Source organism: Streptomyces sp. NPDC001822 (assembly GCF_042892135.1).
Taxonomy (GTDB): domain Bacteria; phylum Actinomycetota; class Actinomycetes; order Streptomycetales; family Streptomycetaceae; genus Streptomyces.
Genome location: NZ_JBIATW010000001.1, coordinates 1 through 100855, shown reverse-complemented (window position 1 = coordinate 100855; position 100855 = coordinate 1). Strand labels below are relative to the sequence as shown.

Here is a 100855-nt window from a genome sequence, read left to right as displayed (position 1 = left end):
ACCCCGCGGGGGCGCCCCTTTGTCCCCGGGGGGGGGGGGGTGGGGGGGGGGTGGGGGGGGGGGGGGGGGGGGGGGGGGGGGGGGGGGGCCCCCCGCCGGCGACTGCGAGTCATATCTGGATGGTGATCATCTCTTTCGTACGACAACGAAGTCGGCGAGCGCGGTGAGCTGTGCCCGCACTCGTTCCGGCATGTCGACACCGTGCAGCGCCTCGATGGCCACCGCGTGCTGACGGCGTGCTTCCTCGGCGGTCCACTCGCGGCCGCCCGCCTCCTCGATGAGCGCCGCGCGCGCGGCGAACTCCTCTTCGGAGAAGCTGTCGAAATCGGTGCTCTTGGCGTCGGCGGCGAGGAGTTCGCCCAGCCGTTCCGAGGCCGGTCCGCCCGCGGCCAGCGCGGCCACGACGGGCAGGGACTTCTTGCGCTGGCGCAGGTCGCTCCACGTCTGCTTGCCCGTGGACTCCGGGTCGCCCCAGATCCCGAGCAGGTCGTCGACCGCCTGGAAGGCGAGGCCGAGGTGGTAGCCGTACGCCTCCAGGGTGTCGGCGGTACGGTCGTCGGCACCGCCGAGCACGGCGCCGATGGAGACGGCGCAGGCGAGCAGGGCGCCCGTCTTGTTGCCCTCCATCTCCAGGCACTCCTCGACGGTGACCCGCTCGCGGTGCTCGTAGGAGATGTCCTGGGCCTGACCGTCGATCAGCTTGCGGCTCGCGGTGGTCAGCCTGCGGGTGGCGCGGCCGGCCTCGACGGTGCCGAGCTCCAGCAGGACCTCGTTGGCCAGCGCGAAGAGCGCGTCGCCGACGAGGATGGCCTGGGCGGGACCGTGCACCTTCCACACGGTGTCGCGGTGGCGGCGCTGCTCGTCGCCGTCCATCAGGTCGTCGTGCAGCAGCGAGAAGTTGTGCACGAGTTCGACGGCCACGGCGCCGGGGATGCCGGCTTCCGCGGGGGCGCCCGCGGCCTCCGCGGACAGCAGCGCCAGCGCGGGGCGCACCGCCTTGCCGCCGTCGCCGTCGGCGGGCCGGCCCTGGGCGTCGATCCACCCGAAGTGATAGGCCGCGACGGTGTCCATGGGCGGCGCCAGCCGGTCCACGGCAGCTCGCAGCACCGGCGCTGACAGGGCCCTTCCGCGCTCCAGAAGCGCGGTGACGTCCGTGGTGTCCGCCACGGTGTCGTAAGCCGGATTCGCCGGGGTCACAGACTCTCCTCTTGTTCCGGTGGTACTGCTCATGCCGCCTCCTGCAGCGGATGTTCGTGGGGCCGGCCAAGGGCCTGGAGCGCCGCGTCCGCGGCACTGAAACCGCTGCGGACGGCACCCTCCATCGTGGCGGGCCAGCCGGTCGCGGTCCATGCTCCCGCCAACTGCAGCCCGGCGACACGGGTTTTCGTGCCGTGCCGCAGGCGGCCCACCCCGGGCGCGGGCGCGAAGGTCGCCGTGCGCTCCCGGGTGACGAAGAAGTCGCGGATGCCCGCCCCGCGCGCGGCCGGCAGGAGCCGCTCCAGTTCGGGTACGTAGCGCCTGCGCAGCTCGGCGACGGGCAGGTCGATCTCGTCGCCCGCCGCCGACTGCGACACCGCGATGTACTGACCGCCGCCCTGGAGGCCGGAGGATTCGGTGCGGTCGAAGACCCACTGCACGGGTGAGCCGAGCGCGGCGAAGAACGGCCTCCGCAGCACCTTGCGGTCGTAGACGACGTGCACGTTGAGGATCGGGGCGTCCTGGAGGTCGAGCAGCCTTCCGGGCTCGTCCAGCGCGCCGTCGGGCAGCAGGCGGTGGGTCTCGCCCTGGGGCACGGCGAGCACGACGGTGTCCGCCTCGAAGCGTTCGCCGTCCGTCCCGACGGCCCAGCGGCCGTCCTCGGTGCGGGTGAGCGATCCGGCCCTGGTGCGCACGTGGATGCGCACACCCGCCGATTCGAGTGCCTTGCGGGCGAGGGTGTCGTGGAGGTCACCGAGCGGCACCGCGGCCCAGCCGATGTCTGCGGCGCCCGGGTCGGAGAGCAGTCCGGTCTTGAAGACCATCGCGGCCAGGGCCATGGAGGCGTTCGGGGCGGTGGCGTTGAGCGTGGCGACGCCGACCAGGTCCCAGAGCGCTTCGATGGCACGCTCGGACTGGCCGTGGCGGCGGAGCCAGGTGGCGAAGTCGATGCCGTCGAGCACGGGATCGGCGGGGTCGAGCCGGCCCAGCGCGAGCGCCGCCCGGGCGACGCCCGCCTTCTCGGCGACCGAGAGGTGCGGGTAGGCGGCGAGTCCGCCGGCCAGGTGCAGCGGCACGGGGAGCCCGGTGCGGCGCAGCCGCCCGAGCCGCGGCCGGCCGGGCCGGCCCACGTCGAGGACGGGCACGTCGAGGCGGTCCTGGAGCGGGGCGAGGTGGGCACCCTCGATGCGGTCCAGGAACCAGCGGTATCCCGTGCAGCAGCGCAGGTACACGTGCTGGCCGTTGTCGACGGAGAGATCGCCGCGGCGGAAGGAGAAGGCGAGCCCGCCGAGCCGGGGGCGACCTTCCAGCAGGGTCACGTCCACACCCGAGTCGGCGAGACGCAGGGCGGCGGTCACCCCCGCGAGGCCTCCGCCGACGACGACGGCGCGGGAGGAGCGTGCGCTGCGGTCGTTCATGGCTGCCCCCTTCGGCGTGTCGTCGCAGTCAGGGACGCCGGGGAACCCTCTCGGGTTGCGCGCGCGGCCCCCGCGGATCGCGCGGGACGTGGACGTGTCATCAGGCGCGCCCCCTGGCCGTACGGCGCGAGATGTAGCGCGCGTCGAGACCCGACAGGCCGCGCACGGCGACGTAGGCCTTCTCGTGGCCGGGGAGCGAGACCCTTCCGCGCAGGACGGCCTCCGGGTCGCGCTCGATCCGGTCGAGGAGGCGGCGGTAGATGCCCGCCATCGCCGCCACGCAGGCACCGCTGCGCCGGTCCAGCATCGGCAGGAGCCGGTAGCCCTCCGCGAAGAGCGCCTGGGCGCGCCGGACCTCGAAGTGGACCAGTCCGGCGAAGTCGGATCCGGGGGGCGGGGTGGCCCGTTGGAATCCGGCGGAGCAGCCGAACTTGGCGAGGTCGTCGGCGGGCAGGTACGTGCGCCCGTTCCCCGCGTCCTCGCGCACGTCGCGCAGGATGTTCGTGAGCTGGAGCGCGAGGCCGAGGGTGTCGGCGTACTCCGCCGCCCGCTCGGCGCCGGGCGCGCCCTCCTCGGTGCCGAAGACCCCGAGGCTGAGGCGGCCGATGGCGCCCGCGACACACCGGCAGTACGTCTTCAGGTCGTCCCAGGTCTCGTAGGTCGCACCGCGTACGTCCATCAGCACGCCGTCGATGAGCTCGTCGAGGCCGTCGAGCGGCAGCGGGAAGCGCCGTGCGGCGTCGGCGAGCGCGACCGCGACCGGGTCGGTGTCGTCCTCGTCGACCTCCTTGCCCCGGATCCGGTCGAGCAGTTCCCGGGTGCCTTCCAGCCGGACGCGCTTGGTCTCCGGATCCAGCTCGCCGTCGCCGATGTCGTCGACCCGTCGGGAGAATGCGTAGAGCGCCGACATGGCCTGCCGCTTCTCGTACGGCAGCAGCCGGATGCCGTACGCGAAGTTACGGGCCTGCTGTCCGGTGACGGCCTCGCAGTAGCTGTATGCGGCCTGTACCGGCGCCGACATGTACGTCGTCTGTCCCTCCACGGTCCGGCTCACCCCTTTCTGTGCGCTCTTCGCAGGACGGCTCCCACCTCGCGCAGCAATCTCGGCGCGGTGGGCTTGGGTGGTCCGGGCAGTACGTCGAAACCGGCGGCCGAGACGGCACCGAGCGCGGCGCGTCCCCCGCCGACGAATCCGGCGAGCAGCAGCCGGAGCCTGCCGTGGACGCTGCCCACGAGGGGGATGCCCTCGTCGAGCAGGTGGCCGGCGCGCTCGGCCTCGAAGGCGATCAGGGAGCGCACCGCCGCGCCCGCGGAGGGCGCGGCCAGCTCGGACTCACCGACGTGGAAGTGGGCCATGTCCTCGGCGGGCAGATAGACGCGGTCGCGGCCGAGGTCCTCGGCGACGTCCTGGATGTGCTCGGCGATCTGCAGCGCGGTGCAGACGGCGTCGGAGCGGCGGATCCGTTCGGGGCTCGCGGTGCCGGTGATCTGCAGGACGAGCCGTCCGACCGGGTTGGCGGAGAGCTCGCAGTAGGCGAGGAGCTCGCCGTAGGTCCCGTAGCGGCGGACCTTCTGGTCCTGCCGGTTGGCTTCGACCAGGCCGAGGAAGGGTTCGGGGGTGAGCGCGCAGCGCCGCACCGTGGGGCGCAGGGCGCGCATCAGCGGGTGACGGGGGCCGTCGCCGACGCTCGCGAAGACGCGGTTCAGGTCGGCTTCGAGGGCGTCCAGCATGGCCGGCCGGTCCGCCTGCTGTGCGGAGTCCAGACCGAGCAGGCGCGCGTCGGCTCCGCCGGGCGGCAGATCGCCGTCGCCGATGTCGTCGACGAGGCGGGCGAATCCGTAGACGGCCATGAGGTCGTCCCGCCAGGCGCGGGGCAGGAAGAAGGGGGCCACGGGGAAGTTCTCGTCCGCGGCCTTGGCGAGCGTTCCGGTCGTGGCGGCGTCGGCGCGCGCCTCCTGGGTACCGGTCACTGCGTACCACCCGACGCGGGGACGGCGAAACCCCGTCGGAGCTGGAGATTTTCCATCGTTGCCGTCATATCTCCCGTTCTACACTGCTGACCCAAAACATCCCTTTTCGGACACGCCGTTAGTCCTCCCGAGTGCGACATGCGCGCTACGGGTGATGTGCCGGGGGGCGTATCGCCCCACATTGCCGCGAATCAGCACCGGTACAGCTTACGTTGTACAGCTCACAGGGACGCGCCGGGGTGCAGCGCGCCCTGGTACAACAACTGGCCCGCCGCCAACGTTCCCCGGAAGCACGGTGATTGACGTCATCCGCCCGGAGGAGATCACCCCCCGTGACCCGCCCCGCACCCGTCCGTGTCCGCGGGCGCACAGCGCGTGGCCCCCGCCGGAACGCTCCGGCGGGGGCCACGCGGACACGACGGCTACTTGCCGGTCTCCCGCTCGTAGGCCTTGAGGACCTCTTCGGTCGGGCCGTCCATCAGGAGCTCGCCCCTCTCCAGCCACAGCACCCGGTCGCAGGTGTCCCGGATCGTCTTGTTGTTGTGGCTGACCAGGAAGACCGTGCCGGCCTCCTTGCGCAGCTCGCGGATGCGCTCCTCGGAGCGCACCCGGAACTTGCGGTCACCGGTGGCCAGCGCCTCGTCGATCATGAGGACGTCGTGGTTCTTGGCGGCCGCGATCGAGAAGCGCAGCCGCGCCGCCATGCCGGAGGAGTACGTCCGCATCGGCAGCGTGATGAAGTCGCCCTTCTCGTTGATCCCGGAGAAGTCGACGATGTCCTGGTACCGGCTGCGGATCTCCTCGCGGCTCATCCCCATCGCGAGACCGCCGAGGACGACGTTGCGCTCACCGGTGAGATCGCTCATCAGCGCCGCGTTCACACCGAGCAGCGACGGCTGGCCGTCCGTGTAGACCTTGCCCTGCTCGGTCGGGAGCAGGCCGGCGATGGCGCGCAGCAGCGTGGACTTGCCCGAGCCGTTGGTGCCGATGAGCCCGATGGCCTGGCCGCGGTAGGCGGTGAAGGTCACACCGCGCACCGCGTGGACCTTGCGCACACCGCGTGGCTCCCCCTTGCCTCGGCGCATCATGCGGCTCAGCGCGGCGGTGGCGCTCCCCTTGCCGCTGCTCGTGCCGTTGACGCGGTAGACGATGTGCACGTCGTCCGCGATCACGGTCGGGATGTGCCCCTGGGGCGATTCCTCAGCCACGGCCGTACCGTTCCTCTGCCTTCCAGAAGTACACGAAGCCCGCGCCGCCCACCAGGAGCGACCAGACGAGTCCGACCATCCAGACGTGCTGCGGCAGGTTCTCCGAGCCGTAGCCGTCGATCATCGCGAAGCGCACCAGGTCCATGTAGATGGCCGCCGGGTTGTACTGGAGCACGTCGGCGATCCAGGCCGGCTTGTCCGCGAGCTGTACGGGGATGGAGAACATGACGCCCGAGGCGTACATCCAGGTACGCATGACGAACGGCATCAGCTGGGCGAGGTCGGGAGTCTTGCTGCCCATCCGGGCCATGATCAGCGCCAGGCCGGTGTTGAAGAAGAACTGCAGGGCGAGAGCGGGCACGACCAGCAGCCAGGAGAGACTTGGATAGCTGCCGAACGCCACGGCCACGGCGACCAGCACGATCATCGAGTACAGCAACTGCTGCAGCTGCTGGAGCGAGAACGAGATGGGCAGCGAGGCCCGGGGGAAGTGCAGCGCCCGGACGAGGCCGAGGTTGCCCGCGATGGAACGCACCCCCGCCATGACCGAACTCTGGGTGAAGGTGAAGACGAAGACACCCGTCACCAGGAACGGGATGAAGACCTCCTGGGGCATTCCCTTCGACGTGCCGAGAATGAGCCCGAAGATCAGGAAGTAGACCAGCGCGTTCAGCAGCGGTGTCGCCACCTGCCACAGCTGGCCGAGCTTGGCCTGGCTGTACTGCGCCGTCAGCTTGGCCCGCGAGAACGCCAGGATGAAATGCCGGCGGCCCCAGAGCTGCCGCAGGTACGCGAACAGCCCGGGCCGGGCGCCGCTCACCGTCAGGCCGTACTTTTCGGCCAACTGGGACGGACTGAGTCCCGCGTCGGCGGACGGTGGGCTGCTCAACGCAATCCCGCCGTCATGGGTCGTGTCACTCACAGTTAAGAACTCTCGTCTTCACAATGCGCAGCCAGGCGCGGCCGAGGCGGACAGGGTCCCCGTACGAATGAATACGGCTCATGTTCTCAGAGGAAGAGCCTCTCAGATCACCGGTGGCCGGCCCAGTCTCGTCAGCCGCCACACCGTACGCCACTTCATGGGCCGCCGGGGTCCGCAGGGCTTCGTCCACCCTTCCCGGAAACCGCCGAACCATGCGCGCAGGGCGGGCAGTGAGGGCTTGCGCACAAGGGTGAGAAGCAGCCAGACGCCCGTGTACACCGGAACGAGCGGCGCCGGCAGGTTGCGGCGGGCCAGCCATACCCGGTTCCGGGCCACCATGCGGTGGTAGACCGCGTGCCTCGACGGCGCGGTGGTGGGGTGGTTGAGGACCATGTCCGCGCGGTAGTCGATCATCCAGCCGGCGTCCTGGGCCCGCCAGGCGAGGTCGGTCTCCTCGTGGGCGTAGAAGAAGTCGCCGGGCAGGGGGCCGGCCTCGGCGATCACCTGGCTCCGTACGGCGTTGGCGCCGCCGAGGAACGTCGTCACGCGGGACGAGCGCATCGGGTCGGAGGCCCGCAGCCTCGGCACGTGCCGCCGCTGGGTGACGCCGGTGTCCGGGTCCGCGATGCGGAACGTGATGATGCCGAGCTTCGGGTCCGCCTCGAACGCCTGCCGGCAGAGCTCGGCGGTGTCGGTGTTCGGCAGCAGCCCGTCGTCGTCGAGGAAGAGCAGCGCGTCCACGTCGGCCCCGGACGGCCCGAAGGCCTCGATGCCGACGTTGCGTCCGCCGGGGATGCCCAGGTTCTCGGGCAGTTCGACGGTGCGCACGCCCGGAGGCACGTCCGGGACCGGGGCGCCGTTCCCGACGACGACCACCTCGATCCGGTCGCCGTCCTGCCCGGCGACCGAATCGAGAAGGGCACGCAGTTCCTCGGGGCGGTTGCCCATGGTGATGATGACCGCGCCGAGTTTCATGGAAGAGCTCACTTCAGCCTGCTGGACGCCAGGATCGACACCAGGTGCAGGACCGTCTGGAGCAGGGCGATGCCCGCCAGGACCGCGACCGCGAGACGGCTGAAGAAGAGGTCGTCCCTGACCGTGTCGAGGACGGCCGCGACCAGGATGACGAACGACGCCTCGATGCCGAGGATCAGCCGGTGGAACTTGAGCGCTCCGGCGGCCCGCCTGGCGAACGCCATGCCGGAGGAGCGGGGCTCGGACGCGGCCTCCTTGACGGGCGGCAGCCCGCCCTGGTGACGGGCGACGCCGACGAGGTCGGTCTCGGCCTTGATCAGGATGGCGCCGAGCGCGGCGAGCGTGCCCAGGAAGGCCCACAGCCAGTCGATGCGCCCCGTGCCCCACAGGTCGGCGGCACGCAGGCCGAAGCCGACCAGGACCGCCGCGTCGCACAGGTACGCGGCCACCCGGTCCAGGTAGACCCCTGCCAGGGAGTACTGCTTCTTCCAGCGGGCCACCTCGCCGTCCACGCAGTCGAACAGCAGGTAGAGCTGGACCGCGACCACGCCGAGCAGGGCGCCGGGGATGCCGGGGAGCAGCAGGGCGGGCGCCGCGAGCACACCGGCGACGGTCATCACGTAGGTCAGCTGGTTCGGCGTGACCTTGGTGCCCACCAGCCGGCGGGTGATGCGCAGCGAGATCTCGCGCATGTAGAGCCGACCAGCCCAGTGCTCGCCACTGCGCCGGTCCTTCACGCCCGGAGGGTGAACGACAGGGCGGAGTTCAGCTATGGATGGCTTTTGCATAGTCGGCGTACGCGTCCCTGATCTGGTCGGTGGACAGGTTGAGGTGTTCCAGGATCGTGAAGCGGCCCGGACGCGTCTGCGGCGCGTACTCGACGGCCCGCACGAACTCGTCGGCGGTGAAACCGATCTCCTCGGACAGCACGGGCAGCCCGTGGCGCTGCAGGACGGACGCCATGTGCCGCGACTCCTCGCGGGCACCGCGCAGGTGCATCGCGAAGCAGGCGCCGAGGCCGACCTGCTCGCCGTGGCTGGCGGCCCGCTTCGGGTACAGCAGGTCGAAGGCGTGGTTGATCTCGTGGCAGCCGCCCGACGCGGGCCGGGAGTCCCCGGCGACCGACATCGAGATGCCCGTCAGGACGAGCCCCTCCGCCAGCACCTTGAGGAAGGCGTCGTCGCCGACCCCGCCGGGGTGGCGGAGCACGGCTTCGCCGGCCTGCCGGGCCATGGCCGCCGCCAGGCCGTCGATCTCCTCGCCCTGGACCTCGTGGGCGAGCTCCCAGTCGGCGACGCAGGAGATGTTGGAGACCGCGTCCCCGATGCCGGAGCGCACGAAGCGTTCGGGCGCCTCACGGATCACGTCGAGGTCGATGACGACGGCGATCGGGGTCGGGACGCCGTAGGAGCCCCGGCCGTTGTCGTTGTCCAGCGTGGCGACCGGGGAGCAGAGGCCGTCGTGGGAGAGGTTCGTCGCGACGGCGACCATGGGCATGCCCACACGCGCCGCGGCGTACTTCGCCACGTCGATGATCTTTCCGCCGCCGAGACCCACCAGCGCGTCGTAGCGGTTGCCCTTGATGCCGTCGGCGAGCCGCACGGCGGAGTCGATCGTGCCGTCGGTGACGGGGTACCAGTCGGCCCCCGGCAGGACCGGGGCGAGCCTCTCGCGCAGGGCGCGCCCGGAGCCCTCGCTGATGGCGATGGCGAGCTTGCCCAAGGCGGAGATCCGCTGGTCGGCGAGGAGACCGGCCAGGTCGTCCATGGCGCCGCGCCGGATGTCGACGACGACGGGGGACGGGATGAGGCGGGTCAGTACCGGCACGCGATCTCCCTGCCCCTGGCCAGGTCGTCGTGGTTGTCGATCTCGACCCACGTCACCTCGCCGATGGGGGCGACGTCGACCGTGAAGCCGCGGTTCACGAGCTCCTGGTAGCCGTCCTCGTAGTAGAGGTCGGGGTCGCGCTCGAAGGTGGCCTTCAGCGCGTCGGCGAGCTCCTCGGCAGCCTCGGGCTCGATGAGCGTCACGCCGATGTACTCGCCGGTCGCGGTGGCCGGGTCCATCAGCTTGGTGATGCGGCGCACGCCCTTCTCGCCGTCGGTGATGACCTTCATCTCCTCGTCGGCGAGGGTCTTCACCGTGTCGAGCGCGAGGATGATCTTCTGGCCCTTGCCGCGGGCCTCCAGGAGGGTCTTCTCGACGGAGACGGGGTGCACGGTGTCGCCGTTGGCAAGGATGACGCCCTGCTTCAGGACCTCACGGGCGCACCACAGGGAGTAGGCGTTGTTCCACTCCTCGGCCTTGTCGTTGTCGATGAGCGTCAGCTTCACGCCGTACGTCGCCTCGAACTCGGCCTTGCGGGCGTAGACGGCCTCCTTGCGGTAGCCGACCACGATCGCGACCTCGGTCAGGCCGACCTCGGCGAAGTTGGCCAGCGTGAGGTCGAGGACCGTCTTCTCGCCGTCCACGGGCACCAGGGCCTTCGGCAGCGTGTCCGTGTACGGACGCAGACGGCGTCCGGCGCCGGCAGCCAGTACGAGGCCGATCATGCGAGTTCTCCTTCGTCGTGTACGGCGGGGGCCGAGGAGGACACCCAGAAGCGGATGGACTCGACGAGCACCACCAGGGCCACGGCGGCCGCGAGCGCGGTCAGAGCCGTGGTGAAACCTGAACCGCTGGTCAGTACGGCGGCGAGCACGGCCACCACCAGGGTCCGGCCCTCGTGCCCGCCGACGGCGCGCACCAGCCACCGGGGCGGTGCGCCGGTGCCGCCGCGGATGCGGTACACCGTGTCGTAGTGATGGTAGGCGACCGCCGAAACCAGGCCGAATGCCGCGGGAACGGCGTGCGGTACGTCGCTGCGGGCGGCCAGCACGAGGACGGTGCAGTACTCGGCGGCCCGGAATACCGGGGGTACGAGCCAGTCGAGGGCGCCCTTGAGCGGCCGGGAGACCGCGAGGCCGGAGAGGATCGCGTAGACCACCGCGGCACCCACGGTCAGCAGCCCGCCGTAGGGAGCGAACAGGGCTGCGGCGACCATGGCCAGGGCTCCGGCGAACGCCAGCAGCGGGGCCGTGAAGCCGCCGCGCGGGCGTCGGAGCACAGCGGCGACGCCCTGCGCGAGCGGCCCGGAGTCCGCGAGGTCGGCCAGCGCTCCGGCGGCGCGGTCGGTGCGCTGCGCCTTGCGGGTCAGCGAACGCAGGAGACGGCCGGCCGTGGTGTAGCAGGCGGCCAGCGAACAGCCGATCAGCAGGGCGTAGAACACGATGCGGGGCGTGGTCACGGCGGTCAGCACGGCGATCATGGCCCATCGTTCACCGATGGGCAGCACTATCATCCGGCGCAGCCAGACCGTCCAGCCGACGCTGTCCAGCCTGTCGGAGAGCGCGGCGGTCGGGCTGGTGTTGGACACGGCGTCGTGGTTGGCCTCGTTGAACGAGAAGTCGACGACGTGGCGGCATGCCTGGAGCACCATCGCGCCGAGCGCCAGCACCCACACGTCGTCGCCGCCGCGGGCCGCGCCCAGGGCGAGGCCCGCGTAGTACGCGTACTCCTTGGCCCGGTCGAAGGTGGCGTCGAGCCAGGCTCCCATCGTCGAGTACTGCAGGGAGTACCGGGCGAGCTGCCCGTCCGTGCAGTCCAGGACGAAGGAGAGGAGCAGGAGCACCCCGGCGGCGACGTAACCGCCACGGGTGCCGGTCGCCGCGCTGCCGGCCGCGATCAGTGCGGTGATCAGGGAGGCGGTGGTGACCTGGTTCGGCGTGAGGCCGCGGCGGGCGCACCAGCGGGCGATGTAGCGCGAGTAGGGGCTGATGAAGAAGGTGGTGAAGAAGCCGTCGTGGGCCTTCACCGCGCTGCGCAGCCGCACCGCCTCGTCGTCGACGGCCGCCACCGCGGCCTGCGCGGCGCTGCGGTCCTCGGGGCAGGTGGGCACCGTGGCGGTGAGCGAGCCCAGCTCGGGGCGCTTCACCTCGGTGCCTTCGGCGGCCAGCTCGGCCGCCAGGCGGCCGGGGACCGTGCGGTCCCCGGCGAGGGGCGCGGCACCGTCGGTGGCGGCGTCGTCGGGCAGGGCGGGGCTGCCCACCCCGACGGGCGTCACGGACCGCTGCAGGGCCCGCAGTGCCGCGGCGCGTGCCTCGGGCCGTGCGGTGAGCGCTCCGGGGATCGTGGCGACGGGGAAGCGGGGGTCGGTGAGTCCGAGCCTGAGGGCGTGGACGTGGCCGACGAAACGCGGGTCCACAAGCGCGACGCGCCTGTTGGCGGGGACTGCGGCGAGCAGCGCGGCGGCCTCGGAGGCGTCGGCGGCGGCAGTCACCTCGAAGCCGAGTGACCTCAGATCGTCCTCGAGCGACGACCCGGGTACCGGCGCACCGGTGAGGATGGCGGTCGACAGACGAACTCACTCCTTGGCACTGGGGACGGCGCGCGGCAGTGCGGCCCCGAGGTGGGCCGGCGGCACGTCGGCTGAGGCTATCGGATGAACGGAAGACCGATTTCACCGGCCGTTTGTGCTCCGTTCGGGCGATCCGGCCATCATGCGGAGCCGTATCCGATCATCATCGTCGATCAACGGCTCGCCCCACAAACCGCGTCCGGGCAGCGCCTAAGCTGGCGCCCATGACGTGGTTGATCACAGGCGGAGCCGGATACATCGGGGCACATGTGGCGAAAGCCATGAAGGAGGCCGGGGAGCGGGTCGTCGTCCTCGACGACATCTCGACCGGGGTCGACGCCCGCCTGCCCGCGGACATCACGCTGGTGCGCGGCTCGGCGTCCGACCGCGGGGTGGTCGACCGGGTGCTGTCCGAGCACGCGGTCACCGGTGTGGTGCATCTCGCGGCGAAGAAGCAGGTCGGCGAGTCCGTCGAGAAGCCGCTGATGTACTACCGGGAGAACGTCACGGGGCTGTCGGTGCTCCTGGAAGCCGTGGTCGCCGCGGGTGTGGGGCGCTTCCTCTTCTCCTCGTCGGCGGCGGTGTACGGCGTCCCGGACACTGACCTCATCACCGAGGACACCCCGTGTGCGCCGATCAACCCGTACGGCGAGACCAAGCTCGCCGGGGAGTGGCTCGTCCGGGCCACGGGGCGGGCGCACGGCATCTCGACGGCCTGTCTGCGGTACTTCAACGTGGCCGGGGCGGGCGAGCCCGAGCTCGCGGACACCGGCGTCTTCAACGTCGTGCCCATGTTCTTCGACCGCCTGACGAGGGGCGAGGCGCCCCGGATCTTCGGTGACGACTACCCGACGCCGGACGGCACCTGCGTGCGCGACTACATCCACGTCGCCGATCTGGCGGAGGCGCATCTCGCCGTCGCCAGGAGGCTCGACCGGGACGCGGCCGCCGGGACCGGCGGGGACCTCACCGTGAACATCGGCAGGGGCGAGGGCGTCTCGGTACGCCGGCTGGCCGAGCTGGTGGTGGAGGTCACCGGTCTGCCCGCGGAGCCCGTGGTCGAGGCGCGCAGGCCCGGGGACGCCGCCATGGCCGTCGCTTCGGCCGCACGCATGACGGAGGAACTGGGCTGGACGGCCCGGCGCGGCATGCGCGAGATGGTGGAGTCGGCCTGGGAGGGCTGGTGCCTCCTCCACCCCGGGGCACGCGCCGCGAAGTAGCGCCCCGCATCACGCCGAAGCTCTGACCTGCGGACGTTTCCGCAGGTCAGAGCACATGACAACGGTGTTCAGTGCCGTGTTGCCCCACGCCCCGCCCCCGTAGTTCACTGGCGGCATCGGGCGAGGTGCGTCCGAGCTGTCCGCTGGACACGGCGTCCGAGGGACACGACGGGTGTACGGAGGCGTTCTCATGGGGGCAGGCCACGATCACGGGCACGCGCATGGTGGACCGCCCCCCACGGGGACGGCCGCCGCCGCGTACCGGGGCCGGCTCCGGGTGGCCCTGGGCATCACGCTCGGCGTCATGGTCATGGAGATCGTCGGCGGGCTGCTCGCGGACTCGCTGGCGCTGATCGCGGACGCGGCCCACATGGCGACCGACGCCCTGGGCCTCGGCATGGCCCTGCTGGCCATCCATTTCGCCAACAAGCCCGCGAGCCCCAACCGCACCTTCGGCTACGCACGCGCCGAGATCCTCGCCGCCCTCGCGAACTGTCTGCTCCTGCTGGGTGTCGGCGGCTACCTGGTCTTCGAGGCCGTCGACCGCTTCATGACACCGGCGGAGACGAGGGGCGGTCTGGCCATCGCGTTCGCCGCCGTGGGTCTGCTCGCGAACGTGGTCTCGCTGTCCCTCCTCATGCGCGGACAGCGGGACAGTCTGAACGTGCGCGGTGCCTATCTGGAGGTCGTCGCCGACACCCTCGGTTCCGTGACCGTGCTCGTGGCGGCGGGCGTCATCGTCGCCACCGGCTGGCAGGCCGCCGACCCCATCGCCTCGCTCCTGATCGGGCTGATGATCGTCCCCCGTACGGTCAAACTGCTCCGGGAGACCCTCGACGTCCTGCTGGAGTCCGCTCCCAAGGGGGTCGACATGGAGAAGGTGCGTGCCCACATCACGGGACTGCCCGGCGTCCTGGACGTCCACGACCTGCACGCCTGGACGATCACCTCGGGGCTGCCCGTCGTCTCCGCCCATGTGGTCGTGCACCAGGAGATGCTCGACTCGATAGGGCACGAGAAGGTGCTGCACGACCTGCAGGGCTGCCTCGGACACCACTTCGACGTCGAGCACTGCACCTTCCAGCTGGAGCCCAGCGGGCACGCGGAGCACGAGCCGAGACTCTGCCACTGAACCCGTCCCGGGACCGGTCCCGGTGCTAGGGTCTGCGTCGTGTCTCCGGGTACGGAGCCCCGTGAAGGCGGTGTCTCCGGGTACGGAGCCCCGTGAAGAGTGAAGGAGCTGAGGTCGATGACCGTCACGACGACGGCTGCCCCGCGCAGCATCCGGTCCTTCCTCATCTTCCGGGTGACCGGCCGACCGCTCGGCTGACGCCGTCCCGTGCCGGCCGGAGCCCTCTCACACAAGGGTTCCGACGTTGACCGACCCCCAGCACGACGCCTTCTTCGCACTTCACGACCGGCTGCCCCGGCAGAACCCGGGATCCGATGCCACCACCCGGCGGCTCCTCGCGCTCGCGGGACCGCTGCCGCCGCGTCCGCGCATCCTGGACCTGGGCTGCGGCCCGGGCAGGGCCGCCCTGCTGCTCGCCGCCGAGGCGGGTGCGCGGGTGACGGCGGTCGACCTGCACCAGCCCTTCCTGGACGAGCTCACCGAGGCCGCACTAGCCCGGGGGCTCGACGACCGCATCCGCACCGTCCGGGCCGACATGGCCGGCCTCGGCGGGCCCGGTTTCGCCGACGGCTCCTTCGACCTGGTCTGGGCGGAGGGTTCCGCCTACGTCGTCGGCTTCGACACCGCGGTGCGGGACTGGCAGCGGTTCCTCGCCCCCCGTGGCTCCCTGGTGGTCACCGAGTGCGTCTGGACCACGGACTCCCCGTCGGCGGGTGCCCGCGCCTTCTGGGACCCGCAGGCCTCGCTCCGCCCCATCGCGGAGAACACAGCCGCCGCCGTGGCGGCCGGCTGCCATGTGCTCGGGGTGCTGGTGCAGCCCGACAGCGACTGGGACGAGTACTACGTCCCGCTGGCCGAGCGGGTCGCCGCCGCCGATCCCTCGGCCCCGGGTATGGCCGGAGCCCTGGAGGCCACCCGCGAGGAACTCGCCGTGCGCGCCCGGCACGGCGCGGAGTACGGCTACGCGGGCTATGTGCTGCGGCCTCACGATCCCCGCTGGCGGACCCGTCCGGAGGTGCCCGCGGACCATGACGCGGTACGGACCGTCGTCGCCGCCGCGTTCCCGACGCACGCCGAGGCCGGTCTGGTCGACGCGCTGCGTGCCGATGCCGGCGCCTGGCTGCCCGGTCTCTCCTGGGTGGCCGAAGCCGGGGACGGTTCCGTCGCGGCCCACGCGCTGCTGACCCGGTGCACGGTCGGGGACGCGCCGGCGCTCGCCCTGGCACCGGTGTCGACGGCACCCGGCCACCAGGGCCGGGGCGGGGGACGCACGGTGGTACGGGCCGCACTGGACGCGGCGAGGCTGCGGGGCGAGTCACTCGTTCTGGTGCTCGGTCATCCCGAGTACTACGCGGCCTTCGGCTTTCTGCCGGCCTCGCGGTTCGGGATCCTGCCGGGCTTCGACGTGCCGGACGAGGCGTTCATGGCGTTGGTGCTCGACGATTCCGCGCAGGTCCCGGTGGGCACGATCACTTATCCGGAAGCCTTCGGCGTCTGAGGGCGTCGTCCGTTCCGCCGCCCCCGTGGGCGGGCGGCGGAACGGACATGCCAGCCCCCGAAGCGCGGACAAGCGGCTTTTGTACGGCAGACTTGACCGCACTCGAGGGGTCCGGCGCACGAGGCCGGGAACCAAAGCGAAGGATGGGTATGCCGACCACACCAGCCACCGCGGCGCACAGCGCGTCGAACGGCACAGCAGACACGATCATGCTCGAACTGGTCGACGAAAGCGGCACCACCATCGGCACCGCGGAGAAGCTCGCGGCCCATCAGGCCCCCGGTCAGCTGCACCGGGCGTTCTCCGTCTTCCTCTTCGACGAGCAGGGCCGGCTGCTGCTGCAGCGCCGGGCCCTCGGCAAGTACCACTCCCCCGGCGTCTGGTCGAACACCTGCTGCGGACATCCGTACCCGGGGGAGGCGCCGTTCGCGGCCGCCGCCAGGCGTACGTACGAGGAGCTGGGCATCTCGCCCTCGCTGCTCGCGACGGCGGGCACCGTCCGCTACAACCACCCCGATCCCGTGTCGGGCCTGGTCGAGCAGGAGTTCAACCACCTGTTCGTGGGCCTGGCGCAGGAGGAGCTGCGGCCGGACGCGGAGGAGGTCGGCGAGACGGCCTTCGTGAGCGCGGCCGAGCTGGCGGAGCGGCACGCGGCCGCTCCGTTCTCGGCGTGGTTCATGACCGTGCTGGACGCCGCGCGGCCCGCGATCCGGGAGCTGACGGGTACGTCCGCGGGCTGGTGACGCGGCTCGGGGTGCCGGGGGTGACTCGGCTCGGGGGCGCCGGGGCGGTCAGAGCTGCGTGGTGAGGGGCAGTGCCGCCCAGATGATCTTGCCGCCGCCTGCCGTGTGCTCGACGTCGCAGGTGCCGCCCGCCTCGGCCGTGATCTCGCGTACCAGCAGCAGCCCCCGGCCGCCCGTCTGCCCGTAGTCGGTGACGAGGGCCGTGGGACGGTAGGGATGGTTGTCCTCGACGGACACCCGGATCCACTCCGCGCCGATGGCCACCTCGACGGCCAGTTCGGGTGAGAGCAGGGCCGCGTGCCGGACCGCGTTGGTGACGAGCTCCGAGACGATGAGCAGCAGGCCCTGCAGGATCTCGTCCTCGACCGGCACCCCCTGCCTGTTCAGCAGGTCGCGCACCGCGTGCCGGGCCTGGGGCACCGAGGCGTCCACGGCGGGGGCCGTGAAGCGCCACACCCCCTCGTACGACACCGGATGGGCCGGAACACTCCCGCGGCTCTCCATAGACCGGCACCCGCTCTCGACTCGCATCTCACTGACCATCGAGTAATGAGTGTCGGGAACAGCATGGTCCGGACCGCAGCACTGACCGTAAGTGGTCACCTAAGGAACTGTTTTGACCGTTTGGGTATGACAGCGTCAGGTGATTGGACTATTTCTCGTCCCCTTCGGGCGCCATCTGCTCCGTCACCATGCTGACGACACGTCGTCCGCCCACTCCGATCGCGATCAGCCCCAGCCCGTCGAACAACAGGGCCAGCGAGAAGAAGCATCCGAAGACGTAGAGGCTGCTGTGCGGCCAGTCGACGAGCACCAGCACCCCGAGCAGCAGCCCGAAGGCTCCCTGCAGCAGGGTCCAGCCGAACTGCGGACCCCGGACGACGACGCTGCCGACCAGCCGGAACACTCCCCCGGTGAGGAACAGCAGCGCGGCGAACATCGTCAGCGCCTCGGCGGTCCCCACCGGATTCCTGATGACCACGACACCGGCCGCGATGTTCAGCGCGGCGACCACCACGCCGAGCCAGAAGTACGGGGTGCCGCGTGCCTGAACGGCGTGCAGCAGCCCGACGAGTCCGCCGACGAGCAGCAGCCAGCCGAAGAGCCCCTGCGGATAGCATCCGGCGCATGGACCTCACGGAGCGGCCGGCGCACACGGAGCCGCGGCTGGAGCACACCGTCGTGGACGGCGTGGCCACCGTCGTCATCAGCAACCCCGCGAAACGCAACGCGATGACCTCCGGCATGTGGCAGGCGCTGCCGGTGCTCCTGCGGGAGCTGGCCGCCGACTCCGCCGTGCGTGTCCTCGTGCTCACCGGAGCGGGCAACACGTTCTGCGCGGGAGCGGACATCGCCTCGCTCCGGGTTCCCGGCGGAAGGCCGCAGGCCCTCGCCGTGGAGGCCGAGGACGCCCTGGCGGCCTTCCCCCGGCCGACGCTGGCCGCCGTGCGCGGCTACTGCGTCGGCGGCGGCAGCCAGCTCGCGGCCGCCTGCGACCTGCGGTTCGCCGAGGAGGGTGCGTCCTTCGGCATCACCCCGGCCAAGCTGGGGATCGTCTACCCGTCGTCCTCCACACGGCGGCTGGTGTCACTGGTCGGCCCCTCCACCGCCAAGTACCTGCTGTTCTCCGGCGAGCTCATCGGCACGGAGCGGGCCCTGCGGACGGGCCTGGTCGACGAGGTCCTGGCCGCGGGCGGGCTGGACGACAGGGTCCGGGCGTTCGCACAGACCCTGGCCTCGCGCTCGCAGCTGACGCAGGCGGCGGCGAAGGAGTTCGCGGACGGCCGCGAGGACCGGGACGCGTACTGGTCGCGGCAGGCACGGGACAGCGGCGACACCGCCGAGGGGGTCGCGGCCTTCCTGGAGCGCCGCGCCCCCCGCTTCACCTGGACCACCGGCCGGCCGGGGACCGGGGCTACCGCAGGATGAAGCGGCTCTTCGCCCGCCACTGCTCCACCAGGGCCGCCGGGGCCTTCCGCGGGGAGCCCGAGTCGTAGGGCGGCCGGGGGTCGTACTCGGTCAGCAGCTGGACGGACCTGGCGTGGTCGTCGCCCGCGATCGTGCCGAGCAGGGTGAGCCCCATGTCGATGCCCGCCGAGACACCGGCGGCGGTGACGTACTTGCCGTCGGCGACGACGCGTTCGTCCGCGGGCTCGGCTCCGTACGTCCTCAGCACGTCGAGGGCGAGCCAGTGGGACGTCGCCCGGCGGCCCCTCAGCAGTCCGGCCGCGCCGAGCAGCAGCGATCCCGTGCACACGGAGGTCGTCCACGTGCTGGTGGCGTCCGCCGCGCGCAGCCAGCCGAGCAGGGCCTCGTTGTCCATCTGCTCGCTCTGCCCCGGGCCGCCCGGCACGATCACCAGGTCGGGGGCGGGTACGTCGGCGAGCGAGCGGCCGGCGACGAGCGACAGACTCCCGCTGTCGTTGCGCACGGCTCCGGCCCGCTCGGCGACGAAGACGGTCTCGGCCCCGGGGGCCCGGCTGAGCATCTCGTAGGGACCCACGGCGTCGAGTGCGGTGAAGCGGTCGAAGAGCACGATGGCGATCTGCATGGTGGTCCCTCTCGTTGGTGCCGGTGCGGCGCGCCCGGCCGGGTCGTGGGCCGCGCGGGTGGTCAGACGGGCTGGGGGCGGAAACGCCGGCGGTATTCGGCGGGTGCCGTGCCGAGGGCCTTGAGGAAGGCGCGGCGCATCGCCTCCGGCGTGCCGTAACCGCTGGCCCGGGAGATCGCGGCGACTCCGCCGGTGGTGTCCTCCAGCAGCCGGCGTGCCTGTTCGAGGCGTACGCGCTCGACGTAGCGGCCGGGGGTCAGGCCCGTCTCCGTCTGGAAGGCGCGGGCGAAGTGCCGGGGCGAGAGCCTGGCCCGGGCCGCGAGCGCCTCCACCGAGAGGTCGGCGTCGGGATGCTCGGTGATCCAGTGCTGGACCTCGCGCAGGGGTTCGCGGGCGGCGGTCTGGGCGGTGATCTGGGCGCTGAACTGGGCCTGGTTGCCCGGGCGCCGCAGGAACACGACGAGGTGGCGGGCGATGCTCAGCGCCACCTGCCTGCCGTGCTCCTCCTCCACCAGCGCCAGCGCGAGATCGATTCCGGCGGTCACTCCGGCCGAGGTGGCCAGCCTTCCGTCGCGCACGAAGATCGGGTCCGGGTCGACCCGGACCGCCGGATACGTCCGCGCGAGCTTCTCGCAGACCGACCAGTGCGTCGTCACCCGGTGTCCGTCCAGCTGCCCCGCCTCCGCCAGGAGCAGTGCGCCGGTGCAGACCGAGACCAACTGCCCGGCCGCCGGCCCGTGGACGCGCAGCCAGTCGACCAGGGCCGGGTCCGGTGCCCTCGTCCCGGCACCGCCCGGCACGAGGAGCAGGTCCGGCGCGGGGGCGTCGGCGAGCACGCCGTCGGGCACGAGGGTGAGCCCGCTGGAGCAGCGCACGGGAGCGCCGTCCAGTGAGGCGGTCCGCAGGTCGTAGGTGATCCCGGGGAAGCGGGAGGCCCCGGCGAAGACCTCGGCCGGGCCGCTCACGTCGAGACTCTGGACGCCGTCGAAGAGGACGACGAGCACGGATCGCTGCTTCATGTCCCTCAGTCTCCGAGGCTCCGGGCGGTGGCCGCAATGACGAACTTCCCACCTTTCCTGCCACGCCGGGGCCGCGGTGCCGGGGCCGTACCGCCGTGGCGACCCCGGGGGTACCGGACGTACCAACCAGTCGGTAACGTGCGGGCATGAGCACTCTCCCCCCGCGCGCCGGACGCCGCTGCCACAACGCCCTCAACCCGATGCACTCGTGCGTCTACTTCTCCCCCGACCTCGGCAAGGAGTTCGGACAGCTGGGCGTCGAGGACCCGAGCGCCGTCTACTTCGCCTCGCGCGGCGCGGCCCTGGGCGCGGTCGGCGCGGGCACCGTCACCTCGACCTTCTACAACTTCAACCACACGCTGGTGGCCCGCCATCTGCCCTCCGTCTGGTCGCGGATCACCCCCGCGGCCGCGCTCGACGCACGACTGAGGGCCGCCGACTCGACGCTGCGCCGGGTACTGGGCGAGGAGGCCTTCACCTCCCCGGAGATGGCGGAGGCCGCCCGGCTGGCGCTGCGGGCGGCCGAGGCCTGCACCCGCCAGGCCCGTCCGCTCTACGCGGCCCACGCCGACCTGGCGGTGCCGGACGAGCCGCACCTGGCGTACTGGCACGCGGCGACGCTGCTGCGGGAGCACCGCGGCGACGGCCACCTGGCCGCCCTGCTCTCGGCGGGTCTCGACCCGATGGAGGCCCTGGTCAGCCACACCGCGACCGGCAAGGGCACGTCACCCCGCTGGGTCCTCGCCACCCGCGGCTGGCGTCGCACGGACTGGGACGCGGCGGTCGAGCGGCTGCGGAGCCGGGGCGTCCTGGACGCCGAGGGCGACCTGACCGACGCGGGCACCGCGCTCAGGGAGGAGCTGGAGGAGGCCACGGACCGGATGGACGCGGCGCCGTACGAGCACCTGGGCGCCGACGGCGTGGCCCGGCTCACCGAACTGGCGCGCGGGTTCCTGTTCACCGCGGCCTCCGCGGGCGCCTTCCCGGACGACCTGGTCGGCCGGGGCTGACCTCGCGGGCGTACGGAACGTCCTCCGCCGCGGTGCGCCGTGCCCGCCGCGTCCTCCCCGCGAGGTCCACCGTGACGTGCGGGCCGCGATCGACGAGGTCACGCGACACGGCACCCGACGACCCGGCACAATGCAGGCGAAGGTGCCCACTGGAGTGTGGAGCACCCCAGTGGCACAGCCAGCACAGCCAGTACGAGAAGGCGAGTCGGTAGAACCGTGACGACGTCCATCGAAGGCAGGATCGCCGAGGAAATCGGCGTACGCGAGCGTCAGGTGAAGGCGGCCGTCGACTTGCTCGACAGCGGGTCGACCGTGCCGTTCATCGCGCGCTACCGCAAGGAAGCGACCGAGATGCTCGACGACGCGCAGCTGCGCACGCTCGAGGAGCGGTTGCGCTACCTGCGGGAGCTCGAGGACCGCCGTGCGGCCGTCCTCGATTCCGTGCGCGAGCAGGGCAAGCTCGACGAGGCGCTCGAAGCGCGGATCCGGGCGGCCGACACCAAGGCGCGGCTCGAGGACATCTACCTGCCGTTCAAGCCGAAGCGCAGGACGAAGGCCCAGATCGCGCGCGAGGCCGGCCTGGAGCCCCTGGCCACCGGCCTGCTCGCCGACCCGTCCGTGGACCCGCTCGTCGCGGCGGCGGCTTACGTCGACGCGGACAAGGGCGTGGCCGACGCCGCGGCGGCCCTGGAGGGCGCCCGTTCGATCCTGGCCGAGCACTTCTCGGAGGACGCCGACCTCACCGGCGAGCTGCGCGAACGCATGTGGTCGCGGGGCAGGGTGGTCGCGAAGGTGCGGGACGGCAAGGAGGAGGAGGGCGCGAAGTTCGCGGACTACTTCGACTTCAGCGAACCCTTCACCGCGCTGCCCTCGCACCGGGTCCTCGCCATGCTGCGGGGGGAGAAGGAGGACGTGCTCGACCTGGTCCTCGAACCGGAGGAGCCGTCGGACACGCCCGGGCCTTCGTCGTACGAGAACATGATCGCCCGGCGTTTCGGTGTCGCCGACCGCGGCCGGCCCGGCGACAAGTGGCTCGGCGACGCCGTCCGCTGGGCCTGGCGCACCCGGATCCTCGTGCACCTCGGGATCGACATGCGGCTGCGGCTGCGCACGGAGGCGGAGGACGAGGCCGTACGCGTCTTCGCGTCCAACCTGCGTGACCTGCTCCTCGCCGCACCGGCGGGCACCCGGGCGACCCTGGGACTCGACCCCGGATTCCGGACGGGTGTGAAGGTGGCCGTGGTGGACGCGACCGGCAAGGTCGTCGCGACGGACGTCATCCACCCGCACGTGCCGGCGAACAAGTGGGATCAGTCGCTCGCCACGCTGGAGCGCCTCGCGAAGGAGCACCACGTCGACCTCATCGCGATCGGCAACGGCACGGCGTCCCGCGAGACGGACAAACTCGCCGGTGAACTGTGCGACAAACACCCGGAGTTGAAGCTCACCAAGGTGATGGTGTCCGAGGCCGGCGCCTCGGTCTACTCGGCGTCCGCCTTCGCCTCGCAGGAACTCCCGGACATGGACGTGTCGTTGCGCGGCGCGGTGTCGATCGCCCGTCGGCTGCAGGACCCGCTGGCCGAGCTCGTCAAGATCGACCCGAAGTCGATCGGCGTCGGGCAGTACCAGCACGATCTGTCCGAGGTGAAGCTGTCGCGCTCCCTGGACGCCGTGGTCGAGGACTGTGTGAACGGTGTGGGCGTCGACGTCAACACCGCTTCCGCACCGCTGCTTTCGCGGGTGTCTGGCATCGGAGCGGGTCTGGCCGAGAACATCGTGGCGCACCGCGACACGAACGGCCCGTTCCGCTCCCGCCGTGCGCTCAAGGACGTGGCGCGGCTGGGCCCGAAGGCCTACGAACAGTGCGCGGGATTCCTCCGCATCCGGGGCGGTGACGACCCGTTGGACGGGTCGAGCGTGCACCCCGAGGCGTACCCCGTGGTGCGGACGATGGTGAAGCGGACGGGCGGGGACGTCGCCTCACTGATCGGCAACACGGACACGTTGCGCTCGCTGCGGCCGGACGACTTCGTCGACGAGAAGTTCGGGCTTCCCACGGTCACGGACATCCTGAAGGAGCTGGAGAAGCCCGGCCGCGACCCGCGGCCGGCGTTCAGGACGGCGACGTTCAAGGAGGGTGTCGAGAAGCTCGCCGACCTGGCCCCGGGCATGGTGCTGGAGGGGGTCGTCACGAACGTCGCCGCGTTCGGCGCGTTCGTGGACGTCGGTGTGCACCAGGACGGTCTCGTGCACGTGTCGGCGATGTCGCGCACGTTCGTGAAGGAGCCCCGGGACGTCGTGAAGCCGGGCGACATCGTCCGGGTGAAGGTGATGGACGTCGACATCCCGCGCAAGCGCGTCTCGCTGTCGCTGAGGCTCGACGACGAGCCCTCGGCCGGACAGGGCGGCGGACAGGGGCCGAAGCGCGAACGCGGTGAGCGCAACGGCCAGGGCGGTGGCGAGCGCCCGCCGCGACAGCGGCAGGGCCGGGGGCAGGGTCAAGGCCAGGAGAACCGCCAGGGTGGCGCTGCTCAGCGCCGGGAGCGGCGAGGCGGTGGTGGCGCGGGCGCCGCGCGTCCCGCGGCGGCACCGGCCAACAGCGCGATGGCGGACGCCTTGCGGCGTGCGGGGCTGACCGGCGGGTCCGACAAGGGGGGAGCCAGGCGCTGAGGCTCGTGGGCGGGCCGACGGTGATCCGGTCAGCCCCGCGAGGGGCCTGACCGCCCGGCCTCGCGAGGGACCGCCCGCCCCGGAGCCGGGGCGGGCGGTCCCTCGTCCGTCAGCCGGCCTCGGTGACCTTGCCGTCGGCCACCTCGACACGGCGGGTCGTGCGGACGGCCTCCAGCATCCGCCGGTCGTGCGTGACCAGCAGCAGGGTGCCCGTGTACGACTCCAGCGCCGACTCCAGCTGTTCGATCGCCGGCAGGTCCAGGTGGTTCGTCGGCTCGTCCAGGACCAGCAGGTTGACCCCCCTGCCCTGCAGAAGGGCCAGGCCGGCGCGGGTGCGCTCGCCGGGCGAGAGCGTGGTCGCGGGGCGCAGCACGTGGGCGGCGCGCAGACCGAACTTCGCCAGCAGCGTGCGCACCTCCGCCGGTTCGGTGTCGGGGACGGCCGCGCAGAAGGCGTCCAGCAGGCTCTCGGTGCCGTGGAAGAGCTTGCGGGCCTGGTCGACCTCGCCCACCACGACGCCCGAGCCGAGCGTGGCGTGGCCCGCGTCGAGCGGGAGGCGCCCCAGGAGGGCCGCCAGCAGCGTGGACTTCCCGGCGCCGTTGGCACCGGTGATGGCGACCCGGTCCGCCCAGTCGATCTGCAGGGTCGCCGGTCCGAAGGAGAAGCCCCCGCGGGCCACCTCGGCGTCGCGGAGGGTGGCGACCACGGAGCCGGAGCGCGGAGCCGCGGCGATCTCCATCCGCAGCTCCCACTCCTTGCGCGGCTCCTCGACGACGTCGAGACGCTCGATCATGCGCTGGGTCTGCTTGGCCTTCGCGGCCTGCTTCTCGCTGGCCTCGCTGCGGAACTTGCGGCCGATCTTGTCGTTGTCGGTCGCCTTGCGACGGGCGTTCTTGACGCCCTTGTCCATCCACCCCCGCTGCATCTGGGCACGGCCCTCGAGCGCGGAGCGCTTGTCCGCGTACTCCTCGAACTCCTCGCGGGCGTGGGTGCGGGCGCGCTCGCGCTCCTCCAGATACGACGCGTAACCGCCGCCGTAGAGGTTGATCTGCTGCTGGGCGAGATCGAGTTCCAGGACCTTCGTGACCGTGCGCATCAGGAATTCGCGGTCGTGGCTGACGACGACGGTGCCCGCCCGGAGTCCGGAGACGAAGCGTTCCAGACGCTCCAGGCCGTCGAGGTCCAGATCGTTGGTGGGTTCGTCGAGCAGGAAGACGTCGTAGCGCGAGAGGAGCAGGGAGGCGAGGCCCGCGCGGGCCGCCTGCCCGCCCGAGAGCGCCGTCATCGGAAGGTCGAGGCCGACGGTCAGGCCGAGTTCGGCGGCCACCTCGTCGGCGCGTTCGTCCAGGTCGGCGCCGCCCAGTGCGAGCCAGCGCTCCAGCGTCTCGGAGTAGGCGTCGTCGGCGCCCGGTGCCCCGTCGACCAGGGCCTGTGTCGCGGCGTCCATGGCGGTCTGTGCGTCGGCGACCCCGGTCCGGCGGGCCAGGAACTCCCGCACGGACTCGCCCGCACGGCGTTCGGGCTCCTGCGGGAGGTGGCCGACGGTGGCCGAGGGCGGTGAGAGCCGCAGCTCCCCCTCCTCCGGCCGGTCGAGGCCGGCGAGCAGTCGGAGCAGCGAGGATTTGCCCGCGCCGTTGGCTCCGACCAGACCGATCACGTCGCCGGGCGCGACCACGAGGTCGAGTCCGGCGAAGAGTGTGCGGTCGCCGTGCCCGGCGGCGAGTTCCTTGGCGACGAGGGTGGCAGTCATCAGGCTGACGATCCTAACCAACCCTGGCGGCCCATCTCCCGGCCGCACCACGGTGCGACCATGGCGTGCCCGGGACCCGGTGGGCAGGGTGACGCGGAGGCGGGGTGACACGGTGCCGGACGTGATCGTGGTGGGCGGCGGGGTCAGCGGTCTGACCACGGCCCTGCTGCTGGCGGAACGGGGACTGCGGGTGAGGGTCTGGTCTCGGGAGGCCCCCGCGGCCACCACCTCGGCGGTGGCGGGTGCCTTGTGGTGGCCGTACCGGATCGAACCCGAGGAATCGATCGGGACGTGGTCGCTCGACACCCTGCGGGTGTACGAGGAGCTGTCGTCGTCCCCCGGGGAGACCGGCGTGCGGATGGTCGCCGGAGTGCACGGGGGCGAGCGGCTGTCGGCCCTGGGGTCGTGGGCCCGCGGGCTGACCGGGGTCGCCGAGGTGCCCCAGGGACTGCGGGTGACCCTCCCGCTGATCGACATGCCCGTGCATCTGCGCTGGCTGGAGGAGCGGCTGGCCTCGGCCGGGGGTGTGGTCGAACGGCGTACGGTGGGCGGCTTCGCCGAAGCCGCGGCAGAGGCGCCCGTGGTGGTCAACTGCGCGGGGCTGGGCGCCCGGGAACTCGTCCCGGACCCCGGGGTGCACCCGGTGCGGGGCCAGCTGGTGGTGGTGGAGAACCCGGGCATCGACGAGTGGTTCACCCTGGCGGATCCGGTGTCGAGCGCGACGACGTACTTCTTCCCCCAGCCGGGCGGCCTGGTGCTGGGCGGGACCGCGGAGACCGGCGACGAACGCGCGGAACCCGACCCGGTCACGGCCGGGGAGATCGTGGCGCGCTGCGCGCGGGTGCGGCCGGAGATTGCCGGGGCGCGTGTGATCGGCCACCGCGTGGGATTGCGGCCGGCCCGGGACGCCGGGGTGCGGATCGAGGCGGAGGAACTGCCCGGCGGCGGGCTGCTGGTGCACAACTACGGTCACGGTGGTGCGGGCGTGACCGTCGCCCGGGGGTGCGCCCACGCCGCGGCCCGGCTGGTGCCCTGAGCCTCGGCCCGCCCGCGCCGGGGCGGCGGTGTCGCGGGAGCCGGCGCCACCGCCACCGGCTCAGGCGGGCGGCTCGGGCCTGTGGCGTTCGTCGCTGGTGACCTCGGACCCGGGGCCGATGCGGATCTCGAAGTCGCCGTCGTACTTGGCGTGGCCCTCGATGACCGCCGATTCGACCGCCTCCACACCGAACTCCCTGCGGACGATCATCGGGTCCTGGCGCAGGTCCCTCATGAGCGCGACGCACATCCCGATCATCACGATGGTGAAGGGGGCGGCCACCAGGATGGTCAGGTTCTGGAGCCCCGCCAGGGCGTCCCCCTGCCCGTCGCCGATGAGCAGCATGACCGCCGCGACGGCGCCGGTCACCACGCCCCAGAAGATGACGACCCACTTGGCGGGTTCGAGGACACCCTTCTGGGAGAGCGTGCCCATCACGATCGACGCCGCGTCGGCGCCGGAGACGAAGAAGATGCCGACCAGGATCATCACCAGGATGCTCATGACGGTGGCGATCGGGTATTCGTGCAGAACGCCGAAGAGCTGGGCCTCCGGGGTGTCGCCGACGCCCTTGAGCTGCCCGTTGCGCTGCAGTTCGATCGCGGAGCCGCCGAACACCGCGAACCAGATCAGGCTGACCGTGCTGGGCACGAGGATCACACCGCCGACGAACTGCCGGATCGTGCGGCCGCGGCTGATCCGGGCGATGAACATCCCGACGAAGGGCGTCCAGGAGATCCACCAGGCCCAGTAGAAGACCGTCCAGCTGGCGAGCCAGTCGGCGACGTCCCCCTCTCCGGTCGCCTCGGTGCGGCCCACGAGCTGGGCGAGGTCACCGAAGTACGCCGCGATCGAGGTGGGCAGCAGATCGAGGATGATGATGGTGGGGCCGACGACGAACACGAAGACCACCAGGATCAGCGCGAGCACCATGTTGATGTTGGAGAGCCACTGGATGCCCTTCTCCACACCGGAGACGGCCGATGCGACGAAGGCCGCCGTGAGGACCCCGATGATCGCGACGAGCATGCCCGTCCCGGTTTTCTCCAACCAGTCGAGTTCCTCGAAGCCGCTGCCGATCTGCAGTGCCCCGAGCCCCAGCGAGGCGGCGGAGCCGAAGAGGGTCGCGAAGATCGCGAGGATGTCGATGATCCGGCCGACGGCCCCGTGGGAGTGCCGCTCGCCGATGAGCGGGATGAAGACCGCGCTGATGGTCTGGCGCCGGTGCCGGCGGTAGGCGCTGTACGCGATGGCCAGGCCGACGACCGCGTAGATCGCCCAGGGGTGGAGCGTCCAGTGGAAGAGAGTGGTCGCCATCGCCGTCTGCTCCGCCTCGGCGGCGTCAGCGGGGTGCGTGCCGGGGGGCGGGTTGACGAAGTGGGCCAGCGGCTCGCTCACCCCGTAGAACATCAGGCCGATCCCCATGCCGGCGCTGAACATCATCGCCACCCAGGAGACCGTGCGGAACTCGGGCTCCTCCCCGTCCTGACCGAGCGAGATCCGCCCGTAGCGACTGATCGCGAGCCAGAGGGCGAAGATCACGAATCCGGAGGCCGCCAGGATGAAGGCCCAGCCGCCGTTGTGGATCAGCCCGGTGAGCAGACTGTCCGACACGTCCGTCAGCGAGTCGGTGGCCGTGGAGCCCCAGATCACGAAGGCGACGGTGAGGACCGCGGAGACGCCGAACACCACTCGGTCGGTCGAGGCACGGCGTCCGTGGTGCGGATCGGTGGGCAGTTCGGCCGTGACCGGCAGATACTCCCCTCGCCCACCCCTTCTCTGCTCGTCGTGTGACACAAATGGCACCTTTCAGGCAATGCGAATATTTCGCTCTCCGTAGGCAGTACCACACTCGGTGCGCATCCACGGGGACCGCCGAGCGGTACACGCGCGGCCGTTCCCGCGTGACCGCCCCAGGGCGGCCGTTCGCGCGGAACCACCGGCCGTTGCCGTACGACCGTGTGAGCCGAAGGGCCGGGAGGCTCGGGCGCCTGCTCGTCCGGCGGGGCGGATAGGCTGGAGCGTCCGTGCCGAACCCGCCGGTTCCAGCCGTTCCCCGCCGGGGCACGCGTGTACGAGGAGCGACCCTTGCCCGACCCGATCCCTGATCCGCAGCGTGACGTACGGCCCACCCTGGAAGCGGTGGCGGCCCGCGCCGGGGTCTCCCGGGCGACGGCGTCCCGGGTCGTCAACGGGGGTGCGGGTGTGCGCCAGCCCCTGGTGGACCAGGTGCGCAAGGCGGTCGACGAACTCGGCTACGTCCCGAACCACGCGGCGCGTACGCTCGTCACCCGGCGCAACGGCGCCGTCGCGGTGATCATCGACGAACCCGAGTTCCGCGTCTTCTCCGACCCGTTCTTTTCCCGCCAGATACGAGGCATCAGCCGCGAACTCAACGCGCACGACGCGCAGTTGGTCCTGCTTCTGGTGGAGGGCAGCGGGGACTTCGACCGGGTCACCCGCTATCTGGCCGGCGGGCACGTGGACGGCGTACTCGCCTTCTCCCTGCACACCGACGACGAACTTCCCTCCATCATCCGGCGGTTCCGGGTCCCCACGGTGTACGGCGGCCGCCCCGAGCGCCTGGCCGGGGACACGCCGCAGGTGCCGTACGTCGACTGCGACAACCGAGGCGGTGCACGCGACGCCGTGCGCCATCTGGTCTCGCTCGGCAGACGGCGCATCGCGCACATCGCCGGGCCACGTGACCAGACCTCGGCCCTGGACCGGATCGACGGCTACCACGACGTCCTTCCGGACGCGGGGACGGAGCTGATCACGGACGGCGACTTCACCGTCGAGGGCGGGGCCCGGGCGATGGCAGGTCTGCTGGACGCCCACCCCGACCTGGACGCGGTCTTCGTGTCCAACGACCTGATGGCCTCGGGCGCCCTGCGGGTGCTGCGCGAACGCGGTGTCCGGGTGCCGGAGGACGTGGCGGTGGTCGGCTTCGACGACATGACGTCGGTCGCCGTCGCCACCGAACCGCCGCTGACCACGATCCGTCAGGACGTCGAGGGCATGGGCCGGTTGATGGTGCGGCTGCTGATGGAGCGGCTGAACAGCGACACCGGGACGTGGCCCGAGTCGGTCGTGACGCCGACCGAGCTGATCCGCCGGGCGTCCGCCTGACTCCTCGCCGTCCCCGCTACCCCTGCCGTCCTCGCCCGGCCCGCCACGCGGCCCGGGCGGCGCGGGCCCGCGGCAGATAGCGCAGCCGCTCGGGGAGCAGCGGCACGATCACGCGGACCACCGCTCCGAACCGCCGCAGCCGCCGCTCCTGCCGGGGAGTCCAGTCGAGCCCGATGGCCTCGCGGGCGTCCGGCGGCATCAGCCCGACGGTGATGAAGCGACGGAACCGGGCCAGGGGCGGCAGCAGCAACGGCCACGCGGCGCGCAGCGCCACCCGCAGGGTGAGCGGCCCCCGGTCGGGGGGCGGCACGGGGGCGTCCACGGCCAGCAGCTCCCGTACGACGGTGGTGGCCTCTACCTCGTCGGCCAGCATGGTCCGGTAGTAGGGCCAGAAGTCCTCGATCGTCGGGGGCATGTCCTCGTCCCTGAGCCCGAGGACACGGCCGACCTGGAGCCACTCGCGGTACAGGGCGCGCTCCTGCGCCCGTGTGAGCGGACGGACCAGATAGCGCGAGGCGTGCTGGTAGACGGGAAACCCAGTGGCGTGGACCCACGCGTAGTTCGCGGGCGTCAGCGCGTGGTAGCGGCGGCCCCTCGTGTCGGTGCCCCGGATGGTGCGGTGCAGCTTTCTGAGCCTGCGCCCCTCCTCCGCGGCCGCCTCTCCCCCGTACACCCAGAGCTGGAGCGAGCGCAGGGACCGTTCGCCGCGCCCCCACGGGTCGGTGCGGAACACGGAGTGGTCGTCGACCCCCGCGCCGACGGCCGGGTGGGCGACCTGGAGGGTGAGGGCCGCGGGCAGCATGAGCAGACCCCGGATGTCTCCCGCGAGGCTCCACAGGACTCCGCCCGGAGGGGGCGGGGCGGGGTCTCCTGCGCTGTGCATGCGGGTGCTCCCAGGTCTCGGCGGGGCCGCGGGCCGGTGACGCGGGCCCCTCTCCCTTCCAGTATGCGATCCCGGAGGCGACCGGCGGGCGAAGGGGTCGGGGCGGTGGAATCGGGAGCACCCGGCACCCCGTCCGTGTCCGCCCGGGCACCCTCGCGGCGCCGGGGTGCGGGGGTGTTGACGCGCCCGATGAAACAAGTCAATAGTATTTGTAACTTTGACGCTCAGGCCGCTCGGGACGCACCGCACGACGCCCCGTCACATCGCTTGCCGGAAAGCCGATTTGTCCTCGCCCCGACGCACCTACCGCCCGAAGCCCGCGACGGCCGCACCGGAGGCCTCCCCGCGGGTCCGCACCGAACGGCTCCCGTCCACCGAGGAGGTTGCACACCATGGGCCGCTACAGCCGACTGCGTGAGATCCGCCGGATGGATCCAGCCCGCGACTGCGCCGAGATACTCCGGCTGATGTCGCAGTACGAATTCCCGTGGGACTACCGGCAGGGCATCAGCGTCGCCTTCCTGCGCGACTACGGCGTCCCGAGGATCTCCGTACTGCTCGACCGCACACAGGAGTTCGAACGCAACGGGCAGAAGCGATACGACGACACCGTCCTGTTCGGCTACGAGATGGCGGCCGAAGGCTTCGACTCGGAGCGGGCGCGGGCTGCGGCCCGTCACCTCAACCGCATCCACGGCAAGTACCGCATCCCGAACGAGGACTACCTGTACGTGCTGGCCACGACCGTCGTCGGCCCCAAACGGTGGATCGACCGCTTCGGGTGGCGTCCCCTGTGCGCGCAGGAGACCGCGGCACTGGCCGAGGTGGGGCGGCGCATGGCCGCGTTGATGGGCATCGAGGGCGCTCCGGCCACCTACGAGGGCTTCGAGGCACTGCTCGACTCCTACGAAGCCCGGATGTTCGCCTACGACCCGGCGAACCGCCGCGTCGCCAACGCCACCTTCCGGGTCATGGCGGCCTGGTATCCGGCGCCGCTGCGCCCGCTGGTCGCCAGATTCTCGCTCGCCCTGCTGGACGAACCGCTGCTGCGGGCGCTCGGCTTCCCCCCACAGCCCCGGTGGGCGCGGGCGGCGGCCGCACGCCTCGTGCGCGCCCGTTCGCACGGGGTACGCCTGCTCCCCGCCCGGCCGCGCCGGCTGCCCTCCAGACCGAGACCCCGCAGCTACCCCTTCGGCTACCGGCTCGACGACCTCGGTCCGCACTGGGCACAGAGCCGTCCGCTGGAACCTCTGCCCACGGAGGCCTCACGCCCCGCGTGAGCCGGCGACCCACGACGGGACCGGCTGCGGCGCTCTTCCGGCGGAGAAAGCCCGTGGAAACCGGGCGCCGGGGCCCGGGGACACCAGCACGTCGGCCCAGCAGCACACCGGCGCAGCAGCTTCCGCCCGGCTCAGCGCGCGCTGAGCAGCGGCACCAGGTAGCGCCGGGCGAAGGCGCCCACCTGTGCGTCGTCGTCCAGCTCGAAACAGCTCACCGGGTTGAGCAGGAAGGAGACGGTGATCCGCACCATGAGTTCGGCGACGGGGGTCGGGTCCGTGTCCGGGCGGCCCTCGGCCCGCTGGGCGTGACGCAGCCGGTCGGCCAGGTACTCGCGCATCGCGAGGAACGCGGGCCCGCTCTCCAGCGTGAGAAAGGGGAGCAGTGTCTCCGGCTCCAGCCGCAACAGACCGCCGACCAGGGGGTGTTCACGGATGTGCTTGAGCACGGCCGTGAATCCGGCGACGAGCCGGTCCTCGACGGTCGGCAGCGACGCCACCGCCTCGTCGACGTCCGCCACGAAGCGCCGGTACTCACGGAGGAGACAGGCGGAGACCAGACTGTCCTTGTTGCCGATCCTGCGGTACACGGTCACGCGCGAGACCTTGGCCCGCTTGGCCACGTCGTCGACGGTCGAGCGGCGCAGCCCGAACGTCACGAACTGCTCGCGCGCGGCGTCCAGGATCTGCTCGTTCAGCGCGTCGGAAGGTGGGGTCTCGACGAGCGCCCTGGCCAGCAGGGTCTCGTCGGCACTCCGTGCCGCCATGGGGCCTCCCCGTCCGCAGTGGCGCCCCCAGCCTATCGGCTGAGCAACAGAGTTACCCGGTCCGCTTCCCTGTAACGCGCATGTGCCGCCGGTGGCGGCTTCGGGCTCGGCCCCCTGGGGCGTGCGGCCGGGGTCCTGGGGTCGTGGGGTCCAGCCGTACGCACTCGGTGCGGGCCATTTTCACAACAATGGTGAGACAGCAATACTGTTGCATCTGGTGACGCACGGTCTGCCGGGTGCCGGAGGGAGACCCCGGAGTCCCGGCGGGCAGGTGCAGCGGCTACGAGGGAGCAGACATGGCGACCGGGACCGAGGAGCCGACGCTGACCGTCGACGAACTGGCGGCGCGCGCGGGGGTGACGGTGCGTACGGTGCGCTTCTACAGCACCCGGGGACTGCTGCCGCCTCCCGTCATCGGCCCCCGGCGGGTCGGTCACTACGGCCACGCGCACCTGTCCAGGCTGGCCCTCATCGAGGAGCTCCAGCACCAGGGCATGACGCTCGCCGCCATCGAGCGCTACCTCCAGCAGCTTCCGCCCGACCTGAGCGCGCAGGACCTCGCGATCCACCGCGCGCTGGTGGCCTCGTGGGCCCCGGACTCCGCGGAGGACATGGAGCGCGCCGAGCTCGAACGACGCGCGGGCCGGACGCTCGACGGCGAGGACGTCGAGCGGCTGACGGCCATGGGGGTGCTGGAGCCCCCGGAGAGGCCCGGGGGGCCGCTGAGGGTGGATCCGGGCCTGCTGCGGCTCGGGGTGGAACTCCTGGACGTGCCCATCGCCCACGAGACGATCCTGGCGGCGCGCACGGTCCTGCTGGAGCACACCAGGTCGGCCGCCCAGGAGCTGACGCGGCTGTTCCGGGACGAGGTGTGGAACCCCTACCGGGAGCGGGAGTCCGACCCGGAGCACGTGAAGGCGATGAAGTCCCTCTCCGCCCACATGCAGCCAATGGTGCTGCAGGCGCTGCTGACCGCCTTCCAGCGGTCGCTGAAGGAGGAGCTGCGGGCCGCGTTCACCGCCGGGGAGCAGGGGTGAACACGGCCCGCGGAAGCGACGTCAGTCGTGGAACGTCTCGCCCCCGGCCGCCTTCTCCAGGAGGAGTTCCGGCGGCAGGAAGCGGTCGCCGTAGCGTTCGGCCAGTTGCCGGGCGCGCGCCACGAAGCCGGGCAGTCCGCCCTCGTAACCGTTGATGTACTGGAGCACACCGCCGGTCCAGGCGGGGAAGCCGATGCCCATGATGGAACCGATGTTGGCGTCGGCGACGGTCGTCAGGACGTTCTCCTCCAGGCAGCGGACGCTGTCCAGTGCCTCGGCGAAGAGCATCCGCTCCTTCATGTCCTCGAACGGGATCTCGGCGTCCCGGCGGGTGAAGTGCTCGCGGAGCCCGGGCCACAGGGCGCCCCGGCCGCCGTCCTCGCCGTACTCGTAGAAGCCCGCTCCCCCGCTGCGGCCCGGCCGCCCGAACTCGTCGACCATCCGGTCGATGACCTCGTCGGCCGGGTGCGTGGCCCAGGTGCCGCCCGCCTCCTCGACGGCGCGACGGGTCTCCTCGCGGATCCTGCGCGGCAGGGTGAGCGTCAGCTCGTCCATGAGGGAGAGCACCTTGGCCGGGTAGCCGGCCTGCGCCGCCGCCTGCTCGACCGACGCGGGCTCCACGCCCTCGCCGACCATCGCGACACCCTCGTTGATGAAGTGGCCGATGACACGCGAGGTGAAGAAGCCGCGTGAGTCGTTGACGACGATCGGGGTCTTCTTGATGCGTCGCACCAGGTCGAAGGCCCGCGCGAGGGCTTCGGGCCCGGTCCTCTCGCCCTTGATGATCTCGACGAGCGGCATCTTGTCGACCGGCGAGAAGAAGTGCAGCCCGATGAAGTCCGCCGGTCGTTCCACGCCTTCGGCGAGCACGGTGATGGGCAGCGTCGAGGTGTTGGAGCAGAGCAGCGCGTCGGGCTCGACGATGCCCTGGATCTCCTCGAACACCTTGTGCTTGAGCGCGGTGTCCTCGAAGACGGCCTCGATGACCGCGTCGCAGCCCGCGAGGTCGGCCGGGTCACCGGTCGGGGTGATGCGCGCCAGCAGCCCGTCGCGCTTCGCCTCGGTCGTACGGCCGCGGGACAGCGCCTTGGCCAGGAGCTTCTCGCTGTACGCCTTGCCCTTGGCGGCGGCCTCGGTGGACACGTCCTTGAGCACCACGTCGATCCCGGCGCGCGCGCAGGAGTAGGCGATCCCGGCCCCCATCATTCCGGCGCCGAGGACGGCCACCTTGCGGACCGGCCTCTCCGGGATGCCCGCGGGGCGGCTGGCACCGGAGTTGACGGCCTGGAGGTCGAAGAAGAACGCCTGGATCATGTTCTTGGCGACCTGGCCGGTGACCAGCTCGGTGAAGTAGCGGGCCTCGATGACCTGCGCGGTCTCGAAGTCGACCTGCGCGCCCTCGACCGCCGCGGCCATGATGTTGCGGGGCGCGGGCATGGGAGCGCCGGCCAGCTGCTTCTTGAGGTTGGCGGGGAAGGCGGGCAGGTTGGCGGCGAACTTCGGGTTCGACGGGGTGCCGCCGGGGATCCGGTAGCCCTTGACGTCCCAGGGCTGCCGCGACTCCGGGTTGGCGTCGATGAAGGCACGGGCCTTGCCGAGCATCTCCTCACGGGTGGCGGCGAGCTCGTGGATCAGGCCGTTCTCCAGGGCCCGCCCCGGGGTGTACTGGGTGCCCTGGAGGAGGACCTTCAGCAGCGCGTCCGCGATGCCCATCAGCCGCACGGTGCGGGTGACACCGCCGCCCGCGGGCAGCAGACCGAGAGTGACCTCGGGCAGGCCGATCCGGGACCCCGGGGAGTCGAGGGCGACGCGGTGGTGGGCGGCCAGCGCGATCTCGTAACCACCGCCGAGAGCGGCTCCGTTGATCGCGGCGACGACCGGCTTGCCGAGGGTTTCGATGCGGCGCAGCGACTTCTTGATCGCGATGCCGGCGTCGAAGGCGGCCTGGGCGTTGTCCGGGCCGATCCGGACCATGTCCTTCAGGTCGCCGCCGGCGAAGAAGGTCTTCTTGGCGGAGGTGTAGATAATGCCCCGGATGGAGTCCTTCTCGGCCTCCGCGCGGTCGGCGACGGCCGCGATGGAGTCCCGGAACGCCTGGTTCATCGTGTTGGCGGACTGGTCGGGATCGTCGAGTACGAGGGTGACGACGCCGGTCTCGTCCTGTTCCCAGCGAATGGTCGTGCTCTCGGTCATTTGCTTGTCTTCTCCGTAGGAAGGGGAACGGTCAGAGACGCTCGACGACGGTGGCGACGCCCATGCCGCCGCCGACGCAGAGGGTGGCGAGGCCGTAGCGCTTGTCCTGACGCTCCAGCTCGTCGATGAGCGTGCCGAGGATCATCGCGCCGGTCGCGCCGAGGGGGTGGCCGAGCGCGATGGCGCCGCCGTTGACGTTGACCTTGTCGAGGGAGAGGCCCATGTCGCGCACGAAGCGCAGGACGACTCCGGCGAACGCCTCGTTGATCTCGACGAGGTCGATGTCGTCGATGGTGAGCCCGGCCTTGGCCAGTGCCTTGCGGGTGGCGGGGGCCGGCCCGGTGAGCATGATGGTCGGCTCGGAGCCGGAGACGGCCGCCGAGACGATCCGGGCGCGCGGGGTGAGTCCGTAGCGCTCGCCGGTCTCCTTCGACCCGATGGCGACGAGGGCCGCGCCGTCGACGATCCCGGAGGAGTTGCCCGCGTGGTGGACGTGGTCGATCTTCTCGACCCAGTGGTACTTCTGCAGGGCCACGGCGTCGAAGCCGCCCATCTCGCCGATCGCGGCGAAGGAGGGCTTGAGGCCGGCGAGCGAGTCCGCCGTGGTGCCGGGGCGCATGTGCTCGTCGTGGTCGAGGACGAGGAGGCCGTTGCGGTCCCTGACGGGGACGACGGAGCGGGCGAAGCGCCCCTCCTTCCACGCCGTGGCGGCACGCTCCTGCGACAGCGCCGCGTACTCGTCGACGTCGCGGCGGGAGAAGCCCTCGATGGTGGCGATGAGGTCGGCGCCGATGCCCTGGGGGGCGAAGCCGGTCTCGAAGCTGGTCATGGGGTCCATGGCCCAGGCTCCGCCGTCCGACCCCATCGGCACGCGGGACATCGACTCGACGCCACCGGCGAGTACGAGGTCCTCCCAGCCCGAGCGGACCTTGGCGGCCGCGAGGTTGACCGCTTCCAGGCCGGAGGCGCAGAAGCGGTTCTCCTGTACGCCCGCCACGGAGTCCGGCAGCCCGGCGGCGATCGCGGCGATACGGGCGATGTCGGAGCCCTGGTCGCCCAGCGGACTGACGACGCCGAGGACGATGTCGTCGACGGCCGCCGGGTCCAGGTCCGGGAAGCGCCCCCGGATCTCGTGGATGAGGCCGACGACGAGATCGATCGGCTTGGTGCCGTGCAGGGCGCCGTTGGCCTTGCCGCGCCCGCGCGGGGTGCGGATCGCGTCGTAGACGAATGCTTCGGTACTCAAGGCAGCTGCCTTTCGGGGTCGGTGCTGGGCGGAAGGTCAGGCGAGCAGGGAGCGGCCGATGATCTCCTTCATGATCTCGGTCGTCCCGCCGTAGATGGTCTGGATGCGGCCGTCGGTGAAGGCCTTCGCGACCCGGTACTCCGTCATGTAGCCGTAGCCGCCGTGGAGCTGGAGGCAGCGGTCGGCGACGCGCTTCTGCAGTTCGGTCGCCCACCACTTGGCCATCGACGCGTGCACGGCGTCGAGCGTCCCCTCGGAGTGGTCGACGATGCACCGGTCGAGGAAGGCCCGGGTGACGGCGCATTCGGTGGCCATCTCGGCGATCTCGAAACGGATGTGCTGGAGCTTGGAGAGCGGACGTCCGAAGGCCTCGCGCTCCTTGACGTAGGCGGTCGTGATCTCCAGGAGGTGTTCGGCGGCGGCGATGCCGGCGACCGCTATGCCCATGCGTTCCTGGGCCAGGTTGGTCATGAGGTGCAGGAACGCTCCGTCGCGTTCGCCGAGGAGGTTGTCCTTCGGGACGCGTACGTCGTCGAAGAACAGCTCGGCGGTGTCCTGGGACTTCTGGCCGATCTTGTCCAGGTTGCGGCCCCGCCCGAAGCCCTCGGCGCCGCGTTCGACGACGAGCAGGGAGAGCCCCTTCGCGCCGCCCTCGGGTGTCGTCCTGGCCACGACGACGACGAGGTCGGCGAGGATGCCGTTGGAGATGAAGGTCTTCGAACCGTTGAGGAGCCAGTGGTCCCCCCTGTCCTCCGCCGAGGTGCGGATGCCCTGGAGGTCGGAGCCCGCGCCCGGTTCGGTCATGGCGATGGCGGTGATGGTCTCGCCGCTGCAGAAGCCGGGCAGCCAGCGGCGCTTCTGCTCCTCGGTGGCGAGGCCGGTGAGATAGGGGCCGATGATGTCGTTGTGGAGTCCGAGCGCGAGGCCGGAGACCCCGGCCCGGGTGAACTCCTCGGCGAGCACCGCGCTGTAGCGGAAGTCGGTGGTGCCACCGCCCCCGAACTCCTCGGGCACGGCGAGGCCGAGGAGCCCCTGGCGGCCCGCGGCGAGCCAGGCATCGCGCGAGACGATGCCGTCCCGCTCCCACTGCTCGTAGTGCGGGAGGACCTCCTTCGCCAGGAAGGTGCGGACCGTCCCGCGGAACGCCTCGTGTTCTTCGGTGAAGATCTGCCGTTGCACTTCAAGCCCCCTGGAGCCAGTTCTTGACGGTGGAGATCGGGCACGCCGGACGGGGTCCGGCGGAGCGTTCCATCAGCGGGCCGGTTCCCTCCCGTGCGCCCGCAGGCCCGGCAGGTCCCAGTCCTGGGCGACCGCCTCGGTGTCCGCCCCCGGCAGCGCGGGTCCGCTGCGGACGGACCCGGGTGTCACGGAGAAGCGGGGCGCCGGTGCGGGCTGGGTGAGGCCGCCGTGCTCCACATAGGTGGCCCGGGCGGCGAGGTGGGGGTGGCCGGGGGCTTCGCGGAGCGAGAGGACGGGGGCCGTACAGGCGTCCGTGCCCTCGAAGACCTCGGTCCACTCGGCGCGGGTCCGGGTGCCGAACCGGTCGGCGACGCGTGCGCGCAGCGCCTCCCACTGTCCGAGGTCGTCGCGGTCGGGCGCGTCGTCGCCGAGTTCCAGGAGCGTGGCGAACTCGTCGTAGAACCGGGGCTCCAGGGGCCCGACCGCCATGTACTGGCCGTCGGAGGTCTCGTAACAGCCGTAGAAGGGGCACCCGCCGTCGAGGAGGTTGGCGCCGCGCCGGTCCTGCCAGCCGCCGGCCGCCAGCATGCCGTGGATCATCGTGGCGAGGTGGGCGGCGCCGTCGACGATCGCGGCGTCGACGACCTGACCGGTTCCCCCGGGCGTGCGGGCGTGCTGGAGGGCGGCGAGCACGCCGACGACGAGGTAGAGCGAACCGCCCGCGTAGTCGCCGACGAGGTTGGCCGGCACGGTCGGCGGCCCGCCGGGCCCGCCGATCATGGACAGGGTGCCGCTGAGCGCGATGTACGCGATGTCGTGCCCCGCCCGGTCGGCCAGCGGCCCGTCCTGGCCCCAGCCGGTCATCCGCCCGTACACGAGCCGGGGGTTGCGTGCCAGACAGGCGTCGGGCCCCACCCCGAGGCGCTCCGCGACGCCCGGACGGTAGCCCTCGATCAGCACGTCCGCGCGCTCGGCGAGGTCGAGCACCCGCGCCGGCCCGTCCTCGGCCTTGAGGTCGACGAGGACGGAGCGCTTGTTGCGGTTGGTGAGGTCGAACGCCGGATCGATGCCGAGCACCGAACCTCCCGGGCGGTCGACCCGCACCACATCGGCGCCGAGGTCGGCGAGGAGCATCGCGGCGAACGGACCCGGGCCGATGCCCGCCAGTTCGACGACGCGCACCCCGGTCAGTGGGCCCTGCGACCCCGGCCCTGTCGTTGTCATCAAGCCCCCAGCGGTATGACACAACTGATGTAACATCGATGATGCTAAGAATCGGCCGCACTCCGCACAACCCTTTTGGCCGAGCAAGCGCTTAGTACTTTCTCCACGGGATCCTCTCGCACCGAAGCCCTCCCGGCCGTACGGCGCCACGAACGCCTCGGCTACCCTCTGCCTGCCACACCGGCACCGGCCCCCGCGGAGGCACTCATGAACAGGCAGAACGGGGCAGAACGCCCCTATGACGTGGTCCTTTTCGGAGCTACCGGCTTCGTGGGGGCACTCACCGCCGAATACCTCGCCGCCCACGCACCGCGCGGCTGCCGCTGGGCCCTGGCGGGCCGCAGCCGCACCAAGCTGGAACGGCTGCGCGACCGGCTCGCCGCGGACCATCCGCACTGCGCGGACCTCCCGCTGCTGACGGCGGACGCCGACGACGGCGAGGCCCTGCGCGAACTCGCGGGCTCGGCCCACGTGGTGGCGTCGACGGCCGGCCCGTACGTCTGGTACGGCGAGAAGCTGGTCGCCGCCTGCGCGGACGCGGGCACGGACTACGCGGACCTCACGGGCGAGGCAGAGTTCGTCGACCGGATGTACCTGGAGCACGACGCCCGGGCTCGCGAGACCGGCGCCCGCCTCGTGCACGCCTGCGGTTTCGACTCCGTGCCCCACGACCTCGGCGTCTACTTCACGGTCCAGCAGCTTCCCGAGGGCGTGCCCCTGACCGTCGACGGTTTCGTACGCACCGACGCCGTGTTCTCGGGCGGTACGTTCGCCTCCGCCCTCACCGCCATGGGGCGCGGCCCGCAGATGCTGCGCGCCGCGAGGGAACGCCGGCTGCACGAACCGCGGCTGGTCGGCCGCCGGGCCCGCGCCCCGCAGGGGTCACCGCACTTCAGCCCGGAGACGGGCACCTGGGCCCTGCCGCTGCCCACCCTGGACCCGCGCGTCGTGGAGCGCTCGGCGCGGGCGCTGGAGCGCTACGGCCCCGACTTCCGCTACCGGCACTTCGCCTCGGTGAAGCGTCTGCCCGCGGCGCTCGGCGGCACCGCGGCCGTGGGCCTGCTGCTGGGAGCCGCGCAGATACCGGCGGCGCGGAACTGGCTGTCGGCGCGGGTCGAGCCCGGCACGGGCCCGGACGAACAGCGCAGGCGGCGCAGCTGGTTCACGGTCCGCTTCGTCGGGGAGGGCGGCGGGCGCCGGGTGTTCACCGAGGTGTCCGGCGGTGACCCGGGCTACGGCGAGACGGCGAAGATGCTGGCCGAATCCGCGCTCTCGCTCGCCCTGGACGACCTGCCGGCGACGTCGGGCCAGGTCACGACTGCCGTGGCGATGGGCGACGCGCTCCTGGAGCGACTGCGGACCGCCGGACTGCGCTTCCGGGTCGCGGCGGTGCGCTGACCGCCGGCGGGGCGGGCGGCGCGGCATCCCGGGGGTCAGCTCATCCAGGACGCCAGCGTGACGACCATGGACACGGTCCAGGCGGCTCCTGCGAGGACGCCCAGGGTCATGCCCACGGCGATGCCGCGCTGGGAGAGACGTACGGTTCCGGTGCTCATCTGCGGTGCGTGGTGGTCGATCATGTGTACCAGCCTGCCCCTGATGTTCGACGAAGAACATCCGTACATGTACTCAGTTGGCAACAGAACCGCCTCACCCCTGCCCCGGCCCGCCGGAGCCGGCGTCAGCCGGCCGCCTCCCGGAGGGCGGAGCGGCAGAGCGCGTCGGCCCGGCGGGTGGTCTCCGGCTGCCGGAACTCCCGGGCCAGCGCGAGCGTGTGGGCGCACGCCCGGTCCAGATCCGTGCGGTGGCCGACGGAGACGAACACGGGCTTCGTGCCGTCCTGCGTGCGCACGGCGCGCCCCACCTCCTCGTCCCCGTCCAGGAGCGAGGTGAAGTCGCCCCGCAGCGGCCCCGGTTCCTCGTGGCGGAAGGTGAAGGGGTTCTTCGCCACCCCGATGACGGGGAGGCCGGTGAGGACGCCGAGGTGGCTCGCGAGGCCGAACCTGCGCGGGTGGGCCCTCCCGTATCCGTCGCAGACGACGAGCCCGGGATCCACGGGCAGGCCCTCCAGCGCCGCCAGCACCGCCGGGAGTTCCCGGAAGGCGAGGAGCCCCGGGACGTACGGAAACGTCACACGGCCCCGGGCGGTCGACTCGGCGACCACCTCCAGGGTCGCGGCGTCCAGGGTGACGGCTGCCGCGACCACCAGGTCCCGCCCGTCGTCGTAGGCCACGTCGACCCCGGTGACCAGTCCGGTCCCGGGCGGCGGTCCCGGCTCGTCCAGCACCACGCGGGGCCGCAACGCGTCCTGTACGGCGCGGGCTTCGGCCTCGTCGGCGGGCATCCGGAATGTCGTCATGGCGGGTCAGTCTAGGGACCGCCCCTTGAGGCGGCCGGAGCCCGGCAGGCCGGTTCGCCACCGGCCGGCAACGCACCGGCCGGCGGCGCCCCGCCTCTCACCGTCCCGGATGCCCGAGCCGCGCGACGCGTCCCTTCTCGCCCGAGGCCCAGCAGCCGCCGTCTGCGGCGCAGTCCACGGTGTCGTACGAGCCGCTGTCCACGGTCCGCCAGGTGTGCCCGCCGTCGTGGGTGACATCGGTGCCGGTGGGGCCGACCGCGAGCGCCGACCGGCGGCTGTGCGGCAGCCACGCGGCACCGGAACGGTAGGCCGGCGGCGGGGTGGTGGCGCGCTGCCAGCTCCGTCCGGCGTTCCCGGTGACGGCCGCCGCGTCCGGCGATGCCTGGCCGGCCCTGTAGTCGCCGCCGACGGCGATGCCGTGGGCCCGGTCGCGGAAGGCGAGACCGAACACCCCGCGCGCGGGGTCCCCGGCGGGGATGCCCGGCCGTGCCTCGGTCCAGGTCAGCCCGCGGTCCCCGGAGTGCAGGATCCTGGCGGTCGCCGCGCCGCCGGTGGCCAGCCAGACGTCCCGGCCGCCCGCGCTGACGAGACACTGGCCGCTCGCCGCGAACCCGGCCTCGCCCGGCTGCGCGGCCGGCATCCCGGCAGCGGGCAGGACACGCCAGCTGCGGCCGCCGTCCGCGGTGGACAGGATGCGGAACCTTCCGTCCACCGGGTCGCTCATCGCGAGCCCGTGGCGGCTGTCGAAGAACGTCAGACAGTCGTAGAAGGCCCGGGAGTCGGTGTTGCGGAAGGACTCCGTCCAGGTCTTCCCCCCGTCGCCGGTGCGGAAGACCCGGGACGCCTCGCCCTCGCCGATGGCCAGGGCGACCGCCCTGCGCCGGTCGAAGGCCTCGATGTCACGGAACTCCAGACCGTCCGCGCCGGCCGGCGACACGTCGCGCCAGCGCTTCCCGCCGTCCTCGGTGCGCAACACCGTGCCCCCGGACCCGGCGGCCCAGGCCGCGTCGCGGTCCACGGCGGCGAGGCCACGGAACCGTGCGTCCGCCCCGGTGGGGGTGAGCTCCCACACGGGGGCCCCATGACGGCGCTTCACCTCCCCGGCCTGCGCCGACGGCGCGGCGAACGCGGTGGCCACCGCCGCCCCGCAGAGTCCCAGTGCCACCAGAAGTCTCGTCCTGCGCATGGCCCTCATGGCGCTGGAAGCTAACCCACCCCGCTTCGGGCGTCCAGGGTGCGCGGCGCGAAACGGGGCAGTCGACCTGAGGGAGGGCGCGGCCCGGCGGTGACGCAGCTCACGCTGCCGGGCAGTGCACGGACGGAGGTGTTCCGTCGTCTACTCCAATGGCGGGAGCCGTTCGTCCGAGGCGAGAGGGAGCAGGTCTTGTCCAGCGTTATCGAGCAGTCCGTGCAGGCCCGCATGGTCGCGTCCGCGCCGCGGATGGAGACCCTGCCGGCCACTCTGCACTACGACCGCGGCGACCCCTTCGCCGTCCGCATGGCGTTCCCGGCACCCGCGACCCTCGAAGGCACCGAGGTCTCCTGGGAGTTCTCCCGGGAACTCCTCACCACGGGGATGGACGCACCCGCGGGCGTCGGCGACGTCAGGGTCCGGCCGTTCGGATACGACCGCACGGTCCTGGAGTTCCACGCCGTCGAGGGCATCGCCATGGTGCACGTGCGGACCTCCGAGCTGCGCCGCTTCCTGAAGCGCGCGCAGGAACTCGTCCCGGTGGGAGACGAGTACCGGTTCCTCGATCTCGACGGCGATCTGACGGATCTGCTCGGCGGAGCCGGCTGAGGCGGGGACCCGGCCGGAATCGGTTGCGGGCCCGCGGCGGCCGCTCGTAACGCCGTCGGAGTCCTCGTCGTCGGAGTCCAGGTCATCTCCTGTTCGGAGCCGAGCGCGCGGACCTGCCGACGGGGACGCTGTCAGGAGGGGGAGCGTCTGCGTGCCACACTGGCGGCGTCGCCGCTCGCCGGGCCGGCTCCTCGACTCCTCCTGCCGGACGAGCCGACGAACGGTCTCGACCTGTGCGGCGTGCGTCGGCTGACGTCGGCCCTGGAGGCGTACGAGGGGGCGTCGTCGTGGCGAGCCACGACGTCCCCTTCCTCGACTCGCCGGGGATCACCCGATTGCTGCTGCTGGACGACGGCGGCCCTTCAAGGACATCGGTCCGCGACGGGCGTCGGGAGCCGGAGCGTGAGAGGACCGGCTTGTCGCCGTCACACGCCCGCGACCTGCACTGATGACCGTACGTGAGCGAGCACTGCGAGGACCGGGCTTGGCTCCGGCCTTACCGTCGCCTTAACCTACGGTCACGTAACCTACGAAGCCGTAGGTAATTCTCCCGTCCCCAGGAGCCCCCGTGACGATCACCTCTCCCCACCTCGGCAGTTCGAAGGCGTGGACAGACGCCCAGCTGCTGTACGCGCTGGAGGAGGTGGTGGAGAAGGAACTGAACCGCCATCTCAAGGTCGCCAAGGCGTGGATGCCCCACGAGTACGTGCCGTTCTCCGACGGCCGCAACTTCCCCGGCGTCTTCGAGGACGGCGAGGCGTGGGAGTCCGGCCAGTCCAAGGTCACCGACATCGGGCGGATCGCCCTCGTCGTGAACCTGCTGACCGAGGACAACCTCCCCAGCTACCACCACGAGATCGCCTCCCTCTTCGGGCGCGACGGCGCCTGGGGCACCTGGGTGCACCGCTGGACGGCCGAGGAGGGCAGGCACGGCATCGTGATGCGTGACTACCTCCTCACCTCCCGCGCCGTGGACCCGGACAAGCTGGAGGAGTTCCGCATGGCGCACATGGCGGAGGGCTTCGAGTCCGACAACCGCCACTCCATGCTGCACTCCGTCGCGTACGTCGCCTTCCAGGAACTCGCCACCCGCGTCTCGCACCGCAACACCGGCCACCAGTCGGGCGACCCGGTCTGCGACCGCATGCTGGCGCGGATCGCGACCGACGAGAACCTGCACATGGTCTTCTACCGCAACCTGCTGGCCGCGGCGTTCGATCTCGCGCCGGACCTCACGATGGAGGCCGTGCGGGACGTGGTCGTCAACTTCCGGATGCCCGGCCACGGCATGCCCGGATTCGAGCGGGCCGCCGCGCAGATGGCGATCGGCGAGATCTACAACATGCGCATCCACCACGACGACGTGATCCAGCCCGTACTGCGTTACCTGAAGGTGCTCGACATCGACGGTCTCGGCCCCGAGGGCCTGAAGGCCCAGGAGGAGCTCGGCCTCTACATGAGCGGTCTGGACAGCGAGGCAGCGAAGTTCGACGAGAAGCTGGCCGCGCGCAAGGCCCGCCTGGCGGCCCGCGCCCAGGGCTGACGGCGGGCGCGGGCCCGACGGGCTTCCGGACCGGTCCGCTCCTGGTCCGCAAGCCGCTCCCCCACCGCGCGGCGAGAGGCGGCGCACGCTCCTGCGTGCGCCGCCTCTCCGGCCTTGCCGCCCGCGGCCGAGCCACCCCCATGACCTCACCGAACGTATTCTTGTGCGCGTGAAATCCGTGACGCGTCTTGTCCTCTTCGGTGCGCCGATTGCCATCGTCGCCTCGATCGTGCTCAACAGTGGTGACTCCGAGCCGCCCACCGTAATCCGGCAGGCCGCCACCGGGGCACCGGACGCGGACACCGGGACGACCCGCGCGGACGACAAGACCGACGAGGACGCGGAGCGGATCGCCTCGCTGCCGCCCGGACTCGCCGCTCCCGCGATGAAGGAGACCGCGGCCCGGCTGGTGTCCAGCGCCGAGGCGTCCACCCTGGACTGGCGCAGCAGGTACGGGGCGATCGACGACATAGGCGACGGCACCGGCTACACGGCGGGGATCATCGGGTTCTGCTCCGGGACCAACGACATGCTGCAGCTGGTCGAGTCCTACACCGAGGACCGTCCGGACAATCCGCTCGCCCGCTTCCTCCCGGCCCTGCGCGAGGTGGACGGGAGCGACTCGCACGAGGGGCTGGACCCCGGCTTCACCGACGCGTGGCGCGAGGCCGCCGACGACCCGGCGTTCCGGGAGGCGCAGGACCGCACGCGCGACAGGCTGTACTTCGAGCCCGCGGTCAGGCTGGCGAAGACGGACGGTCTCGGCACCCTGGGCCAGTTCGTCTACTACGACGCGATGGTGCTGCACGGGCCCGGTGTCGAGGCCGACGGCTTCTACGGCATCCGCGACGCCGCGATGGCGTCCGCGGACACGGTCGCGGAGGGCGGCGACGAGAAGGCGTACCTGAACGCCTTCCTCGACGAGAGCAGGTCGGCGATCAAGGCGCGGAAGGTGCAGCGCGACACGACCCGGATCGACACCGCGCAGCGGGTGTTCCTGCGCGAGGGCAACCTCGGCCTGGAGAAGCCGCTGGTGTGGCAGGTGTACGGCGAGACCTTCCGCATCGGCTGACGGGCCGCCGGCGGCCCGGCCGTGCCCCCTGTCACCGGAGCCGGTCGGCGCCGTCCGGGACCCAGCGCACGGAGGTGCCCGGACCCGGCCCGCGGTCAGCTCGCGTCGCGGCGGCCTCTGCGCAGCCGCTCCCGCTCCTTCTCGGAGAGCCCGCCCCAGACGCCGAAACGCTCGTCGTGGGTGAGCGCGTATTCGAGGCAGGCGGTACGGCCCTCGCAGGCGTTGCACAACTGCTTGGCCTCGCGGGTGGAGCTCCCGGGTGCGGGGAAGAAGAACTCGGGCCCGGCCTGGGCGCACAGCGCCGTCTCCTGCCAGGGGAGCTCTTCGGTCGTCATGGTGTTGATCGGCATGACGCACACGGTGCCCTGTCGCGATAAACAGGCGATCAACGATCGCTCGACGTCCGCGTCGACGCGGACGTGCGCGGTCAGGGCATCGGCGCCGGCTTGATGATCGCGAACGCCGCGCCCGCCGGGTCGGCGAGGGTGGCGATCCGGCCGACCTGCTGGATGTCGGTGGCGGCCCTGATCACCGCGCCGCCCAGGCGCTCCGCGTCGGCGACCGTCGCGTCGGCGTCCTCGACCGCGAAGTACGGCAGCCAGTGCGGTCCGGCCGCGGCCCGGTCCTTCGCCTCGTCGAGGGCCACGAGCCCGCCGAACGACGAGGTGTCGTCCTCGGTTCCGGCGGGACGGATCATGGTGTACGAACCGCCGGGGAACTGCATCGCCCCCGTCTGCCACCCGAAGACGGTGTGGTAGAACGCGGCGGCCGCGGGCACGTCGGGGGTGTAGAGCTCGGTCCACACCAGTGCGCCCGGCTCCATGATCATGCCGAGGCCGGTGTTCGTGCCGGGCTGCCACACCCCGAAGTAGGCGCCCGCGCTGTCGGTGAAGCCGCCCATGCGCCCGTAGTCCAGCACGTCCATCGGAGCGAACGCCGCCCTGCCGCCCGCCAGCTCGACCGTCCGCGCCGTGGCGTCGGCGTCGGGTGTCTGGAAGTAGACGGACCATGCGGGCCTGCCCTGCTCCCTGGTCACGGTCATGACGCCGGCGACCGTCCTGTCCCTCAGCCGGTACGTGCCGTACCCACCGGTCTCGGGGCCGCCGGGCACCAGGTCCCATCCGAAGAGCCCCTGGTAGAAGGCCGTGGCCTCGTCGATGTCGGGCGTGCCCAGGTCGATCCAGTTGGGGGCGCCGGTCTCGAAGGACGGGTCGAGCATGGTGTGCTCCTCGGGCGTGTCACGTGTACCCGCGCCTCGGGGCGCAGGTCTTCCCACCCCTTCCGAGTCTTGCACCGGGCGCTGACAACCGCAGCCCCGCCGCCGCCCGCACCCCGCAGGTGCGGGCGGCCGCCCGTCGCGGGTCCGGGACCGCCGGCGCGGGCCCGCCGAGGGTCCGGGACCCGCCGGCGAGTCCCGAGCCGGCCGCCGTCAGGACCGCACGGGACGGGAACGCGCCGGCCGCGCGGCCGGCCTCAGTGCTCGTGCTGCTCGGCCGCTCCCGCCGCGTGGTGCGGCGGGTCGTATCCGGGGACCGTGCCGTCGGCCTTGGCGACCAGCAGCAGCCCGGCCATCCCCATGTCGGAGTGGCTCTGGACGTGGCAGTGGTACATCCAGGCCCCCGCCCCCACGTGTTCGCCCGCGATGACCTGGAAGCCGAACGACTCGGCGGGCCCGCAGATCTTCGTGTCGACGACCCGGCTGGGGTCGTCCGGGCCGGTGAGCAGGCCCGTCCTGTTGTCGGCCCACCGGTGCCCGTGGATGTGGAACGTGTGGTAGTACTCACCGTGCGTGATCATCACGACCTCGACACGGTCGCCCACCGTCGCCTCGAAGTTCGGGGCCTCGTGGGCCGACTTGTTGTTGATCGTCATGTCGTTGAAGACGATCGTGATCGTCTTGTCCGGCAGGATGTCGCCCTTCCGGCGCACGACGAGCGGCCCGTACAGGCCCTTGCGGATTCCCCCGCTGCCGTGGTCCGTGCCGACGACGTGGTCGTGGTAGTGCCAGTAGCCCGCGCTGCCCGCCTGCCAGGTGCCGTCCTTGCGGCGGCCGGGGGCATGCGTGCGCCAGGTGTAGGTGCGCGTGCCGCCGGGTTCGACGTGGCTGCGGTTCATGCGGGTGCCGTCACTGGCGATGTCGTAGTCCACGCCGTGGACGTGGAGGCTGACGTCGACGTCCGTGGTGTTCTCGAATTCGATGTGCAGCGTGTCACCCTCGACGATCTCGATGAGCGGGCCCGGGACCGACGCCTTGCCCTTCTCGAAGCCGTAGCCCATCGACCCGTCCGCCAGCTTCTCCGCGTACAGCTTGAGATGGCGTACGGCGCCTCCGGCGGGCGCGGTCTTCGCCGGGTTCTCCGCCGAGGTGGCCTGGACCGCTCCCAGTGACATCGATGTCACCCCGGTCGCCGCCGCAACGCCGCCGCCCACGAGCATCCGGCGGTTGAAGGTCCTTCGGTCCATCTCGAACTCCCCACTGAAATACGGAAACTGACGCACTGAACCCCCTGGACGGCCCACACCGTAGCCGGGGGATGCTCGTTTATCCACACTCAGGACAAAGTTCGTTCGATTGCTGCCATACCTATTGGCGAGTCGCGAAAAGAGGTCTAGCTTCGTGCGCTGTCGCAGTGACCGCAGAGGTGCGGTGACGGAGAAGTGACCGGAGAAGCGACCAAGAGGGGTGGGTGACCACATGCAGCGCACACCACATCACGGGTCCAGATCGCGCCGCGGTATCGCGGCGGCCGTGGGGATCGGGGCCCTGACCGCGTCCCTGCTGGGCGGGAACGCCACCGCGAGCCCGTATCCGGATCCGGGGTTGAAGGAACGGATGGCGACAACGTTGTCCCTTCCCTCGCCGCCGGGCGGGGCCAACGTCAAGGTACTGGTGTTCCACGCCTCGGCCGGCGAGGAGTCGCCGACCGTCGACGCGGGGATCGCGGCCATCGAGAAGATCGGGCTCAGCGGTCCGGAGGCCGGGCGTTTCAAGACCGTGGCCACCGACGACGCCGCGGTCTTCACCAACGGCAAGCAGCTCGGCAAGTACAACGCCGTCGTCTTCCTGACGGGCGGCGGTGACGTCCTCGACCCGGAGCAGGAAGCGGGTCTGGAGGCGTACATGGAGGCCGGCGGCGGCTTCCTCGGCATCCACGACGCGGCGCGCACCGAGCCGTACTCCGACTGGTTCACCGGCCTCGTCGGCGCCCGGCCGGCCGCCGACAACCCGGCGACGGTCCAGCGGGCGACCGTGGAGATCGGCGACCGGCAGCACCCGGCCACGAAGAACCTCCTGCTGGAGTGGAAGCGGCCGGACAAGTGGCTGAACTGGAAGACCAATCCGTCCGGCTCCGTGCACACCGTGGCCCGGGTCCGCGAGATCACCTACGCTCCCGGCAAGGGCTCCAACGGCTGGGACCACCCGGTCTCCTGGTGCCGCGACTACGACGGCGGCCGGTCGTTCTACACCGCCATGGGCGGTACGGAGGCGAGCTTCGCCGAGACCGACTTCCGCGACCACCTGCGCGGCGCCCTGGCCTGGACGAGCCGCATCTCGCAGGCCGACTGCAAGGCCACGATCGACTCCAACTACACCGCCGAGCGCCTCACCCAGCCCAACCAGCCCGGCACGAACGACCAGATCGGTGAGCCCCACGGCCTGGTGACGGCGAAGGACGGGCGGGTCTTCTACATCGGGCGCGGCGGCGCGGACAGCAGCGTGCCCGTGGTCACCGACTGGAACAACCCGGACGTCGGCAAGGGCTGGGGCGAGATCCACGTCTACGACCCGGCGACCAAGAAGGTCACCCTCGCCGGCAGGCTGAGCATCTTCGGCAACAAGGGCGGCGGCGACGAGCTGATCAAGGTCGAGGAGGGCCTGCTCGGCATCGAGCTGGACCCGGACTTCGCCACCAACGGCTGGGTGTACCTGCACTACACCCCGCACGCGAAGATCGACCGCGACAAGCAGATGGCGGTGCGCCAGGTCTCGCGCTTCACCTTCGATCACGCCACGAACAAGCTGGACCTGGCGTCGGAGAAGGTGCTGCTGTCCTGGCCGGTCCAGATCCACAGCTGCTGCCACGCGGGCGGTGGAATGGCCTGGGACTCCAAGGAGAACCTCTACATCGCCACGGGTGACAACAACTCCTCGGGCTTCAGCGACGGTTACTCGGGCAACAACCCGCAGCCGAACTACAAGGGCGTGTCCTTCGCCGACGCCCGCCGCACCGCGGGCAACACCAACAACCTCAACGGCAAGATCCTGCGGATCCACCCGGAGGACGACGGCACCTACACCCTGCCGCAGGGCAACCTGTTCACGGGCAAGGAGCCCGACGAGGGCGGCGGCAAGACCCGCGGCGAGATCTACGTGATGGGCGTGCGCAACCCGGCACGCATCTCCATCGACAAGTCGACGGACACCCTGTACGCGGGCTGGGTCGGCCCCGACGCGGGCTCGCCCAGCACGACCTGGGGTCCGGCGAAGTACGACACGTTCGCCGCGATCACCAAGGCCGGCAACCACGGCTGGCCCTACTGCATGGGCAACAAGCAGCCCTACCGGGACCGCAACCTGCCCGACCCGTCCAAGCCGCTCGGCTGGTACAACTGCGACGCGCCGAGGAACGAGTCGCCGAACAACGACGGCCTGGTCAAGCTGCCGCCGATCACGTCCAACACCATCTGGTACTCGCCCCAGGGAGGCGGCGTCGACTACCCGCGTGACGCCAACGGCATCCCGAGCTACAAGGTCGAGGACCAGAAGCAGCTCCTCCCCTGGCTGAAGGGCGGCGGCCAGGCCACGATGAACGGCCCGGTCTACCGCTACGACGCGGCGAGCACCAGCGAGGCCAAGTGGCCCTCGTACTGGGACGGGAAGTGGTTCGTCGGTGACTTCTACGACGACACCCAGCCCCGCCACGCCGTGCTGACCGACCCGAAGACCGTCGGCAAGGGCGGACTGCCCACGCACGCCGAGTCCCTCAAGAAGATCATCCCGGTCGGTGCGACCGGTATCCGCAACCTGATGGACTGGAAGTTCGCCCCGGACGGCTCGCTCTACGTCCTGGACTACGGCCGCGGATTCTTCACCTCCGACTCCAAGTCCGCGCTGTGGCGCGTGACCTACAAGGGCGGCGGCCCGACCCCGGCCGCCGCAGACCTGGCCAGGAAGGCGGCAGCTCAGTGAGACAACCCTCGCTTCTCGCCCGACAGCGGTACGGGCCCGCACGCTGGTGGCTCGCCCTGTTCGGCTCGTTCCTGATGGTTCTCGGGCTGGCTTCGACAGCCGCGTACGGTCGGGAGGACGACCGGGCGACGGCCGCGGCCGACCAGGTCCTGACCTGGACCGCGGGCGACCCCATCGACCGGTACCTGTCGGCACCCAAGACCGCCGTGGCCGGCGCGGCGACGCTCGTCTTCGAGAACAGCACGGCCACCGGCAACACCACGGGCATGCCGCACACGCTGACCTTCAGCGTGTCGGACGTGGAGTTCAACAACGACGTCGCGGTCAACATCCTGGCCAACCCCAGTGACTCCGAGGGCGGCAAGCACAGCGTCCAGGTGACCCTGACGCCGGGACGGTACTTCTACCACTGCACGATGCCGGGCCACGGGTCGATGCAGGGCATCCTGACGGTGACCGAGGGCAGCGGCGAGGACACAGCCGCTCCCGAGACCTCGGCGACCGTGACCGGTGACAAGAACGCCGACGGCGCGTACATCGGCCAGGCGACGGTCGCCGTCGCCGCCACCGACACGGGTTCCGGCGTGGACACCGTCGAGTACGCGGTCGGGGCCGACGGCGCCTGGCAGCCGTACACCACGCCGGTCGTGGTGAACGAGGTGGGCACCCACAAGGTCCGCTACCGCGCCACCGACAAGGCGGGCAACGTGGCGGCCGAGAAGTCCGCCGACTTCGCGGTGGCCGCGCCCCCGACGGACGACAAGACGCCGCCGGAGACCTCGGCGACCGTCTCGGGCGAGAAGGACTCCGCCGGCGCCTACCTCGGCATGGCCACGGTCACCGTGACCGCGTCCGACACCGGCTCTGGTGTCAACACCATCGAGTACGCGATCGGGGCCGACGGCGCCTGGAAGACCTACACGGCACCCGTGATGGTGCACGAGGTGGGCACCCACAAGGTCCGCTACCGCGCCACCGACAAGGCGGGCAACGTGGCGGCCGAGAAGTCGGCCGACTTCACCGTCGTGGCGCCGCAGTCGCAGGACAAGACCGCGCCGGTGACGTCCGTCGCGGTCACGGGCGACAAGAACTCGGACGGCGCGTTCATCACCAGCGCCAAGGCCACGGTCACCGCGACGGACGCGGACTCGGGTGTGGACAAGGTCGAGTACTCCCTCGACGGCGGACCGTACCTGGCCTACACCTCCCCCGTCATCGTGGACCGTGTCGGCTACCACACCTTCGCCCACCGGGCGACGGACAAGGCCGGCAACACCTCCGTGGCCAAGCAGGCCTCGTTCACCATCGCCGAGAGCGGTGGCGTCCCGGCGCCCAACTGCCCCGAGTACGACGAGCGGCTCACGGTCATCGTGGGGACGGTCGACTCGGGTGTCCCCAACCGGCTCACCGGCAACCGCTGCACGATCAACGAGCTGATCGAGGACGAGAAGGACTGGTCGTCGCACGCGCTGTTCCTCAAGCACGTCGACAAGGTCCTGGACAAGCTCCTCACCGACGGGGTCATCGACACCCGTGAGCACAAGAAGATCTACAAGGCGGCCAAGCAGTCCGGCATCGGCAAGCCGGGCCAGGACGAGGGCTACAACAAGCTCTTCGACGGCACGGCCGCGTCCCTCGCGAAGTGGCAGCACGTCGGCGGCGGGAAGTTCGGGCTGAACACCGAGGACGGCTCGATCACCAGCTCCACCACGGTGGACGGCATGGGCATGCTGTGGTTCCCGGCCCGCCAGTACGGCGACTTCTCGCTGAAGCTCCAGTGGCGGGACGACGCCCCGGGCGCCGGCAACGCGAACGGCGGTGTCTTCGTCCGCTTCCCGAACGTCAACAACCACCCGGAGGAGTCCCGTCCGGAGTGGGTCGCCATCAAGTACGGCCATGAGATCCAGGTCAACGACCGGCCGGACGGCGACATGTACAAGACCGGGTCCGTCTACGGATTCGACCGGGTGGGCCTCGGCGGCGCCGGGGTCACGCCCAAGGGCACCTGGAACGACTACGAGATCCGGGTGGTGGACCAGCACTACTCCATCTACCGCAACGGTGTCCTGCTGAACGAGTTCGACAACACCGGCGGTCAGCTGTTCGAGCCGCCGCGGGGCGACGACCCGGGGACCGACGGCCGGCGGTACGCCTCCGGTTACATCGGACTCCAGGTCCACAGCACCACGGACGTGATCTCCTACCGCGACATCCGCATCAAGGAGCTGTAGGTCACAGACGCGGACGGGAGGCCGTGGCGGCATGCTCGGGCATGCGGCCGCGGCCTCCCGGATGTCTGTGGCGCCACACCCAGAAGACGGTGCAGGAGACCAGCGCCCAGAGCGCCAGCACGAAGTAGGGGAAGACGAACTGGTGGCCCTGGTAGTAGACCGCGGTGTGCTGTGCGTTGACCGAGGCACCAGGGGGCAGCCACCGGCCGATGTGTCCCAGCGCCGAGGGCAGCAGCGGCCATGACACCGCTCCGCCCGACGACGGGTTGCCGAGCAGCACCATCACACCCCACGTCGGGATGATCGCCCAGCGCCCCATGAGGGTGTTGAACATCGTGAAGACCATGCCGGACGTGAACATGGTGAAGGCGAGGATCGCCCAGGACTGGGCGAAGGGCAGATCGAGCGCCTCCAGCCCCCAGTCCACGATCGCCGCGATCGCGAAGCCGCCGAGCAGTGAGTAGCTCACGGTGAACAGGATGCGTTCCAGCGGGTTGAGGGCCCGTGCGTGCACGCTCAGCTGGATCGCGCCGAGGAAGCCGATGATGACGGCGGCGATCGAGATGTAGAAGAGGGCGAGGCCCCTTGGGTCGCCCTTCTGGAGAGGCATGATGTCCTGCACCGTGAGCGGGGTCCCGACGGTCCGGGCCACCTTCGCCCCGGTCTCCTCCAGGAGTTGGGCGACGGTCGAGCCCGATGCGCCCGCGACCTGCATGAGCACGCCCTGCCCGGCGGTCCGGAAGATCACGAAGACCTTCTGGTCGTCGATCGCCTCCCGGGCCTGCGCGGCGTCCGGGTACCGGCGGAGTTCCAGCGAGGCGTCGAGCGCGTCCTCCATCCCCGCGAGGAACTCCTTGGTGTGCGGCGCCCTGGCGTTGTCGACCACGGCGGCCGGGATCTCGCGCGGAGTCGGGTTCGCGAGCGCGTAGGTGTAGGAGGCGGCGAAGAGGCCGGCCCCGGCGGAGATGATGAGGGCCACGACCATGGCGGGGAGGTATGGGGACTTCTTGTACGCCTCCCACTTCTCACGCCTGGTCAGCGGCCTGCCGTGCGCCCCGTGCCCGCCGTCGGCGCCGGACGTCATGAGGGGTCCCCGTCGTCGCGGCGGGCCCGGCTGGGCTGCACGCGCTTCGGTTCGCCCGGCATCTTCGGGTACTCGGGCGGGTAGGGCAGATCGCCGAGCTCGTGTTCGTGCTCGTCCCGCCGGGCGAGTTCCAGCAGCCCGTCGAGGCGGAAGGCGTGGTCGTCCATGTCGGCGTGCAGATCGCCCACCTCCGCGAAGCGCGCGGGCATGGACCGGAGGTCGAAGTCGCGGGGCTCGGCGTCGTCGACCTCCTCCCAGCGCAGTGGTGCGGAGACCGGGGCGTGCGGGAAGGGGCGTACGGAGTAGGCGGAGGCGATGGTGCGGTCGCGGGCCGTCTGGTTGTAGTCGACGAAGATCCGCTCGCCCCGTTCCTCCTTCCACCAGGCGGTGGTCACCCGGTCGGGCATCCTGCGCTCCAGTTCCCGCCCGACGGCGATGGCCGACCGCCTGACCTGGGTGAACGTCCACTCGGGGACGATCGGGACGAAGACGTGGATGCCGCGTCCGCCGGAGGTCTTGGGCCAGCCGCGCAGGCCGTGGTCGTCCAGGACCGAGCGCAGTTCGTGGGCGGCCCTCACCGCGTCGGCGTAGTCGGTGCCCGGCTGCGGGTCGAGGTCGATGCGGAGCTCGTCGGGGTGGTCGGTGTCGGCCCTGCGCACCGGCCAGGGGTGGAACGTCAGGGTGCCGAGGTTGGCCGCCCAGAGGACGGCGCCGAGCTCGGTGGGGCACATCTCGTCGGCGTGCCGGCCGCTGGGGAATTCGATCCGGGCGGTGGGGGTCCAGTCGGGGAGGTTCTTGGGTGCGCGCTTCTGGTAGAAGAAGTCGCCCTCGACCCCGTCGACGAACCGCTGGAGCGTGGTCGGGCGCTCCCGCAGCGCGCGCAGGATGCCGGGGCCGACGGCCAGGAAGTAGTCGGCCACGTCCTTCTTCGTGTAGCCCTTGTCGGGAAAGTACACCTTGTCCGGGTTGGACAGCCGTACGGTCCGCCCGTCCACGTCCAGTTCCACCGCTGCTCCTGCGCCCATGCCGAACACCGTAGGCGGCACCCACATATGCCGCATATCGGAAGACGCGCACGGTTCGCCGGGTGAGAATCGGGCCATGGACCTGCCGGTGATGCCTCCCGTGAAACCGATGCTCGCCAAGTCCGTGAAGAAGATCCCCCCGGGCATGCAGTACGAGGCGAAGTGGGACGGCTTCCGCGCGATCGTGCACCGGGACGGCGACGAGGTGGTGATCGGCAGCCGGACGGGAAAGCCGCTCACCCGCTACTTCCCCGAGGTCGTCGCCGCCGTACGGGAGAACCTGCCGCCCCGCTGCGTGATCGACGGCGAGATCGTCCTGCCGTGGGAAGGGCGGCTGGACTTCGACCGGCTGAGCGAACGCATCCATCCGGCCGATTCCCGGGTGCGCCTGCTGGCCGGGGAGACACCGGCCGCCCTGGTCGCCTTCGACATCCTCGCACTGGACGACACCTCGCTGCTGTCCGCCCCGCAGACGGAGCGCCGCGCGGTCCTGGAGGGTGCCCTGGCCGGGGCCTCCCCGCCCGTGCACGTCGCGCCTGCGACCACGGACCCGGCGCTCGCCCAGGACTGGTTCGAGCGCTACGAGGGTGCGGGGCTCGACGGCGTCGTCGCCAAACCGCTCGATCTGCCGTACCGGCCCGACACCCGTGCGATGTACAAGATCAAGCACGAGCGGACCGCCGACTGCGTGGTGGCGGGCTACCGCTTCCACAAGAGCGGCCCGGTGGTCGGGTCGCTCCTGCTCGGCCTGTACGACGCGCGGGGTTCGCTGCAGCACGTGGGCGTGTGCGCCGCCTTCACGATGAAACGGCGCGCGGAACTCCTGGAGGAACTGGACCCGCTGCGCATCGACCCCGCCGCTCACCCCTGGTCGGCATGGGCGGACGCGACGGCGCACGAGGGCTCGCGGCTGCCGGGCGCGCCCAGCCGCTGGTCCGGCAAGAAGGACCTGTCCTGGGTGGCCCTCAGCCCGGAGCGGGTCTGCGAGGTGGCGTACGACCACATGGAGGGCGACCGCTTCCGCCACACCACCCAGTTCCGCCGGTGGCGGCCGGACCGTACCGCCACCGGCTGCACCTACGCGCAGTTGGAGGAAGTGGTTCGCTACGACCTGTCGGAGGTGCTGCGGCCCGGCTGATCCGTCAGGGGGCAGGGGTGGCGCAGGGGTCCTCCTCCGTCCCTCCCGTGGGCGAGGTGCTGGGTGAGGGGCCGGGGCCGGTCGTCTCCGTGGGGCACTCCGGAGGAGTGGTGCCGGGGTCGGGTGAGGTGGTGGGGTCGGGGGTGGCCGTCGGGTCCGGGGACGTGGTGGGGTCGGGCGACGTGGTGGGGTCCGGCGTGGTCGTGGGGTCCGGCGTCGCCGGATCGCTCGGATCGGCCGTGCCGGTCGGATCCGGGCCCGGGCCGGTGGGGCTCGGGGACCCGGAGGGCGCGGTGGTGGGCGAGGTGGAGGGGCTCGGGGCCCCCGTCGGCTGCGGCCCGACGACGATGCCCCCTCCCCCGCCGGGAGCGCCGGGGCCACCGACCGGGGCCTGGGGGGCGTGCGGGCCGCCCGCACCGGGACTCCTCGGCACCACTCCCCTGCCGTCGGCCACGGTGTGGACGCCCTTGCGGTAGAAGTCCAGCCAGGACAGCACCGTGCGCAGATAGACGTCCGAGTGGTTGTAGCTGAGCACCGCCCGGTCCAGGTCCGCCCGGACGGAGAGGTTCCGCGGGCCCGCGCAGAGGTAGCGGCCGGCCGCGAGGGAGGCGTCGGCGACGTTGCCCGGGTCCTTGCGGCCGTCGCCGTTGCCGTCCGCACCCCAGTGGGCCCACGTCGAGGGGATGAACTGCATCGGCCCGACGGCCCTGTCGTACGTCGCGTCGCCGTCGTGGGCTCCGCCGTCGGTGTCGGGGACGAGGGCGAAACCCGCACCGTCGAGGACCGGGCCGAGGATGGGTGTGAGCGTCGTACCCGAGGCGTCCACCCGTCCCCCGCCCGCGTGGCCCGACTCGACCTTGCCGATCGCCGCGAGCAGCTGCCAGGGCAGGTTGCAGCCGGGATCGGTGCGGGCGAGCGAGCGTTCGGCGCTGCGGTAGGCGGCCAGGACGGTGGCGGGGATGCCCGATTCGGCCCAAGAGCGCGTGACGGCCGGGGAGCCCGGCACGCGGCCCGCCTTCGGCGGCTCCGGTGACTTCAGAGGCGGAAGCTCCGTGTGGTAGCTGTCGTCGTTCGGCACCTCGGTCCAGACGACGTCGTCCGCCGAGGCCGTCTTCTCCGTGCTGTCCGCGCCCGCGGCGAGTCCGGGTGCCTGCGACGCCGTCAGCGCCGCCATGGCGGCCACCGCGGTGGCGGTGCCGCCGAGTCCGCGGCGCATCTTTCCGTTGAACCTCACGCGTGCTCCTCTCCCCGGGGTCACTGGGTGAACGTGTCGATGGCCGAGATGCGCCAGGCGCCGTCCCGGAGGACGGCGTCCACGGCGAACATGGCAGCCGCGTACGTCGTCTCCTCGTCCTTGCCGGTGCGGGTGTTGCTCTGGTCGGCGAACACCAGCAGCCTCGCCCGGTCGCCGTCGAGCACTTCGACCCCGCTGCCGGTGACGGTCGTGGTGAGCACGAGCTTCTGCTTCGGCGCCTGGGCCCGGACCTCCGCGAGCATGTCCCGGTGCTGCTGGACCGCCTTGCCCACGAGATGGGTACGGGCGGCGCGGTCCGACTTCCCGGGTGAGGCGTAGTCGTACGAGAAGACGGCGCCGACGGCCTCCGTGATCCGGCCCTTGACCTCGCTGGTGCGGGCGATGTCAGTGAGGGCGGTGTTCTGCCGGGCGGGTTCGTCGCGGAGGTCGGCGGCGGAGGTGAACGCCCAGACCGCGAAGGCGCCGAGGAGCACGGTCGCGGCGCAGAGCACCGCGGGCAGCGGGACGCGCGGGCGTGGGAACCGCCCGCGCGGTGGTGGGTCCCCGGCGGGCTTCCCGTCGGCCGCGGCGCCGTCCCGGGGCGGTGGTCCAGGGGCGGTCTCGTCCAGCGCCGGTTCCGGCGCGGTCTCGTCGCGGTCCTGTTCGTCCGCCGGGGCCGCCGAGGCACGGGGCCGCGTCGCGGTCGCGGCGACGACGGCCAGGCGGCGGCGCCGGTTGACGAGGTGACGGGTCGTCGACATGTGCGAAGGTCCTCTCGAAGGGTGGCGGGTCAGCCGGCCGTGCTGCCGACGGGCGCCTGGCCGAGGGCGCTGAGTTTCCAGCCCGCGGAGGTGCGGGTGAGCTGCCCGAGCATGCGGCTCTCCTTCACCGCGGGCTTGCCCTCGGGCCCGGTCACCGTGACCCGGAGCGCCACCATCACCGCGGCCCTGCCGGCCCGGTCGTCGAGCTCGGTCACCGCCCCGGACAGGATCCTCGCGGTGCTGACCGTCTTCGCCGCCTCGATCTGCTTGACAAACGCGTCCCGTCCGTCGACGAGTTGTCTGTGCAGATCGCCGGTGGTCGAGTCCTCCCAGCTGTCGAGCCCCCCTTCCAGCTCGGCGTGGTCGAGCGTGTTCATGTTCTGCACGGCCTGCTCCCCGGCCGCCAGCGCGTCGTCGCGGGCCTGCGCGTAGGCCGCCGAGTCGTCGTGCGCGGCTTCGTAGCGGGACCAGCCGCCCCAGCCCGCGACGCAGGCCGCCGCGATCGTCAGCGCGACCGCCACCGCCGTCAGGGGATTCCCCGTCGTCCGTACCCGTGCCATCGGTGCCTCTCCCCTTACCTGGACGTGATGTCGACGATCCGCCAGTGCCCGCCCCGCAGTTCCGCGGTGACGGACAGCTGGGCCGCCGCCGTGGTGGCCGCCTTGCCCTCGCGCGCGTAGACCTGGTCGAGGAAGACGAGCAGGTGGGCGCTGGACCCGCTGAGCCGTGTGACCCCGGCGCGTACGACCTGACTGGTGAGCGTCAGTCTCTGGTCCGCCGCCTGCTTCTCGACCTGGCCGAACAGGGCGGCGTACTGCTGGAGCGCCTTGCCGCCGAGCAGGTGCTTCGCCGACTCCTCCGTGGCGGTGGTGGCCTGGGGGCTGTACGAGAAGACCTTGCCCAGCGCGCTGCTCACGTCGCCCACGACCCGGGTGGTCGCGGCGGTGTCCGTCAGCGCGTGGTTGGAGGTGGCCGGGGTGTCGCGCAGCTGGCGCGCCTGGGCGAACAGGGTGCCGCCCGCCGCCAGCAGCGCGACGGCGAGGACGGCGGCGAGTGCGCGGGGCCATCGCCGTGGGCGCGGAGGCGAAGGCGGCCCGGGTTCCGTCACGGTGCCGGGGTCCGGCAGGACCGTCGTCGTGCCCGCGTTCCGGTTCATGAGCCGCTCCCGACCGGCAGTGCTTCGAGTGCCTTGATCTTCCAGCCCCGGCCGGTCCTCGCGAGGGTCGCCTCGAAGCGCTTGCGCTCGGTTCCGCCCTTGCCGGTGCGCGGGGTGATCTCGACGTCCACCGTCGCGATGAGTGCGGCGGTGCCGGCCCGGTCGTCGAGCGCCGTGAGAGCGGCGTCGGTCACCTTGCCGCGTGCGGTGGCGCCGGACTCGGTGAGTTCGGCCGCGTCCTTCTTCCTGGAGCTCTCCAGCCGGTCGTGCAGGGGTCCTGTGGAGGAACCGAGCCAGGCCGTGAGCCCGGACTCCACGCCGTCGGTGCTCGTACCGTCCATGCTCGTCAGCCTGGCGAGGTGCCGCTTGCCGTCGGCGAGCGCGGCGTCGCGGCCCTTCGCGTAGGCCAGTGTGCCGTCGCCGCGCGCCTGGGCGTACGACCAGGCGCCGAGGGCGCACACCAGTGCGGCGGCGAGCATCGCGGCCCAGCCGAGTCCGGCTCTCGTGCGGTCGCTCATGCGCCGCCTCCCAGGCCGAGCAGGCCGGCCATGCCCTCGGCCGCGTGCGGGGTGTCCGTGGTGGCGCCGAGGGCCCCGGGCAGGGACGAGCCGGGCTCGGCCGGTTCGGGGACGGGACCGCCCTTCGGGGCGTTCGCGCTGCCGCGCACGTTGATCCCGCTGCCGGGCGCCGAGGCGCACCGGGCCCTGGTGTTGACGGCGGGCGCGGGCGAGAGGTCGGTGCCCACCCGGTAGGTCGTGCCACCGTAGCCGGAGGTGCAGGGCAGCGGTTCGAAGAAGGTGACGGACATCCCGAACCTGGCGCCGTCGCCGTCGATGGCGCTGGAGCCGGCAGCCGCGACGGCGGGCACCTTGACCAGCAGTTCCTCGAGGCCGCGCTGGCGGGTCACCGCGACCTCGGACGTGGTGAGGAGGTTCGCGACGACCACCCCGAACTCGGGATCGAGGTCGCGGAGCAGCCCGCTGATCTGCTCGGTGGCTCCTGGCGCGGCGGCGATGAGCCGGCGCAGGTCGTTGTCGGATCCCTGGAGTTCGGCGGCGAGTTCCTTCGCTCCCGAGGCGAACCCCTTGAGCGCCTCGCCCTGTTCGTTCTGGGTGCGCAGCACGGTCTCGCCGTCGGCCATCAGTTTCGTGGTGGTGGGCAGGGCCTCGTCGGCCGCCTCGACGAATTCGCCGCCGGTGTCGAGCAGGACCTGGAGGTCGTCGCCGCGCCCCTCGAAGGCCGCGCCGAACTCGTCCACGACCGTGCGCAGGGCCTCCGTGTCGACGGACGCCGTCAGGTCGTCGACGCTGGTGAGCACGTCGGTGACGGGCGCCGGAATGGTCGTGTCGGCCTGGTCGATGACGGAGCCGTTCCCCAGGAAGGGGCCGTCGGCGCGGGTGGGCCGCAGGTCGATGTACTGCTCGCCGACCGCCGAGAGGTTGGCGACGACGGCGTGGAGGCTGTCGGGGATGGCAGGCGCGTCGTTCTCGATGCGCAGTTCCGCCTCGACCCCGTCGTCGGTGAGCTCGATGGGCCCGACCCTGCCGACGGACACGCCCCGGTAGCTGACGTCGGAGTGGGTGTACAGGCCGCCGGTCTGCGGGAGTTGCACCGTGACGGTGTAGTAGCCGCGCAGGCCGATGTAGTGGCCGAGGTCGGCGTAGCGCGCACCGAGGTGGCCGAGGACGAGCACGGCGATGAGGAGGAAGGCCACGTTCTTGAGGCGGACGGCTGTGGTGATCATCAGCGGGTGCCCTCCGTTCCCGGTGCGGTGACCGAGGGCAGCGGGAGGGGCAGCGCCGCACCCGCTCCCTTGCGGGTGCCGGACGCCGCCGGCGGTGTGGTGCCCGGGGTGAGGGCCGGGATGATCTGGGTGCCGGGCACGGCCGTCACGTCGAGGTAGACGTTGAGGTAGTCGCCCTTCACCCCGCGCAGCACCTCGTCGGTGAACGGGTAGGTGAGCAGCACCTGGAGGGAGTCGGGCAGGTCGTCTCCGGAGTCGGCGAGTGCGGTGAGCGTGGGTGCGATGGCCTTGAGGTCGGCGATCATGTCCGCCTTGCTCCTGTTGACGGTGTCGACGGCGACGGTGGACAGGGAGTCGAGCGAGCGCAGCATGGTGAGCAGGGAGCCGCGCTGCTTCTCCAGGACCTTCATGCCGGGTGTGAGCCCGGTGAGGACCGTGCCGACGTCCCGCTTGCGGGTGGCGAGCGTGGCGGAGAGCCGGTTCACGCCGTCGAGCGCCTGCGTGATGTCCGCCTTGTGGTCGTCCAGGTTCGTGACGAGCGTGTCGACGCGTTTCAGCATGGAGCGGATCTGGGGTTCCCGGCCCGCGAGGGCCTTGTTGAGCTCGGTGGTGATGGTCTTGAGCTGGCTGACCCCGCCGCCGTTGAGGAGCATCGAGAGGGCCCCGAAGACCTCTTCCACCTCGGGGTTGCGATTCGTCCGGGAGAGCGGGATGCGGTCGCCGTCCGCGAGGGCGCCGTGCGCGGCGCCGGTGCTCGGGGGTGAGAGCTGGATGAACTTCTCGCCGAGGAGGCTGGACTGTTCGAGGTGGGCGTGGGCGTTGGCGGGCAGGTCGATCGTGCCGTTGACGCGCATGGTGACCTTCGCGGTCCAGCCCCCGGGGGTCAGCGCGATCCCGGTGACCCGTCCGACGGCGACGTCGTTGACCTTCACGGACGACTGCGGGGCGAGGCTGAGTACGTCGCCGAACTCGGCGGTGATCTCGTACGGATGGTCGCCGAGGTCGGCGCCGCCCGGCAGCGGGAGCCGGTCGATGCCCCCGAGGGACGGCAGGCCCGCGCTCGTCACGACGAGGGTGAGGCCGGCTCCGGCTGCGACCAGGGCGGCCAGGCCCGCGAGCACGCGGTTGCCGGGTCTGCGCGGGGCGCGGCTCATCGGGTCGCCTCCTTCTTCTCCTGCGTACCGGCCCTGTCCGGGGTGCCGTAGACGGTGCCGACGGCGGGCAGCGGCAGCACGGGCAGCTTCTGCCGGCGGGCGGCGTCCACCGGTGCGAGTCCCGTCGGGCCGGCTCCGGACTCCGTGAGCGGCCCGCCCATCGACAGCTCGTTGAGGTTGGTGCGCCCGTTCAGGGTGCGGTTCGCCGGGTCGTAGGCGTTGAGCACGTTGCCCGCGGCGAGCGGCAGCGTGTCCAGGGACTCGGCGAGCGAGGCACGCCGGTCGACCAGGGTCTGGGTGAGGGGCACGAGGAGGTCCACGTTCTCCTTCAGGGCTCCGCGGTTCCTCTGGATGAAGCCCTTGACCTGGCCGAGCGCCTTGCCCAGTTCCTCGAGCGCCGCACCGAGGTTCTTCCGGTCGTCGGCGAGGAAGCCGGTGACGGAGTTCAGCTGCTGCTCGGCGGCCCGCACGTTGCCGTCGTTGTCCTTCAGCATGGTGGTGAACGTCTGCAGGTAGGACAGCGTGTCGAAGAGGTTGCCGCTGCTCCTGTCGAGGGTCTTCGTGGCCTTGCCGAACTGCTCGATGGAGTCGCCGATGGCCTTTCCGTTTCCGTCCAGGTTCTTCGCCCCGGTGGCGAGGAGTCCGGCGAGCGCCCCGTCCGTGTTCGCCCCGTCGGGGCCGAGTGCGGTGGAGAGCTCGGTGATGGAGGCGTAGAGCTGGTCGACCTCGATGGGCGTGGCGTTGTCCGCCGCCGGCAGCACCGCGTCGTCCTTCAGTCGCGCTCCCCCGGTGTAGGCCGGGGCGAGCTGCACGTAGCGGTCGGCGACCAGGCTCGGGGCGACGACCACCGCGTGCGCGTCCTCGGGCACCTTGACGCCCTCGTCGAGCCGCAGGGTGACCCGGACCTCGCGGCCGTGCGGTTCCACCGACTCCACGGTGCCGACCCTCACGCCGAGGATCCGCAGGTCCGATCCGGCGTACACGCCGGTGGCCTGGTCGAAGTAGGCGGTGATGGTCGTCTTCCCCCGGTCGTCCATCGCCATCACCCCGGAGGTGGCGGCCACGGCCACGACGGCGAGTCCGGCGGCGATGCCGATGACGCGTGTGCGTCTCATGTCAGCGCCCTCCCTGCTTCGGTGGCATGCACCCTCCGTCGGCCGGGGGCGTGCCCGCCGGCAGATAGCTCTTCGGGACGACGCCGCAGACGTAGTTGTCGAACCAGCGGCCGTTGCCGAGGGTGTTGCCGACGAGGCGGTTGTAGGAACCGGCCAGCGAGAGCACCTTGTCGAGGCTCTTGCGGTTCTTCACCAGCACGGCGGTGACCCTGCCGAGGGAGTCCAGGGTCGGCTTGAGCTGCTTGTCGTTGTCCGCGACGAGTCCGCTGAGCTGGGTCCCGAGGTTCCTCGTTCCGGTGAGGAGGAGGTGGATGGAGTCGCGGCGGGCCTGTATCTCGCCGAGCAGCAGGTTGCCGTCCTCCAGGAGCGTCTCGAAGCTGCTCTTCTTGTCCGCGAGGGTCTTCGTCAGCTGCTTGCTGCCCTGGAGGAGCGTGGCGAGCTGGGCGTCCCGCTCGGAGACGGTCTTCGACAGGGCGGACAGCCCGTCGGCGGCGCTGCGCACGTCCGGCGGGGAGTCCTTGAAGGTGTCGGAGATCGTCTCGAAGCTCCGGGCGAGCTGGGCCGTGTCGATCTCGTCGATCGTCTCACCGAGGCCGTTGAAGGCCTGGGTGACGTCGTACGGCGAGGTCGTACGACTCGCGGTGATGCGGGCCCCGGGGTCCTGCGCGGCGTCGCCCAGCGGGTCGACCGCGAGGTACTTGTCGCCGAGCAGCGTCTTGATGGCGATGCCCACGGTGGAGGAGTTGCCGATCCAGGCGTCCTCGACCTCGAAGTCGACCTTCACCTTGGCCCCGTCGAGTGAGACCCCGGTGACCTCGCCGACCTTCACTCCGGCGATGCGCACCTCGTCCCCCTCGTCGAGGCCGGCGGACTCCGTGAAGTCGGCGCTGTAGGTGGTGCCGCCACCGATGAAGGGCAGGGCGTCGGCCCGGTAGGCGGCGAGGCCGACGAGGGCCAGGACGAGGAGTCCGGCGATGCCGAGGGCGACGGGGTTGCGTTCCCGCACGGGCTTGATCCTCATGCCTGGCACCTCGGCTGACCGATCGTGATGCCGGTGGGCGGGGCGCTGCCGTCCTCGGTCGTCACCCCGCTGACCCTCGCTTCGCAGAGGTAGAGGTTGAGCCATGACCCGTACGAGGTGAGGCGGGTGATCGCCTCCATCTTGGCCGGGGTCTTCCGGAGGAAGTTCTCGATCTGGGGTGCGCTCCCGTCCAGTTGGCCGCTGAGGCGTCCGAGCTGGGCGATGTCGTCCTTGAGCGGCTTTCGACCGTCCTGGAGGAGGCCGGCGGTGACGGTGGTCAGCGCCCCCATCGCCGTGACCGCCTCTCCCAGCGGCTTGCGGTCGCCGGAGAAGCCGGTGACGAGCTTCTGCAGGGTTACGACGAGGTCGTTGAAGCCGGCCTCGCGGTCGTTGACGGTCTTCAGGACCGTGTTGAGGTTCTTGATCACCTCGCCGATCACCTTGTCCTTGGCCGCGACGGTGCCGGTGAGCGAACCGACGTGGGAGAGGATGCTGTCGACGGTGCCGCCCTCGCCCTGGAGGACCTGCACGATCGATCCGGCCAGCTGGTTGACGTCCGGTGGCGACAGGCCCTCGAAGAGCGGCTGGAAGCCGTTGAACAGCTGCGTGAGGTCGAGCGCGGGCGTGGTGCGGGAGAGCGGGATGGTCGCGCCCGCTCCGAACCTCTCGCCGACGGGCCCGGCTCCCTGGTCGAGGTCGATGTAGCGCTGGCCGACCATGTTGAGGTACTTGATCGACGCCGTGACCGAGGCGGGCAGGTGGCGCCCCCTGCGCACGGCGAATCCGACCTCGGCCAGCCGCTTGTCGGCGACCCGGATGGACTCGACCTGCCCGACCTCGACGCCGGCGATCCTGACGCTGTCGCCGACGACGAGCCCGGTCGCGTCGGTGAACCTCGCCTTGTACGAAGTGGTGTCGCCGACGCCGGTGTTGGCGATGGACAGCCCGAGGACGGTGGTGGCCAGGACGGTCACCACGACGAAGGCGAGGGACTTCACGAGGGGGCCCGCGAGGGAGCGGCGCTTCACTTGAGCTTCACCTCCGCACCGCGGAAGGCCGGACCGATGAGCACGCTGCTCCAGTCGGGCAGGTTCCGCGGCTGGACTTTCAGTGAGGGGGCGACCAGTTCGTTGACGAGCCGGCTCTCCTCGGGGGAGTTGGGCATTCCGAGCGCGGTGCCGTCCGCCTTGGTCCCGGCTTCTCCGGCCGCGGCGGCGGTGCTGCCCGGGGCGGGCGCGGTCCGGGCGTCGGCGGTCGGTACCGCCCTGCCGGTGTAGGGGACCGAGTAGCAGTGCGGGCCGCCGGTCGCGCCGTAGACGGGGGTGTCCCGGCCGGCCACGTACCTGCCCTTGGACTCGACGGGCCTCAGCGTGACGTGCAGGCCCGGTTCGTCGGTGCCCTTGCCGAGCGCCTTGTCCATGGCGGGGACGAAGCCGGCCATCGTCCGCAGGGTGCAGGGGAAGGCGTCGGAGTACTCGGCGAGGAGTTCCAGGGTCGGCCTGCCGGAGGCGGAGAGCCGGATCAGGTTGTCCTTGTTCTTGCGGAGGAAGGAGGTCACGTCCTGCGCCGACGCCGTGGTGGAGCCGTACAGGTCCGCGAGTTCCGCCTGCTGTTCGGCGATGGTCCCGCTGGTGGTGGTGAAGTCGGTGAGCGCGTCCAGGACGTCGGGGGCCGCGTCGGCGTACAGCGTGCTCACCTTCACGAGTTCCTTGATGTCCGCGTTGAGGGTGGGGAGCTGGGGGTTGAACTCCTTGAGGTGGGCGTCGAGGGTGACCAGGGTGTCGCCGAGCTCGTCACCCCGCCCTTCGAGCGCCTGCGACACGGCGTTCAGGGTGGCGGCCAGCTTCTCGGGCTTGACCGCGGTCAGCATCGGCAGGACGTTGTCGAGGACCTCTTCGAGCTCGATGGCGTTGCTGGAACGGTCCTGCGGGATCACCGCCCCGGCCTTCAGCGGCCGCGCCGACGGGACCTCCGGAGGCACGAGCGCGACGAACCGCTCGCCGAAGAGGGTGGTGGGCAGCATCTGGGCCGTGACGTCGGAGGGGATGCGGCCGAGCCTGCCGGGATCGATGGCGAGGGTGAGACGCGCCCCGTCCCCGTCGGCCGCGATGTGGCGCACCTCGCCGATCACGACACCGCGCAGCTTCACGTCGGCGTTGTCGTGCATCTCGTTGCCGACGCTCCCGGTGCGCACGGTCACGGTGGCGTCGTCCGTGAAGTCCTTCTCGTACACCGAGACCGACACCCAGACGAGCACGGCGGGCACGAGCACGAAGGCCACGCCCGCGAGTCTGCGGCGCACCGTCTGCGCCGTGGAGGTACGCATCAGCCGGCCACCTTCACCGTTGTCGTCGCACCCCAGATGGCGAGCGAGAGGAAGAAGTCGGTGACGCTGATGAGCACGATGGCGTTGCGCACGGACCGGCCCACCGCCACGCCCACCCCGGCCGGTCCGCCGGTGGCGTGGAAGCCGTAGTAGCAGTGGGCGAGGATCACCAGCACGCTGAAGATCAGCACCTTGAGGACCGACAGCAGGACGTCGTCCGGGGAGAGGAAGAGGTTGAAGTAGTGGTCGTAGGTGCCCGCGGACTGTCCGTTGAACAGGACCGTGATGTAGCGGGACGCCAGGTAGGAGGAGAGCAGGCCGATCGCGTACAGCGGGATGATCGCGACGACTCCCGCGATGATCCGCGTGGTGACGAGGTAGGGCATGGAGCGCACGCCCATCGCTTCGAGGGCGTCGACCTCCTCGTTGATCCGCATCGCGCCGAGCTGGGCGGTGAAACCCGCGCCGACGGTGGCGGAGAGGGCGAGACCCGCCACCAGCGGGGCGATCTCGCGGGTGTTGAAGTAGGCGGAGATGAACCCGGTGAAGGCGGAGGTGCCGATCTGGTCGAGAGCCGCGTATCCCTGGAGTCCGACGACCGAGCCCGTCGCGAGGGTCATCGCGATCATCACGCCGATGGTTCCGCCGATGACACCGAGCCCGCCGCTTCCGAAGGCGACCTCGGCGAGGAGCCGTTGGACCTCCTTGAGGTAGCGGCGCAGGGTCCGGGGAATCCAGAGCAGAGCCTTGACGTAGAAGATGAGCTGGTCACCCGAGCGGTCGAGCAGGCCGAGCATCGACATCGGTCAGCCCCCCTTCGGGGGGACGATCTGCAGGTAGATCGCCGTGAGGATCATGTTCACGAGGAACAGGAGCATGAAGGTGATGACGACGGACTGGTTGACCGCGTCGCCGACGCCCTTGGGGCCGCCGCGCGGGTTCAGTCCCCGGTACGCGGCCACGATGCCCGCGATGAAGCCGAAGATCAGGGCCTTGATCTCACCGACGTAGAGGTCGGGGAGCTGGGCCAGGGCGGAGAAGCTGGCGAGGTACGCGCCGGGGGTCCCGTCCTGCATGATCACGTTGAAGAAGTAGCCCCCGAGCGTCCCGACCACGGACACCAGGCCGTTGAGCAGGACCGCGACCAGCATGGTGGCCAGGACGCGGGGGACGACGAGGCGCTGGACGGGTGAGACGCCCATGACCTCCATCGCGTCGAGTTCCTCACGGATCTTGCGGGAGCCGAGGTCGGCGCAGATCGCGGAGCCGGCGGCCCCGGCGATGAGCAGGGCCACGATCAGTGGACTGGCCTGCTGGATGACGGCGAGGACGCTGGCGCCCCCGGTGAAGGACTGGGCCCCGAGCTGCTCGGTGAGCGAGCCCACCTGGAGGGCGATGACCGCGCCGAACGGGATGGAGACGAGGGCCGCGGGCAGGATGGTGACGCTGGCGACGAACCAGAACTGCTCGATGAACTCCCGTACCTGGAAGGGCCGGCGGAAGACCGCCCGGGCGACCGCCAGGGCGAGGGCGAAGAGCTGACCGGTCTGGCGCAGCGGGGCGAGGAGCCGTGAGGGCGGCCGTGGCGCGGGGGGCGGCCCGGCCTGCTCGGCGCCCGGGCCCGGCGGCCGCAGGGGCAGCGGTGCCGTCATCGGCGCCCACCGTCCAAGGTCGGCGTGTAGCTGTTCAGGATCGCCGTACGGGCGGCCTCCGGCAGCCGGCCCATCATGGCGTTCACCCGCTCCCGGCGGCGCAGCGCACCCTGCCGCACCGGCATGCCCGGTGAGGGCTCCAGCTGCGGGACCACGGTGCGGGGCGCCGCGTGGCCGTGGCCGTGTCCGTGTCCGTTGGTCTGCTCGGCCGCGAGGGTGGCCGCGTCCTTCTCCTCGGACATGCCGATGGGCCCTTCCCGCCGTCCGGAGAGGAACTGGGAGACCACGGGTGTGTCACTGGTCAGCAGGACCTCGCGCGGCCCGAAGGTGACGAGGTTGCGGCAGAAGAGCATGCCCATGTTGTCCGGGACGGTGGCCGCGATGTCGAGGTTGTGGGTGACGATGAGCATCGTCGCGTCGATCTGGGCGTTGAGGTCGATGAGCAACTGCGAGAGGTAGGCGGTGCGCACCGGGTCGAGTCCCGAGTCCGGCTCGTCGCAGAGGATGATCTGCGGGTCGAGGACGAGTGCGCGGGCGAGGCCGGCGCGCTTGCGCATCCCGCCGGATATCTCGCCGGGCAGCTTCTCCTCGGCGCCGAGCAGGCCGACGATGTCGATCCGCTCCATGACGATGCGCCGGATCTCGGACTCCTTCTTGCGGGTGTGTTCGCGCAAGGGGAAGGCGATGTTGTCGAAGAGCGACATCGAACCGAAGAGGGCGCCGTCCTGGAACATGAGCCCGAAGAGTTTCCGGGTCTCCATGATCTCCCGCTCGGGGCTGTTCACCATGTCGACGCCGTTGATGAGAACGCGTCCCTTTTCCGGCTTCAGCAGTCCGATGACGGATTTCAGGAACACGGTCTTTCCGGTACCGGAGGGACCGAGCATGACGCTCACCTCACCGGCCGGCAGCGTGAGGCTGACGTCCTGCCAGATGTTCTGCTTGCCGAAGGACTTCGTCAGGCCTTCGACGACCACTTCGATTCCCATCGGCCCTCCCTCGCGGTGGTGGTGGACGGCGTCATCAGTCAGCGCTCCGGCTCCGGTACGGGTAACGGACGGCTTGTCACACATGCACCAGGGGGCGCACGTTAGGTCCGTCGAATCCGCCAGGACAAGCGGTTGAACAGCGGAAATCGCCGGACTTCGATCTTCGGGCGGGGCACTTGTCACCGAATGACAAATCCCTGTCGGGGGTTTGTCGTCATCTGCGCAAGCACCCCGTGCCCGCCGGGGCCCCGCGGTCCGGGGGCCGGAGCCGCCGGACCCCGGCGGTGGGAGCCGGCCCGCCCCGGTGCGGGAGGTCCGGGGCGGGCCGAACTCCCGGTGAAATCCCGGGTCAAGAGGGTCGCGACCCGGACTCCAGGTGTGTAGGGCGAGCGATTTCTGACCCTTTTCCGAGCCGCTCATGCGGGACGCTACGGGTCAGTAACCTCGGTCCGCAATAGCGGTTCACGAACTTTCTCCCAGGCGTGGGAACGGACTTCTTTTCTTGTGCCCGGATGAGTAATCGGCGAACGAAACCTGTCCATAAGTGAGGCATTGCCGATGGGCTCATCCGGCGGCGGACAGCCTCCCCGGCGCACGGAAGCCCGCCCCGACCAGGGTTCCTCCGGTCGGGGCGGGCTCGGGGGCGCGGCAGCGGGGCACGCACCGAATGACAAGGCCCGGCGCGGTCCTTCCCCTCCGGCTACTTCACGGCGGAGTGCCAGTCCTGGGCGAACTCCTTGCCCGCGTTCGGCACCGACAGCCCCGGTGCGGTGAGGCCGATCGTGGAGGTTCTGGCGTCGTTGAGGACCAGGTTGTTCGAGCCGGCCGCCGCGGGCAGGCCGACCTTCAGGTCGATCGCCCAGCTGAGGATCCCGCCGAGGCCGCAGCCACTGGCCTTCGGCACGGCGAACTGGCTGTCGCCCTGCGCGGCCCCGGACAGGCCGATCCGGATGAGCGAGCCCTCGTCCGGGTTGTCCGAGCCGTCACCGTTGTGCCTGGTGGCCGCCATGCTGGGCGCGCTGAGGTTCCCGGGGCGCAGGATCACCGGGCTGCCACTGCTCCCGATGTAGCAGTTTGAGCCGAGCAGCGGGTTCTCCAACTTGATCTTGACGGGCAGCTTGACGATGGGCCCGGAGGATATTCCGGCGACCAGGCTGAATTCGGTCGGCGTGCCGGCGGACTCGACCGTGGCCGTCACCTTGTTCAGGGTGGCGTTGGTGATCTGCCCGCACACAGCGGAGATCACGGGGACGTTGCTGGGGCACATGATGCCGAGCAGCCCGCCGGGGATGGTGGTCTTGCCGCTGACGATGGAGCCGGCGGGCGGCGGGACGACGGTGTAGGTCCCCTCCGCCGGGTGCTGGATCACCCCGAACTGCAGGTTGGTGGATCCGGTCGTGGCCGTCGTGTTGCCCAGCTTGATCGTCCCGTTGGGCGAGGTGGACGTCACGCAGAGGGGGATGTCCGTGTCGCCGTCCGTCGCGAGCATGGCGGGGGCGTCGACGGGACACCGGTCGAACGGGGCCCACGCGCCGTTGAGCTGCGCCGCGGCCGTCGCGGCGCCGGCGGGCGTCGCGCTCAGCGGCATGACCAGCGCGGCGGACGCGGCGACGGCGCCGGCGGCCTTGATCCAGGTCTTCGAGGCAGGTCTCATCGTTCCCTCAATTCGGTAGCGGCTCGGGGGGTGCTGTGCGCGTTGCGGTACTCGGGGCGGCTTCGGGGCTCAGCGGGCTGCCGTGGGGACGTCCGTCGGCCGGAAGTCGGGCGTACAGAACGTGGGATCCGCGCTGACGGCCGCACAGGGGGCGCCCTGCACCTGCTTGACGTATCCGGGTACGCCGGACAGGGAGGCGGTGAAGAGGCTGTCCAGATCCTCGTGGGCCCCGCACCCGCTGAAGGGCGGCAAGGTGACCGACCCGGTCAGCTCGCCGCCGGTGGCCAGGGTGTAGCCGACCTGGACGCCGTCCTTCAGTGTCATGCGCCCCTCCAGCCTCAGCGTGAAGGGCTTGCTGGTCCGGCAGTCGTCGCCCACGTCGAGGGGCACTCCGTTGACCTCGACGTCGCGAAGCCTGAGCATCAGTTGGAGAGTGACGGCCGTGACGGCCTTGGTCGAACCCTCGGCGAGGTTGATCGCCAGGTCCGACTTGATGTTCGCCTCACGGGTGCCGTCGGGGTTGGTCGCCGGGGGGATCTGCGTCATCTCCAGCGTCGCGGTGGTCGGCATGAAGCCGAAGGTCAGAAAGGTCCCGGACGCGGGAGGGAGCTGCGGCTTTCCCTCGTACTCCAGGTCGACGGCCGAGTCCTGCAGGATGTGGAGGAACTCACCGTCGGGCACGAGCCGGCTGAGCCCCTGGGTGATCCGGGCGCAGGCGACCGGGAATCTGGTCGCACCGTCGAGTTTCGTCACATTGGCGTATCCGGTGACGTACGCGACCATGCCGAGCTCGGCGTTCGGGTCGCCCACGCACGGAGGCACACCACCGGTGGTGGAGGGCTCAGCCGCGGTACCGACCTCCGGGCGGCCGTCCACGGCCCCGGCTTCCTTGTCCCCGCCGGGCCAGGTCTCCGTCGGCCGGGGCTGCTCCGGTTCACCGTCCCCGCCCTCGCTCCCGCCCGTGACGGGTATCTTCGCCAGGGTCGCGTCCCGGCCCGGATCGAGCACGCACTCCATCACGATGGTTCCGGCACCGGCCGGTGTCCCGTCCGCCCGCTTCAGCCCGAGCTCCACCGTCAGCGCCCCGGCATCGAGCACCAACTCGCCCGCTGCCGTCGGCTGCAGGTAGGGCACACTCCCCGTGGTGCTCAGCACCGGGCCGCCCGACTCGGGGACGGGGACGGGCTCGGGGGTCGCGCCCCGCCACTGCGCCCCGGCCCGGCGGCCGTCCTGCGAGACGGCGACGAACAGCCGCGTCGCGGCCGTGACGGTCGCCGCCCCCTCGCCGGGGACCCCGGCGAGGACGGTCTCCGGCAGCCTCACGTCCAGCGTCACGCCCTCGGGCTGCAACAGGTCGCCGGGGTGCGCCGAGTCCGCGACCTCGGCGCTCAGACCCACCTCGACCGGGTGCTGTTCGCCGCCGGGAGCGGCACACGTGTAGGCCAGCTCCGCATCGATCTGCTGCGTGCCTGACGCCGCCTGCGCACCGGGGATCATCCCGCCCAGCAGTACCGCGGTGGCGACTGCCGCGCCGCGCGCCGTGCGTCTCCGGGTTTCCGCCATACGACTGCCCCTCATCGACGTTGCCCCTCGGGGCCGGCCTGACGCGGATCGCACGGCGGGCGGACCCGCCGTGCGATCCCTGATCACTCGTTACCGGCTGCAGGCCCGATCAGGGGGTGTAGACGATGGTCGGCTTGGTGGTGCCGCCGCTCGGCGTCACGGCGCTGTAGCTGGCGCTGTAGGTCGGGTTGTTGCCCACGGCCGCGATGCCCGCGCACCCTGCCGAGGCCGTCGCGACGGTCAGCTTGTAGGTGGCGTTGTTGCTGACCGCCAGCTTGCCCGTGGAGTTGGTGTAGGTGGCCGCGGCGTTGCCCGTCACGGTGAAGGTGCAGGTGAGCACCTTGAGCGTGGCCTTGATGCCGCTGATGTACCCGCTGGTGACGCCGGCGCTGTAGGTGTTGGCGTTCAGCTTCCACGCGGTGGACGTGTCGGCGGTCGGGGTCACCGGGCCGAACGGGCTGGTGCAGCCGCTCCAGGTCAGCGGAGCGATGGTGCCGACCTGCACGTTGGTCGTGCCGGCGGCCGATGCCAGGTTGCCCTGGGCCGCGGACGACGTACACGTCATGGGGATGCCGTTGAGGGTGAGGGTGACGGTGCCGGCGGTGGCCGAGAACGTCTCCGGGGAGCTGGGACCGACGGTCCAGGTCGGTGCCGAGACGCCGGCGGACGCGGTGGTGGCTCCGAGGGCGACAGCGGCGGTGGCGGCGCCGACCGCTACCGAGATCTTCCTGAGGGAGTTGCGCACAGTGATTTCCTCCGATTCGACAATGCGGGTGCACTGCTGCGGGGACAGCACCCAAATTCCTGCAAAGGCGCAGGGAGTGCCGCGATGAACCGAGTTGCGTGGGGGGCCGTGCTGCGCTTTCAGCCACACACGTTCTGTGACAGGGCGTGACGTTACTTGCGGGAAACTTGGAACACAATGCCGTCGGTCAAGATTGGTACCGCGAGTTTGTTTCCTCGTCCGCACGTCACTAATTCGCCCGGAGCACTTGTCACTTGGTGCGCAGAATTCGAGGAGGGGCGCCCGCCGACCGGAATCTCCGCAGTCCGTGACACCGGGGGCGGGGCGGGATCCGACGGTATCGCCGGAAGGGCGGCACGGGGGAACGGCGCACTCGCGGAACCGCGTCGGCGGCACTGTCCGGGGTCACTTATGCGCCTCACGGGGAGCACAAGGCCGAAAACATTGTCCGGAAGTGAGCAGTACCGCCCCACCTGCACCGGAACCCCATAACAGGGCCACGATGTGTGCCCCTTGCACTTCGATCTTGTCCAGGCGGTGTGCTGCCCGCCCGGCTTGGTCTATCTTCGGCGCCGATGTTGGTATACACCTATCGGTCCGTGGGAGCGCTTTCCCTCCACCGCCTCACCCACACAGGGCACCGATGAGCGAGGGGACGGTCATGCCGAGACTCATCCAGCCGCTGGACACCGGCGACCCGCTGGGGCCCCTCCCCCAGGAGTTCGCCGCGATCATGCGTCCCGAACTCCCCAGCCTGATCAAGGAGATCGGCGTCGAGGTCACCAGGGCCTATCCGGAGTACGCCCGTCTGCTCGGGGGGCCCAACGGGCAGGCCATCCGGGTGGGGGTGGAGCAGAGCCTCGCCGCGTTCGTCGACCTGGTCGCAGAGCCGACATCAGCCACACCTCTGCGCGACGACATCTGCCGGCGGTTCGGCCGTTTCGAGGCCTACGAGGGCCGCACCATGGAAACGCTCCAGGGTGCTTACCGCCTCGGCGCCCGGGTCGCCCTGCGCCGGGCCAAGAAGGTCGGCCGGAGGTACAACTTCTCGCCGTCGCTGATGCTGAGCTTCGCGGACGCGCTCTTCGCCTACGTCGACGAGCTGGAGACGCTCTCCCGCGAGGGTTTCCTGGAGGTGCAGTCGCGGTCGGGCGAGCAGAGCGAGGCCATGCGGCGCCAGTTGCTCCACCTCGTCCTGGCCGGCCGGCCCGTGCCCCGCAGTGCCATCGCCGAGCTGTGCGAGCAGACCGGGTGGACACTGCCCGAACAGGTCACGCTCGTCGCCGTACGCGCACCGGCCGGCCTGGACCGGATCAGCGCGGACCACGACGTGCTGATCGACCCCGGCGACCCGCAGCCGCACCTCCTTATCCCCGGCGCCGTCGACGAGGACCGCAGGCAGATGCTCGAAAGGACGGTCCCGAACGGGGGCGCGGCGATCGGGCTGACGGTGCCGACCGCACTGGCCGCCGACTCGATCCGCTGGGCCCGCCGCGTTCTCGAACTGGTCGACGCGGGCGTCATCGAGGGCGCCCCCTTCGTGCACTGCGAGGACCACCTCATCACGCTGTGGCTCCTCTCCGACCCCGCTCTCCTGGACCAGCTCGCCGAGCGGGAACTGGCCGCGGTCTCCGGCATCAGCACCACACGGCGCGAGCGGCTGATCGAGACGCTCCGGATCTGGCTCGACACCCGCGGCACCGCCGCGCAGATGGGCGAACTCCTTGATGTGCACCCGCAGACGGTCCGCTACCGGATGCGCAGCCTGGAGGCGATCTTCGGTGAACAGCTGACCGATCCCGAGAGCCGCTTCTCCACGGAAGCCGTGCTGCGGGCGCTGCAGTTACGGGCGCGCGGCGCCCAGAGCCTCAACTGATGGTGCATCACACGTGACGCACCGCGTCAACTTACCTCCAAGTAACGCGAAATAGACGGTCAGTCCCAAACGGTTGCGACACGGAGACGTTCTCGACGAGAAACCAGGAACCGCGTCCCGTACACATGGAGGAGTGGCGGCCCACAGGCCGCCGCGCAGCACCGCCTCCTGGCCGACCACCCGAGAGGGAACCCCCCATGACCGCCTCGCACCTGCTCGTCCCCGTGCCGATCCCGGACCGGGTCGCCGCGCTCATCGGGTCCTGCACCCCGCCGCACATCCTGCAGGCGGAGTTCGACGCCGACTGCGCCGCCCGAGAGGTGCGCAGGTTCCGGGGGCCGAGGCTGGGCATCGAGGACCAGGCCGACCGGGAGCAGGCATTGTCCGAGCTCGCGTGGGCCAACAAGGTGCTGTCGGCCCATCACCCGCATCTCGCGGTGCGTCCGGGCGGACCCTGGTGACGCTTGCGGAGACCCTGCGGCACCCTTACCTTACTTTGAAGTAAGTTTACTTCGGAGTAAGGATTTGGCGTGCCCGACAACAGCAGCGGCGACCTCACCGGCGAACTGTCCGGGCTCGACTTCTCGGCCGTCTCCCCCGAGGAGTTCGCGCGGATCGTCAAGGGCCTGTCCGTGAAGGAGCTCGGCGAGGTGATGCGCGGCGAACTGCGCACCCGCGTGCTGGGCGAGGTGTTCGGCCGGATGCGGCAGCAGTTCCGCCCCGAGGCGGCCGGCGGGCTGGAGGCCCTGATCCGCTGGCGGATCACGGGCGAGAGCGACGAGGTCTACGAGACCTCCATCGCCGGCGGAGTCTGCACGGTGAGCGCGGGCCGCTCCCTCTCGGAACCCCGTACGACCCTGGTGATGGGCGACGCCGACTTCCTCCGGCTCGTCTCCGGGAACGGCAACCCCGTCACGATGTTCATGATGCGCAGGCTGAAGATAGCCGGCGACGTCGGCCTGGCCTCCGGCCTCACCCGGTACTTCGACATCCCTAAGGCCTGAGCGCCCATGAGCTACTTCTCCCTCGCCCTCACCGAGGAGCAGCAGGATCTGCGCGACTGGGTGCACGGCTTCGCCGCCGGGGTGGTGCGCCCCGCGGCGGCCGAATGGGACGCCAGGGAAGAGACGCCGTGGCCCGTGATCCAGGAGGCGGCCCGGATCGGTCTGTACGGGTTCGAGTCGCTGGCCGACATGTACGGCGACCCCAGCGGACTCTCCCTCCAGATAGCGAACGAGGAGCTGTTCTGGGGCGACGCGGGGATCGGCATGGCCCTCTTCGGCACCTCCCTCGCCGTCGCCGGGATCTTCGCCTCGGGCACGCCGGACCAGCTCGCCGAGTGGGTCCCGCAGTGCTACGGCGACGCGGACGACCCGAAGGTGGCCGCCTTCTGCGTGTCGGAACCGCAGGCGGGGTCCGACGTCTCGGCGATGGCCACCAGGGCGCGCTACGACGAGGCCGCCGACACATGGGTGCTCTCGGGCCAGAAGGCGTGGATCACCAACGGCGGCATCGCCGAGGTGCACGTGGTCGTGGCCTCGGTCGACCCCTCCCTGGGCGCGCGCGGCCAGGCCGCGTTCATCGTGCCGCCCGGCACCCGGGGCCTCGACGCGGGCCGCACCGTGAAGAAGCTCGGACTGCGGGCCTCCCACACGGCCGACCTCTTCCTCGACGACGTACGCGTGCCGGGGCACTGCCTGCTGGGCGGGAAGGAGAAGCTGGACGCCCGGCTGGCCCGCGCACGCGAGGGCGGCAACGCCAAGGGCCAGGCCGCCCTGGCGACCTTCGAGGTCAGCCGCCCCACCGTGGGCGCGCAGGCCCTGGGCATCGCCCGCGCCGCGTACGAGTACGCCCTGGAGTACGCAGGGCAGCGCGAGGCGTTCGGCAGACCGGTCATCGAGAACCAGTCGATCGCGTTCGCCCTCGCCGACGTCCGGACCGAGATCGAGGCCGTACGGCTGCTCATCTGGCAGGCCGCCTGGATGGCCCGCAACGACCGCGCCTTCGACGCGGGACAGGGCTCGATGTCCAAGCTGCGCGCGGGTGAGCTGGCGGTGTCGGCGACGGAGAAGGCCGTCCAGATCCTGGGCGGCGCCGGCTACAGCAGGGAGCATCCGGTGGAGCGGATGTACCGCGACGCCAAGATCTACACCATTTTCGAGGGCACCAGCGAGATCCAGCGCCTGGTCATCGCCCGCGCGATCTCGGGGCGCCACATCCGCTGAGGGCGGTGGCGGGGCCGGCGCGCTGCTCCGGACACCGCCGCCTTCCGCGCACACCTGCACGGACCGGTGCCGCGGTCATCCGCCTTCGACCCCCGGCTGGAGCGGTACCCTGGTCGGCACCGCTCCAGCCGGGCGCGTACCGAGCACGGCCCGTGGCACATCGACGGGCTGTCGATGTCGGTCGCCGCAACGAACACCTGGTTGCCGGCGCCGTCACGCGGGCGGCCCGGTGACGAAGTCGCCGTTCTTGTCGTAGGGCCAGGCGTTGGCGACGCATCCGTGCAGGCCCTTGATCTGCTGCATCATCACGGGAGCCGCCTGTCCGGTGCCCGCGCAGCCGGCATGCGAGTGGTGGAGGTAGTGCCCCATCTCGTGATTGACGATCAGCGCCCGGTAGTCATGGATCGGCCCGTCGAAGGTGGGCGAGCCCGTGACCCAGCGCTTGAGGTTCACCACCACCCCTCCGGGAACCTCGCAGTTGAACTCGCCTCCGGTGTCCTGCCGGATGCCCGCCCAGCACAGGGAGTCCGCCGTCCCCGGTGTCGCGATCTTCACCGTGAGGTCGTGCGCCGCTCCCGCGCCCACCAGCTGGAACGCGTTGGCCGGGTCGTGGGTCCAGCCCCGCGGGGCGGCGAGTATCCCGGCGATCTCGTTCGCGGCCTGGGAGGGCGAGATGTCGAGGCCGGTCTCGACCTGCACGACGTAGCGCAGCGGGTGGGAACCGCTGCCCACCGCCGCGCCGGCGGCCGTCGCGGTGACGAACGTCCCGCTGCCGGTCGGGGGGACGTCGATCTCGGTCCGGCTCGGTGCGGGGATGGGGGGCGGCATGGGCGTGGGAGCAGCGGTCGGGGTGGGAGTGGGGGTGGCGTCGGTGCTCCGCGGGTGCGCGGCACCGCTCGACGCGTCGCTCCGGTCTCCTCCCGGGACGTGTGCCGCTCCCAGGAGGTACGCAGCCGTGCCCAGCAGGCCGACGGCCACCAGTACGCCGGTCAGCAGGCCCCGGCCCCGGCGGCGCGGACGTGCCCGGCGGCGCGGACGTGCCCGCCGATGGGAGGACCGGCGCCGCCGGCCGCCGCGGTGGACGGCCGCGGTGCTGTCGGCGGGGGGTGCGGATTGCCGCTGTCGTACCGAGTGCATGGCAGCTCAAGCTGGTCATCTCAGATGATCGCCATGAGCCGGTGGTATCACGAAGGAGTAACGGTGCGTGTTTCCCTGAAACGCCTGCGGATCCGGGTGGGCCGTCCGCTCTCGGCCCGTTGTGATCGTTGTGTAACGGCCCCCGGGGAGCGACCTTTCCCAGGACGGTCACGCCGTCCGGCCTGCTTACACTGCCGACGTGCCACGGATCCTGATTGTCGAAGACGACCGAGATGTTCGCAGGGCCGTCCAACTGGGCCTGCGGCATCAGGGGCATGAGGTCGTCGCTGTCGAAACGGGTGAACAGGGGCTGGAACAGCTCCGCCCCCTCCGCCCGGACGTCGTCGTACTCGATCTCATGCTGCCCGGCATCTCCGGCCTGGACGTGTGCCGTCGGATCAGGGACCGCGACCAGGTGCCGATCATCATGGTGACGGCCCGGGGGGACGACATCGACGTGGTCGTGGGACTGGAGGCCGGCGCGGACGACTACGTGGTCAAGCCCGTGCGGGCCCGGGTACTCGACGCGCGCATACGCGCCGTACTGCGCAGACAGGACGCGGCGCTGCCGGACGGCGCCCGGCCCCGGGTGGAGACACACGGCGAGCTGGGCGTCGACCGGACCGGACTCGAGGTGACACACCGCGGCGAGCCCGTCGCCCTCGCACCCTCCGAACTGCGGCTGCTGCTGACCCTGTCGGCGTCGCCCGGCCAGGTGTTCAGCCGCCAGCAGCTGCTGGAGTCGGTCTGGGAACACAGTTACCACGGTGACATACGGCTGGTCGACGCCTGTGTGAAGCGGCTGCGCAACAAGCTAGGCGAGGGCCGCAATCCCCGTTATGTGCAGACCGTGCGCGGGTTCGGCTACCGCTTCGGCACCGCATGAGCGACCGGACGTCCGCGCGGACGCGGAAGACCGCCGGAGCGCGCGGAACCACCCGGGGACGTAAGGCCGAGCACCTGGGCAGGACCGCCACGACCGGCGAGGCCCCCGCCACCGTCCCGGGAGCCGGCCCCCTGCGGCCCCTCCGAGCCGCCTTGGCGCGCGTCCCGCTTCCCCTGCGCGGCCTGCGCCCCCGTCTGCTGGCGGCCTTCGTCCTGGTGGCCATGGCCAGCGCCCTGGGCACGGGGGCCCTCGCCTTCCGCGAGGCGCGGACGGCGGTGCTCCAGCAGAGCCAGGACTCCGTCATCCACCAGTTCCGCACGAGCGTCGAATCCGTCGCGCCCGGCCTCCCCGACGTCCCGGACCGGTCGGTTCTCCAGTCCGCGGTGAACCAGGTGCTGTACGCGAACCAGTCGTCGGGCTGGCGGGTCATGGCGACCTACGGTGACCTCCACGCCTACGGGCCGAGCCCCGGGTTCGTCGAGCTGAGCCCCGAACTGCGCCGTTCCGTGCGGGACAGGCGTGCCACGGTTTTCCAGCGGGTGAACGTCGACGGGCATCCTCGCCTCGTCGTCGGCGTACCCGTCACGTACACCTCCGGCGAGGGCACGGAGTCGAAGCTCTCCGGGACGGTGATGTACCTGGAGGTACCGCAGAGGACCGAAGAGGCTTACGTCGAGGCCATGGTGAGCGGCATCGAGCGAGCCACTCTGGTGGCCCTGTGCCTCGCCGTCGTCCTGGCCCTGCTCGCCGCGGGCGGCGTACTGCGCCCCGTACGGGCGCTGCGCCGGGCGACGCGCCGGATGGCCGCGGGGCACCTCGACGTCCGGCTGGCCGTCACCGGTTCCGACGAACTGGCCGACCTCTCCGGGTCCTTCAACGAGATGGCAACCGAACTGGAGCGGACCGTGGCGGAGTTGCGTCGCCTGGAGGCCCAGGGGCGTCGATTCGTGGCGGATGTCTCCCATGAGCTGCGCACGCCGCTGGCGGCGATGTCGGCGGTCACCGACGTGCTGGACCTGGAGGGTGAGACCGGCGACGCGCTGCGGCTCATCAGTGAGGGGACGGGCCGGCTGAGCGGACTGGTGAACGACCTGATGGAGATCTCCCGCTTCGACGCGGGGGCGGCCGAACTCAACCGTGACGAGATCGACCTGGCCGAGTCGCTACGGCGCACCCTCTCCTCCCGGGGGTGGCAGGGGCAGGTGGAGACCCGGCTGCCCGAACCGGGTGTGCTCCGCACGGGCGTCGATCCGCGCAGAATCGATGTGGTGACGGCCAATCTGATCGGCAACGCGCTACGGCACGGAGAGCCGCCCGTGCGGCTGACGTCGGGGGTGCGGAAGGAGGAGGCGGGCGTGGCGTGGGCTGTCATCGAGGTGACCGACAACGGACCGGGGATCTCGGAGGAGGCCATGCCGCACATCTTCGAGCGGTTCTACAAGGCGGGCACCGCACGGACCAGGAGCGAGAGCAGCGGCCTCGGCCTGGCCATCACGGCGGAGAACGTGCGCCTGCACGGCGGGCGCATCCGGGCGGCGAACCTGCCCCGAGGCGGCGCGGTGTTCACGGTCGAACTCCCTCTGCACGGCGGCGACACCGACAGCAGGGCAGACACCGACTGCGAGGCCGACACCGATGCCGACGGTGCTCGGTGAGGGGCTCCCGGGTGGCAGCGCTGCTGTTCGGGCTCACGGCCGCGGCCGTGCTCGCGGCGTGCGGAGTCCCCCCGTCCGGTGTCATCGAGGCCGGCGGACCGGCGACCGGCATGATCTCCCCCGGTCCGAGGCCTTCGTCGCCCACCACCACCCTCTTCTTCCTGCGCGACGGGGACCTGACGGCCTATCCCCGCATGATCGGAGCCGGGGACCTCGAGGCCGTCATTCGCCTGCTCTTCAAGGGGCCGACCGCAAGCGAGTCGACGACGGCCACCACGGAACTGCCCCGGCTCACGGACGCGTTCTGGGTGATGACCGGCGACGACGGTATCCTCACCGTCCAACTTGCTGATGAGGCAGACCCGTTGAGCCGAAAGGCCATGCTCCAGCTGGCGTGCACGGTGGCGCAGACGACTCCGTCGGGCCCCGAGCCTCCGGCCGACGCGGGGACCGTCGGCGGCGCCGCGCACAGGTCCTCCGCGCCCAGCAGTATCCGTGTACGCGGAGACGGATGGACCATGAAGCAGTCGCCCTACGCGTGTCCCCTCGCGCTCCAACCGCAGGCGCAGCCGTGAACGGGACCGGACAGGCGAGCCGGTGCGGGTGGGCACCCACCACATCTCCTCGCGCCACATCCGCTGGGGGCGGGGCAGGTGTGGCGGGCCCCCGCATCTGCCCCACCGCCCTCAGGTGGTGACCGGGTCGAACCGTACGGGGAGCGAGGCCGGACCCCGGGTGAAGACGCCCTGCTCGACCGGGCTGAAGCCGTCGGCCAGGCGGAGGCCGGGCATGGCGTCGAGCAGCTGGTTCACTCCGGTCTCGACCTCGGCCCTCGCCAGCAGCGCCCCCACGCTGAAGTGCCGGCCGAGCGCGAACGCCAGGTGGTCGGCCGCCGCGGAGAGGCGGTGGTGCTGGTCAGGTCCTGGCGGAACAGGTCGAATCGGTCCGGGTCCGCGTAGCGGGACTCGTCCCGGTTGGCCGAACCGATGAGGCAGGTGACGGTGGCTCCGGCCGGTTGCCCAGGAAGGCGATGACCGTGGTGTACCAGCCGTGGAAGGCCGGAGCGACCAGGCCCGCCGTACGGCGTGTTCCCGGCCGCTGAGCTGGAGGATCGTACGTCCGTGGACCGGTTCCAGCTGCCAGTCGTAGTTCTCGGTCGTGAGCTCCTGCGCCTTGTCCTTGAAGACGCGCTCGACGTCCTCGTAGCGGGAGACGAGGTAGCTCCCCGTGGCCTCGTGCAGGATCAGGGGGGCGCTCTCGCGCATCAGCCGGTGGGCCCCGTAGGTCGGCTGCGAAGGCGGGCGAGAGAATATCGGGCAGTGACGACGCCTGGGACACGTGTGACTCCTGTGGGGCAGAGATCAGAGCGCTTCATGGTCGTGAACGAGCGGCGTCCACAAGGCTATTGACCGCCCGCCCGATACCTGATCCCCCTGGGAGTACCTGTGAACGCCGCGACCGGCGGACCCCGCCCCTCCGTCCTGTTCGTCACGGATCTCGCCTACGAGGCGCGCGGCCGGCGTTACTGCGACGAGGACATCCTCCTGACCTCCCGCCTGCGCGAGTCGTTCGACGTCGCGCTCTGCCACCCCCGTGACGCGGCGGCCCTGCTCGACCGGTTCGACGCGGTCGTCGTCCGCAACAGCGGTCCGGTGCTCCACTACCAGGAGGCCTACGACGCGTTCCGGGCCAGGGCGCGGGAGTCGGGCGTCCGTGTCTACAACACGCTCGACGGGCGCGGCGACATGGCGGGCAAGCAGTACCTGGTCGATCTGAGCCGCGACGGCTTCCCGGTCATCCCGACCGTGGACCGCGCCGGGGACCTCGGGCTGCTCCCCCGGGCGGCGCAGTACGTCGTCAAGCCGAAGCTCGGCGCGGACTCGGTGGGCCTGCGCTTCACCCCGGCCCCCGAGCTGCCGGCGGACGCCGGGGACACGCTGCTCGTCCAGCCCCGGATCGACTTCCGCTACGAGGTGTCCTTCTACTTCGTGGACCACGACTTCCAGTACGCCCTGCACGCACCGCATCCGGAGCGGCGCTGGGTTCTGGAGCCCTACGCGCCCGGTCCGGAGGACCTGGATTTCGCACGCCGCTTCGTGGAGTGGAACACGCTCACGCACGGCATCCAGCGGGTGGACGCCTGCCGGACGGCCGCCGGCGAGCTGCTGCTCGTCGAGCTGGAGGACCTCAATCCGTACCTCTCCCTGGACCGGGTCACCGAGGAGGTACGCGAGTCGTTCGTCGCCAGGATGAAGGGGTCCCTGACCGCTCTGCTGAGCTGACTCACCCCGGCCCACGCCCGCATCCGCGGCGGTGCCCGCCTGTGCGGGGGCGGCGGGTGTCAGTCGACGAAGACGGCCGTCGCGTAGACCCACGCCCCCTCGTGGCGTACGAAACGGCTCTTCTCGTGGAGGGCGTCGGGGCGGCCGCCGTCGGTGTAGTGCGCCCGGAACGTCACCGTGCCGCTGGTGTGGAAGGCGGTCCCCTCCGTGGTCTCCAGGATGTCCAGGCCCGTCCAGCGCATCGCCGGGTCGAAGTCCACGGACGGCGGGCGCGTCTCCGGGTGCCAGGTGCGCAGCAGATAGGCGGCGTCCTGGACGACGAAGGCCGAGTAACGGGAGCGCATCAGCGCCTCGCAGGTCGGGGCGGCCGCCGTGCCCGCGTGCAGCCTGCCGCAGCAGTCCCCGTACGTGGCCGGCAGGCCGCACGGGCACGGTGACTGCGGGGTGATCCGGCCGGTACCCGCTCCGGCGGAGGCGGATCCGCGAGGGCGGGAGGTGCGTCGTGACATGGGTCCATTGTGACCTGCCGCCGCCTCGGCCCGGAGGCGGGCGCCGGTGAGGCACCCGGACGGCCCGAACGTCCGGGGCGGCTGTGGGTCAGGTGAGGAGGAAGTCGGCCTGCCCCGCCTTGGCTCCCTGGATGAAGGCGGCGATCTCGCCGTTGGAGTAGATGAGGGCGGGGCCGTCCGGGTCGGCGGACTGCCGCACGGCGACCCTGCCGTCCGCGAGTTTCATGGCCTCGATGCAGTTGCCGCCGTTCCCACCGCTCCACGGCTTGTACCAGCCTTCGGTGCCGAGGTCGGCGGCCGGCATGCCGTTGTATATGTGGTTCATCACAGCTCCTTGCGGAAGTCCCTGAGGATTTCCTTCGTGCGATGTGCAGTCGCGGCCTGGGCCGCCATGCGGTCCATGACCTCGAGGTAGGAGGCCACCTCGGGGCGCGCGTCGAAGTAGACGGCGCCGGTCAGGTACTCGCTGTAGACCATGTCGGGGAGCTCCGGGACCGCGAACCGGAAGAGGACGAACGGCCCGTAGGTGCCGGGGTGGTGACCCGTGGCGAACTCCGCGATCTGCAGGGTCACGTGGGGCAGGTCCGTCGCCTCCAGCAGCCGGTCGACCTGGGCGCGCATGACGTCGGGACCGCCGACGGGGCGGCGCAGGACGGTCTCGTCCATCACCACCCACAGCTTCGGTGCCTCCGCCTGGGTCAGCAGGGACTGCCGTCGCATGCGCAGCGCCACGTGGCGCTCGATGTCCTCCGGCCGCGCCTGGCCGACCGCTCCGGTGCGCAGGACGGACCGGGCGTAGTCCTCCGTCTGCAACAGGCCGGGGACGAAGTGCGGTTCGTAGGTGCGCAGGAGGCTCGCCGCGCCCTCCAGGCTGACGTACATGCTGAACCAGTCGGGCAGCACGTCGTGGTAACGCTGCCACCAGCCGGGCTTGTTGGCCTCCTCCGCGAGCTCGACGAACGCGTCGGCCTCGTCGTCGGCGATCCCGTAGGCCTTGAGCAGGAGCTGGACGTACGGGATCTTCAGCCCGACTTCGGCTGTCTCCATCCTGCGTATGGTGCCCGGGGCGACGCGGAGCACCTTCGCAGCCTGGTCGCGGCTCAGGCCGACACGCTCCCGCAGATCCTGCAGTCGCTTGCCCAGTACCACCTGGCCCACGGTCGGGGCGGACCGCGGTTCGCTCACTTCAGACCTCCCGATGCGCTGTGTTTCAGCAGTGTGCCATGCACGTGCGCTCGAAGGACACAGCCACTCTGGAAATTTCAGAGTGCCCCTTGCCAAGTGTTCATGTCAGAGGGAGAGTTGGGGGTGAACCAGTTCGCGTGATCGTTCCCGCCCCGTTCCGGGGTGGCGCGAAGCGTGACACAGCCCCCACTGTGAGGATTCGGTCGTGGCACCTGGCAGTGCGCTCATCCCCCGGCTCATGGACCTCAGCCCCGGGACGGAGGCGCTTCGTTACTGCTTCGCCCTGCCCGCCCACCCCGAATCGGTCGCGGGTGCGCGACGCCTGACACGTTCTCGGCTCGCCGAATGGCGGCTGACGGGTGACACGTACGACGCGGCGGTCCTGATCGTCTCGGAGCTGGTCACCAACGCCGTCGTGCACACGGCGAGCGCGCGGGTCGTGTGCGAGCTCCGCTGCCGCGAGGGGCGGTTGCGCATCGCCGTGCAGGACCAGGGGCACCAGCCGGGCGGACCGCGGCTGTCGCTCACGGCCGACGGCGAGCACGGCCGCGGACTGCTCCTCGTCGATTCCATGGCCCTCGCCTGGGGTTCGCACGACGCCGGGGACCACTCCGGCCGCATCGTGTGGGCGGAGCTCCCGGACGGCACGGAGCCGGCATGCTGAAGCATGCGCTGTCCCACCTGCTCGGCGCGCGCCGGAACCGGTCCGGCGAGGACGACGACGCCGGCGGCCGGGTGCGGCTTCCCCTGCCGCCCGCACTGTCGGCGAGCCTGGGCTGTGACGCGGTGGGGGTCCCCGCGCAGTACGGCTTCCGGCTGATGTCGCATCTGCCGCGCGCCGGGTGCGTGTTCGCCGACGCGGACCAGTGGTGGTGGATCGTGCCGTCCGGCTCCGATCTCGATCTGGACTGGCCCGAGCAGGCGTCGTACGCCACCGGTGCCTACGTGCCCGCCGGACGGCCCCGGCTGATCCACGCACCGGACAGCCGGACGCCGTACACGCCGCCGATCCCCCTCTTCCTGATGGTGTGCCAGATCACCGGTGTGGCGCCGTCCTGGGACCCGTCCGGCGGGCTCAGGGCGCTCTCCGCCCCCTGACAGGGGCCGCGGAGGCGGACCCGGTCACGGCCGGTCGAGGTAGGCGAGGCCGGGATGGACCCGGGTGTATCTCTCGACCAGGCGCCGGGCGACGGAGACGGAGTCCACCAGCGGATGCAGGGCGAAGGCCCGCACGGCCGCCTCCCGCGACCCGCTCTCCGCCGCTTCGAGGACCGCCCGCTCCACCGCCTTCACCGCGGTGACCAGCCCGACAGCATGGTACGGGAGGGGGTCGACGGCGACCGGGTGGGCGCCGTTGGCGTCGACCAGGCAGGGCACCTCGATGACCGCGTCCGCGTCGAGCACGGAGAGCGTGCCGCGATTGCGCACGTTGAGGATCAGCGTGGTCCGCTCGTCCCGCGCGACGGCCCGCATCAGGGCGAGGGCCACCTGCTCGTAGCCGCCTGATCCCAGATCGCTCTCCTCGCGCTCCCCGGCGCCCGCCACGTCCCGGTTCTCGGACATGTAGGTGGCCTCGCGCTCGGCACGCGTGCGGTCCCAGGTGGCCAGCGCGGGGGCGCCCGGGTCCTTCATACGGGCGTAGAACCCCTCCTGCTGCTCGCGGAGGAAGGCGCCGCGGGTCTGCGCCGCTTCCCGGTAGGCGCGGACGGCCTCCCGGTTGAAGTAGTAGTAGTGCAGGTACTCGTTGGGGACGGCGCCCAGTGAGCGCAGCCAGTCCGGCCCGAAGAGCCGGCCCTCCTCGAACGAGCCGAGCAGCGCCGGATCGGCGAGCAGGCGCGGCAGTTCGTCCCGGCCTCCGACCCGGAGCCCGCGGACCCAGCCCAGGTGGTTGAGTCCCACGTAGTCGATCCACGCCAGATCCGGATCCGCGCCGAGGACCCGGGCGATCCTGCGGCCGAGCCCCACCGGGGAGTCGCAGATGCCGATGACCCGGTCCCCGAGGTGCCGGGACATGGCCTCGGTGACCAGGCCCGCCGGATTGGTGAAGTTGATGACCCAGGCGTCGGGCGCGAGCCGGGCGATGCGGCGGGCGAGTTCAGTGGCGACGGGGACCGTGCGCAGCCCGAAGGCGATGCCGCCGGCGCCGACGGTCTCCTGCCCGAGGACCCCCTCGTCGAGCGCGACGCGCTCGTCGGCCGCGCGGCCTTCGAGCCCGCCGACCCGGATGGCGGAGAAGACGAAGTCCGCGCCCCGCAGCGCCTCGTCGAGGTCGTCGGTGGCGACGGTCTCGGGGGCGTCGGCGACCCCCGCCGCCTGTTCACTCAGTACCCGGGCGACGGCGGTGAGCCGGTCCGCGTCCGTGTCGTACAGGGTCACACGGGTGACGCGGCCCTCGGCGTGGTCCCCGAGCAGCGCCCCGTACACGAGTGGCACGCGGAATCCGCCGCCGCCAAGAATTGTCAGCTTCACGCTGCTCGATGGTACGGGGCGGAAGCCCGCTGCCCCGGACCCGAAGGCCCGGGGCGCCGGACCGGTCCCGCGGCCCGGCCTCAGTGGCCGTTCCACCACCGCACGACGGCCTGCCAGATCTTCGTCCGCCCGGTCCGCTGCGCAGGGATCAGGGCACCCTGCCCGAGCGGTTCGGAGGTGGGCACACCGGCCGGGACGCGGCCCGCGGGGACGTCTCCCCCGGCGCCCGCGCGGCGGGGGGAGGCGACCTCCCAGTCGGTGGCGGCACGGGACCGTGCCACCGCGGGCAGCGGCTCGTCGTCGATCTCCTGCTGGGGGCTCGGGGCGAAGCTCGCGGGCAGGTCCACCAGGTGGCGGGAGACGAAGTTGCCCACCCAGGTCAGCTTGTCCTCGTCGACGCTGAGTTCCAGGTCGGGAAGGCGCATGAGCAGCGCGTCGACGCCGACGTCGGCGATGGCGCGCCCGATGTCCTGGCCCGGGCATTCGTGGGGTCCGCTGCTGAAGGCCATGTGGGCGCGGTTGCCCTCCATGCCCGCGGTCAGGTCGGGCCGCACCACCGGATCGGTGTTGGCCGGGGCGATCCCGACGATCAGGGCGTCTCCGGCCTTGATCTGCTGCCCGCCCAGTTCGGTGTCGCCCACCGCCCAGCGACCGAGGATCGAGGTGAACGGCGGCTCGTCCCACAGGGTCTGTTCCACCGCCTCGGGCACGGTCATGTGCCCGCCGCTCAGCCGGGCCCGGAACCTGGGGTCGGTGAGCACCATGCGCAGGACGTTCGCGATGAGGTTGGTGGTGGTCTCGTACGCGACGAAGAGCACCACCCTCAGGTGCTCGGCGACCTCCTTGTCGGTGAGGCCGGCGGGGTGTTCGACGAGCCAGGTGGCGAAGTCCTCGGCGGGCGTCTCCCGGCGGCGCTCCACCAGACGGTTCAGCGTGTCGATCAGGAACGCGTTGCTCGCGATCGCGGTCTCGGTGCCCCGTGTCAGGTCGCGGGCCGCCTCCACCAGGCGTTCGCTGTAGTCCTCCGGCATGCCGACGATCGCGCACATGACCATCATCGGGAGCTGCTCGGCGAACTGGCTGACCAGGTCGGCGCTGCCCTCCTGGCAGAAGTTGTTGACGAGCCGGTTGCTGTAGCGGTTGATGTGCCGGCGCACGCCCCGGGTGTCGATGCGGGCGATGCTGTCGGTGACCGCTCCGCGCAGTCGCTCGTGGGTCTCGCCCTCGGCGAAGGAGCACACCGGCTGCCAGGTGAAGATCGGGGCCAGCGGGTGGTCGGGGGCCACGCTGCCGTCACGCAGGGCGTGCCACCGCCGCGAGTCGCGGGAGAACTGCGAGGGGGTGCGGGTCAGATGCAGGTTCTCGCTGTGCCCGAGCACCAGCCATGCGGGGACGTCACCGTGCATCAGGACGGGTGCGACCGTCCCGTGTTCGGCGCGCAGCTTCTCGTAGAGGCCCGCGGGGTTCGCTTCGGCCTCGGGGCCGTAGAGGCGGCGCAGTCCCCCGGGGCCGATGCCCATGCCGTGCGCGGGGCACTGCGGGGGTGGCACCGGGCCTGCGGCCGAGCCGGGTTCGTGCTGGAAGGGGGTTGTCACTGTCGCTCCAGGGATAAGGCGTTCCGGGACCGGGCGGGGGACGCGGCCCGTTCGGGGGGAGGTGTGCGCGCGGTCATCCGGCGAGCGGTACGGCCAGGCTGTGCAGATAGCGCATCAGGGTCATCAGCACGTCGCGGCTGGAGGTGCGCAGCCGGGCGTCGCAGTCGATCATGGGAACCTCTTCGGCCAGGTCGAGGGCGTCGCGCAGGGCCTCGACCGGGTGGTGCGGCGCGTCGGGGAAGGTGTTGACCGCGACGACGAAGGGCACGCCGCGCTCCTCCAGTCTGCCGATGACGTCGAAGCTGACCTGGAGCCGCCGTGTGTCGATGAGGACGACGGCTCCGAGAGCGCCCTCGAACAGGCCGTTCCAGAGGAACCAGAAGCGTTCCTGGCCCGGGGTGCCGAAGAGGTAGAGGATCAGTTCCTCGCTGAGGCTGATCCGGCCGAAGTCCATGGCGACGGTGGTCGCCGTCTTGGTCTCCACGCCCTTGTTGTCGTCCACGCCGACACCGGCCTGGGTCATGGTCTCTTCGGTCGTCAGCGGACGGATCTCGCTGACCGAGCCGACCATGGTCGTCTTGCCGACCCCGAACCCGCCCACGACGACGACCTTCACCGCGGCCGTGGCCGTGCTCGGGAGGACGTCCTCGCTGCGAGGGCCCGGGACCGTGTCAGAGCTTCTGAAGTCCATGCATCACCGCTTCGAGGAGGGACCGGTCGGGGAGTGCGGCGCGGACGATGGGCGCGCGCGACTCGATCAGTTCGGTCGCCAGGAGTTCTGTGAGGAGGGAGGTGACCACGCTGAAGGGGAGGCTCAGGTAGGCCGAGATCTCCGCGACGGACAACGGCGCCCTGCAGAGCCGCAGGATCGCGGCCTGTTCGGGCTGGACCATGGGCGTCGGCTCGGCCTGTGCCACCACCATCGTGACGAGGTCGAGTGCGGCGCGCTCACCGTCGGGAGCACCGGTGATCACGTACAGCCGTTCCGGATCGCTCAGCGCCGGGTCGGCCTTCTTGCGTTCTCGGCGGGGAGCACTCATCCGGCCTGCCCGTCATGGCGCGGAGGGCTCGTCAGATGCGCACCGATGCGGACGACCATGTCGCGCATGCGCGCGCCCACGAGCCCGGCGTCGACCGTCTCGCCGGCCAGCACCGCGAGGTAGGCCCCGGCACCGGCGGCCATCAGGTAGAAGAACCCGCCCGTGACCTCGATGACCACGAGCTTCATGAGGCCGTCGCTGTAGGGGATCTCGGTGGCGACGGCCGCCGCCAGGCTCTGCAGCCCGGCGCAGGCGGCGGCGAGACGGTCGGCGACGTCCGGGTCGCCGCCGTGCCGCGCGATGCGCAGTCCGTCGGCGGAGAGCACCACGATCTGGTGGATGCTCGGTACGTCGTCGGCCAGTTCCTTGAGCATCCAGTCCATGTTTCCCCGCTGCTGGATCACTTCTGGTCTCCCTTGTCCCACGCGTCGTCAGAGTCTTCGCCGTTGTCGGGCTCCTTGGGCACGCCGTTGACGGCCTGGGTGAACGCCTCCAGCCAGAGGCCGGGTGCCGCCGTGCCGCCGCCGTGCCCGTTGCGCGCGGCCGCGGGTTCGGGGGCGGCCGCCGCGGACTGCTGCGGGAGGTTGTGCGAGCCGAGCGGTGCGCGGCCGCGGCTGCGGCGCTGCGGGAGCCCGCCCGCGGTCCACTCCGTGACCACGATCTCGTCGTCGTCCATGGCGGCGGCCGGGGGCGCGGGCCGCGCCGTGGAGGCCTGGGGCGCCGGGGCGGCGGCCGGGACGGCGACCGAGGGGACGGGGCCGGTCGCCGGAGGGCGGGCCGCCTTGTGCTTGCCCCGCGGAGGCACGACGTGCTGCATCTGCGACATGTCGAGCGAGCTCTGGGGCCGTGAGGTGGCGCCGATGCCGTGGGCGATGCCCGGAGCGGGACCGGTGGTGATCATGTCGCGCGGCACGATGAGCACCGCGCGGACCCCGCCGTACGCGGACTGCCGCAGGGAGACCTGGAGTTGGTACATGCGGGACAGCCGGCCGACCACGGCCATGCCGAGCCTCGGGGACTCCCCCAGGTCGTTCATGTTGATGCCGGCCTGGGCCTGGGCGAGCATGTTCTCGGCCCGTGCCCTGGCCTCCTCGCTGAGGCTGACGCCGCCGTCCTCGATCTCGATCGCGATGCCCGTCTGCACCTCGACCGCGGTGACGTGCACCCGGGTCTGGGGAGGCGAGTAGCGGGTGGCGTTGTCGAGGAGCTCCGCACAGGCGTGGATGAGCGGTTCGACCGCGGTGCCGACGATGGCGACCTTGGCGATCGAGTGCAGATCGACGCGCTGGTACTCCAGGATCCGGGACATCGCGCCGCGCAGCACGCTGAACAGCGGCACCGCCTTGGGCCACTGACGGCTGGGGCGGGCACCTCCGAGTACGGCGATGGAGTCGGCGAGCCGGCCGATCAGCGCGGTGCCGTGGTCGATGCGGAGCAGGTCGTCGAAGACCTCGGGGTTGCGCCCGTGGTGGTCCTCCATCTCCCGCAGTTCACTGGCCTGCCGGTGGACGATGGCCTGGACACGGCGGGCGACACTGACGAAGGCGCGCTGCGCGGAGTCACGCATCGCCTCCTCGTTGTCGATGATGTCGAGGACCTGGAGGACCAAGGCCCGCTGAGCGGCGGGGAGGCTGCGGTAGGACGCGTCGGCGTCGACGACGTCGCGCATCACCTCCTGCGGCGAGTTGCTCGCACGCAGCCGCCGGATGGCGGCGGGCAGGAGCTCCTTGGTGAGCCGTACGGTCTCCTGGTCGTACGAGGCGATGCGGTGCTCCAGGAGCGCGATGCGCTGTTCGTACTCGGCACGCTGTACGCGCATCGCGCGGCGCCGGCGGTTGAGCACGACGGTGAGCGCGGCGACCACGACGGTGGCGATCGCCCCGCACCAGACGACTGCCGCCCGCACGTCCCCGGTGACCGGCACCGCGCCGGCCGCCGTGGCCGCCGCCATCAGTACGACGGGCGGTAGTGCGGCACGGATCGCGGGGACGTCTCTGTTGGTCGGCGGTGATTCAACACGGACCATCTAAACCCTCTGGCGGTTGATTCGGGAAGGCATTCGGGAGATACGGCACTTGTGCTGACAGTTATGGACAAGTGCTCGAATTCGTAATAACTCGACTTCACTGCGCGTGAGCCTAGCCAGATCAGAACAGTGCTTCGGCACATTCACCCAACCCCCTGCGCGAGCACGCGGGCAGTAATACACTCGCCAGTTTTTGCACTCAGCGCCGCCGAGCGTGCGCGAGGAGTGACGCAGGATTCGAATCATGCGAAAGCAGACAGCCATGTCCCGTCGAGCGGGACATGGGTCCCGCGGATCCACCGAAGCCGAACGGGCGATTTACGGAAAAACCCGCCCAGTTGCCGACCCTTGCAGCGACCCTCGCCCGTACATGCGAATTTCTGTGTACCGGAGATCAGGACGGGGGCACAGGTGCGCGAATCACATCCAAAGGAGCAGACTCCTGAGCGATGGACAGGTGTGCGCACGAGGTGCCGCCGTGTGCGGCGTTCACGCCGCCGGGGAACCCGGGGGCAGTCCCGCGCCGGTGGCCCGGCTTCAGGGCCGTGACTGTCGGTGAAACCGGCCCTCCGGCCGGCCGCCCCGGGCTTTCAGCCGGCCCGGCCCGAGGCGCTCGGGGGCGTCAGCGGCGGCCGCCCCCGAGGCGCCCCTCCAACTGCACCAGAAGCGCACCGAGCTGCTCGCTGAGCGCGCTGCGTGCCGCCTCGTCCAGGCCGGAGAGCACCGACCGTTCGTAGGCGAGCTGTTCGGGAAGCAGCCGGTCGACCAGCTCGCGTCCGGCCCCGGTCAGTCCGACGTGGGTGACGCGCCGGTCCCTGGCGTCGCCGCGGCGGGCGATCAGCCCGGCGTCCTGCAGCACGCGCAGGCGCTTGGTGACGGCGGCGCCGGACGAGAAGGTCTCGCGGGCCAGTTCGCCGGGGGTGAGTTCGCGGCCGGTCCGGCGCATGGCTCCGAGCAGGTCGAATTCGGCACGGTTGAGCCCGGCGGCGCGCAGCGGGGCGTCCTCCGCCTGCTGGAGAAGGGCGGCGCACCGGTTGATGCGGCCGATGAGCTCCATCGGCCCGGTGTCGAGAGCGGGGTCGACGGCCTGCCACTGCCGTACCACCGAGGCCACGATGTCGTCGGTCACACCACTCCGTCCGCCCGAGCCAGGGTGATCAGCCCCTGCCGCCGTCCTGTCGCCGCGAGCGTACGGTGTCCTGCCCGCTCGGCGGCGAGCAGCGCTTCCTCCGGCAGGGCGCGCTGCCGCCATTCACCCGATGCGACGTCACCGGCGTCGCGCAGTTCGACCAGGGCGGAGGTCAGCTCCCGGCGGGCCGTCGCGAGTGCCGGGGCACCGGCCGCGGGGTCGGCGACCGTCCGCTCCGCGCAGATCCGGACCTCCTCGGCCGCCGCGAGCGCCTTCTCCACGCGGCCGGCCGCCCGCCGGTTGGTGACGGCGACGGCGGCCGCCAGCGCGGCCACCACACCCACCACGGTGTCCAGGGCCCGGTCGGCGACGAGCACTCCGGCCGGGGCGGACCCGCCGAACTCCAGGACGAGCAGGGCCATCGGCGTGACGGCGACGGAGCCCAGCCAGTAGTTCCGGGTGATCAGCGCCTCGGCGGCGAAGTTGAAGGACAGGACGCACAGGAGGAGGACGAGCGGACCGGTCCTCGCGAGGGGGATGACGGCCGCGAACACCAGGACGCCGAGGAGGTTGCCGACGGTCCGCTGCAGGCCCCTGTTCCACGAGAGGGAGAGGTTGGGCTGGAAGACGGAGGCGGCGGTCACGACGGCCCAGTAGGGGTGCCCGACCCCGAGGGCCGAGGACGCGTAACCGGCCAGCGCACAGCCGACGAGGGTACGGAAGGCGACCGGCAGGACGGGGGAACCCGGGGTGAGTGCCCGCCACAGCCTGCGCCGGGCCTCATGCCGTCCGCGCCGCATCCGCTGCGCGGCCCGCTCGGCGTCAGGGGCGAAGAGCTGCTCCACGGTCCCGGGCGCGGCGGTCGGCTCGGGAACGGGACCACGGCTCCGCGTCGCCTTCGCCCATCGGCGCAGTTCGTCGGGACGGGCACCGCCGGCCGGGGGTGCGGCGAGGGCCCGCTCGGCGTGCGCGACGAGTCGTTCGAGCGCCTGGCGCACCGGGGTGGGCCGACCGGCGGCGAGCAGCGCGTGCCAGGCGTCCTGGACCGCTGCGGCTGCGGCGTGGCGGGTCAGCGTTCCGGGCGCGGCCGCACAGGCTGCCGCGGCGTCGAGCGCGCGGGCTGTGGCGAGACGTTCGGGCCCCTCCCTGCGCCACAGCGCAGGTCCGGCGGTGACGAGCCAGGCGAAGGCTCCGGCGGCCAGCATCAGCGCCAGGTGCCCGGGCACCTGGCCGATCTCCTGCGGCACGAAGAGCGCGGCCGAGGTGACGAAGGCGAAGATGACGTTGCCGGGCGGGCCGATACGCGTGGCGTCGCAGAAGGCCTTCTGTACGGCCGCGAGCAGCGCGCCGACCGCGATCAGCACGGCGGTCGAGCCGACGAGCGAGGCGACGACCAGGGAGACGGCGAGGCCGGCGGCCATCCCGGACACCACGCGGCCGACGGTGTGCGCACGGCGCGCGTACGGCAGATGGTGTCCGTAGAGGGCGCAGAGCGATCCGGCCATCGTGTACACGACCAGGTCGAGGCGGCCGAGGGAGTACAGCAGCAGATCAGGCACCGCGGAGGCGATGACCACGCTCAGCGCGGGTTTGTACCAGATCTCCGCGGGCCGGTTCAGCCGCAGGGCACCGATGACCGGCAGGCTGCGGGCGGGCGGCTTCCGGGCCGGCGCGGATGTATCACCCATCTATTTAATTTAGCAGGTGTTACACCCGTAAAAGATATGGCGGCCCTGAGCGCCCTCCCAGGCCGTCGGGGCGGATTCACTTCGATCGGACCGGCGGGACGCGCGGGGGCCGACAGGGGCGTACGGAGGGGAGCGGCGGCGATGCGTCCGCGACCCCGACGCCCCACCGGGCCGGACCCCCGGGCTGTCAGCCGAAGCCGCGGGCGTCCTGCTTGAGCGCGGTGTCCACGGTCAGAGCCGTCGCCACGACGAGGCTGAGCAGCGGCTCGGGGAGCTGGTAGTGGATCTGCAGGACGTAGTTGTCGGCCGTCGTGAACATCGTCTTCGCCAGGCCCTCCCACGTCTTGGTGATCCGGGCGATCTCGGCGTCGTTGTGGTCGACGATCGCGAAGTTCCAGGCGCGCCAGTTCTCGGCCTTGATCGCTCCGACCTTGCGGCCGTCGGCCATGATGGCGAAGTTGATCTTGCCGATGGCGTTCTGCTGGACGATCTCGCCGACGGGCTGACCGTCGGGGCGCTGCACCAGGACCCGGGACTTGATGAACTTCGCCGGACGCGTGAGGAGCAGCTGCGGCCGGCCGTGGGCGTCGCGGATCTCCAGGCGGTGCGTGAGGTACTGGTCGATGCTGGAGACGAACCTGAGCACCTTGCGCAGGGCGCTCTGGCCCACCTGGACGACGGAGCCGACCGTGTTGCCCTGCTGGTCGAAGACGCGGTACTCGTTGGTGACCTCGATCAGCTTGGCCTTCTGGTTCACGACCAGGACCTGCTGGTCGAACAGCGAGCCACCGCCGGGCGCCGCCTGCTGCGGGGCGTGCTGCTGCGGCGCCGCCTGCTGCTGGGGCGTGAACTGCTGGGCCGGAGCCTGCTGCTGCGGCACCGCGGCGGGCGCCTGAGCGGCCTGCCCCTCGACCGGATGCGTGTGCTCGGTCCACCGGGAGCCGTCCCAGTAGCGCAGCAGCTGGGGTGCGCCATGGGGATCCGGATGCCAGCCCGCAGGTACGTTCGATTGCGTCGTCACCGGGGCACACTATCCTGCCAAGCTGTGGGCCAGACTCTTTGAAGATTCACACACCATTTACGATGGCGGCGATGACCAGAGCGAGTGGGTGGGCGGACCGGTGGCAGGGCGCGAACAGCCCGCCCGCCGCCGTGGGCTGGGTGCTCGCGCTCCTGGCCGTGCTCCTCTGCTGCTCCACCTCCGCGACGGCGACGGCCCGCGCCGAGGCCCCCGCGGCGACCACGGTCCGGGCCTTCACCCCGGTGCAGGCGGCCGTCGTGTCGGTCGTCGTGGCCGATGCCCCCGGTGAGCGTGGGATCGGGAGTTCCTGCCACGGCGCCACGGACCATTCCATGGCGGTCGTCCTGCCCGGGCATCCCGCCCCCGTCGCTCCGCCCTGCCCTTCGGCGGCACCCGGCGCCGGGCCGTTCTCCGGAACCGGGACGATCCGGGGCCCCTCCCACGACGGCGCGGGCGCCGTCGATCGTCTGCGTCTGCAGATCCAGCGGATCTAGAGCACGGACCCGCCGCCTCCGTCGCCCACGCGCCGGGGCGTTCCTCCGTATGCCCTTGTATCCCGCGGGCGCCCGCCCGCCATCCGCTGAACCCGAGGACCTGACATGGCTTCCGCCAAGAACCAGAACAGCCCCGCCGCCGCGCGCCGGGCCAAGCTCGACGAGGCCCGCCGCAAGGAGCGGGCCCGCGAGCGCCGCAGTCGCGTCATCACCATCACCGCGGCGGTCGTCGTGGTCGCCGGCCTCGTCGCCGGGGGCGGTTACCTGATGTCCAAGGCCGACAAGCAGGACAAGGCCGAGGCGCAGGCCAAGACCTCACCGGTCACCGGCGAACGCTCCTGGGACAAGCTGACCCAGAACCACGTGAAGAAGCCCGTCGACTACCCGATGAACCCGCCCGTCGGCGGGGACCACAACCCGGTCTGGATGAACTGCGACGCCGACGTCTACACCGAGGCGATACCGAAGGAGAACGCCGTCCACTCCCTGGAGCACGGCGCCGTCTGGGTCACGTACAACGCCAAGGCGAAGGACGCCGACGTCAAGGCCCTCGCCGAGCGCGTCGCCAAGACGCCGTACTCCCTCATGAGCCCCGTGAGCGACCAGAAGGACCCGCTGATCCTCAGCGCCTGGGGCAAGCAGGTCACGGTCGAGAGCGCCACGGACGCGCGGGTCGCCCAGTTCTTCACGAAGTACGTCCAGGGCCCGCAGACCCCGGAGCCGGGCGCCGCCTGCTCCGGCGGGGTCACCAAGTGACCTCGGCGGCGCGCGCTCCCCGTTCGCTGGTGTGGGCGGGGGCGGTGGTGTTCGTGGTGGCCTTGGGACTGGTGCTGCTGATGGTCGTCCGGCCCTCCGCGGCCTCGCCCTCCAGCGGCGGGACCACCGGGGTCTCGGCGGGTGCGCCCGCGGAGAGCTCGGCCGACGTGGGGTTCGCGCGGGACATGTCGGTGCACCATCAGCAGGCGGTGGAGATGGCGTTCATCGTCCGGGACCGCACCGACGACGAGGACGTGCGGCGCCTCGCGTACGACATCATCAACACGCAGGCCAACCAGCGGGGCATGATGCTGGGCTGGCTGGACGCCTGGGGCGTGCCCAAGAGTTCGGAGGGGCCGCGCATGGCGTGGATGGGCCACCCCGCCACCGCCACGGACGGGGCCCTCATGCCGGGCATGGCGACCGACAGCCAGCTCGACCGGCTGCGGGCGGCCGAGAGCAGGGCGGCCGAAGTCCTGTTCCTGCGCCTGATGACCGTCCACCACCGCGCGGGCGCCGACATGGCCCGCGTGGCGGCCGCTTCGGCGTCCACGGACGAGATCAGGGGACTGGCGGCCGGCATGGCCCGCGCCCAGACGTCGGAGATCGCGCTCATGGCGGACATGCTGAAGGCCCGGGGCGCGAAGCCCTGAGCCCCGGCGGCGCACGACCGGGCGGGGGACGGCGGCATCAGGCACCCAAACCGCCCAGCCCCCGGCCCCGCCCGGACCCACTCCCCCGCCCGGTCCCCGCCCCGGAGGCTCTGACGCACGGCCTGCTGGTGGTGCAGGACGGCCACGAGACCTCCGCGGCGGCGGCGAGGACGGCTGAAGCCGTTCGCCTCCCGGCGGGCAGCGGCCCGGACCGCGGGCCCGTGGGCAGGGGCATCGCATAGGCTCGTCGACGATATGAAGAGCTACCTCACGCCCCTGGGGTCCAAGGCCGACAAGGACACCGTGCGCCGGCACAACCTGAGCCTCGTGCTGCGCGCCGTACGGGACGAGGGCGAGGCCGGCGAGGCCACCAGGGCGGGAGTCTCGGCCCGGGTCGGACTCACCCGCGCCGCGGTCTCGTCCCTGGTCGAGCAGTTGCTCGACAGCGGGTTCGTCACGGAGTCGGGCAAGACGTTCAGCGGGCAGGCGGGCAGGCCGGGCACGGCGCTGAAGGTGGCGCGCACCGGGCCCGCCGGGCTCGGCGTGGAGATCAACATCGACTACGTCTCGGTGTGCGTGGTGGATCTGGCCGGCACCGGCCGGGTCCGGCAGACCGAGCACCTGGACAACCGCGGGACCCCACCGGGCGAGGTGCTGGCCCGGGCCGCCCGGATCACCGCCCGCACGCTGGATTCGGCGCGGGAGCAGGACCTGCACCCGGTCGGCGCGGCTCTCGCGCTGCCGGGGCTGGTGTCAGGCGGCTCCGTGCGACAGGCACCGAATCTGGGCTGGAACGAGGTCGCCGCCGAGGTCCTGTTCGCCGAGGCGCTCACCGCTCTGCGTCCCGGATCCGGACCGCTCCCGGTGCGCTCGGAGAACGAGGCGAACCTGGCGGCGCTGGCGGAGCTGTGGTTCGGCGGGCTCGACCGGGTCCGCAGCTTCCTGTACCTCACGGGTGAGATCGGCGTCGGCGGCGCCCTGGTGCTCGACGGCGAACTGCTGCGCGGCGCGCACGGCTTCGCCGGGGAGATCGGGCACGTGGTGGTGGATCCGGCCGGCCCGGAGTGCCGGTGCGGTTCGCGCGGCTGTCTGGAGCAGTACGCCGGCCAGTCGGCCCTGCTGCGGGCGGCCGGCATCGACGTGGCGGGCGGCGGCGCCGCCGGTGTGAGGGAGCTGGAGGGCCGCGCCCGGGCCGGCGATCCCCGGGCACTCGCCGCCGTGGCGGACGCGGGGCGGATGCTGGGACAGGTGCTGTCCGGCGCGGTGAACCTCTTCGACCCGGACGCCGTGGTGCTGGGCGGGATATACCGCTGCCTGATGCCGTGGCTGTCACCGCCCGCCGACGAGGAGCTGACGGGCCGTGTGGTGTCCGGCCTCTGGTCGCGCGACGGCGGCCGGCTGCGCGCGTCGTCCGTCGCGGGTGACGCGGCGCGGGGCGCGGCGGCGCTGGTGGTGCAGGACGTGCTGGCCGATCCGGTGGCGTACGCCCCGCCGACGGGGGCGGGCACCTGACGGGCTCGGGGTGCCGCGCTCCCGGGGCGGTCCGGCGGCGGGACCGTCGGACCGCCCCGGGAGCGCCGGTGGTTCAGCGGGTGCCGAGGAGGTGTTCCAGGGCGAGCTGGTCGAGGGCTTCGAAGGCCATGGTGCGTTCGGCGACGGTGGTGGCGTCGAAGTCCTCGTAGGCGGTGCGGTCGGCGAGGAGGGCCTTGAGGCCGTCGTCGGCGGTGGGGCGGGCGAGTTCGTCGAGGCGGGAGGCGGTGAGGGCTTCCTGGACGGCGGGGTCGGCGCGGAAGGCGGCGGCGCGTTCCTTGAGGATGAGGTAGTTGCGCATGCAGTTCTTCGCGGATTCCCAGACGCCGTCGATGCCGTCGGTGCGTACGGGCTTGAAGTCGAAGTGCCTCGGGCCCTGGTAGTCGGAGGATTCCAGGAGGTCGACGAGCCAGAAGGCCTGGCGCAGGTCGCCGGCGCCGAAGCGGAAGTCCTGGTCGTACTTGATGCCGGACTGTCCGTTGAGGTC

The 100855-nt window shown here is 71.5% G+C and carries 92 protein-coding genes and 4 pseudogenes; 33 read left to right on the top strand and 63 right to left on the bottom strand.

What is annotated here, in order from left to right:
• Positions 1 to 126 precede the first annotated feature (126 nt).
• From ACFYY2_RS00480 to ACFYY2_RS00430, 11 genes are all read right to left on the bottom strand, one after another.
• Positions 127 to 1230 carry a polyprenyl synthetase family protein gene (locus tag ACFYY2_RS00480; protein ID WP_388735098.1) on the bottom strand — a complete coding sequence of 368 codons (1104 nt, stop codon included), beginning with the start codon at positions 1228 to 1230 and terminating at the stop codon, positions 127 to 129.
• Positions 1227 to 2693, bottom strand: coding sequence for a hydroxysqualene dehydroxylase HpnE (gene hpnE / locus ACFYY2_RS00475; RefSeq protein WP_388736741.1), 1467 nt, complete (start codon positions 2691 to 2693; stop codon positions 1227 to 1229). Before hpnE ends, ACFYY2_RS00480 begins: the two co-directional genes overlap by 4 nt.
• A 22-nt stretch (positions 2694 to 2715) precedes the next feature.
• Positions 2716 to 3636, bottom strand: a complete 921-nt coding sequence (hpnD, locus tag ACFYY2_RS00470) for a presqualene diphosphate synthase HpnD (protein WP_388736739.1) — start codon at positions 3634 to 3636, stop codon at positions 2716 to 2718.
• 29 nt (positions 3637 to 3665) lie between these two features.
• Complete coding sequence (hpnC, locus tag ACFYY2_RS00465) at positions 3666 to 4586, bottom strand: squalene synthase HpnC (protein WP_388735096.1); 921 nt, start codon at positions 4584 to 4586, stop codon at positions 3666 to 3668.
• Between the two features lie 422 nt (positions 4587 to 5008).
• The gene (locus ACFYY2_RS00460) at positions 5009 to 5794 is read right to left on the bottom strand and encodes an ABC transporter ATP-binding protein (RefSeq protein WP_388735094.1); all 786 of its coding nucleotides are present in this window, start codon (positions 5792 to 5794) and stop codon (positions 5009 to 5011) included.
• Entirely contained in the window at positions 5787 to 6716 is a 930-nt protein-coding gene (locus ACFYY2_RS00455; protein WP_388735092.1) for an ABC transporter permease, read from the bottom strand. Before ACFYY2_RS00455 ends, ACFYY2_RS00460 begins: the two co-directional genes overlap by 8 nt.
• Positions 6717 to 6818: 102 nt before the next feature.
• Entirely contained in the window at positions 6819 to 7691 is an 873-nt protein-coding gene (locus ACFYY2_RS00450; protein ID WP_388735090.1) for a glycosyltransferase family 2 protein, read from the bottom strand.
• An 8-nt stretch (positions 7692 to 7699) separates the two neighbouring features.
• Complete coding sequence (locus ACFYY2_RS00445; protein WP_388735088.1) at positions 7700 to 8479, bottom strand: CDP-alcohol phosphatidyltransferase family protein; 780 nt, start codon at positions 8477 to 8479, stop codon at positions 7700 to 7702.
• The gene (locus ACFYY2_RS00440; RefSeq protein ID WP_388735086.1) at positions 8457 to 9518 is read right to left on the bottom strand and encodes an iron-containing alcohol dehydrogenase family protein; all 1062 of its coding nucleotides are present in this window, start codon (positions 9516 to 9518) and stop codon (positions 8457 to 8459) included. Before ACFYY2_RS00440 ends, ACFYY2_RS00445 begins: the two co-directional genes overlap by 23 nt.
• A complete protein-coding gene (locus tag ACFYY2_RS00435) occupies positions 9506 to 10243 on the bottom strand; it encodes a sugar phosphate nucleotidyltransferase (protein WP_388735084.1) in 738 nt (245 codons plus the stop codon). The genes ACFYY2_RS00440 and ACFYY2_RS00435 overlap by 13 nt, the downstream gene beginning before the upstream one ends.
• A complete protein-coding gene (locus ACFYY2_RS00430; protein WP_388735082.1) occupies positions 10240 to 12009 on the bottom strand; it encodes a DUF5941 domain-containing protein in 1770 nt (589 codons plus the stop codon). Before ACFYY2_RS00430 ends, ACFYY2_RS00435 begins: the two co-directional genes overlap by 4 nt.
• 302 nt (positions 12010 to 12311) lie before the next feature.
• On the opposite strand from ACFYY2_RS00430, the gene galE reads away from it, so the two are divergent.
• The 4 genes from galE to idi all read left to right on the top strand — a co-directional run bounded on the left by galE (position 12312) and on the right by idi (position 16680).
• Entirely contained in the window at positions 12312 to 13307 is a 996-nt protein-coding gene (galE, locus tag ACFYY2_RS00425) for a UDP-glucose 4-epimerase GalE (RefSeq protein WP_388735080.1), read from the top strand.
• 190 nt (positions 13308 to 13497) lie between these two features.
• The gene (locus ACFYY2_RS00420) at positions 13498 to 14439 is read left to right on the top strand and encodes a cation diffusion facilitator family transporter (RefSeq protein ID WP_388735078.1); all 942 of its coding nucleotides are present in this window, start codon (positions 13498 to 13500) and stop codon (positions 14437 to 14439) included.
• A 244-nt stretch (positions 14440 to 14683) separates the two neighbouring features.
• Positions 14684 to 15937: a GNAT family N-acetyltransferase gene (locus ACFYY2_RS00415; protein ID WP_388735076.1), complete on the top strand. Its 1254-nt coding sequence runs from the start codon at positions 14684 to 14686 to the stop codon at positions 15935 to 15937.
• Between the two features lie 149 nt (positions 15938 to 16086).
• Positions 16087 to 16680 (top strand): isopentenyl-diphosphate Delta-isomerase, encoded by a 594-nt coding sequence (idi, locus tag ACFYY2_RS00410; protein WP_329042013.1) that lies wholly within the window; start codon positions 16087 to 16089, stop codon positions 16678 to 16680.
• Between the two features lie 48 nt (positions 16681 to 16728).
• Here idi and ACFYY2_RS00405 read toward each other — a convergent pair whose 3' ends face one another.
• On the bottom strand, positions 16729 to 17184 hold the full coding sequence (locus ACFYY2_RS00405; RefSeq protein ID WP_327112348.1) for an ATP-binding protein: 456 nt from the start codon (positions 17182 to 17184) through the stop codon (positions 16729 to 16731).
• Positions 17185 to 17332: 148 nt separating this feature from the next.
• A pseudogene (locus ACFYY2_RS00400) lies at positions 17333 to 17785 on the bottom strand (HdeD family acid-resistance protein); the annotation flags it as partial.
• Positions 17786 to 17808: 23 nt separating this feature from the next.
• On the opposite strand from ACFYY2_RS00400, the gene ACFYY2_RS00395 reads away from it, so the two are divergent.
• Positions 17809 to 18609: an enoyl-CoA hydratase/isomerase family protein gene (locus tag ACFYY2_RS00395; RefSeq protein ID WP_388735074.1), complete on the top strand. Its 801-nt coding sequence runs from the start codon at positions 17809 to 17811 to the stop codon at positions 18607 to 18609.
• Here the strand turns inward: ACFYY2_RS00395 and ACFYY2_RS00390 are convergent.
• Both ACFYY2_RS00390 and ACFYY2_RS00385 read right to left on the bottom strand, forming a co-directional pair.
• Positions 18596 to 19231 carry a DJ-1/PfpI family protein gene (locus ACFYY2_RS00390; protein WP_388735072.1) on the bottom strand — a complete coding sequence of 212 codons (636 nt, stop codon included), beginning with the start codon at positions 19229 to 19231 and terminating at the stop codon, positions 18596 to 18598. The two genes, ACFYY2_RS00395 and ACFYY2_RS00390, sit on opposite strands and share 14 nt — an antisense overlap.
• Before the next feature lie 62 nt (positions 19232 to 19293).
• Positions 19294 to 20250 carry a GlxA family transcriptional regulator gene (locus ACFYY2_RS00385; RefSeq protein WP_388735070.1) on the bottom strand — a complete coding sequence of 319 codons (957 nt, stop codon included), beginning with the start codon at positions 20248 to 20250 and terminating at the stop codon, positions 19294 to 19296.
• A gap of 146 nt (positions 20251 to 20396) precedes the next feature.
• Between ACFYY2_RS00385 and ACFYY2_RS00380 the strand changes: the two genes are divergently transcribed.
• Both ACFYY2_RS00380 and ACFYY2_RS00375 read left to right on the top strand, forming a co-directional pair.
• The gene (locus ACFYY2_RS00380; protein WP_388735068.1) at positions 20397 to 21260 is read left to right on the top strand and encodes a hypothetical protein; all 864 of its coding nucleotides are present in this window, start codon (positions 20397 to 20399) and stop codon (positions 21258 to 21260) included.
• 216 nt (positions 21261 to 21476) lie between these two features.
• The gene (locus ACFYY2_RS00375) at positions 21477 to 23930 is read left to right on the top strand and encodes a Tex family protein (protein ID WP_388735066.1); all 2454 of its coding nucleotides are present in this window, start codon (positions 21477 to 21479) and stop codon (positions 23928 to 23930) included.
• A 109-nt stretch (positions 23931 to 24039) separates the two neighbouring features.
• Here ACFYY2_RS00375 and ACFYY2_RS00370 read toward each other — a convergent pair whose 3' ends face one another.
• Positions 24040 to 25680 carry an ABC-F family ATP-binding cassette domain-containing protein gene (locus ACFYY2_RS00370; RefSeq protein WP_388735064.1) on the bottom strand — a complete coding sequence of 547 codons (1641 nt, stop codon included), beginning with the start codon at positions 25678 to 25680 and terminating at the stop codon, positions 24040 to 24042.
• A 112-nt stretch (positions 25681 to 25792) separates the two neighbouring features.
• Between ACFYY2_RS00370 and ACFYY2_RS00365 the strand changes: the two genes are divergently transcribed.
• Complete coding sequence (locus ACFYY2_RS00365) at positions 25793 to 26716, top strand: FAD-dependent oxidoreductase (RefSeq protein WP_388735062.1); 924 nt, start codon at positions 25793 to 25795, stop codon at positions 26714 to 26716.
• A gap of 60 nt (positions 26717 to 26776) precedes the next feature.
• On the opposite strand, the gene ACFYY2_RS00360 is transcribed toward ACFYY2_RS00365, so the two are convergent.
• Complete coding sequence (locus ACFYY2_RS00360; RefSeq protein ID WP_388735060.1) at positions 26777 to 28513, bottom strand: BCCT family transporter; 1737 nt, start codon at positions 28511 to 28513, stop codon at positions 26777 to 26779.
• 291 nt (positions 28514 to 28804) lie between these two features.
• On the opposite strand from ACFYY2_RS00360, the gene ACFYY2_RS00355 reads away from it, so the two are divergent.
• Complete coding sequence (locus tag ACFYY2_RS00355) at positions 28805 to 29848, top strand: LacI family DNA-binding transcriptional regulator (protein ID WP_388735058.1); 1044 nt, start codon at positions 28805 to 28807, stop codon at positions 29846 to 29848.
• A 16-nt stretch (positions 29849 to 29864) separates the two neighbouring features.
• Here the strand turns inward: ACFYY2_RS00355 and ACFYY2_RS00350 are convergent, their stop codons facing one another.
• Positions 29865 to 30731 carry an oxygenase MpaB family protein gene (locus ACFYY2_RS00350; protein WP_388735056.1) on the bottom strand — a complete coding sequence of 289 codons (867 nt, stop codon included), beginning with the start codon at positions 30729 to 30731 and terminating at the stop codon, positions 29865 to 29867.
• Between the two features lie 392 nt (positions 30732 to 31123).
• Between ACFYY2_RS00350 and ACFYY2_RS00345 the strand changes: the two genes are divergently transcribed.
• Complete coding sequence (locus tag ACFYY2_RS00345; protein ID WP_388735054.1) at positions 31124 to 32011, top strand: oxygenase MpaB family protein; 888 nt, start codon at positions 31124 to 31126, stop codon at positions 32009 to 32011.
• 131 nt (positions 32012 to 32142) lie between these two features.
• On the opposite strand, the gene ACFYY2_RS00340 is transcribed toward ACFYY2_RS00345, so the two are convergent.
• Entirely contained in the window at positions 32143 to 32775 is a 633-nt protein-coding gene (locus ACFYY2_RS00340) for a TetR/AcrR family transcriptional regulator (protein ID WP_388735053.1), read from the bottom strand.
• Positions 32776 to 33071: 296 nt separating this feature from the next.
• On the opposite strand from ACFYY2_RS00340, the gene ACFYY2_RS00335 reads away from it, so the two are divergent.
• The gene (locus tag ACFYY2_RS00335; RefSeq protein WP_388735051.1) at positions 33072 to 33812 is read left to right on the top strand and encodes a MerR family transcriptional regulator; all 741 of its coding nucleotides are present in this window, start codon (positions 33072 to 33074) and stop codon (positions 33810 to 33812) included.
• 21 nt (positions 33813 to 33833) lie between these two features.
• Here the strand turns inward: ACFYY2_RS00335 and ACFYY2_RS00330 are convergent, their stop codons facing one another.
• The 4 genes from ACFYY2_RS00330 to ACFYY2_RS00315 all read right to left on the bottom strand — a co-directional run bounded on the left by ACFYY2_RS00330 (position 33834) and on the right by ACFYY2_RS00315 (position 39654).
• On the bottom strand, positions 33834 to 36005 hold the full coding sequence (locus ACFYY2_RS00330) for a 3-hydroxyacyl-CoA dehydrogenase NAD-binding domain-containing protein (RefSeq protein ID WP_388735049.1): 2172 nt from the start codon (positions 36003 to 36005) through the stop codon (positions 33834 to 33836).
• A 31-nt stretch (positions 36006 to 36036) separates the two neighbouring features.
• A complete protein-coding gene (locus tag ACFYY2_RS00325; RefSeq protein WP_388735048.1) occupies positions 36037 to 37251 on the bottom strand; it encodes an acetyl-CoA C-acetyltransferase in 1215 nt (404 codons plus the stop codon).
• A 36-nt stretch (positions 37252 to 37287) separates the two neighbouring features.
• Positions 37288 to 38430, bottom strand: a complete 1143-nt coding sequence (locus ACFYY2_RS00320; RefSeq protein ID WP_388735046.1) for an acyl-CoA dehydrogenase family protein — start codon at positions 38428 to 38430, stop codon at positions 37288 to 37290.
• A gap of 72 nt (positions 38431 to 38502) precedes the next feature.
• A complete protein-coding gene (locus ACFYY2_RS00315; RefSeq protein WP_388735044.1) occupies positions 38503 to 39654 on the bottom strand; it encodes a CaiB/BaiF CoA transferase family protein in 1152 nt (383 codons plus the stop codon).
• A 207-nt stretch (positions 39655 to 39861) separates the two neighbouring features.
• On the opposite strand from ACFYY2_RS00315, the gene ACFYY2_RS00310 reads away from it, so the two are divergent.
• Entirely contained in the window at positions 39862 to 41052 is a 1191-nt protein-coding gene (locus ACFYY2_RS00310; RefSeq protein WP_388735042.1) for a saccharopine dehydrogenase family protein, read from the top strand.
• Positions 41053 to 41087: 35 nt separating this feature from the next.
• Here ACFYY2_RS00310 and mmpA read toward each other — a convergent pair whose 3' ends face one another.
• The 3 genes from mmpA to ACFYY2_RS00295 form a co-directional block, all read right to left on the bottom strand.
• Positions 41088 to 41234 carry a morphogenic membrane protein MmpA gene (gene mmpA, locus ACFYY2_RS00305; RefSeq protein WP_388735040.1) on the bottom strand — a complete coding sequence of 49 codons (147 nt, stop codon included), beginning with the start codon at positions 41232 to 41234 and terminating at the stop codon, positions 41088 to 41090.
• A gap of 101 nt (positions 41235 to 41335) precedes the next feature.
• Positions 41336 to 42013 (bottom strand): endonuclease V, encoded by a 678-nt coding sequence (locus ACFYY2_RS00300; RefSeq protein WP_388735039.1) that lies wholly within the window; start codon positions 42011 to 42013, stop codon positions 41336 to 41338.
• Positions 42014 to 42110: 97 nt separating this feature from the next.
• Positions 42111 to 43208, bottom strand: a complete 1098-nt coding sequence (locus ACFYY2_RS00295; protein ID WP_388735037.1) for a WD40/YVTN/BNR-like repeat-containing protein — start codon at positions 43206 to 43208, stop codon at positions 42111 to 42113.
• Between the two features lie 189 nt (positions 43209 to 43397).
• On the opposite strand from ACFYY2_RS00295, the gene ACFYY2_RS00290 reads away from it, so the two are divergent.
• The 4 genes and pseudogenes from ACFYY2_RS00290 (at position 43398) to ACFYY2_RS00275 (ending at position 46429) form a co-directional block, all read left to right on the top strand.
• The gene (locus tag ACFYY2_RS00290) at positions 43398 to 43814 is read left to right on the top strand and encodes an SsgA family sporulation/cell division regulator (protein WP_388735035.1); all 417 of its coding nucleotides are present in this window, start codon (positions 43398 to 43400) and stop codon (positions 43812 to 43814) included.
• A gap of 89 nt (positions 43815 to 43903) precedes the next feature.
• Positions 43904 to 44263, top strand: a pseudogene (locus ACFYY2_RS00285) (hypothetical protein); the annotation flags it as partial.
• A gap of 119 nt (positions 44264 to 44382) precedes the next feature.
• Positions 44383 to 45357 (top strand): acyl-ACP desaturase, encoded by a 975-nt coding sequence (locus tag ACFYY2_RS00280; RefSeq protein ID WP_388735033.1) that lies wholly within the window; start codon positions 44383 to 44385, stop codon positions 45355 to 45357.
• Positions 45358 to 45535: 178 nt separating this feature from the next.
• Positions 45536 to 46429, top strand: a complete 894-nt coding sequence (locus ACFYY2_RS00275) for a chitosanase (protein ID WP_388736736.1) — start codon at positions 45536 to 45538, stop codon at positions 46427 to 46429.
• 95 nt (positions 46430 to 46524) lie between these two features.
• Here ACFYY2_RS00275 and ACFYY2_RS00270 read toward each other — a convergent pair whose 3' ends face one another.
• From ACFYY2_RS00270 to ACFYY2_RS00260, 3 genes are all read right to left on the bottom strand, one after another.
• A complete protein-coding gene (locus tag ACFYY2_RS00270; RefSeq protein WP_388735031.1) occupies positions 46525 to 46779 on the bottom strand; it encodes a WhiB family transcriptional regulator in 255 nt (84 codons plus the stop codon).
• A 77-nt stretch (positions 46780 to 46856) separates the two neighbouring features.
• A complete protein-coding gene (locus ACFYY2_RS00265) occupies positions 46857 to 47648 on the bottom strand; it encodes a VOC family protein (protein WP_388735029.1) in 792 nt (263 codons plus the stop codon).
• Between the two features lie 254 nt (positions 47649 to 47902).
• Positions 47903 to 48892 carry a multicopper oxidase domain-containing protein gene (locus tag ACFYY2_RS00260; RefSeq protein WP_388735027.1) on the bottom strand — a complete coding sequence of 330 codons (990 nt, stop codon included), beginning with the start codon at positions 48890 to 48892 and terminating at the stop codon, positions 47903 to 47905.
• Between the two features lie 232 nt (positions 48893 to 49124).
• Between ACFYY2_RS00260 and ACFYY2_RS00255 the strand changes: the two genes are divergently transcribed.
• Together ACFYY2_RS00255 and ACFYY2_RS00250 are read left to right on the top strand one after the other, a co-directional pair.
• Positions 49125 to 51620: a ThuA domain-containing protein gene (locus ACFYY2_RS00255; protein ID WP_388735025.1), complete on the top strand. Its 2496-nt coding sequence runs from the start codon at positions 49125 to 49127 to the stop codon at positions 51618 to 51620.
• Positions 51617 to 53851 (top strand): OmpL47-type beta-barrel domain-containing protein, encoded by a 2235-nt coding sequence (locus ACFYY2_RS00250; RefSeq protein WP_388735023.1) that lies wholly within the window; start codon positions 51617 to 51619, stop codon positions 53849 to 53851. Before ACFYY2_RS00255 ends, ACFYY2_RS00250 begins: the two co-directional genes overlap by 4 nt.
• Before the next feature lies 1 nt (position 53852).
• On the opposite strand, the gene ACFYY2_RS00245 is transcribed toward ACFYY2_RS00250, so the two are convergent.
• Complete coding sequence (locus ACFYY2_RS00245) at positions 53853 to 54935, bottom strand: ABC transporter permease (RefSeq protein WP_388735021.1); 1083 nt, start codon at positions 54933 to 54935, stop codon at positions 53853 to 53855.
• The gene (gene ligD / locus ACFYY2_RS00240; protein WP_388736734.1) at positions 54932 to 55942 is read right to left on the bottom strand and encodes a non-homologous end-joining DNA ligase; all 1011 of its coding nucleotides are present in this window, start codon (positions 55940 to 55942) and stop codon (positions 54932 to 54934) included. The genes ACFYY2_RS00245 and ligD overlap by 4 nt, the downstream gene beginning before the upstream one ends.
• A 94-nt stretch (positions 55943 to 56036) precedes the next feature.
• On the opposite strand from ligD, the gene ACFYY2_RS00235 reads away from it, so the two are divergent.
• Positions 56037 to 57098, top strand: a complete 1062-nt coding sequence (locus ACFYY2_RS00235) for an ATP-dependent DNA ligase (protein ID WP_388735019.1) — start codon at positions 56037 to 56039, stop codon at positions 57096 to 57098.
• A 4-nt stretch (positions 57099 to 57102) separates the two neighbouring features.
• On the opposite strand, the gene ACFYY2_RS00230 is transcribed toward ACFYY2_RS00235, so the two are convergent.
• The 17 genes from ACFYY2_RS00230 to ACFYY2_RS00150 all read right to left on the bottom strand — a co-directional run bounded on the left by ACFYY2_RS00230 (position 57103) and on the right by ACFYY2_RS00150 (position 74212).
• A complete protein-coding gene (locus ACFYY2_RS00230; RefSeq protein WP_388735017.1) occupies positions 57103 to 58332 on the bottom strand; it encodes a lytic murein transglycosylase in 1230 nt (409 codons plus the stop codon).
• A gap of 20 nt (positions 58333 to 58352) precedes the next feature.
• Entirely contained in the window at positions 58353 to 59093 is a 741-nt protein-coding gene (locus ACFYY2_RS00225) for a hypothetical protein (RefSeq protein ID WP_388735015.1), read from the bottom strand.
• Between the two features lie 29 nt (positions 59094 to 59122).
• On the bottom strand, positions 59123 to 59653 hold the full coding sequence (locus ACFYY2_RS00220) for a nuclear transport factor 2 family protein (RefSeq protein WP_388735013.1): 531 nt from the start codon (positions 59651 to 59653) through the stop codon (positions 59123 to 59125).
• 14 nt (positions 59654 to 59667) lie between these two features.
• On the bottom strand, positions 59668 to 60249 hold the full coding sequence (locus ACFYY2_RS00215; protein ID WP_388735011.1) for a hypothetical protein: 582 nt from the start codon (positions 60247 to 60249) through the stop codon (positions 59668 to 59670).
• Entirely contained in the window at positions 60246 to 60767 is a 522-nt protein-coding gene (locus ACFYY2_RS00210; RefSeq protein ID WP_388735009.1) for a hypothetical protein, read from the bottom strand. The genes ACFYY2_RS00215 and ACFYY2_RS00210 overlap by 4 nt, the downstream gene beginning before the upstream one ends.
• Positions 60764 to 61993: an MCE family protein gene (locus ACFYY2_RS00205; RefSeq protein WP_388735007.1), complete on the bottom strand. Its 1230-nt coding sequence runs from the start codon at positions 61991 to 61993 to the stop codon at positions 60764 to 60766. Before ACFYY2_RS00205 ends, ACFYY2_RS00210 begins: the two co-directional genes overlap by 4 nt.
• Positions 61993 to 63147, bottom strand: coding sequence for an MCE family protein (locus ACFYY2_RS00200; protein WP_388735005.1), 1155 nt, complete (start codon positions 63145 to 63147; stop codon positions 61993 to 61995). Before ACFYY2_RS00200 ends, ACFYY2_RS00205 begins: the two co-directional genes overlap by 1 nt.
• Positions 63144 to 64262: an MCE family protein gene (locus tag ACFYY2_RS00195; RefSeq protein ID WP_388735004.1), complete on the bottom strand. Its 1119-nt coding sequence runs from the start codon at positions 64260 to 64262 to the stop codon at positions 63144 to 63146. The genes ACFYY2_RS00200 and ACFYY2_RS00195 overlap by 4 nt, the downstream gene beginning before the upstream one ends.
• Before the next feature lies 1 nt (position 64263).
• Entirely contained in the window at positions 64264 to 65283 is a 1020-nt protein-coding gene (locus ACFYY2_RS00190) for an MCE family protein (protein WP_388735002.1), read from the bottom strand.
• A complete protein-coding gene (locus tag ACFYY2_RS00185; protein ID WP_388735000.1) occupies positions 65280 to 66311 on the bottom strand; it encodes an MCE family protein in 1032 nt (343 codons plus the stop codon). The genes ACFYY2_RS00190 and ACFYY2_RS00185 overlap by 4 nt, the downstream gene beginning before the upstream one ends.
• Entirely contained in the window at positions 66308 to 67609 is a 1302-nt protein-coding gene (locus tag ACFYY2_RS00180; protein WP_388734998.1) for an MCE family protein, read from the bottom strand. Before ACFYY2_RS00180 ends, ACFYY2_RS00185 begins: the two co-directional genes overlap by 4 nt.
• The gene (locus ACFYY2_RS00175) at positions 67609 to 68412 is read right to left on the bottom strand and encodes an MlaE family ABC transporter permease (protein WP_388734996.1); all 804 of its coding nucleotides are present in this window, start codon (positions 68410 to 68412) and stop codon (positions 67609 to 67611) included. Before ACFYY2_RS00175 ends, ACFYY2_RS00180 begins: the two co-directional genes overlap by 1 nt.
• Positions 68413 to 68415: 3 nt before the next feature.
• Positions 68416 to 69261, bottom strand: a complete 846-nt coding sequence (locus ACFYY2_RS00170; RefSeq protein ID WP_388734994.1) for an MlaE family ABC transporter permease — start codon at positions 69259 to 69261, stop codon at positions 68416 to 68418.
• Positions 69258 to 70250 carry an ABC transporter ATP-binding protein gene (locus tag ACFYY2_RS00165; protein WP_388734992.1) on the bottom strand — a complete coding sequence of 331 codons (993 nt, stop codon included), beginning with the start codon at positions 70248 to 70250 and terminating at the stop codon, positions 69258 to 69260. The genes ACFYY2_RS00170 and ACFYY2_RS00165 overlap by 4 nt, the downstream gene beginning before the upstream one ends.
• 700 nt (positions 70251 to 70950) lie before the next feature.
• A complete protein-coding gene (locus ACFYY2_RS00160; protein ID WP_388734990.1) occupies positions 70951 to 71904 on the bottom strand; it encodes a hypothetical protein in 954 nt (317 codons plus the stop codon).
• Positions 71905 to 71973: 69 nt separating this feature from the next.
• Positions 71974 to 73467, bottom strand: coding sequence for a DUF6801 domain-containing protein (locus ACFYY2_RS00155; protein ID WP_388734988.1), 1494 nt, complete (start codon positions 73465 to 73467; stop codon positions 71974 to 71976).
• A gap of 109 nt (positions 73468 to 73576) precedes the next feature.
• Complete coding sequence (locus ACFYY2_RS00150; RefSeq protein ID WP_388734987.1) at positions 73577 to 74212, bottom strand: hypothetical protein; 636 nt, start codon at positions 74210 to 74212, stop codon at positions 73577 to 73579.
• A gap of 661 nt (positions 74213 to 74873) precedes the next feature.
• Here ACFYY2_RS00150 and ACFYY2_RS00145 point away from each other — a divergent pair.
• The 4 genes from ACFYY2_RS00145 to ACFYY2_RS00130 all read left to right on the top strand — a co-directional run bounded on the left by ACFYY2_RS00145 (position 74874) and on the right by ACFYY2_RS00130 (position 78313).
• Positions 74874 to 76088, top strand: a complete 1215-nt coding sequence (locus ACFYY2_RS00145; protein ID WP_388734985.1) for a helix-turn-helix domain-containing protein — start codon at positions 74874 to 74876, stop codon at positions 76086 to 76088.
• Between the two features lie 197 nt (positions 76089 to 76285).
• Positions 76286 to 76549: a hypothetical protein gene (locus ACFYY2_RS00140; RefSeq protein WP_384066718.1), complete on the top strand. Its 264-nt coding sequence runs from the start codon at positions 76286 to 76288 to the stop codon at positions 76547 to 76549.
• Between the two features lie 69 nt (positions 76550 to 76618).
• Positions 76619 to 77092 carry an SCP2 sterol-binding domain-containing protein gene (locus ACFYY2_RS00135; protein WP_388734983.1) on the top strand — a complete coding sequence of 158 codons (474 nt, stop codon included), beginning with the start codon at positions 76619 to 76621 and terminating at the stop codon, positions 77090 to 77092.
• Between the two features lie 6 nt (positions 77093 to 77098).
• The gene (locus tag ACFYY2_RS00130) at positions 77099 to 78313 is read left to right on the top strand and encodes an acyl-CoA dehydrogenase family protein (protein ID WP_388734981.1); all 1215 of its coding nucleotides are present in this window, start codon (positions 77099 to 77101) and stop codon (positions 78311 to 78313) included.
• A gap of 213 nt (positions 78314 to 78526) precedes the next feature.
• On the opposite strand, the gene ACFYY2_RS00125 is transcribed toward ACFYY2_RS00130, so the two are convergent.
• Positions 78527 to 79450, bottom strand: coding sequence for a DUF3152 domain-containing protein (locus ACFYY2_RS00125; protein WP_388734980.1), 924 nt, complete (start codon positions 79448 to 79450; stop codon positions 78527 to 78529).
• A gap of 199 nt (positions 79451 to 79649) precedes the next feature.
• Here ACFYY2_RS00125 and ACFYY2_RS00120 point away from each other — a divergent pair, with 199 nt between their 5' ends.
• From ACFYY2_RS00120 to ACFYY2_RS00110, 3 genes are read left to right on the top strand one after another with little or no spacing between them, the layout of a single operon-like run.
• Positions 79650 to 80336 carry a response regulator gene (locus ACFYY2_RS00120; RefSeq protein ID WP_388734978.1) on the top strand — a complete coding sequence of 229 codons (687 nt, stop codon included), beginning with the start codon at positions 79650 to 79652 and terminating at the stop codon, positions 80334 to 80336.
• Entirely contained in the window at positions 80333 to 81991 is a 1659-nt protein-coding gene (locus ACFYY2_RS00115; protein WP_388734976.1) for an ATP-binding protein, read from the top strand. The genes ACFYY2_RS00120 and ACFYY2_RS00115 overlap by 4 nt, the downstream gene beginning before the upstream one ends.
• Before the next feature lie 11 nt (positions 81992 to 82002).
• Positions 82003 to 82566, top strand: coding sequence for a hypothetical protein (locus tag ACFYY2_RS00110; protein ID WP_388734974.1), 564 nt, complete (start codon positions 82003 to 82005; stop codon positions 82564 to 82566).
• 111 nt (positions 82567 to 82677) lie between these two features.
• Here the strand turns inward: ACFYY2_RS00110 and ACFYY2_RS00105 are convergent.
• A pseudogene (locus ACFYY2_RS00105) lies at positions 82678 to 83329 on the bottom strand (cytochrome P450).
• 107 nt (positions 83330 to 83436) lie between these two features.
• On the opposite strand from ACFYY2_RS00105, the gene ACFYY2_RS00100 reads away from it, so the two are divergent.
• Positions 83437 to 84273, top strand: a complete 837-nt coding sequence (locus tag ACFYY2_RS00100; protein ID WP_388734972.1) for a hypothetical protein — start codon at positions 83437 to 83439, stop codon at positions 84271 to 84273.
• Positions 84274 to 84332: 59 nt separating this feature from the next.
• Here ACFYY2_RS00100 and ACFYY2_RS00095 read toward each other — a convergent pair whose 3' ends face one another.
• The 3 genes from ACFYY2_RS00095 to ACFYY2_RS00085 form a co-directional block, all read right to left on the bottom strand.
• A complete protein-coding gene (locus tag ACFYY2_RS00095; RefSeq protein ID WP_388734970.1) occupies positions 84333 to 84782 on the bottom strand; it encodes a YchJ family protein in 450 nt (149 codons plus the stop codon).
• An 88-nt stretch (positions 84783 to 84870) separates the two neighbouring features.
• Positions 84871 to 85107, bottom strand: a complete 237-nt coding sequence (locus ACFYY2_RS00090) for a DUF397 domain-containing protein (RefSeq protein WP_014049581.1) — start codon at positions 85105 to 85107, stop codon at positions 84871 to 84873.
• The gene (locus ACFYY2_RS00085) at positions 85107 to 85967 is read right to left on the bottom strand and encodes a helix-turn-helix domain-containing protein (protein ID WP_388734968.1); all 861 of its coding nucleotides are present in this window, start codon (positions 85965 to 85967) and stop codon (positions 85107 to 85109) included. The genes ACFYY2_RS00090 and ACFYY2_RS00085 overlap by 1 nt, the downstream gene beginning before the upstream one ends.
• Positions 85968 to 86172: 205 nt before the next feature.
• Between ACFYY2_RS00085 and ACFYY2_RS00080 the strand changes: the two genes are divergently transcribed.
• On the top strand, positions 86173 to 86631 hold the full coding sequence (locus tag ACFYY2_RS00080; protein WP_388734966.1) for an ATP-binding protein: 459 nt from the start codon (positions 86173 to 86175) through the stop codon (positions 86629 to 86631).
• The gene (locus ACFYY2_RS00075; RefSeq protein ID WP_388734964.1) at positions 86625 to 87065 is read left to right on the top strand and encodes a hypothetical protein; all 441 of its coding nucleotides are present in this window, start codon (positions 86625 to 86627) and stop codon (positions 87063 to 87065) included. Before ACFYY2_RS00080 ends, ACFYY2_RS00075 begins: the two co-directional genes overlap by 7 nt.
• 24 nt (positions 87066 to 87089) lie before the next feature.
• On the opposite strand, the gene ACFYY2_RS00070 is transcribed toward ACFYY2_RS00075, so the two are convergent.
• From ACFYY2_RS00070 to ACFYY2_RS00030, 9 genes are all read right to left on the bottom strand, one after another.
• Positions 87090 to 88436 (bottom strand): 6-phospho-beta-glucosidase, encoded by a 1347-nt coding sequence (locus tag ACFYY2_RS00070; RefSeq protein ID WP_388734962.1) that lies wholly within the window; start codon positions 88434 to 88436, stop codon positions 87090 to 87092.
• Between the two features lie 80 nt (positions 88437 to 88516).
• Positions 88517 to 90031, bottom strand: a complete 1515-nt coding sequence (locus ACFYY2_RS00065; protein WP_388734960.1) for a cytochrome P450 — start codon at positions 90029 to 90031, stop codon at positions 88517 to 88519.
• A gap of 73 nt (positions 90032 to 90104) precedes the next feature.
• Positions 90105 to 90722: an ATP/GTP-binding protein gene (locus ACFYY2_RS00060; protein ID WP_388734958.1), complete on the bottom strand. Its 618-nt coding sequence runs from the start codon at positions 90720 to 90722 to the stop codon at positions 90105 to 90107.
• A complete protein-coding gene (locus tag ACFYY2_RS00055) occupies positions 90703 to 91071 on the bottom strand; it encodes a DUF742 domain-containing protein (protein WP_388734956.1) in 369 nt (122 codons plus the stop codon). The genes ACFYY2_RS00060 and ACFYY2_RS00055 overlap by 20 nt, the downstream gene beginning before the upstream one ends.
• Positions 91068 to 91475 (bottom strand): roadblock/LC7 domain-containing protein, encoded by a 408-nt coding sequence (locus tag ACFYY2_RS00050; RefSeq protein ID WP_014152870.1) that lies wholly within the window; start codon positions 91473 to 91475, stop codon positions 91068 to 91070. Before ACFYY2_RS00050 ends, ACFYY2_RS00055 begins: the two co-directional genes overlap by 4 nt.
• The gene (locus ACFYY2_RS00045) at positions 91472 to 93097 is read right to left on the bottom strand and encodes a sensor histidine kinase (RefSeq protein WP_388734954.1); all 1626 of its coding nucleotides are present in this window, start codon (positions 93095 to 93097) and stop codon (positions 91472 to 91474) included. Before ACFYY2_RS00045 ends, ACFYY2_RS00050 begins: the two co-directional genes overlap by 4 nt.
• A 622-nt stretch (positions 93098 to 93719) precedes the next feature.
• Complete coding sequence (locus ACFYY2_RS00040; RefSeq protein ID WP_388734952.1) at positions 93720 to 94226, bottom strand: MarR family winged helix-turn-helix transcriptional regulator; 507 nt, start codon at positions 94224 to 94226, stop codon at positions 93720 to 93722.
• A complete protein-coding gene (locus tag ACFYY2_RS00035) occupies positions 94223 to 95914 on the bottom strand; it encodes an FUSC family protein (protein ID WP_388734950.1) in 1692 nt (563 codons plus the stop codon). The genes ACFYY2_RS00040 and ACFYY2_RS00035 overlap by 4 nt, the downstream gene beginning before the upstream one ends.
• A 187-nt stretch (positions 95915 to 96101) precedes the next feature.
• Positions 96102 to 96935 (bottom strand): phospholipid scramblase-related protein, encoded by an 834-nt coding sequence (locus ACFYY2_RS00030; RefSeq protein WP_388734949.1) that lies wholly within the window; start codon positions 96933 to 96935, stop codon positions 96102 to 96104.
• Positions 96936 to 97006: 71 nt separating this feature from the next.
• On the opposite strand from ACFYY2_RS00030, the gene ACFYY2_RS00025 reads away from it, so the two are divergent.
• The 4 genes from ACFYY2_RS00025 (at position 97007) to ACFYY2_RS00010 (ending at position 100350) form a co-directional block, all read left to right on the top strand.
• Positions 97007 to 97429 carry a hypothetical protein gene (locus tag ACFYY2_RS00025; RefSeq protein ID WP_388734947.1) on the top strand — a complete coding sequence of 141 codons (423 nt, stop codon included), beginning with the start codon at positions 97007 to 97009 and terminating at the stop codon, positions 97427 to 97429.
• Between the two features lie 105 nt (positions 97430 to 97534).
• Positions 97535 to 98185 (top strand): DUF3105 domain-containing protein, encoded by a 651-nt coding sequence (locus ACFYY2_RS00020; RefSeq protein WP_388734945.1) that lies wholly within the window; start codon positions 97535 to 97537, stop codon positions 98183 to 98185.
• On the top strand, positions 98182 to 98838 hold the full coding sequence (locus tag ACFYY2_RS00015) for a DUF305 domain-containing protein (protein WP_388734943.1): 657 nt from the start codon (positions 98182 to 98184) through the stop codon (positions 98836 to 98838). Before ACFYY2_RS00020 ends, ACFYY2_RS00015 begins: the two co-directional genes overlap by 4 nt.
• Before the next feature lie 255 nt (positions 98839 to 99093).
• Entirely contained in the window at positions 99094 to 100350 is a 1257-nt protein-coding gene (locus ACFYY2_RS00010) for an ROK family protein (protein ID WP_388734941.1), read from the top strand.
• Between the two features lie 73 nt (positions 100351 to 100423).
• Here the strand turns inward: ACFYY2_RS00010 and ACFYY2_RS00005 are convergent.
• Positions 100424 to 100855, bottom strand: a pseudogene (locus ACFYY2_RS00005) (xylose isomerase); the annotation flags it as partial.

Excerpts from the sequence above, each read along its gene's own strand:
- ACFYY2_RS00300 (WP_388735039.1), bottom strand. The coding sequence starts at position 42,013 with ATGACGACATTCCGGATGCCCGCCGACGAGGCCGAAGCCCGCGCCGTA.
- ACFYY2_RS00205 (WP_388735007.1), bottom strand. The coding sequence starts at position 61,993 with ATGATCACCACAGCCGTCCGCCTCAAGAACGTGGCCTTCCTCCTCATC.
- hpnD (WP_388736739.1), bottom strand. The coding sequence starts at position 3,636 with ATGTCGGCGCCGGTACAGGCCGCATACAGCTACTGCGAGGCCGTCACC.
- ACFYY2_RS00025 (WP_388734947.1), top strand. The coding sequence starts at position 97,007 with ATGACCAGAGCGAGTGGGTGGGCGGACCGGTGGCAGGGCGCGAACAGC.
- ACFYY2_RS00335 (WP_388735051.1), top strand. The coding sequence starts at position 33,072 with ATGGCGACCGGGACCGAGGAGCCGACGCTGACCGTCGACGAACTGGCG.
- ACFYY2_RS00255 (WP_388735025.1), top strand. The coding sequence starts at position 49,125 with ATGCAGCGCACACCACATCACGGGTCCAGATCGCGCCGCGGTATCGCG.
- ACFYY2_RS00370 (WP_388735064.1), bottom strand. The coding sequence starts at position 25,680 with ATGACTGCCACCCTCGTCGCCAAGGAACTCGCCGCCGGGCACGGCGAC.
- ACFYY2_RS00095 (WP_388734970.1), bottom strand. The coding sequence starts at position 84,782 with ATGTCACGACGCACCTCCCGCCCTCGCGGATCCGCCTCCGCCGGAGCG.
- ACFYY2_RS00155 (WP_388734988.1), bottom strand. The coding sequence starts at position 73,467 with ATGGCGGAAACCCGGAGACGCACGGCGCGCGGCGCGGCAGTCGCCACC.
- ACFYY2_RS00125 (WP_388734980.1), bottom strand. The coding sequence starts at position 79,450 with ATGCACTCGGTACGACAGCGGCAATCCGCACCCCCCGCCGACAGCACC.
- mmpA (WP_388735040.1), bottom strand. The coding sequence starts at position 41,234 with ATGATCGACCACCACGCACCGCAGATGAGCACCGGAACCGTACGTCTC.
- ACFYY2_RS00435 (WP_388735084.1), bottom strand. The coding sequence starts at position 10,243 with ATGATCGGCCTCGTACTGGCTGCCGGCGCCGGACGCCGTCTGCGTCCG.
- ACFYY2_RS00160 (WP_388734990.1), bottom strand. The coding sequence starts at position 71,904 with ATGAGACCTGCCTCGAAGACCTGGATCAAGGCCGCCGGCGCCGTCGCC.
- ACFYY2_RS00395 (WP_388735074.1), top strand. The coding sequence starts at position 17,809 with ATGGACCTCACGGAGCGGCCGGCGCACACGGAGCCGCGGCTGGAGCAC.
- ACFYY2_RS00310 (WP_388735042.1), top strand. The coding sequence starts at position 39,862 with ATGAACAGGCAGAACGGGGCAGAACGCCCCTATGACGTGGTCCTTTTC.
- ACFYY2_RS00345 (WP_388735054.1), top strand. The coding sequence starts at position 31,124 with ATGGGCCGCTACAGCCGACTGCGTGAGATCCGCCGGATGGATCCAGCC.
- ACFYY2_RS00055 (WP_388734956.1), bottom strand. The coding sequence starts at position 91,071 with ATGAGTGCTCCCCGCCGAGAACGCAAGAAGGCCGACCCGGCGCTGAGC.
- ACFYY2_RS00020 (WP_388734945.1), top strand. The coding sequence starts at position 97,535 with ATGGCTTCCGCCAAGAACCAGAACAGCCCCGCCGCCGCGCGCCGGGCC.
- ACFYY2_RS00130 (WP_388734981.1), top strand. The coding sequence starts at position 77,099 with ATGAGCTACTTCTCCCTCGCCCTCACCGAGGAGCAGCAGGATCTGCGC.
- ACFYY2_RS00060 (WP_388734958.1), bottom strand. The coding sequence starts at position 90,722 with ATGGACTTCAGAAGCTCTGACACGGTCCCGGGCCCTCGCAGCGAGGAC.
- ACFYY2_RS00245 (WP_388735021.1), bottom strand. The coding sequence starts at position 54,935 with ATGACGTCCGGCGCCGACGGCGGGCACGGGGCGCACGGCAGGCCGCTG.
- ACFYY2_RS00480 (WP_388735098.1), bottom strand. The coding sequence starts at position 1,230 with ATGAGCAGTACCACCGGAACAAGAGGAGAGTCTGTGACCCCGGCGAAT.
- ACFYY2_RS00190 (WP_388735002.1), bottom strand. The coding sequence starts at position 65,283 with ATGAGGATCAAGCCCGTGCGGGAACGCAACCCCGTCGCCCTCGGCATC.
- ACFYY2_RS00405 (WP_327112348.1), bottom strand. The coding sequence starts at position 17,184 with ATGGAGAGCCGCGGGAGTGTTCCGGCCCATCCGGTGTCGTACGAGGGG.
- ACFYY2_RS00235 (WP_388735019.1), top strand. The coding sequence starts at position 56,037 with ATGGACCTGCCGGTGATGCCTCCCGTGAAACCGATGCTCGCCAAGTCC.
- ACFYY2_RS00145 (WP_388734985.1), top strand. The coding sequence starts at position 74,874 with ATGCCGAGACTCATCCAGCCGCTGGACACCGGCGACCCGCTGGGGCCC.
- ACFYY2_RS00380 (WP_388735068.1), top strand. The coding sequence starts at position 20,397 with ATGAGCACTCTCCCCCCGCGCGCCGGACGCCGCTGCCACAACGCCCTC.
- ACFYY2_RS00265 (WP_388735029.1), bottom strand. The coding sequence starts at position 47,648 with ATGCTCGACCCGTCCTTCGAGACCGGCGCCCCCAACTGGATCGACCTG.
- ACFYY2_RS00075 (WP_388734964.1), top strand. The coding sequence starts at position 86,625 with ATGCTGAAGCATGCGCTGTCCCACCTGCTCGGCGCGCGCCGGAACCGG.
- ACFYY2_RS00200 (WP_388735005.1), bottom strand. The coding sequence starts at position 63,147 with ATGAGCCGCGCCCCGCGCAGACCCGGCAACCGCGTGCTCGCGGGCCTG.
- galE (WP_388735080.1), top strand. The coding sequence starts at position 12,312 with ATGACGTGGTTGATCACAGGCGGAGCCGGATACATCGGGGCACATGTG.
- ACFYY2_RS00115 (WP_388734976.1), top strand. The coding sequence starts at position 80,333 with ATGAGCGACCGGACGTCCGCGCGGACGCGGAAGACCGCCGGAGCGCGC.
- ACFYY2_RS00210 (WP_388735009.1), bottom strand. The coding sequence starts at position 60,767 with ATGAGCGACCGCACGAGAGCCGGACTCGGCTGGGCCGCGATGCTCGCC.
- ACFYY2_RS00170 (WP_388734994.1), bottom strand. The coding sequence starts at position 69,261 with ATGACGGCACCGCTGCCCCTGCGGCCGCCGGGCCCGGGCGCCGAGCAG.
- ACFYY2_RS00045 (WP_388734954.1), bottom strand. The coding sequence starts at position 93,097 with ATGGTCCGTGTTGAATCACCGCCGACCAACAGAGACGTCCCCGCGATC.
- ACFYY2_RS00180 (WP_388734998.1), bottom strand. The coding sequence starts at position 67,609 with ATGCGTACCTCCACGGCGCAGACGGTGCGCCGCAGACTCGCGGGCGTG.
- ACFYY2_RS00225 (WP_388735015.1), bottom strand. The coding sequence starts at position 59,093 with ATGTCGACGACCCGTCACCTCGTCAACCGGCGCCGCCGCCTGGCCGTC.
- ACFYY2_RS00090 (WP_014049581.1), bottom strand. The coding sequence starts at position 85,107 with ATGAACCACATATACAACGGCATGCCGGCCGCCGACCTCGGCACCGAA.
- ACFYY2_RS00010 (WP_388734941.1), top strand. The coding sequence starts at position 99,094 with ATGAAGAGCTACCTCACGCCCCTGGGGTCCAAGGCCGACAAGGACACC.
- ACFYY2_RS00420 (WP_388735078.1), top strand. The coding sequence starts at position 13,498 with ATGGGGGCAGGCCACGATCACGGGCACGCGCATGGTGGACCGCCCCCC.
- ACFYY2_RS00270 (WP_388735031.1), bottom strand. The coding sequence starts at position 46,779 with ATGCCGATCAACACCATGACGACCGAAGAGCTCCCCTGGCAGGAGACG.
- ACFYY2_RS00385 (WP_388735070.1), bottom strand. The coding sequence starts at position 20,250 with ATGAAGCAGCGATCCGTGCTCGTCGTCCTCTTCGACGGCGTCCAGAGT.
- ACFYY2_RS00390 (WP_388735072.1), bottom strand. The coding sequence starts at position 19,231 with ATGCAGATCGCCATCGTGCTCTTCGACCGCTTCACCGCACTCGACGCC.
- ACFYY2_RS00035 (WP_388734950.1), bottom strand. The coding sequence starts at position 95,914 with ATGGGTGATACATCCGCGCCGGCCCGGAAGCCGCCCGCCCGCAGCCTG.
- ACFYY2_RS00450 (WP_388735090.1), bottom strand. The coding sequence starts at position 7,691 with ATGAAACTCGGCGCGGTCATCATCACCATGGGCAACCGCCCCGAGGAA.
- ACFYY2_RS00315 (WP_388735044.1), bottom strand. The coding sequence starts at position 39,654 with ATGACAACGACAGGGCCGGGGTCGCAGGGCCCACTGACCGGGGTGCGC.
- ACFYY2_RS00330 (WP_388735049.1), bottom strand. The coding sequence starts at position 36,005 with ATGACCGAGAGCACGACCATTCGCTGGGAACAGGACGAGACCGGCGTC.
- ACFYY2_RS00350 (WP_388735056.1), bottom strand. The coding sequence starts at position 30,731 with ATGCACAGCGCAGGAGACCCCGCCCCGCCCCCTCCGGGCGGAGTCCTG.
- ACFYY2_RS00445 (WP_388735088.1), bottom strand. The coding sequence starts at position 8,479 with ATGCAAAAGCCATCCATAGCTGAACTCCGCCCTGTCGTTCACCCTCCG.
- ACFYY2_RS00195 (WP_388735004.1), bottom strand. The coding sequence starts at position 64,262 with ATGAGACGCACACGCGTCATCGGCATCGCCGCCGGACTCGCCGTCGTG.
- ACFYY2_RS00340 (WP_388735053.1), bottom strand. The coding sequence starts at position 32,775 with ATGGCGGCACGGAGTGCCGACGAGACCCTGCTGGCCAGGGCGCTCGTC.
- ACFYY2_RS00295 (WP_388735037.1), bottom strand. The coding sequence starts at position 43,208 with ATGAGGGCCATGCGCAGGACGAGACTTCTGGTGGCACTGGGACTCTGC.
- ACFYY2_RS00140 (WP_384066718.1), top strand. The coding sequence starts at position 76,286 with ATGACCGCCTCGCACCTGCTCGTCCCCGTGCCGATCCCGGACCGGGTC.
- ACFYY2_RS00260 (WP_388735027.1), bottom strand. The coding sequence starts at position 48,892 with ATGGACCGAAGGACCTTCAACCGCCGGATGCTCGTGGGCGGCGGCGTT.
- ACFYY2_RS00175 (WP_388734996.1), bottom strand. The coding sequence starts at position 68,412 with ATGTCGATGCTCGGCCTGCTCGACCGCTCGGGTGACCAGCTCATCTTC.
- idi (WP_329042013.1), top strand. The coding sequence starts at position 16,087 with ATGCCGACCACACCAGCCACCGCGGCGCACAGCGCGTCGAACGGCACA.
- ACFYY2_RS00220 (WP_388735013.1), bottom strand. The coding sequence starts at position 59,653 with ATGGCACGGGTACGGACGACGGGGAATCCCCTGACGGCGGTGGCGGTC.
- ACFYY2_RS00215 (WP_388735011.1), bottom strand. The coding sequence starts at position 60,249 with ATGAACCGGAACGCGGGCACGACGACGGTCCTGCCGGACCCCGGCACC.
- ACFYY2_RS00165 (WP_388734992.1), bottom strand. The coding sequence starts at position 70,250 with ATGGGAATCGAAGTGGTCGTCGAAGGCCTGACGAAGTCCTTCGGCAAG.